We start from the raw sequence: 112856 nt of genomic DNA on the forward strand, positions 1-112856 counted from the left end.
ACATCGGTGATAGTCAGTGTGCCAGAAGTAGTCAGATTATTGCTCTCTAGATCAACCTCAACATCCTCAGTCACCTCTCCGGTGTCCGAATCCCCTTCACCTACCGTTATTTCAGATGGGTCATCCGCACCATTTATTGTAATGGTCACTTCACCTGTGGTGCCGTCGCTGGCCGTAACGGTATAAACCTCAGTAACAGATTCGCCGTCATCTAGGTATTGCACGTCATCGTTATTAACGACGTAGGTCCAAGCACCATCAGGGTCAATAGTTAAAACGCCAATCTGTGAGTCGTTTGTTGAGCCTTCAAGGTTGAAATCGCCGTTAGGCAAAAAGGTAGGAATATCACTATCTATATCCGTCACCACCACTTGCCCAGAAGTGACCAATTGGTTTGTGACTTCATCTACATTGATATCTTCGGTTACACTTCCAGAATCATCAGTTGCCACAGCCGCATCATCAGTACCGATGATGGTGACTGTAATGACTTGTTCTTGACCATCAGAGGTTTGCACAGTCGTTGTGTCTTGAATCTGCTCACCGTCAGCGAGCTCATCGAAGGGACTGTTAGCAGTAAAAGTCCAAGTCCCGTCTTCATTAATAATGAAAGTTCCAAGCCCATTATCCCCGTCAACCTCTTTGCCCACAAAGGTAACGTCTGGATTATCGCTGGTTATCGCTCCCCCAGTTTCAATAGGCTCATCCTGCTCAAACTCGATAACGTCGGTCTCACCGGATACGAGCACTAACGCGATAATATCAAAAAGAGCGACACTCTGAGTCTCAGACAATCCCTGAGATTCAAAACCGTCAGTTTCAAAATTAGTTTCTGCTAACGTTTCTGCGCCCGTTCGTTCAATCCTACCGCTGTTGGTAAGGCTCGATCCCTCCTCACCTGCAGCAGTATCGAACTTTTCTCCCAGTTCCGTTGGATCGAAGCCTTGCTCGATAGCTTGCTGGACTTGAGCGACCGCATCGTCAATATCGAGGTCTACTTGTTGGTTTTGGCTACCTACAAATCGTGCTGAGACGTCTGGCACGCTGTTCTGGTTTGTACCAAGATTGATGATGACATCACCGGCGGCGGGTTGCTCACCAGGAGACAAACGTCTGACTTGACCTTGAGCATCGAGCACGACGCTTCCACTAGCCAAGCCTAGTATATTTAGGTTTATGTTTCCCATATCCACGTTCCCACTTCTACCAGAATACGCCAAAACACGGGCCCACTCCCATTGTGTTCAATGGCAATTTCTTACAATAAATTTAGTAGTCATACTATTGATAATCAACTCATTAGCGCACGTGTATTAATCAAGTTTTCAAATTAGTCAATAGCAATAACCACTTACAAGCAAAAATAACTCAACAAACTTCGCATTTTTTGGCAAATGTCCTAAGCTTCGTTTAATAGCCCTCTCTTAATTCTGCGGTAAACGCAGGTTGGGAAACGGAAAAACATTGAAAGTAGAAGGAGAGCTACTTTGAAATTGTTTAAATTGCCCATAATATGCTGCGTATTTGCAGCAACACCACTCGCCGCTCAAACTCTGGAACAGGCTGTCGCTATCACTTTGGCAACCAACCCTGAGATAAAAAGTATCTTTAATGAATTTGAGAGTGTGAGAAAGCGTAACGATGCTTCTAGTGGTGCATACAGACCCAGTATCGACCTTGACGCTGGTATTGGTTATGAAGGTATAAACCCTGCACCAAACAATGGGCCCGATACTGACTTAACCAGAAAGGAAGCGACGATTTCCCTCACTCAGTTGCTGTGGGATGGCTCTGCGACGTTATACGACATGGATCGGACGGCTGCTGAAGCTGAGTCGGTTCGCTTGCAATTGATCGCTGATGCCGAAGACAAAGCATTGGAGGTAACACAAATATATCTAGACGCGGTAAAGGCAACCGAAGTCTTGGCACTGTCAGAAAGTAACCTTGCTATCCATAAAAAAATCTATAAGGACATCAAAAAGCGAGCAAGCTCAGGTATCGGCTCCACAGCAGATGTATCACAAGTAGAAGCTAGGATTGCAAAAGCACACGGTAACTTACTAGCAGCTCAGAATAATCTAGTGGATACACATACCCAATTTCGAAGAGTGGTTGGTCAAGAGCCACTGGGTTTAATCTACCCAAGAGCCGATATTTCAATGATTCCGTTGTCATTAACGGATGCCCTCGTTGATGCATTAGACAAACACCCAGTCATCAAAGTCGCAAATGCGGATGTCGATTCAGCACACTTCCAATACAAACAATCGAAAGGCGTGAATTACCCGACATTCTCCATTGAAGCATCACAATCATGGCGAGATGATGCAGGCGGTGACGAAGGTTCTAGCCAAGAAACTTTGGCGATGCTGAGAATGCGATACAACCTATACAACGGTGGCACAGACAGCGCGAACTCGGAAGCAGCCGCCTATCAACTAAATAAAGCCAAAGACTTGAGGGATAGAGCATATCGTCAAGTCGAAGAAGGGCTTCGCCTATCATGGAGTGCCTTGGATTTAACACTGCAACAAAAGAACTTCTTATCTGACCATGTTGATTCAGCATCGGAGACGGTTATCGCTTATGGCAAACAATACCGAATTGGCAAACGAACTCTGTTAGATTTGCTCAACACTGAGAATGAGCTGTTTGAAGCTCGAAAAGATTATTTAGATGCCCATTACGCTGAACAATACGCTAAGTATCGAGTAATGAACGCAACGGGCTCTTTATTGAACGCTCTACTGGTTGATATTCCAGATGAGTGGACAACGGCAGTGGAGTATTAATTATGAAGATCACTTACTTACTACTTCCCGCATTAACCATGACATTGCTCGCTTGTTCTAGCCAACAGGAAGAAGAGTATATTGAGACACCTAAGGCAGAACAAATATCGGACCTCCAAGACGATGATAAGGATGGTGTCGTAAACGCGCGTGATACGTGCCCCGGTACACCAGAAAGTTCGCAAGTCGACAATGAAGGCTGTGGGGAAACAATTAAATCAGAAGAAGTGAGACAACTTAAAATACTCTTTGCTCACGACTCCTATGAGGTTAATCCAATATTCTCGGACCAAATAAGCACCATGGCAGAGTTTCTTGAAACCTACAAAAGTGCATCCATCGAAATTCAAGGTTACGCAAGTAAGCTTGGTTCAAACGAATACAACTTAGAGCTCTCCAAAAAGAGAGCAAATAACGTTCAAGATGAGTTACTTGCAAATGGTATCGAGCCGGAACGTGTGAGAATTGTGGGTTATGGTGAAGAACGCTTAGAGAGTGATGGCGATGATCCCACTTCCCATGCTTTGAACCGTAAAGTAACCGCAACCGTGGTTGGATTAAGCGAACAAATCGTAGAAGAGTGGACCATCTTCACCACACTTGAAAAATAGACAGACGCTCCGCAGTTACAGTACGTAAAGGAAGAGCATTAATCAAAAAGAGAAAAGCCGCGATAGGAATACCCATCGCGGCTTTTTGTTCTTTGAAACTACTGAGTCTCGGGAATGACTCTGTAATTTTTATTGCTACTCAAGCATTAGCTTGTTATTCAGGAACTAGCTCGATGGTTAACCGAGCTAATCACCGATTAAAGTTTTACTTCTTGGTGCTTGGTTTTCGGTAAAGAAATGCTTAGCAGGAAGTAACCTAAGATAGCGGCTGTTGTTGAACCCATCAGGATACCTAGTCGAGCTAGCGTATCAAAATCTGCGTTCGTTGGACCAAATGCCAATGATGAAATAAAGATAGACATCGTAAAGCCAATACCACACAGCACAGATACCGCGAAGATGTTCATGAAGTTGACACCTTCAGGTAGCTTAGCGACACCCGTTTTCACAGCGCCCCAGCTGAATAGGAAGATACCCAGCGGCTTACCAACCAATAGACCCATAGCGATACCAAGAGGTAGCATGCCCGTAAGGTTTGAAATTGAGATACCTTCCAGTGAGATACCTGCGTTTGCAAATGCGAAGATTGGCAGAATTGCAAAGGCTACGTATGGGTGCAGTGCGTGCTCTAGGTGTTTCAGTGGAGAGTGCTCTCCTTTATTGCCTTTCAGTGGGATAGCAAAGCCAATTACTACACCCGCCAATGTTGCATGAACACCAGATTTCAATACTGCGAACCACAGAATGGCACCAACAATCAGGTAAGCGCTCAGTTTAGTCACATGCTTGTTGTTTAACATGAACAGCACACCCGTTGCGATGAAACCAACGGTAAGCGCAAGCGTTGATAAGTCACCTGAGTAGAACAATGCAATGATAACAACAACACCTAGGTCATCGATAATTGCTAGAGCCAGCAGGAACACTTTCAAGCTTACTGGTACTCGGTTGCCTAGAAGCGCCATGATACCTAACGCGAATGCGATATCAGTTGCAGCCGGGATAGCCCAACCTTGAAGCGCTTCAGGATTACTAGAGTTAAATAGCACGTAAATAAGTGCAGGAGCCAACATACCACCTACCGCAGCGATAGCTGGGAAGATAGCAGTCTCTTTAGACTTCAATGCGCCTTCTAAAAGCTCACGTTTAACTTCTAAGCCAATTAGAAGGAAGAAGACAGCCATTAAGCCATCGTTGATCCAGTGAGACACAGACATACCGAGAACGTAACTGTGCAGGACGCCCTGGTACATTTCGTTCAGTGGTGAGTTTGCTACAAACATTGCGATCGCCGCAGCGATAACTAGGATGATGCCGCCAGCAGATTCCATTTTAAAGAAGTCACGGATGACGTCGGTCATGATTTCGCCCTTATATTTATTATTTAAATAAACGAATAACAAAGAATAACCATGAGTTTATATCCAAGCTTTATCGATAGATAATCACTTCTTTGGATGTTTAACTTCGGTTTTTCCTACAAATACTAAACAATACGTCGTATATTCCATAATGTTGTTATGCACCATAAATTAAGTATAGATGAGAACATCACACCTGTATGCACAATTCATTGAGTGCTAACAAAACTAGGAAACATAAAAAAAGGCTATCAAATGATAGCCTTAGGTGTTTTTTAGTAGCCGGTGAGCTGCATAAAGCCGGTCGCTTCATGGCTGCCGCTGGCCATTATTGGTCCTTCCCAATAAGGTATGACAAATGGCAGCCACATATCTCGGCGTATGATACGTGTAGTCAGGTTGATATCGTGCTCAGGGACGTTAATGATCCACTGAAGCGGCATTCGCCTACCGTTCATTAGCGTTGTATTCTGCAAAGGCTGAATCGAAATATCCGACTCCGTTAGCTGGTAAACCTTGCCAGAACGAGTGGCTAACGTTCCGAATACATAGGGTAACTGCTGATTATGGCGATAGCGGTTGATGCTCAGTGCTGTACCGTCATCAAGGTTAAACACAAACCAATCCCAGCCTTGCTGACCGACTCCAAGTAAGCCACTGCCCCACTCTTTGTGGACCCACGCTGTGCCTTCTACTTCCTTAGCTACGCCATCAAGGTTCAGTACACCACTCAGTGATAAGAACGGCGCGCTGAAGTTATAAGATGCAACAGGTAATAAATCGTGCTTTTTCTGATAGCCGTTTTCCCCATTAAGTACATATGGCCCTTTCGCCACTGTATCTAATTGAAGACCGAACGTATCCGTTTGCACTTGAAGGCGGCCAGGAAACGGCGTGTTACCCAGCGAACGCCAATTCCAATTATCAATCCAAATTCTAAATGGACGACTGGTCATTCCCGCTTGGCCAATGCCACCACGAGCCATACGTTGCTCTTTCCACACTTTAGATTTAGAAGAAACGACCACGTTAGAAATATAGACTTGCGGGCTCTGCCACCCAGGAGTCTCACGTTCGTCGGTCGCAATACGGAAAAAGCTCCACTGAACCGAATAGTCTTTGCCATCGTCGCCTTTTAAAGACGCAAAATAGTGCCACCACTCATGTTGAAATTCTGGATGGAACTTAAAATCGCGCGGCAGGGAAACGCTTCGATCCGGCAACACAGGCTCAAACACATTGAAGTGCTCGCTGACTAGCACAGAGTTAACCTCGTTAACCCCTTTCTCACCTGGGTCGATGAAATAGGAGTAGTAACCCCAAACACTTAAAAAGATGCCGAAGAAACTGATTAACAGTAGCGAAGACAAAAAACGATGTCTGAACTTAGTTGAGCTGTTGCGTAGAAACATATTAAAGGGCATCCCTCAGTGACTTCATCGGTGTGTTCCGAATCATTCTCATCACAGGTAAAGCACCAGCTATCATCAATGCTGCCATTGCCCAAGCAAATGTCCCGAAATAGTCCCAGGGGAGAACTTGTAATTCGAGTGACCACCCAAAAGACTGCTTAATGACGATATCCACAATCAAACTCGCCAACGCTAAGCCAAGAGGAACCGCGATTAAAGAAGAGATAAGCCCAAACACAAACAGCTGTAAACTACCGGTAAGAATCAACTCTTTCGCTGATACGCCTAAACATCGTTGCAACGATATATGCCTTTGTCTTGAAACCTCACCAGCGACAGTCGCAAAGAAAATACCGAACACGGCGATTACCAAGGTAATGTTACCCAAAGTATCTGCAATGGCGAAGGTTCTATCAAACACGCGCATCGCTTGGCTATGAATATTGTTGTTATCGAATATGCGTTCAGAACCAAGCCTGAATACACTTTCCAATCGGCTTCTAAGCCCTACTGCATTCACATCATCTTTCAGTATGACGCCAAGCCCAACATTACCTCGACCTGCAAAACCGTATAACCAGTTTCGATGTGACATCATCACTTGGTGATAAGGGTTACCATAATCGTAATACACACCAACGACCTGCCAGCCAGAGCCAAGGTTATCGTAGAGATCAATATAATCACCAGGACGAATCCCTAGCTTGAGTGACATGGATTCGCTGATCAACACACCTTTAGAATGGTGTAAGTGATACCAGTAATTCGGTATACCAAGTTTAATCGTCAGTGCTGCAAGTTCGCCTTCTGAAGGTCCAGTACTCACCACTTGAATACTGCCCATTGGAGAAGCGACATCTTTTTCCCAGCGCCACCATACAGAATCTACTTCAGGTTGTTCCGACAACCAGTTACTCATGCGAGCCGCCGCATTGTTGGTTGGGTATATATAGAGGTCCGCGGCTAATCGCTGTGTTAACCACTTATCCGTGGTGTCTCTGAAACTACCGACCATGGTTTCAACGCCAATGTTCGCAGTTAACGCCAACATAAAGGCCATAGTCGCAACACCACGGTAGCTCATGCTTGATGCTGCGTCCGCGAAGAACCAGCGAGCACGAACCCAACGCAATGAGTAAGAGAGACTGTTGAACAACTTCCACATAAGGAATGGTGTAAAGAGAGCCACACTCACCAGCATTAAAGCAATGATGGCAAAACCAGACTCTTGAGTTTGGGGTGCTTGATAAACTGCAACAGCAGCAACAAGGAAGCCACAACCAATCAACGCTTGCCATGTAAACTCTGTACCCGCAAAACGCATCAACGATAGGCGAGAAGACAAACGAATCGGCTGAGATTTAAGTAAACGAACCAACGGCCATGCGCACGCCAAGAAAGCACCAATCAATGCCATCATTAAGCTATAACCGCTCCAACGCCAATTCCAGTCAATCGTTAAGCCAACATTGGCGTCATATAAATCACCAAGGCTAGAAGACACCGCTGGCAACAGTTGGTTCGCAAGCATCAAACCAAAGACATTACCGCAGATCCAACTCAATAAAACCAGAATCAATAGCTCTAAACATAGAGCTTTAGTGAGCTGCCACCCCGACACACCAGTTTGTCTTAATATCCCCACCAGCGGCTGACGCTGAATAAAAGACAATGACATCGCTTGATAGAAAATAAATAAGCCCACGACAAACGACAGCATCCCCATCGCTTTTAGGTTTAAGTGGAAAGCGCTAGTAAGAGATTCAAGTTCTGCTTTAGAGCTACGGGAGATCGTCAAGCCATTCGGTAGCATGTTCTTGAGTCGTTCAAACTTTTCGGTAGACATATCTGAACAGGCAATGACCGACAAACCAGCGCTGCGTTTCAGCATTCTAAGTAGCGAGATATCGGCAATCAGCCTAGTACCATCAATGATGTTGTTTTGATCAACCATTAATGGGCCAAGCTCTGAACCATCCATAAGGTGGATATAGTCACCGTTCTTCCACTCCATGTGTTCAGCAAGGTCGTCGCTCACAAGGATTGGGTACGGCGGTTTCATCAGGTTCAACGTATTAAGATCTTTTAACGCCACGCCCGGTTGCAGTTGAAGCATAGAAACAGGGTCTATACCAATCAGCATGAAGTTTGAGCCGTTTTCATCAGTGATACGATGGTGATCAAAAGGAGAACACTGTTGAAAGCCTTCACGGCGAAGCTGGATATAAAAACCTTGCGGGATTTTATTAGCGTTGTGTTTTGGTCGAATACGATAAGGAAGAGGATTCGAAAAGAGTTTTTCGCCATGAGCATAGCTTTGCTTGGCGTGTTGGTTGATAGCAGTAACACCAACCAAAAGTGATACGCCTAGCGTTAAGCCAAGCCATACCAAGATAATCTGAAGTGGGTAACGTCGATAATGACCGAGTAGCGCCTTAACTACGGGCCATAACATGCAGTTGCCCTCCTTGTAGGCGGATCCGGCCATCCATATGCAGTGCGACTTTCTCACTGTGTGTGACCAACAGTAATGTACATTCTAATTGACGAGCCAAAGAAGTCAGCAGGCGCATTACCGCTTCCGCATTACGCTCATCTAAGCTACCGGTAGGTTCATCCGCTAATAAAATCTTTGGTTCCATGTACAACGCACGAGCAATCGCGGCACGTTGCTGTTGTCCACCCGATGCTTCCTCAGGGTAGCGACCAAGTAAAGGCATAAGATCTAAGGCAGAGAGAATCTGTCTCCAAAGGCCTTTATCTTCAGGCAAGCCTTTTAACTGACGGCAAAAGCGGATGTTATCAGCGATATTCAGCGTTGGTAATAAATTGAATTGCTGAAAAATATGACCAATATTGTTGCGACGATAAGCTGTGCGTTCTCGCTCAGTAGAATCGTGCATATTGAAGTGAGGAAAAACGATTTCGCCAGAGTCAGCCAAATCCAAACCGGCAATCAGGTTCAATAAAGTACTTTTACCTGAACCACTTTCTCCCATTAATGCTAGCTGGTCACCTTGGTTCAATGTCAGTTCAGCACCTTGCAAAACAGGGTGGAACTCCCCCCCATCGACATAGCCTTTACATAGGTCTGACAGCTTTAACATTAAACAGCTCGCATTAGTTAGAATTTGGAAGGAGAATCTACACTAATTCCCTGTTAGGAGGAAGTATTTTGAAAGATAGATCACACACCAATGATAAAGTGATGCGATTGATGCGCCGTACTTCAACTTCCTATCAAGTTTTTAATCCATTTTCTTGTTTTCATGCGATAGAGCGACCCACTCCACTTAATCACCTCTTCAGTAAGGAAAAGTAAATACACCCACTCAGGTGGAAACTTGAGGTAGATAGCCGCGATAGCAGCCAATGGAATACCAATCACCCACTGTGCAATCAAATCTTGATACAGACAGAACTTAACATCACCGCCCGCTCTCAATACGCCAACAATTACAGTCATCGGAATAGAGCGGATAACAATGCCGACGCTGAGTATTAAAATAAACTTCTCAGAGAGTGCACGCGTTTCTTCCGTTAAAGCACTAAAGGCATTCAAGATTGGCGTTTGTACAAAGTAGAGGAAAATCGCGACTACAATACTGGTTAAGAAACACAAGATAGTAATGCCAAGCGCTTGGTAATAAACCACTTCATTGTTTTTAGCGCCGAGCTGGTTCCCCACTAACACTGCAGCTGCATTCGACATACCTATCAATAAACTCAATGAGATCGACTCAACAGGCGTCATCACCGATAAAGCCGCCAAGCCTTGCACGCCTGACTGACCCATGATGGCGTGATAAGCAAACAAGCCACCAGCCCAAGCTAAGAAATTAAAGGTTGTCGGCAGAGACAGTTTCAAGAAGCGAACGACTTTATCTACTGTTGCCGCAGCTTTTATGTCACTGAACTTGAAAGCGAGTAAGTGTCTAGAGAAATAGAGATACCCAAACAAGGTCGCAACCTCAATAGCGCCACTTAATACTGTGGCTATCGCGGCACCTTTGATACCTAGTGCGGGAAACCCTAGGTTACCGAAGATCAGCACCCAGTTTAAAAACACGTTGGACAAGATACCGATACCACTGAAGAAGGTACTTAGCCCAGGTTTGTGCATCGCTCGTAAGCCAACGGCCATGCTGCTAACGCACGACACCGCCAACATACTAAAAGAGGTAATGACGATGTATTCAACACCTAAACTGATCACTTCTTGAGAATCAGTCGTCACACCCATGATTTGAGCAGGGAAAGAGACAAAGAAGACAATAGTCAGAAGAGCAAACAAGGTCGAAACCAACCAGGTTAATGCGGTACTTTCCCTTACCCCTTGCCTATCACCGGCTCCCCAATACTGAGCAGTAAGTAGAGCACCACCAGTGGTCACACCCACCAGCATAATAGTCGTCACAAACATCGCACGGCTTGCGACACCAACCGCCGCAATATCAGCTTCCCCAAGCTGGCCTAACATCAGCACATCCACCAAGCCTCGGCTTGAAAACATAATGCTCTGCAAGGTGATTGGCAAAGCAATGGCAATCAGCCTGCGAACAAAATCGCCGCGTGTATGATGGATAATTGAAGAGAGCAGCATAGGCACACCTGAACGGAACGTATTGAAGGCAAAAGGAATATTCTTTCAGTATATCAATGTTCGAAATTCAACCATACATAAATCATACTGAATGCATAAAATTCCGTATAACGTCTTTGGCCGTTTCACTCATCAAACCTAAGCAAAATAAACGTGCCACTCCCGACTTGAAAATCGAATCGTTTATCAAACAAACCATAAAAGATGAATATCAAACACGCATCATATATAAAACGCCTAACTTAATCTGTATTACAGCTAAATTGATGGAAATCAAAGTTAGTCCTGATGTTTATTTTATTGAATTTGTTAACAATTTTCACAAATCAAATTAACCGCATGATTTAAATGGCTTTATTTCGTTAAATTTTTAACCATCTAGTTATTCGATTAATATTCATTCCTTTTTGTCATTTCATAAACTGCCATTAATTCAATAACTTCCACCCCAGTTTCAATAGGGAGTTAAAATGAACAATAAAAAAATAATAATGAGTTTGGCGGGTGTTGGCATCTTGGCTTATCTGGGCATGGTTTATACGGTTGATAAAAACGATCAACGTCTTGCCGCTGAAAGCCTGGCGCAGTTTTCATCTTTGGATAAGTCCTCTTTAGACTACCAAGCGATGAAAGTACTCAGCGATAAAGGGTGTGCATATTGCCACACGAACGACAGCGAAATGCCTTTCTACTCTGAATGGCCGATTGCAAAACCACTCATGAATGCCGACATACAAACAGGTATGAAACACTTTGAAATTACTCAACTTTTCAATGGTATTCAGAATAATGAACCAGTATCCGAAGTAGCACTTGCGCGTATTGAAAAGGTACTTTACGACGGTTCGATGCCACCTAAGATCTATCAATCGATGCACTGGTCTGCTGGGATTTCAAATGAAGAAAAGCACACCTTGTTAAAGTGGATACGCCAAACAAGAGCGGACATTCACCAAGATTCTCCGGTAGATGACAGCCGCAGAGAAGGCACACTTCAGCCAATCTACACTCAGTTTGAGGTGGACGAAGACAGAGTTAAGCTAGGCAAAGCGCTCTACCACGACACTCGCCTATCCGGTGACGACACGGTTTCTTGTGCGACTTGCCATGGCTTAGACACAGGCGGTGTCGACAACTTAGTCGGTTCTGTTGGTATTCATGGTCAAGTTGGCGGAATCAATGCGCCAACAGTTTTCAACTCAGCGTATAACAAATTACAGTTTTGGGATGGCAGAGCGAATGACTTGCAGGACCAAGCCGGTGGTCCTCCTTTCAATCCAATCGAAATGGGCTCTGAAGGTTGGCAACAAATCATCGATAAGCTGAGTCGTGATCCTGACTTGGTTGCTAAATTCAACAAAACCTATGATGGCGAAATCACGGGTGACACCATCACTCATGCGATCGCTGAGTTTGAAAAAACCTTGGTAACACCCAACAGTCGATTCGACCAATACCTGACTGGCAATTCGGATGCGATTAACGCTCATGAAAAGCACGGGTTAAAGCTATTTAAACAATACAGCTGCGATACTTGCCATACGGGTGAGGCCATGGGCGGTCAAACCTTTGAAACCATGGGTATGAAAGCGGACTACTTCGCAGATAGAGGAACGGATATCACCCCAGAAGACTTGGGAAGGTACAACGTCACTGCGATTGAATCCGACAAGCACAAGTTCAAAGTACCAACGCTTAGAAACATTGAACTCACTGCACCCTACTTCCACGATGGCCATGCAGAGACCTTAGAGCAAGCGATCTTTGATATGGGTAAGTATCAAGTTGGTGTCGAGATGAGTGATGATGAAGTGGATGCTATCAAGGCATTCCTCAAGACGCTGACTGGCGAATATAAAGGAAACAACCTTAGCCCTAAAGCTCAGCAGCAGAGCTAACTAACGTCAATCGAAGTGACTAAATACTACCGATAAACTTAAGCCAATGGATTCTTTCTATTGGCTTTTTCATTGCCTATAGCTCGATTGGTTTTGCAGAAAAGTTCGCGTAGTATGAGTAAAGGACGGTTTGATACGCAATACATGGAGTAACGATGAAGAAAGTACTGGTTTTAGGCGCTTCTGGATATGTTGGTTCACAGCTACTTCCTCAACTGCTAGAGCAAGGTTATCAAGTAACCGCAGCAGCAAGGCACATCGACTACTTAAAAGCGAGAACTGAGCCTCATGAGAATTTGTCACTCGAATATCTCGATCTGGCAGACCAAGCGGCAACACAAGCTTTGGTTCCCGACTTTGATCTTATTTTCTTCCTTGTCCACGGGATGGCTGAAGGCCACGACTTCATTGATTACGAGTTAAACCTTGCTCGCAACTTTGTCTCTGCACTTGGTCCTAAAAACCAGCACGTTATCTACCTGAGCTCACTTCAGCCTCAAACCGGCGATTCTGAGCACCTTAAAGCGAGAAAGAAAACCGGTGAGCTCCTTCGAAAAGGATCGGTTCCCGTTACTGAGCTTCGAGCTGGCGTCATCATTGGCCCTGGTTCAGCTGCCTTTGAGATAATGCGAGACTTCGTTTACAACCTACCAATCATGATTGCGCCGAAATGGGTCGACTCAAAAGCTAACCCTATCGCATTGAAAAACCTCAATCACTACTTGTTAAAGCTCGCACAAGATACCCCAAGCGACAATCAGACCTTTGAGGTTGGTGGTCCAGATATCGTCTCTTATCGCAATCAATTCGCGCATATCGCCAAAACTGCCGATCGTCCACTTAGGTTGTGGGCGACTTCCCTACTCACGCCTAAAATCGCCTCTTATTGGCTTGGCGTGGTGACCTCTGTCCCTTCTAACATAGGGAGAGCATTACTCGCGGGTTTAAAGCATGACTTCATAGCTAACTCGACTACCATCCAAGAAAAATATCCGCAAAAACTCGTGTCGTTCGAGAGCATGGTTGAACAAGCGATTCATGCTGAGGGTAACTTCGTAAAAAGTAATGTGTGGGGCTTTGATAAAACCGCCTTTAAACGCTGGCAAGCGGGATACGGTTACTACCCGAAGAAGACAGGTGCAAGTATCACGTCGACTGCCTCACTAGAATCGCTTTGGCACGTAGCTCAACAGATTGGAAGCCCTAAACAGGGTTACTTCTTCGCTAACGCTTTATGGCGCACAAGAGAGTGGTTAGATCTCCTCTTTGGTGGCGGAGTACCCGTGCGACAAATGCCAGAAGGGCCAAAACTAAAAGTAGGCGACAAAATTGACTCATGGAAAGTAATTCGCTGTGAAGAGAACCAATTCCTATCGCTGCTATTTGGGATGAAAGGTCCGGGCTTAGGGCGATTGGAAATCACGGTTTCTGATAACGGAGACACACGCGAATTAAACATTACCGCTTGGTGGCATCCTAAAGGCTTTCTGGGGCTACTATATTGGTTCGCAATGATGCCAGCTCATCTATTTATCTTTAAAGGCATGGTGAAAGCGATAGAGAAACAAGCGAGAGGATAGATGAGAGATACGAGTAACGAGTAACGAGATGCGAAAAGATTAAAAGCAGATACGGGATTCGAGTAACGAGATTCGAAAAGATTAAAAGCAGATGCGGGATTCGAGTAACGGGATGCGAAAAGATTAAAAGCAGATACGGGATTCGGGTAACGAGATGCGAAAAGATTAAAAGCAGATGCGGGATTCGGGTAACGAGATACGAAAATATTAAAAGCAGATGTGGGATTCTAGTGGCGACTGGCGCTATGAGAAGCAAACAAAAAGAGCGGATAATTCCGCTCTTCGTATCTCTAATCTCGCATCTCGTATCTATCCATTAACCAACAAAGCTAATTGGGATCTCAGCCAATTGGTTGCCTTGGTTAGCAGGGTATACGATGTATTCACCGTGATACTTCACGGCAGACTTGTAGTCAGTCACTTTATGAAGCATGAAGCCTGCTTCCATCGCCGCTTGGATAAACTCAGCGTGGTTACCACGAACAAACCAGTTCATCGGCTTAACCATCAACTCACCGTCGAAAGAGTCATCACACTGCTTACCACATAGCGCGAATGAGTGCTCACCATCGGTAAAGAACTGAATTTTGCCACCCGTGGTTAGCTCATCTTCGCTCGATACACTCCAGCCCATCTCATACATTTTGTCCATAAAGGCTTCAACGTCACTGTCTTTGAGTGCTTTAGGCTCTTCGCCTTCAGGGAAGAACTGAGCGTAAAACGCTGAGATTCGCTTAAACGTAAAGGTTAAATCAGAGTTGTTGCCCTTTGAACGCCCCTGCTTTTGCCAGCGAACCAAATCAGGCACAACAACACGATCATACGCTTGTGCTTTGATTGCTTTAGTTACCCAGCGAACAAGGTATAGGTTGTTTGCGATAGGTGCGTCAATCGCTTTGCCTGACTTGTGTAGCGCGTAAAGCTCACCAAGTGCGGTGTTCACAAGCTTCTGAATTTCAATATAGTATTTTGACATTATGCCTTCTTTCCTAATGTCCAATATAGTAATGCTGACAGTATTGCACATGCTGCCATCACCATAGCCATTGGTCCCGCAGTATCACTTGGTAGCATTGCGACAATTGCCCCAACCACAGAACCAGTACCAAATCTTAATGTGCCCGCGAGTGATGATGCCGTACCAGCCATATTCGGGTACCCACTGAGTAGCAGCGCCATTGAGTTACTACCAATGGTAGACAGTGTGCCGATAAACAGCATCACGAATGGCACAATGCCCCACAGGCCGATATCTAATGACCAGCCGACCAACAAACCTAAACCAGCGAACAGCTGAATGGTTAAACCCACTCGAAGCATCGCGTGAGAGCCGACTTTCTTCACAATTCGGCCATTAATGCTCGTCATCAAGATCATTGCAACGATGTTCAAGCCAAACAGGTAACCAAATAGGTCTGGGCGAACGCCATAGATGTCGATGTAAACAAACGAACCAGCGGTTAAGAATGCGAACATTCCCGAAAATGAAAATGCACCTGAAAAAATCAGTCCCATTGCCGTTGGGTTCTTACATAAACGAGCGTAGTTACGAATCGTCGTTTTGAAACGCAAAGGCTGTCGATTTTCTACCGGTAACGTCTCAGGGATCTTCATCGATACAGCTAAGATTACGATCACAGCAAAGATAGCCAGTACCCAGAAGATTGAGCGCCAACCAAACCACAATGCCAAGTAACCACCGATCATTGGTGCGATAAGTGGTGCAACCGTCATAACCAAGGTTACGAAAGACATGGTTCTCGCAAAATCTTCACGATCAAACATGTCACGAACAACCGCTTGGATGATTACAGCTGCCGCTGCGCCTGCAAAACCTTGTGCAGTACGAACGTAAGTCAGTGCTTCAATGCCATGAGTTGTCGCACTCACCACAGAAGCAATCGCAAACAAGAACACACCAATCAATAGTACTGGCTTACGTCCATAGCTATCAGCTAATGGGCCATGCAGCAGCTGACCCAACGCAAAACCTGCGGTATAAGCGGTTAGCGTTATCTGTACTTCGCCCGCCGTTACACCAAGATCTTTGGCAATGGTCGGCATTGCAGGCAAGTACATATCGATAGCAAGTGGCGTTAGTGCACCAATTGCACCGAGAATCAAAAACAGCACTAAGCCTAATTGTGGGGTTTCTGGTTGAGAGCTTGGACTCTGTGGGGTAGATGTCTGCATGGTTCTCCGAATGTTTAACTGATAAAACTAGGACCAGCGTGAACACGCAAGTCAAAAGATTGGCTGAGACTTTCCTAGTACCAGTCAACATCATCAGCCGACGCTATCCTTGGTCGGCTTTGCAACGAGAGCGCTATAAATTAATAGCTAAGGGTTACTTCCAGATAGAGTCGACTTCTTCTTGTGTCAGGTAACGGTACTCACCTAACTCTAAAGATTCGTCCATCTCGATTTCACCAATACGTTCACGATGTAGCGCTTCTACCTTGTTACCAAGTGCTGCAAACATGCGTTTTACTTGGTGGTATTTTCCTTCGTGAATTGTTAGTAGCACTTCGCGTTCTGCACGTACTTCAAGGTGTGCAGGAAGTGTTAGGCCATCTTCGCTTTTCAGCTGGATGCCTTCTTTGAATTTTTCAACGTAGTCTGGTTCTACTGGATCAACCAACCACACGCGGTACATTTTTTCGCACTTGTGTTTTGGTGCCGTAATACGGTGAGACCATTTACCGTCATCCGTAATCAGAACAAGACCTGTAGTATCAACATCTAGACGCCCTGCAAAGTGCAGCTTGTCCATTTTGATTTCATCAAGCAATTCAAATGCGGTGCGATTTGAGCCATCTTCATGCGAACAAACAAACCCTTCTGGCTTGTACAACATGATGTAACGTGGGCCATGAACATTCAGTTCATTACCTTGCCACTCCACTACACACTGCTCAGTTACTTTAACTGAACCGCTTTTTTGCATGACATCATTCACTGTCACAGCCTTTGTTTTTAATAAGTGTGTTGCTTCTTTTCGAGTAATGCCTAGTGCATCGCACAGAAATTTATCTAAACGCATGAATACCTCAACTAATCTAAGTCGGGTATTATAGTCACCTTTGCTCAATTAGTTGAGCTATTTCACACTATTTGTTCTCCATTTTACAAGACGCGATATGTATACACTCCGCCCATACCAAGCAGACTCAGTAAAATCAGTCATTCACTACTTCAGAAAACACCAAACACCGGCTGTTCTCGTGCTACCAACCGGGGCTGGGAAAAGTTTGGTCATCGCTGAGCTGGCAAGGCTTGCCAAGGGGCGTGTATTGGTACTGGCTCACGTAAAAGAGCTGGTTGAACAAAACCATGAAAAGTATGAAGGTTATGGGTTAAAAGGCTCTATTTTCTCGGCTGGTTTAGGCCGTAAAGAGACCGACCAACAAGTGGTATTCGCATCGGTACAATCTGTGGTTCGCAACCTCGATTCATTCTCTAACCAATTTTCACTTTTGGTTATCGATGAATGCCACCGAGTACCTGATGAAAAGAACAGTAGCTATCAGAAAGTGATCACTCACTTGCGTGAAAATAATTCTGGTATCAAGGTACTTGGCTTAACGGCAACCCCTTATCGCCTAGGTATGGGTTGGATTTACCAATACCACACTCGCGGACAAGTGCGTTCAGAAGAACCAAGATTCTTCAGAGATTGTATTTTCGAGTTACCGATTCGCTACCTGCTCGACGAAGGCTTCTTAACACCAGCTCGCATGATAGATGCGCCAGTATTGAGTTATGACTTCTCACAATTAAAACCCGCGAGCACGGGTCGATACAAAGAAGCCGAACTTGATATGGTGATCGAACAATCAAAACGAGCGACACCACAGATTGTCGATCAGATCATTCACCTCGCCCAAGACAAACTGGGCATCATGGTGTTTGCAGCCACCGTTCGACACGCTCAAGAGATCCTAGGCTTACTACCCGAAGGTGAAGCCGCGATTGTCATTGGTGACACGCCAACACTCGAGCGTGACCAAATCATCAACGATTTCAAAGAACGAAAAATCAAATTCTTGGTCAATGTGTCGGTTTTAACCACTGGCTTTGATGCACCGCATGTCGATTTGATCGCGATTCTTCGCCCAACCGAATCCATCAGTTTGTATCAACAAATCGTTGGCCGTGGCTTACGTTTGTCTCCAGGCAAAAAAGAGTGTTTGGTGCTCGATTACGCGGGTAACAGCTATGATCTTTACCAACCAGAAGTCGGCGACCCTAAGCCAGACTCAGACAGTGAAATCATTACCATCCCCTGCCCGGCTTGCGGCTTCAATAACAATTTCTGGGGCAAGCTAGACAGCAACGGCTTCTTGCTTGAACACTTTGGCCGTAAATGCCAAGGCTACTTTACCGATGAAGACACAGGTGAGAGAGAACACTGCAACTATCGCTTCCGCGCCAAATACTGCGGAGAGTGTGGCGCCGATAACGACATCGCGGCCCGTATTTGTCATGAGTGTGACGCTACCTTGGTAGACCCAGACAAAAAGCTCAAAGAGGCACTCAACCTAAAAGATGCTTTGGTGTTTGAGTGTTTAGAGATGGACCTTAATGTACTTAAGGACGACAAAGGCAAATCGCAACTTAAAGTCACCTACCGAGGTGAAAACCAAGCGCAAGTCCATGAGTTTTGGTCACTGACCACCAAGAAGCAAAAACAGAACTTTAAAGATCAGTTTGTTCGCCCTCACCTTGCAGATAGACACAGGCCTTTTGAGGAAGCGTCGCCATCGAAAGTGGTTGCTCACCAACATAGATTTCGCCCACCACAATTCGTTATTGCGCGTAAAGTTGGACGCTTTTGGAAAATGAGAGACAAGATATTCGAAGACGAACTTCAACAACGTTAATTATTACTACCTTAACACTTGGCGGTTAGTCTCCGTGATGTGTTGGCGCTCTTCATCGTCAAATTTTTAGGTATCAATTTCTCATTATTAATCAGGTTCACTTTCTGTTCAGAATTACTTTTTTATACTGAACGCTATCAACCTTCTCTAGGATTCGCTATGTTTAGTAAAGCTATGATTTCTTTGTTTTCTATAAGCTTAGGCTTATTTGTTTCTGCTGGCGCATGGGCTGACTCACATCATAATGGTCACGACCTAGTACAAGACGTTCACAAAGCAGGAACCCGTATCGAATTCGAAGAAGATCAAGACGAAGTCTATGAAGCGGTTCGAGAAGGCTATATTCGCCCTTTCTCTGAAATGTATGCCGCGGTAGAAAACGATCTTCATGGCCGAATCATTAAAGTCGAACTTGAAGAAGACGATGATATTTGGGTGTATGAGTTAAAAATTAACTACCAAAACAACATCATCAAAGTTGAATACAACGCCGAGACGCTGGACATGCTAAAAATTGAAGGCCGCAACTTTAAAAACGCAATTAAACACGGCGACTAATTAAGCGCGACGAATAGTTAAGTACGACGAACAGTCATTACAAAAATTAAGAAGAACAATTATGAAAATTTTAGTCGTTGAAGACGAACCTCGTTTGGGCCAACAAATTATTGAAACACTTGAGGGAGCCGACTGGGTTCCAGAGCTTTCTCAAGATGGTATCGACGCTCTTTATCGCGCGACATCAGAAGAGTGGGACGCGATTGTTCTCGACTTAGGTCTACCTAAGCTTGATGGCCTAACCGTTTTAAAAGGCATCCGAGACGAAAACATCAACACGCCAGTGATTATCTTGAGTGCTCGTGACACCCTAACCCAACGTGTTGAAGGCTTAAACGCAGGCGCTGACGATTACCTCACTAAGCCATTCGAAATGGTCGAGCTTATTGCCCGTATTCGTGCGCAACTTCGCCGTGCGTCAGGCAGCGCAGCACCGGTTCTTCAAATTGGTGATTTAAGCTTAGACACTCGCAGTTCAAAAGTGTTGTGGCAAGGCCAAGCAGTCAGCCTAACGGCACTAGAATATAAGGTTGTCGCGTATTTCATGCACAACCAAAACAAGGTTATTTCGCGCACCGAGTTGGTTGAGCACATCTACAAACAAGACTTCGACCGCGACTCGAACACGGTCGAGGTCTTTATTGGTCGTATTCGTAAGAAAATCGCACCTAAGATCATCAAAACCGTGCGTGGCCTTGGCTACCAACTGAATGCTGAATAAGTCTCTATTTAGTTAGATGCACAAACGTCAATTAAGCTAAGAGAAATCAAGCACACTCACCCACTAAGTGGACAGCCTGTACTGATCATCGAAATACAAGTCGATAACGATGAGCAAAGGCAGGCTGGAAATGCATGAACCTAAAGAAAAGAACACTTAAAAACATCAGTCTAAAAAGCCGCTTGCTTCTCGCTGCGGCTTTTTGGCTAGGTGCGATGATATTAGCGGCTGGCGTTGGTATACCAAAACTGGTGAACGATTACCTTGTCGACGACATGAAGCAGCAACTTGCCCTAACCATGGACGAGCTCACCGCGAACATTGAAACCAATGACAATGGTAACCTAATCATGGCAGAACGTCTTTCTGACCCTAGGTTTAACCAACCATATAGCGGTATCTATTGGCGTGCCTCGACCCAAGATCAAATCATTCGTTCTCGCTCTTTATGGGACAAAGACCTCACCATCAAGCGTTCTCCTATTCACACTTCCGTTAAAGGGCCTGAAAAAGAGAAACTGATTTATATCGAGCAAGATATCTACCTTCCTTCACTCAGCGACCCTATCACCATCACAATCGGTATTGATGAAGATCCTTTAGAGTCGACGCTGGCAGAACTAACAGGCCAAGTATGGTTGATCCTGATGTTGTTGTTTGTCGGCGTTCTGATGTTAATTGGTATTCAAGTGAGCTGGTCTCTATTACCTCTTAGTAAGATGCAGCGTGAGTTGGTAATGCTGAGAAAGGGTGAACAGCAAGGGCTAAGCGATAACTACCCAAAAGAAGTTTCTCCATTGGTATCTGACCTCAATGCCCTACTCTTTCATTACCAAGAGTTACTGGAGCGCGCTCGTAACCACGCCGGTAACCTATCTCATGCATTAAAAACGCCGCTGTCGGTGATGAAAAATGAAATAGAGATGCTGCCTGACAACGAGAAGAAACTGTTACAGCAACCCATTCAGCAGATCCAAAGCCAGATAGATTACCACCTTGGTCGTGCTCGTATGGCAGGTGCAATGAACATCCTTTCGGTGAAGTCGTCGCCTTGTGAACGTGTTGAAGCGATCTCGATGGCGTTTGATAAAGTTTATGCCGCCAATGAAGTCACTATGATCAATGAGCTGGACTCTGAACTTGAGGTCGCTGTAGAAAAAACTGACCTAGATGAGATGGTCGGTAACCTACTCGAAAATAGTTATAAGTGGGCGGGCAGTATTATTCGCGTTCACGCTAATGAACTGGCCGATGGCAATGTCGAGTTGATTATTGAAGACGACGGACAAGGTATCCCTGAAGAAAAGCTCGAACAGGTGACCAAACGAGGCGTAAGGTTGGATGAAACGACTCCTGGTACCGGTCTAGGCCTGAATATTGTGAATGAAATGGCACACAGTTACCGCGGGAACTTAACGCTAAGCAAAAGCTCAATGGGCGGCTTGAAAGCCTCTCTTGTTCTAAAGGTATCTCAGGCCTCTTAAACCAAGACACTCATACTCTCACTAGCCCTTCGATAAAAAATTAGGAGTTTGCATATCAATCGCAAACTCCTGATTTATCTTTATATGGTATAACTCAAACTGGGTCAGCTCATCGAATGCAGGCCAATAACATTGCCTTCGGTATCAATAACAACACTGATGAAGCCATGCTGCCCAATCGCCATTTTAGGCACTTGCAAAACACCACCATTCGCCGCCGCCAAGCTTGCTTCTGTCGCACAATCATTACAAGAGAAGTACACCATAGTGCTATTGCCTCCCGCCTTTACGTTAGGCATGGAACACAAGGCTCCTGTCGCGCCGTATTTTTCCATATCACTAGGAAACACCCACATTTCAATATCGATGCCCGTTTCGTTATCTAGCTTCTCCAACGTCACTTTAAACACAGCTTCGTAAAACGTTTTTGCTCTTGCCATGTCGTCGACATAGATTTCAAACCAACCAATCGGATTCATTTGCATCACTTTGCCCTTAGCTTTCACCCTTGATCACCCTTAATTAGGATAGACAAAGTTGGCGAAGTTAGAGTTGGGAGATGACTGAAAGAGAATGTTGGCTTAAATTTGTATAAGCCAATAGATAGAGATGAACAAGTAGAAACGACCAAACCCTGTTGAATTTAGCATTCAAACAAGGTTCGTATTTATCGGGGGCTAAGTTAGAGCTCGTCTTTAGCCGCACTTTATATATCATTCACCGCAACATCTAAGGTTAGTGAATCATCACTGTATGTCGTTGAGCCAATAACCAAGATCTTTCCGTCGGTATAGTAGTCATGTTGATCATTCATTACCTGTGCATTCGCTAGAGGCAAGTTGACCAGTTCCATACTTGGGTAAGTGGATTTAATTTGCTGCGCCAACCGATCGCGCTCTTCATCAACATTCGGATCTATTTTATGGAGTATGGTGACAATGCCAGAATACGGTGTCACTTTTAAACCGTCGTCGTAACTGATCGCTCCTAACCACTTTGTTTGATTGCTGTTTCTGTCTAACCCCGCATTCCACCAGCGTATGTGGCTTCTCTTCATCAGGTTTCCTGGCAATTGAAAGGCCATATCTTGTGGTTGATTTCGCCAATATAAGTCAGATACAGGCGGTGTCTTATCTTTTAGGAGAGTAAGGTAACTCGACCACTCAATATCATTTCGAGAGAACGTTTGATTTTCTATCCAGCCCAACTGGTTCATGAGTTCACGAGGCGATTCTCCGACATAAACAACATTGATCGCTTGCGCATCATAGATTGGAGAAAGCCCAGGAAACGCTTTGTAAGTCACTTGTTGTAAGTCGACAGAGTTCATCTGTGCCGATGTTTGTTGATTTTGAAAGTCATCAGCTTTCCAGAAGAAATGGGCATAATTTGCGTAACACAGCCAAGCCACTAAAAACGCGCTGGTTTTCAAGGTCAACTTACGCCATTTAAATTTGTTACCCACAACAACAAAAATGGTCACCGCGACTAAGCCAATCAGCAAGCTTTGGTGTTCGCTGAGGAAAACCTTAACCGCCCCTAATAAAGGAAACTGTTCGACACCATGTGCTAACAACATACCCCAAGCAATAAATTGACCACCGCCAAGCAATAAACCTACCGAAGAAAACAGCGTAAAACTGCGCCACTTAACGCGATGAGAACCAGCAATAACAGGAACAACCCAAGCAATAGGACCCAAAAGGCGTGCCGCGACTATGATGAATGTGCCCTTTTTCGCAATGAGATAACGACACCGTGCGATCAGCCTTTTGGTTTTTGGTCGAAATTGAATTAGCTTCTTTTGGGCTGTCCTTCCCCACTTTAAACCAATGAAGTAACTCAGTTGATCCCCAACGAAACCACCTAACATTACAAACACCAACGCCATCCATGCACCTGAATACAGTTGAAAGCCCGCAGCGATAAAAAACGGCTCTCCCGGTACAAATAGGTTTGGGCCAATGAGAGCATCACCCAATGCTCCCAGGAACAGCCCTAGTCCATCAAACATAACAACCTCAATGCTTACTGTTCTTTATAGTGACCAAACTTGTAGTTCATTTCGTTGTTACGCATTTCGCCTTTAAAGAAGCGTCTTACATTGGCTTTAAGGTAAGTTGAACCCGTCTTCACAAAACCATCTTGATCTAATCGACGTGGGTCAAAACCGAAAGTCATATTTAGGAATCTAAATCGCCATGTTTTGCTCGCTCGTTTTACGTAATCACAGTCCTCACACAGGACAATCTCTTCATCGAAACCACCGATCTCTTCATGCGCTCGTTTGGTTGAGAAAATACACGCGCCAATCGCGGTCGGGAAAAAGAACTGAGTCGCAAATAAGCCCGCATTAAACAGCCCATAACCGAATTTATGAACCAGTGGCAGCCCTTTTGAACTCATGTATACGCCAGCAACTTCAAGCTTGTTTTCTTCTAACTCATAAAGCGCCTTTGCAAGGAAGTTACGAGGCAGGCTTACGTCGGCATCCAAGAAAAGGATTCTGTTGTATTGCGCCAAAGCAGCACCGGTGTTTCGACCAAGGCTAACACCGCGTTCTTGCATATGGTGGACTGTCAGTTTTGGCAATGCACTTTCATAGGCTTGTGCGACTTCTCGGGTGTTATCTTCACTGTTTGAGTCGACTACGATCACTTCGAACTCTTGATGGGTTTGCACGCTCAACTCTTCCATTAAGCGACTAATACGTTTCTCTTCGTTTAACGTAATAACGACAATACTTACCGGTTCCATCTTTTCACCTATTCATTCTGCTGATTAATTAACACTAAGGTTACCTAACCAAGCATTAACCAAGCCTTAGGCGAACATTCATTTTCCGTTCATTAACTTGATGATTTCGCGACGATATAAACAAGGCAAAAGAACAAGACAGAAGAGCAAAGAAAGCGATAAAATAGGGTTAGCGAGCGTTTTATCTACAAACGAGCCAAATATCGAGGGAAATTCACTTTGTGATAGGCTTCTTACTTGCTCATATTCAAATGTGATGTTAGTATCCGCGCTCGCTTAAGCATGAACTCGTTTCTGCCTAAGCATTACCACATACTCAAGGTCGCATTGAGGTGTGAAGTTAATTTTTACTAATTTGAGAGTAAAACTATGAAATTTGAAGCAGTAGTACGTACTGAACTAGGTAAAGGTGCGAGCCGCCGCCTACGTCACGCTGGTAAATTCCCAGCTGTAATCTACGGTGGTGAAGCAGCAGCTGTATCTATCGAACTTAATCACGACGAAGTGATCAACCAAATGGACAAGCCTGAGTTCTACGAAGCAATCACTCTACTGATTGACGGCGCAGAAGTTAAGGTTAAGCCACAAGACGTTCAACGTCACGCTTACAAGCCAAAAGTTGAGCACATGGACTTCATCCGCATCTAATTCCCTACCAAGGAATAAGATTGGATTAATCCAGCCTTCTGCATAGAAAAGATAATCGACCTTACCAATCGAGAAATCTAAAAATTCGAAACCCCGATGCTACCAACATCGGGGTTTCACCGTTTTTGAGCCCTCAAAAACGTCGTAAATCTCGCGCAATATACTGAAAATAATCAACTTTCCCCTTCCCCACTTTATCCCGTTCTTGCTTGGGTGGATTAAGGGTGGACGAAAGGTGGACTTATACAGTAGTTTTTCTATTAACTATATTAGACTCGTTTTCACCACTACTCAAATCACTAGCCACCTCCCCCTACTTTATTCTTCAACTCTACAACATTCCGGAAAGTCTATCCAAAGGCCTCTCATACGCTTCCGAGTAAGTTCCACATGAGTGCTTACTGGTGAGGCTGTAGAAATAGAGAAGAAGAGCTACTCGAATGATTAGATGCTCATACTGCGTGCGCTGATGAATTGGCGAGTTTAGTTAAGGAAGAGGTAGTTGTTGAAATAGGAAATAAACTTTCGATGAATGACAGTTTATTTTTGAATAACACAGCACCACCTCCACTAAAGGTATCAGCCAAAAATACTATCTTATCCAGCAACCAAAGTAGCAAATGTAACCGATACTTCGCCAATACTGCGCTGGTCACAGTTTTTCCCTGTACAAGCTCAGAAAGACTATTCTCTTGTAAAATTTTGCGCCATGTAGTCTCTTCTTCCTTGGAAAAATAATTTTGTGGGAGACAAAGCACCACAACCTGTGCGGCAAGTCCTTTCAAATTACAAATTTTTAACACACATTTATACACTTTCAACAATGTCAAAATATGCAATAGAAGCAGCATACTAAAAACGCGATTCGAGAGTAATTATGATTTAAATCATACAATTATGATGTTAAGAAAGCGCTAGAATCTAGCTAATGGACTTTGAAACTGATAGCATAGATAGTCCCTATTTTCATTAGACCGCATGATATGAGCAAAGACATTTTTAATGAACTAAAAAATGATGTAAAGATTGTAGCCAGTGCTCGTTTTAACTGTAGCAAAAGGTTAAATAAGAAAACATGGTGGTCATTGTTTTCCATTTCCGCAATATCTATAGCACTGATTTTACTGACTATATGTGAAAACTATTATGGTATAAAGTCAATTGACCCTCTGCTTTTTATTCCAATAACAATGCCGAGCTGGATATTCACAACACTCTCTTCAATAATAATCTTAGCCTTGTCTATCGCCATTTCCGCAGCAAGATTAGATGTTCAATATGAAAAAATTTATGATTCAGCTTTAAAACTTAACAAGATGTCGAGGTTAATTGAAGCTAATGCACACAATAATGATCCTACGCCATATTCTAATATAGTATTTAAATATAATAAAATCCTGATTGAGAACCCCATCAACCATGAAGACATTGACTATCAGATTTCTAAAAGTGAGGTAAATAAGAAACAAGATCTATCTTATTATTATAAAAAGCATATTAAACAATACTACTGCTTAACCCCATACTATTTAATCTCTTTCATATCTTTAAGCGCAATAACTTCTGTGTTAGCTAAGGTTATCTGCTAAATGCTAAGACAAGACTTCAGTACAAAATCACTTTTAAGAGTTACATCTAAAAGTGAAATTATTAAATTTGATCTTGGTCGCGATAGTTCGGAGTATTTGATTGAACTAGAAAAAATCTCGAAATCAATAGAAGAAAATGGTTTTAGCTATAGCAATATAAGTGCAACAAAAATAGGCGGCAAAACTGTTTACTACACAAATGAAGCAAATGAACATTATTGTTTAAAAAAAATCAGCTCTGATTTAAAGCGACTTTACAAAATAACCACATCGAACCGAGATGAAATTTCCGAACAGGTGTTAAAGATACTAGAAACATCATCTAGCTATGGGATAATTAGAGTCGACATAAAGAGTTTCTATGAATCAATTGATTATATGAAATTACTCGAAAAAATCGACGACCAGATGTTACTTTCATCAAAATCGAATTCAATTCTTCATTCTCTCACGAATATTACATCAAATGGGTTACCCCGAGGACTATCCATTAGTCCAATTCTTTCTGAGATATTCATGAGAAGTATTGATACTAAAATACGCTCAGTACCAGGTGTCTATTATTACTCAAGATATGTCGATGACATATTCATATTGAGCACAAAAAAATATGAAGAAGTGAAGTTATCACTAGATAAAATACTTAAAGAAAACTTTCTAAAAACTAATAATAAAACGTTCATTAAAAACATCCCATCGGTCACTGACAAGGAAACAACCAAAGCTACTTTTGACTATCTAGGGTATAAATATACTATCCATTCTGAAGAAAAAGGCCATAAAAGGCTGGTTGACGTAACTCTTTCAGATGACAAGATAAGAAAAATTAAAACCAGAATAGTTCACTCTTTGTTAGCTCGCTCTTTTCTTAGACAAACAAGCGTTTATCAAAAAACACTTCTGAAGCGAAGAATTGACGTTCTGTCTGGTAACTACCCAATAAGTTCCAGCCTCAGGAGAAACGGAACTTTAAAAGGGGGAATTTACTATAGTAACCGACTTGTAAATAATCCTAAAGTTTTTGAAGAATTTAATAGATTCCTCAGAAATTCACTAAATACAAAAAAAAATAATTTTTTTGGGAGAGCAATGGCCAAGATCCCAAACTCAGAGAAGAGAGAAATAACAAAAATATGTTTTAAAGAAGGTTTTCTTAGCCGAAAATATCTAGAGTTAAATGGTACGCAGATGAAGAATGTTAAAATGTGCTGGAAAAATAAAAATCATAAGAAAAAGCGATGAAGAAAATTAAAATAACACTTTCAAAAAGAGACTTTCATAGAGTATTACTAACAGATGTACTCCCATATGAAGTGCCTTTCATCTTAACAAATGAAGGTTTCTATAAAGCATCTAAAAATTCTCAAGCACAAAGCACCTATAATGTAATCGAAAGCATTCTATTTAGAAATAATTCTGAAACACGACCTCTAGCTTATAAGATTACTAAGGACTCTGCTTCTGAAAGGACATTGTACCTTCCTCACCCAGCAATACAGCTCAAAGTTTGTAATCTATATCGAGATTATAATCAATTAATAACACACTTGTGTAATAGAAGTAGCTTCTCTCTTAGGTATCCTTCCAAGATAGCCCACTCTTACTACGCTAAAAGTAATTCTTCAAGCTCTGACCCGTCAGAGAAGCTAAAAGATGAGGGAGTTGCTATTGATGGAGATCGAGAACCTATTTATGCTAGTACGTTTTTTGAGTACAAAGACGTAAGCTTCTTATACAAATTCTATGACTCATACCAATTCCATAGGATTGAGAAAAAGTTTGATAAACTATTTAAGTTTGACATAGCTAAGTGTTTTTCTTCAATATCTACATTCCAACTTTCAAAATCTATTCGAGATATTGAAAGCTATATAAAGTCTAAGAATCATCATAGCTTCGAGAATATATTCGAGAAACTTATGAACGATGCGAACCTAGGCGATCAACATGGTGTTATTGTAGGGCCGGAGTTTTCTAGAGTATTTTCTGAAATTTTACTGCAATCTATTGATTGTGAAGTAAAGAGCAAACTAATGCATAATGACTCGCTATTCGAAAGTAGTGACTATGTTGTTAAAAGATATGTGGATGATTACTTTTTATTTTACAATGATGAGCAAGTACGAGACTTAGTATATCGCACTATAATAGAAGAATTAGAGTCTTATAAACTTTACTGCAATGAATCAAAAAATCAGTACTTTGATGTTCCCTTCATTACTGGCGTAACGATAGCAAAACAACAATATAAACACTTAATAAATAGTTTATTTAGTAAATTTAACCACATAGACGAAGAAAAGAAGATTATGGGTATTAATAGCCCTATGAATCGATACCATCAAATATCAAACCAGTTAATAACAGACATCAAATGCATTGTTTTTAACAATAAAATATCGTACTCAAGTATAACCGGTTACTACTTCACCCTCGCGAGAATCAAAGTTTCGGAGATTGAAGAGCATATATTTTACATTAAAGACAATCAAGAGCAGTGCGACAAACTGACTAATTTCCTTCTAATAATTATAGAGCTATCTTTCTTTGTCCACTCTATGGATTTTAGGGTTCGAAGTACATACCTTATTTCTCAGATAGTAATAATGATAAACAAAATATCTAGTTATTTAGGCAGCATCAACTCAGAAATAATCAAGAAAAAAATATATGATGAGTCGTATCTATCTATCAAAACATCAATCAAAAAAAATACTATGAGAGATATTGAATGTCTAAATTTGCTCATTGCAATAAGAGATATTGATATCAGCTACCAACTATCTAAGGAATTCCTAGAGAAAATAGTAAATTTAGATGATGTAGAAAAGACTAACTATTTTAGCTTAATGACTAGTTTGTTTTATGTTCAAGAAAAGAAGTCATACTCTTCAACTCGAACAAAAGTTGTCAAATGTATTCTAGAAAAGTTCGATAGTGATTATTTTACAGTTGAAAATGATTCTGAACTAACCCACATTCTCTTTGATTCATTATCATGCCCGTATTTGACTCGAAAAATGAAGATAAAGATCGCAGATCGAGCACTATCTAAATTATATAACCTTGATGAAAGTGAAGTTGAATCAATAGTTGACCAAGTCTCAGAGAAAAATTGGTTTATCGATTGGGACATTTCTTCATCAGAGTCGATTGAAAGACTATTGATGAAAAAAGAATTGAAATCCCCTTACGGAAATTGATAAAATATCCTGCACGCATTGTAATACCTCTGACTTGTTCAGTTGATTTCACACACGATTTAACGACAATGCGTGCAACCTCCCCTACCTATGTTTCTGCGTGATATTGAACGTTCAGCTAAGATACTTCTACCTTACCATCTAAATGAAAATATCAGGTCTTTAACTTCGATTCTAATAAGTTATCTCACCGCGGTCACTTCCTCTCGGTTATACCCTAGCTCTTCACCAATGCTCATTTCTAGCTTCATTACACCACTCAACTCTTTCGTTGGCTTCTGTCCCACAGCAGGAGCATTAAAGTATCGCAGATGCACATAAGCCTACCGAAATCCATATGCTTTGTATAAGTTCGTTTTAATACAAGCACTTTCGTGTTTTCATCTAAGATGCAAATTTAGTGCTACTTAAATCATTATCCCATCAAATATCAACAACCTAATCATTCCAAGCGCTTATAACTCGTGATTTTATACACCTACATGCTACTGGGTTAATTTTAATGGCAAGAATAAACGATGGAATCATATGGCACTTAATGGGCGCTCCATGGTGGCTAAGCGTATTACTATCCGCATGTATTTATTTTGGAGTTTCATATCTACTGCCCAGTTTAGCCATTGAAAGTGATAACTTTATCTTTAAAGCTGTAGCTCTAAACTTACCCTTAATGGCCACCTATTTTGCGCTCTTGTTTTTACTTCCTGCCCCGATCGTTTTTTCAAGCAGTACAAGAGGAAGAGAAGCTTTCTTACGACGAGCTCTCAGATTAGAACGCATAAAAATACCTCACAGCTAAATAACCTAAACTGGATAGAGTTTGAAAGTTACATCGGTGAATACTTCAAGTCTCAAGGATATTCGGTCAAACAGTCTTTCGCTCAAAAACCTGGCGGTGGGGTTGATATTTGGCTTACAAAGGATAATGAATTGAGCCTTGTACAATGTAAGCATTGGAAAACCCGCAAAGTGGGAGTGCAAGTTCTAAGGGAAATGTACGGTGTCATGATCGCGAACAATGCCAGCAAGATGATTATTGTAACATCAGGAGACTTCACTTCTGAGGCCGTTACCTTTTCCCTAGATAAACGCCTTTGGTTGGTCAACGGCAGCGAACTAATTCATATGATTGAAGATGGGCGAAGCTTTCAGAATAAACCATCAATACCTACTCCAGCACCAACAGCTATCGGTGAGTCCAGGACCTGCCCACGTTGCCAGTCTAAGCTCGTAATACGTGTCGCTAAGCGGGGAGCTAAAACTGGAATGTCTTTCTATGGTTGCTCAACGTATCCAAAGTGTCGTTATACATGTTATTGTTGAATTCCCATGTGAATATTTGTTGTATTTTATTGAGAGTAAGTATAGGTATTACCCTTCTAACTTAAAAATATCCAGAACCTTCATGCATTGAATCTTACTCCGTGGCACTTTAGCTCGAAAGTACTCCATTACTTCTTAGCTCCGCCGAACAGAGTCCTTCGAACATTCTAGAACAGAGCATAATTAAACTAATCCATGTGTACGGTAGTTATACGGATATTTTCGGTAGGTTTCTTACGAATATCTCTTTCGATTCACACAATAGCGTTATACTTATTGAGTTTCATAATAGACGACAACAACATAATAAAAACGCAGATACGGAAGAGTTACCTCCGTAAAGCCTTAGGTATTTACATATAGTTTTAGCTATGAGGGGGTCAAATGGGTGACTGGGATCATTTACATGACATGCATAATGAAGGTTATAACGCTGATCAGATAAGTGACGCAGCAGCTTGCGGGTATAACCCATATGATATTAACCTAGATCTATATGCTTTAGGGTTATCTCCTAAAGAATGGGAGGCGGCTGATAGTAATTTCACTTCAGAGTTGCCTGAAGTTAACCCCAAGTTAGAGGTGATCTTTGAGGAGCTGGTAAATAATGCCGAAGCTTTCTACAAGCTTACAAATCGTTATTTGCAGATTTGGGGGGAATTAGGAGAGTTATATGCCGAAATTAACTATGGGATCAATCGGCATAAACCACAAACTAAAGGGTCAGACGGAAAGCTAGGAAATGACTTTATCGAAATAAAAACGATTTCTCCTGAAAAGAATAAAGAAAAAGTGAAAGTGAAACGCGCTGGAAACTTTAATAAGCTTCTAATTGTAAAAATATCTTCCGACTTTACGTTTGAAGGGCAGTTAATCGCCCGAAAAGATCTACCGAAAGGTGAAGGGAAACATGCAAGAGCTTCATGGGCTCGTAAGAAAACTGTAGGTACAAAACCACAAACTGTAATCACAAAATCAATGACTGCCTCACCTGAAGCCAAAATATATGCAGCCCTAAAGCTTCCTACTTATTTAGACACCGAACTTCAAAACAAGCTTGGTTTGTCAGAGTCAGATTTCACCAAAGCAGTTAGTGAGCTTTCTAAATCCCAAAAGATTAAGCGTTCACTAGAAGATAGTAAAAAATGGATACGTAATACAAAGTAACCTGGTAAATCGACAAGACAGATTTGCAACGATTGGCATTCTCAGTTCAAGCAGAATTTAGTGCTTACAGTTCAATTCTAAATAAGTTGAGTGATGGCGTCGTTCACTGCTTAACGCTACATCAGTCAACCCTCAATCTAGTAAATTAGTAAAATCGGTAACTAATAATTGTCCAGAATAGTGCCGACTGGTACGTACAAAACGAAACTGCCTCAAAGTCATTTTGGGTAGAATTTCTACTACTTTTCGATTCAGCTAATTTGTCATAGCTGAAGTTATCAAAATGCTCACACCTTTACTTAAGTGGTCAGATTTACCGTATCATAACGTCAGTAGGCGATAAGAATAGGGCTGTGATTAAGTAACCTGCCCCTTAAACAATCTCACCCTGCCCTCTTAAACTTGACCTTAACAAAAGACATATTAATAGTGTGGCTATTTCCCAAAGTGCAACTAGTATTGTATGTGATATCTATTCATTCGACTAAAACTGATTATGGAGGTCATTTAGAATGAAACATACAGATGGAATTGAATTTTTTGACTCAGATGACATTGAAGAGCTCAATGCAAAACAGATTAACGCGTTGTCACCTGACGAAAGAGCAGCTTTGAGCAGTGCCGAAGCAAGACTGAAGAGTAGCTATACCGAAAAGCAACGTCTCATGGATATGTATACCGATGAGATGAAGCTATCTGGAAAATCACTGGGTATTAAACATCAAAAAGCCTCAACGTCGAAAAAAGAGTTCATAGAAAAATCGCAGGATCCTAACTACTTCGTTTGCTTAGCAGGGATTAAAGAATATTTCGAGTCTAATGAGAACCTGATCGCTTTCAAAAACACTGGAGGACTTTTTAACGCAGGTGTGTGTTGGTGGCATTCGCGCTTGCAGCGAGCTGCATTATACCTTACTACATACAGGCCAAATGAACCTAAGTGCTCCAAGAAAGAAGCGAAAAAGATCATCCGCAATCTAATTAAAGCCAAAGAGGTAGCAGAGATTAGCGGGTTCAATAATTTTTCTGAGTTCTCAATAGAATTCAAAGAGGAAATACAAAAGTACCTAAATCTATGGCAACTTTATGATGGTCTCCTACTTTGGCAGTGGATCAATGGGCTTTCTGGTAGCTATGAGACAACACCTGAAAAGCTAAAAAAGTACATGGATGAGATCTATGAAGAAGTAGCGGTTAGAAAAAGAATCGCTTACGTAAAATTGCAAATAAAAGGGATCGATTCTCATGCATTATTAATAACTGAAATTGAACAAGCTTCCGATGGTCAGGGGTACATCTTTAATTTCATTGATAGCAACAGTCCCGATTCAGCTTTTAATGCTTACTACATGTACGGACAAACTCACCTAGACCTATACAATAAATCCGTACCGTACCTGCAAAGAGAGGATGACATCGATAAGTTTTTAAGTGCCATCGATAAATACAGCACTGGCCTATGAACTTAATTATGGTTCCTAATACTTCAATTTCTGAACAGAGTAGCTTCACTATACGTTGCTACTCTGTTACTTGGCACCAGAATCTAAGAACCCGTGTTATTTTTTACCCTGTTAAGATACCCCATTTAAGTGCTCAATTTCCTTCTAATACGCTTTTACCCATTTCTTATCAAAGACGGCACCAGCTCAATCGGTGTCGTTCTGCGTTTTAGGCGACTAAAAGTTACCCGAAGGACAGACAATACGTGAAGCCTGTAACAAGCTTTTGCCCCTTTTCTTGTTAGCAACAATAAACCGCATCAGCCTAATCCCAAGGGGTTTCAATAGATTTCCTAATGACAAACGTGAGTTATGTAGAAATCTCCCATTCTCTCGTTCTCGATTTTACTGTATTTGATTATACTCTATCTAAAACAATAATTTAAGCTGTAAGATATTGTCAGGTAAGTGTACAGAAAGCCCCAAAGTGGATATTTAACTACCCCACTTTGGAGTCTAATAAATGGTTACATGACACCTGTAAAGGTTAGTATTTTGATCAACACGAATAATTAAATATAAAAGAGCGCGGTTAACTGCAAATGCCTTGGACTAAAGAACATATTCAGTGGCTTTACCATACTGGTGAAGTAATCTCTATTTCAACAGGTGAAAAAGTCCCTGTATTTGATTTCGCTTACGATGTGGACGATGAAGAGGTAATGTCACTCTGGGCAAGGCATTTTAGGAATCACTATTGTGCTGATAATGCAATAGAAGTACTCAAGCCTCAAGAGATGACAAATAGAGATTACTTGTTAAACCTAAAGTTTCCGCATAAAACTAAAAGCCCTGGACCAAGTATCCGTGCGGGGGATTTTGCTGAAATTTTGGTCGCTGACTATTTGGTATTTCTCCGCGATTACTATGTTCCAAGAACTCGTTATGACCGGAAGATAATTGGTAATGAGTCATCCAAAGGTTCAGATGTTTTGGGGTTCAAGCAAATGAATCAGGCTCCCTCTAGCAAAGACGAATTATTAATATACGAGGTCAAAGCACGCCTTTCTGAAAAAAGTGCCAAAAACACTTTGCAAGCCGCAATTGACGACAGTTCAAAAGATGAGGCTAGACTTGCTGAGTCATTAAACGGTGCAAAGCAAAGACTGTATGATCAGAGAAATTTTGCTGAAATGAGCGTCATCTCAAGATTCCAACAAAATGTTGACCATCCATATAAAACAAAATTTGGGGCAGCAGCGGTTCTTACTGATAGTTCATGTTGCGTCGAAACCTTAGCTGAAGCTTCAACTAAGGAGCATTCATTCCCAACGCACTTGGAAATGATAGTGATTAGTGGCCCTTGTTTGATGTCTTTGGTTCGTGAACTATACGAGAGGGCAGCAAATGAAGCTTGAACAGTCCTCAAAGAAGATGCTGGCAATTGCAAAGTCGAAAGCAAAGATGTATGAGTTTGCTATTGATGAAGCATCTCATATAGAGCTACCTGTCGATCCGCGTAAATTATTGGTTACAACTATTGGGATTTTGGGTGATCTGTCCGCTATTGAAGCTCGTGGAGATTTACAGTTTGGAGAGACTGGTGAGCATGAAGAATTAAAGTCTGAACTAATATCCGTTGGGCAATATTTTGATGCTTTGATTCAATCTCATCTGGCTGATGAGATGACTACTTATCTTAAGATTATAGGTTCGGCGGCCTACTATTTAGCGAACATGCCAGGCAGCTCCATCGTTCTGACCAAAAGTTTGGTCTATAAAACAGAACTGCTCACTGATACTAATCTTGAGGGAATTTTGATTTGGATATTAAAGTCCAACTTCAATGAAAATTGGTATCGCGTTGAAAAAACTTATTTAACGCAAGCAATAGATGGTGTCGGCTACGCCACTCAACGTTTCTTTGGTTTAAACCTTGATACCCAGAGCTTTAAACAGGCAATACAGGTCTTAAGGAATGAAGTTTACGAAAAAGGCTCTGATAGAGAGCTTTTGTTTGCCGACATTATTTCTTCTATTCTGCTAAGAAAAATCGAAAATTCTTCAATAGTTTGTTTGCCTAAATATACACAAATCCCCTTAGAACAATGGGTAAATGTAATTACTAAGCCGACATTTGTTCAAGAGTTTTGGCCTGCTCAGAGGTTGCTGGGCGAACAAGGAGTTTTGTCAGGTGTATCTGCTGTTGTGCAAATGCCCACTAGTGCGGGAAAGACAAAATCTACAGAATTAATAATTAGAAGCTCGTTTTTGTCTGGGCGCTCTGATGTTGCTGTAATCGTCGCACCATTCAGGGCCTTATGCAGGGAGATTACCGCTACATTTGAACGCGCATTTGAAGGTGAAGATGTAAATATCAATGAATTGCAAGATGTTCTGAATATTTCCGATAGTGATGACGAGCTTATAAGGTTTTTAACCGGAGAAACTGATCAGGATGGAATAGCTACTAAATCTATAGTTGTTACCACGCCGGAGAAACTTGTTTACCTTCTTAGGCATGACCCCGCTTTAGCAGACTCAATCGGCTTACTTATTTTTGACGAAGGGCATCAGTTTGACACTGGAAAGAGAGGTGTCACCTATGAGCTATTGACGGCCTACCTCAAATCTCGCGTAGGCGATGATGTTCAGAAGGTATTGATATCCGCGGTAATGGCTAACGCAAACTCAATTGGTGAATGGCTTAATGGGGAGGCCGGTATTGAGATTCAAGGAGCTGGGTGTTTACCAACAGTACGAAGTACAGCCTTCGCAAGCTGGCAAACAGCAATGGGGCAACTTCAGTATATCGATCAAGATCGTGAGGCTGATAGAGATTTTTTCGTTCCAAGAGTGATTGAGCAAATAAACCTCGGAAAGAGAGGTCGAGAGAGGAATGCTCGACTTTTTCCCGCCAAAAACGATAACCCCAGTGTCGCAGCTTATTTAGGGGTTAAATTATGCCATCAAGGACCTGTTGCTATATTCTGCGGTGTAAAGAGTACTGTTACGTCAATATGCGAGCTTTTAGTTGATTACTACGAAAGAGGTCTTGCTTTACCACCACCTAGCATTTCGAGCGATCAAAGCGAATTAGACAAGATTGCTTACCTTTCAAGTTTGCATTTTGGAGATGAGTCCATTTTTACTCGTTCGGTTTCCCTTGGAATATTACCGCATAGTTCAAACATTCCTAATGGTATCCGTGTTTCTGTAGAGTGGGCAATGGAATCCAATAAGTCAGTGTTGGTAGTGTGTACTTCAACTCTTGCCCAGGGGGTGAATCTTCCAATCAGATACTTAGTTGTTTCAAGCACGTTTCAAGCAGGGCAAGAGATCAGCACACGAGACTTCCACAATCTCATCGGGCGAGCAGGTAGAGCAGGATACCATACTGAAGGGAGTGTCATTTTTGCGGATACGGACGTTTTTGATAAACGCAATAATTTTCATGAAAGGTGGCGATGGCAAAGAGCGATGCATTTGCTCGATTTTACTAATACGGAGGACTGCGCAAGTAGCCTACTTGACTTGATCTCGCCATTTGACTTTACAGAACTTAATGTTGATGCTATTCAGTTCATCGCAAACCCAGCTGGCTATAGACAAAGCTGTATAGACGTAGGAAATCAAAACGCTATTGATATCAGTTCGCTACTTGATCAGATGGGTTATAAAGAAGCTTTAATCGAAGCAATAGAAAGCTATTTTTTATCCTATTTGAAAGACAATCCAAATGCGCCTCAAACATTCTTTGATGATTTGGCCCAAGGAACATTAGCTTACTTTTTGTCGGACTACGATCAGAAACAAAAGCTACGGGCGGCATTTTCATTTATCGCTAGCAGAGTTCTTTCTGTACCCGAAGATAAAAGACAATTCTTCGGAAAATCGTTGCTGGGGTTGAAAAATCTATTCCTAATCGAAAATTGGCTTGACGAAAATTGGGGCGAAGTAGCACAAGCTCAAAGTTCCAATGAACTTCTTGTGATTTGCTGGCCATTGCTATTTCAGCTCAATAACAACAAGATGCTTCTAAAAATAAAGCCTGAAAACGTTATATTAGATTTTACGAAATTATGGATTTCAGGAAGTAGTTACACCGATCTGCGTAGTTACTTGGATCAATCCGGTGCCTATTATCAAGCTGGGTCGCAGCGCAGAAATATTAAAATGGATCATGTAGTGGACTTGGCTGACGGTGCGCTTTCTTTTGATTCTATGTTATATGTCGGAGCAATAGCTGATGTGGCCGAGGGTAAAGGGTTAGACGGAGATTTATTGGAGCTTCTTAGGAGCTTGCAAACACGTCTTAAACTTGGACTGTCAAATAGCCTTGAAATATGGCTCTATTCTCAGGGTTATGTCGATAGAGAGGTTTGCAAGACCCTTGGTTCTGTTCTTAATGGTCAGGGAGTAAACTCTGATGTGTTCGATTACGATATTTTGAAGACATACCATCAAGTTGTCAGTGAGTGTATTAGTAAGTTTCCATCGTACTTTAGTGGTTAAGCTACCGTGTTACAAAGCGCTGCTTTAGTACAAATTTTCCGCTGCGCTCTATGTTTGCCGAAGAGCGCAGCGTTAAATAGCAAAAATGAATAGCCATCGACTCATAAGTCATATGTGAGCCTGTATTTTCCCTAACGAAACTTATCTGACCTGCATGGATATTGGCACCAACACCAACTCACTTTTGTCCAATAGCGAGTTATAATTATTCGGATTCCGAATTAGGAATCCGAACTTAACTTGTGAGCTTTAGCGGCCTAGGTAAACGGCGGTAACCTCTTCTCTTCCGTGTCCTAATTCTTCAGTGATTACCATTCTTGCCTCAAAGTCACGCTGTTTGTCCTCTCCTATTAATCCCTTGGTTGACGGCCCTCCCGCAGCAGGAGCATTAAAACCCGTCAATTCAAAGTATCGCTGATGCGCATACGCATGCCGTAACCCATGCGCTTTGTCTAAGCCCATTTTGATACAAGCTCTTTCGTATCTTTTCATCTGAGAAACGTACTTAGCATTTTCTGGAATTAAAGAGCTATCCCCTACCCACTTTTTCACCTCATCAATTAACTGACGTTGTTCCAAAGTGCGAATAGGTACATCTCTAGGTCTTGCGCCTTTGGTTTTTACTAGATGTAAATGGTCGCCTCTATCTGCTAAATGAAGCTGGACTTTCATACACTCTTCTCGGCGCAAACCAAACGCGGCTTGCAAACGAAAACTCGCGTCAAGATACCTGTCATTGAGTGTTGCTAATTTTGAATTTACTAGGAATCTGGCTTTATTCTGGTTGGTGACATACTTGCGGTTTTCGATACCAAGGGAAGCGTTGCTTTTAGGGACGAGTCCTGGCTTCCCTATCTTTTCAGAGAGCCAACGTAGGTGAGTCATGCGCGTCTTGATTGTGCCCGCTGCTAGACCTTGAGTTTGCCAATGAGTTACAAGCTTCTCGATATGCTTGCGGCCCAAGTTCCTTAGCTCAAGTTTTCTGACGTTAAGCTCTCTTAGTTGTTTGTCAGCTAACTTTAGTATCTTCTTGCGTTCTGCTTGAGTCGCTTTAGAGCCATCGGGATTGCGATTTAGTACTCGGGTAATTTGGTAAAAAAAGTTCGTTGCCATAGTGCTACCTCAATATGTTTATTCTAAAAAAAAAGAGCCGCTTTCGTTGGCGGCTCTTATCTCAGTCATTTCAAGGTTCTTATTTCATGGGTACAGTAGTAGGTATCAATGCGATTTCAGATTAGTGTTATTGCTCCCGTTCATTTCGAATGAACGCCTACTGCTTAAATCAAGTCAGTAGGTAATGAAGCGAGACTACTGCGCGGTTCAGAAATTCCGAACAATTGAATGACTGTAAGCCATGTGCAATTGCTAATTCCCAGAAGCCCGTAAGGCGTTTGAGATAAGAATGCGCTGGTAATTAAAGGATTTCTTCGTCTAGTAGTCTTTGCAGCAACAGCTGCTTTTTAGTTCTCTTCCATTATTGTTTCAACCCATTCTACTCGCAACTTTGGGGACGCTCTCAGCGCCATAGATTCTCGCCGTCATTCTTTTTCAATTCCGATAATTCGCTCGTAGCCCCCTATTGGTGTGCGCTGCCCGTCCTGTCACTCCCCAAATTTTGGAGTGACAGGACTAGATACCCATTTAGCTAGGCGCAAAAAAGGCCGAATATATTCATATTCGGCCTCTACAATAGAGCTATTTCGACTGAAATATTTTAGCTTTATGAGATTGGTATTAACCTATTTCATTTACTAGATTTTCTCTTAGCCAGATGTTTTGTGGATCATTTTGATTTATCAAAACATCAAGTGGAACTTTTACTCCACGTATTAGATCAGCACTTCTCACCTCATCCCTTAGGGTGTTCATCTCATTTGCTAAGTTTATTGGAAAGTTAACATTTAAAAGCTTTATTTCGCCTGTATACCCTAAGGTTTCAAACTGCTTGGCAAGCACTCCTAAAAAACCAATGACATAGTCACCAATCCATTTACGGCTCGAAATATCTCTATATCCATTCGGATACTTAAACATAATGTCTAGTTCACGCATCTCAATACAAACGGTTTTACCGGAGAAGTTATAGTAACCATATGCTCTGATACCGAACGATGAAAACTCTATCCATGGGTTTACTTTGTTTTTGACTCTATTCATGGCAATTCGACTTGCCAGTACTATCGATACAGTATCATCAACAAATTCGAGTTCATTGATGATAGATTTCGCATCGCTCCAATCAAAAGAGTCCCCCAATGAAAGGAGATGGTTCACAGCACCATAAGGTATACAATTTAGTCTGTTGTTTACTACTAACGCCAATACGGAACAATCCAAATGGATATTGGGGTTCAAGTGAGCACGAATAGCAGGTAAGTGAGGTTGCAACAAGAGCTCCAATGTTTCTAAGTCCTGCTTGTATGGAATTGCCAAGTATTTGTTATTACTGTCGAGCATCTCTAGATCAGAGCTACTGCATAACTCTTTAAAATTGTCACAGCCATACATAAATGCGACAGCTTCTCTTGCAAAACTGAGCTTGATCTTTAAAGCTTTTGAAATGTACTTTGCGTGGGCCTCAGATTGGCTCACTGATGGGTATTTAAGCATGATTAAGCATCCTATTAGAGTTACGGGCTCACGAACCGTAATAAAGATACAAAATCGATGAAGTGATAATTCACTTCGCGCTGCTTTCGCTTCATCCGTGAGCTGATAGGTCGCGCATAACCTATATCTGACTGTATTCATTAACCGTTTTCTAGTCAATACAATGTGCATAGATTCAAATTAAAGTTAATAGAGTAAGTCGACCCTTTATCAAATTCGGATTCCGAATTCTTCCAAAACTAAACACCTGACAAAAATCACTTCTGGCCACTTTTCGGCATAACCTCAACAGGTGGTACTTGGTGCCAAATAATGTCACTTGTGCCTGTATAGATTTTTGTTGTTTTCGCGTTCGCATGCGCCATTCGCTCGGTAGCACTCTGCCCTTGCTGTTCAATCATTCGAGCAGCCAGCCCGCGAATTTCATGATAGGTCGGCCTTAACGATTTCTTTAGGTGGCTATAAAGCCCTAATGAGTCTCGAACCTTACTGAACTCTTTACTTATATTGTGGTGATGTACTTGGTAAAGATGGTCGGTCTCTTTTGAAATACCACGTTGCTGCTGTTTGGGTTTACGGTGAACGATATAAGGGCAAATCAATCTCGATGTTTTAGAAAGGTCGACAATGTCTTTAATCGTCTGAGTGACAGGAATGGCCACAGTGGAAGCATCAGACTTTTTCACCTTCTCTCGGTGAACATATAGCATTCCATACACAGCATGCCCATCAACATACTCCACCTCTTTGTCGGGGTTCCAAAGAATCCCACACACTCCTTCACGTGGTTTATATATCCGATAACGAAGCCTATAGATCTCCCTCACAGCATGAGTTGTCTCAAGAGTTAGGCTCATTGCTACCTTCAGAAACAGTGGCGCTGCATCGTAGATCTTTTGGTAGTTTTCGATATCTAGGTCATGACGGGCTTTGGTGTAATCTTCTCTGGTCAATCGACGCTGTTTTTTATTGAGTACAAAATTACTCTCAATAGCGCTCTCGTCAGCAAGGTAGGAAAATACCTTTTTAAGATTACTGATCTTATTGTTGAGCTGACGATTACTTAACTCTGAATAGTATTTCGAAAGGAACTCATTGATGTGCTGTAACTTGATCGATTTGGTTGGCAACCGCCCCATGAACTCATCAAGGCGGTAACAGTCCCTCTCCAAATTTCGATAAACGTCTTTAGAAAGACGTTCTTCTTTCTTCACACGAGACAACACTAATGGAAGCCACTCTTTTAAAGGCCGATTGAATTTGTCCTTGCGGCCTTTAGAGACAGCTTTGCGAAATGGGGTCATTTCAGAAAGGGAAAATGCGCTTCCTAGCTCAGGACGATACTGCAAGTTATAAACATGCGCAGCTTGTATCGCTTCTTGCTCTACAGTCCCGATAGGAAATAGCTTCTTTACACCATCTACGGTTGTAAACCGAAATCGAGATTGACCCCTATGACTCATTTTCACCAAGAATGGAGGGTAATGAGCCGTTTCTTTGCTTCTAGCTCTACCAACCATTTATGACTCCAAGAATCTTAGAAGTTCACTCACCCTGTCTGCAGGGTTCCCTATTTCGTCATCAACACAGACTAAATATCGGCCCGTTGGCGTTCTAGTACCCTCAAGCTTGCCGTGTTTAATCCAGTTTATGATGGTGGTATTGCATATCCCTGAATCAGGGTAAAACTCATCAATAAATTGTCTAGGTCTGATTTTACGCGTCGCCATGTCGTTCTCCTTACCTTTCTCACTACATGAAAATTAAGATTTTTCATCTACTGGTAGAAAAACTATGCACGATTTTTTCAGTGACATTCTATTTGCGCAGCAATTAACGAAAAGGATTCCCAAAGCGTAAAATGATTCAACGAATCGATTTCAAGCCCACTTTAGGGTGGACTAATACAGTAATACTAAGTTGCTAATGCATTGATTTTATTTGACTATTTCATTGTCCTTTTTAACCGTTTTTAAGGCCAATTAGAGCTTAACCACCAGCTCTAAATACATGAAATTCATATAAATCAATACCATACAGCTAAGATTACTACCAACATCGGGGTTTCACCGTTTTTGAGCTCTTAAAAACGTCATACAGCCTCTTATCACCACTGTTTTAGAGAACCATCCCCACTCGCCCGACTTCTTTCAAAGCAACACCATCAGCACTGATACCTACAGGCGCCGAATTCAGTGGGTACCACGCGATGCTGTCTGCTTCTTGTGCTGTGATTTCACCTTCCCACTGGGTTACCACAAAATAATGGATCAGCTGTAACTCTTTTGTTGGGTGATAGAGCGAGCATAAGAATGTGTATTCAGTTGGAGTAACGTTTAGCTCTTCGTTAAGCTCTCGAAACAATGCTTGAATTTGATTTTCACCCTGCTCTATATGACCACCAGGTATTGTTATTAAGCCGGGATCAGTGTCCTTAGAATCGCTGCGCTTTTCTAACAATACATGTGATTCATTGATCAAGATAAAAGAGACACACTCATGGACATCCATCGATTTTTCCTTAGGCCGAAGTTTAGATAATTAGACTTTCTTTACGACAACAGAACCTGCAATGAAATCATGAATCGCTCTGCGTTTATGATTAAATAGCATGGAGATGAACTCTAAAAGAACCCAACCGATCATTGCGTACCCAACAAAAATAAAGGCTCGTCCTTGCTCTAAACTTTCCCAAGTCTGGCCGTAGAAAGACAGTTGCGCGTAAGCATAGAGACTAAAGGGGATAAGCATGATTGGGACAATATCTCTCATACAAGACTGTTTGAGGGTTAGGTTTCGACTTTCAGATACATCCACTACTTTCACTCGAGTAACCATCTTACCGATTGTTTGCCCAAATTTAGCATGCATGCCAACGTAGTAAGTGACACCAATTAGTGAATTCACCACTCCCCAAGCAAAAACACCACCCGAGCTAATCACGCCAGAAAGTACGTAGTTGTCTATCCACTCCAAAGGTAAAAATACGATTGAATCTATCCAGATAGCAAAGAAGCGTCTCCAGAAATTAGAATACTTATTGGCATACATTTTTGTTCCTTGGTCTCTATTGGCAATAAAGCACAGACCCTACAACACATCAGCTTTTAATACATTCAACTAGCTATGATTTATAAAACAAATGCGAAGCGGTATGCATATACCAATGATTTACCCCACCGATTTTCAGGCTCACTAACGCTCACGACAAGTTCTTGCTTAGTCTTTCATACAACTCCAAGGCTTCAACTTTAGAGGTTAATTGCCCGAGAGCGTATTGATGTGCTAATTCAATATCGCCACTTTGGTCTGGATAATAACGCTTGGCTACAGCGGTACACTGGCTCAGGTTGGTGTACCAACTGCCGTCTTTCTCAGCGACAAAGTAGTACGCCGCCCGCACTAACTTCTTGCCAATAACCTTAGCGACATCCGCATCGGTCATTGTTTTAAAGGCCAGACCCATTTGCTCAAGAAAAGTAGACAAGTCACCATTAAGCGCTAGGGCTATTTCACGACTAGGTTTGTAACGTTGAAAATCAATAGATAAATCATTACCCCAAATACAACAGCAACAGTGCTTGAGCCAAAACTGCCAATGGAATTTTTCTTGTGGCTGCAGAACTTCTGAAAGTGAGCCCGGGTCGATATCAAGCTTACTGACTTGGGGATATGCTTTGGGAATGGTGTCAGAAAGGTGCTGAAATAGTCGCTTCTCTTTTTGACCAATAGGTGTATTGAGTACGATAGAAACATCCAAATCCGAGTGACCAACAACCGCCGTTCCTCTCGGCACACTTCCGTATAGGTAGATACCATCAATTTGATTCGGAAGGCCACTTAACAACGAATCAATAACGGCACTCACAACCTCTTGGAATTCGGGAGCGATATTCTTAGGAGAGTATAGGTTTTCGATGAACCCGTCTTTGTCGAGACCTCTAGTTTGATTCAGCATGCCACTTTCCAGCTATATTAGGATCTGTTTCACAGCCCGAGATAGTACATAGAACAATACCATTCTCTTTTGAGTTTGCACTGATCACGAGCTCTCCTTGCGAACTCCAAACCGAGCTCTTGCCACACGTTTCCCAACCTCCCGTCACAGAGATATGGTTGCTCAGTAATACTGGTATACCGTGTTCCGACGCAATTCCAGATAAGATTTTAGAATCCGGATCAAAGCCATTCTCAGAGATTAAAGCGCTCGCTAAATAGATATCAGCATCTAGATGTTTAGCTCGTTGGGAGTGATCCGCCTCTATGAAGTCAGCACATATTGCTAGCGCGACTTTATGCCCATTCACATCAAATGTATAATCAACATCGCCAGCGGAGCAGTAGTTGCCCTCTCCAACATGCAGGTGCTGTTTAGAGTAGAACTCGACTCTGCCGTCGGGAAAACAAATAACGGCGCCTATGGTGGGATGGGATAAGCCTGGAACTCGCAGGGGACAACCAGCCACAATAATCATCTCACTTTGAACCGAAGCTCGGGAGAGTTCTTCAAAGTTTGATGGCTCAAGAGACAATGCAAGTTCTTCCGCTAAATCAAGCTCATAGCCGGTTAGTGATAGCTCGGGGAAAACAACCACATCCGCATTGTACTTTGACGATTGCTCTATCATTTTTAGATGTTGCTTAAGGTTTTCTCTCCAGTTGCCTCTGACGACAGGAATTTGGGCCAAACTGATAGTGACACTCATTTCAAACTTCTCCAAAGAACAAAAAATGGCACAAAAATCGCTACATAGCTAAATGCGGTCTACGTTAGGGGCTGTACTTATAATTCGACTTCAAACACCGCTTATCAAAGCGACATTAACTCTCGCTTAATCTCATTGTCCAATTTTTCAATCGCGTAACGAAAAGCCACTCTTGGTATTGCGGCATACTTGGTATTCAGATAACCAATAACCTGTTGAGGCTCTTTTTGACTGAGTACTTTAAGCATCCAACCATAGCCTTTCTGTACTAAGTCATGCTTATCTTCGAGCAATAGATCCGCTACGCGAAACGGATCCAGCGCAGCGTATCGATTCTTATTGATAGGATAAATTAAGATGACCGCAGCGGCTCTACGAATAGCAAAATTCGAATGCTCAACCCATTTGGTTGTGAGATCGAACAAATCATTGTACTGAGACAGCAACTCACCAAAAGCATGAGTACAAAAGTCGTCACAATCGTTCCAGTCTGTGACGAACTCTGTTAACCAACTTTCAAAAACAGGGAACGTGTCTCTTGAATACTGTTTCCTTACCCTAAAAGCCCAATCGTACGCGATAACTCCTAGCGCCCAATCTCTTTGCTCCAATAATTGAGTACATAGAGGCAACACGTGAGAAATATCTTTGTCTTCAATCGTCTTAAAAATCTGAGCAGAAATGGAACGAACCTGAGCTGTTTTGATATCCACTTTCGGATAACCCACTTCTGAAAGATGCTGCTTTACCGTTTCGACCATACTCACTAAAACAAACTCCTTGTCTATCTAAATTCAATATTGAAGTGAGATATCCGGCTCTTAAGATACTTCTAGATTGAGTTTTATAAAATAAAGCCATGTAAATCACAACATTCATTATTGGTTAATAAAATCACCTCTGCAATATAGAAATTTCCTTTGGTAATAGTCACTTATGGTGCATACTTGCCGCCTTCAAAAGAGGTGCATAATGAAAAAGAACGGTTTTACAATTATTGAGCTTGTTGTCGTTATTGTGATTCTTGGAATAATCGCCATTACGGCAGCGCCCAGATTCCTGAATGTGAGTACAGATTCGCATATTGCAGCCGTGAAAGGTACTGGCGCTGCTTTCAAAGCAGGTGTCGATCTTGCCTACTCAAAAAATTTGACCTTAAACGGTGGCGGTCCATCTACGAACATCCCTATCTATGATGACTCTGCCACTGGCCAGCTTGACTTCAATGAATGGGGATACCCAGTACAGCAATGGCCTTACGCAGAAGATTTTCCAAGGTTGGATAATCCGGAAGACTGTATTTCGGTATGGGGAGCTCTCCTGATTGATCCACCGAGCGTTTCTAGTTTCAACTCACCGACTAATACTGACTATATCGCTGAGTACATCCACACCGACCAATGCCGTTATCATTATCGAGTCGTACCGGGGATATCTATTTACTACAACTCGATGAATGGCGATGTCACCGTGGATGACGAACCAGACAGCTAAGCTCTAGTTTAATACTCAACGTGTTGGTACACACAAATAAACTTAGAGAATGCCAAGCATCAAGATTCAGCCATCCTAGAAATTAAGACAAGCACGTTTTGGCGAAAACCAGCGTGCTGTCTAACTCTCCAGAAGGTAAACGCCTAGCATTAGCATAGCGCACTTCTGCGGGTGACCACATCATTCCCATTCAGTACTAAGAATCGCCAATACAACGGTATCCCACCACTTATTTTTGAAGAATCGGTGCTCTTTAAAGCAAGCTTCTTGTCTCATCCCGAGTGACTTACACAATCTTATCGCCGCTAGATTCTCACCAATGGTTTCTGCATAAATTCGATGAACACCTAACTCTGAAAACCCAAAACCAGCCAGAGCTTTGGCCGCTTCTACGGGTAGCCCTTTCCCCTGAATTGCTCTCGCAAAAGCGCAGCCCATTGAAGCTTGCTGGTTATCTTCAAGGCGTAAACACACGGTTCCGATAAACTTCCCTGACTCTTTACTTTCCACAGCTAATTGATAGGACTGACGAGGTTCTTCCTCAGCCTGTTCAACAAACAATTGGGTGAGTTGATGGTACTTACTAGGCTCACAATCAGTTTCATCATAGAAACGCTGATATTTGGCGTCCTGTGACATGGCCACAAACGCGCTTTGATCTTCAAGCGTCATATCTCGAAGAACTAATCGGTCAGTTTCTAGTTTGAACATCAAAATTCCTTTTTATCTGTCGCCTAAACTGTATGGCGTTACTGACAGTCAAGCCAATAACGAGCTACTGGGCCAGGAAAGACTTTACCAAAAACTATTTTTTCAAACTTACCGCCATTTGTCTCAATGACTTTTCGTGAAGCTATATTGTCTTCGTCTGCGGTAATCAAAGCTTGTTTAATACCCAGAGAGCTCGCTTTTGGAATAGCGAATTTGAGTATTGCCTTGCCGTAACCAGAACCTCTCTTTGAGGGAGCAATATCGTAGCCAATGTGCCCCGCTTCAAGTGACAGAAACTCATTATCGATGCGATGACGAACACGAATGGCGCCGAGTATCTCTCCTTCATCATTTACCAACCAATAATGATTACATGGCACATAACCATCGGGTAAGTTAACGCCTCTAGCCTCATCATTTAAGCATTCAATATAACGAGAAAAATCAAGAACACCGTCTTTGTAATAATCAGAGTTATCGATGTCGTGCTCCAAGAAGTCTTGATAATACACCTTAAAAGCGGACTCAAATTCTTTTGAGGGCGATACTAATTTCATTGTTATCTATTCCTCTTACGACACAATTAAAGGAGCTTTCTAATTAGCAAGATGAATCTGATAGGTTCCAATTTGACTGCGAGTAAGTATGAGTTCATCAAACCCACTTACGATCAAATCCGCTTGGTTCAATTCTTCTCTGGTATGGCTGGTTAATAGAGCGATCGTGAAACATCCTGCCTTCTTAGCAGATAGTACGCCAGATGGTGAATCTTCAACTGCAACACAATCTTCGGTTTTTGCGCCTAAAGCTTCTGCTGCTTTGAGGAAAGGCTCCGGTGCTGGCTTACCTCGTACCACATCTTCAGCACAAATCATGACCTTTGGTAACGTAAAACCGGAAGCTTCTAAGCTTGTTGTTGCGACGGCTCTTGGCCCACTCGTTGCGATTGACCAGCAATCCGGACCTAATTTTGATAAAAAATCATGAGAATTTGGTATAGCCTTGGCGCGCTTCATCTCTTGGGTCGCAATAGCTTTAACTTTATTGACCTCAGTGACATTGGAGAATTCCATGCCAATACAGCTCAGTGTCTCTTCGATTTTTCGCCCATGGATATACTCACTCATGGTTTCAAAACGAACACCAACAGTCTTGCACCATTTTTTCCAAATATTATCGATAACCACTTGGGTATCAACCAGTGTTGCATCGACATCAAAAATAAACTTCTTACATTCAATCATGAACTCTAAAACCTATGAAAAACACTTTGATACATTATTGATATGAGCAGATAACACACATTAAGACGCCATGACTTTAATACCAAACAGCGTAAACAAGCCGCCAGTTACATAATCCATGACACTTGAGATACGTGCATAAACACTTTTCGCTGCTCGATGTGAAAACGCTGTCGCCAGAAACATATGCCAGCATAAGGTAATACCAGACATAGTCAGCATAATGGCGATGACCATCGGGATGGTAATATTTTCAGGCATAGAGACACTAAACAAACTCACGACAAAGAACCCCGTTTTAGGGTTTAAGATGCTCGTGATGAACGCCGACATAAAGACTTTTCTACTTGAAGGCAGCATCGCTTCGCTAGTATTCAAACCTTCATCTAGCTGTTTGGCTTTTCGTGTTGAAAGGATCTGGCGCATACCCAAGTACAACAAATAACTGCCACCAACGATCTTCATAACGCTAAACAGTGCCGGGAAATGGGAGAACAAAATAACCAAGCCAGTGCATCCAAACAGTGACCATAGCAATATGGACGTACTGACACCAAAAGCAGAATATTTTGCTAGCTTTCGGTTGTAGTGCAGCGCTGTGTTGATCGTCAATAGTACATTCGCGCCGGGCGTTGCGACTGCTAGCATCCAAATCATCGCAACGTGAAGAAGAACCAATAAATATTCCATTCGTCTCTACTCAATTCAATCAAGCTTAAGTAATGATATCGCACGCACTAACGGTTTTGCGTCGCTTGATTCACAAAATTAGTGCGCTCGAACGTGGTGTGATGAGTGTCTTTCAACTCAGTATTAGAGTCCACATTTGAATCCAAAAAATGCCAAGCAATAAGATTCAACCAATCTATTAACGACCACTACTCTCGACACTTTGCTAAGCCATAAAGTTCCAGTAGTTGCCTACCATCACTAGGCATCCCTTCATAGGCACCAAACGCACTAGGGTAATAGATAGGCAATGCTGTCATCACAAACTGAGCCAATGAAAAATAGACACCAAAATTAATGACGTAAGAAGCGATGTAAGGGAGTTGATTGCTATTAATAAAATACAACGATAGACACAGGAGTAATGAGGTAAGCGGCCCCATAAGTAGAGACCATGCTTGTAAGGATTTACTGCCCAGTTTAGTTATTGAGGCAAAGCCAACATTCATTGAAAAGCTTGAAATTGACAGTGTGAGATTGCCAATTTGAACAACCTTGGCCTTTTCGCTATTCCCGAGGGCCACCTCGACTTTGTGACCCGCAATAAGCTGAGGGATTGCATGACCCAATTCATGCAATAAGGTGGCGATAGGCATCACAAACAAAAAGCCTATCGCTAATCCAATCAAACTATTCAATCTCAATCTCCCTATTTAGATCGATAGCCACTGATAGAAAGAGGTAAATGGTTGGTAGAAAACCTACTGCCGCTTATATTGTGTTGGACAATAACCTCTCGACACTTCAGAGCTACGAAGTTTTACATGTTTTGTCGCACGACCTGCGACGCGAGCACGCCACAACTTGAAGCTACCTGGCTTCATATGGCTACGCATAAAACGAATCACCTGTGATTCATTTAAACCAAATTGGTGTTCTATTGCCTCAAATGGCGTTCGGTCTTCCCACGCCATTTCAATAATTCTTGATTCACTCTCTTTAGATAATTTCATTGTCTACTCATCCTTTAAAATTTGAGTAGAAGTACGCTCACTCTCACTTTTTAGATCAGGGTGTTACCACTGAATCGATAAGGAATCATCAAACAAAAAACAGATATTTGTCGTTATCCTCTCTCCAGCCACTCGCTACGGAGCACTCCATATTTCAACGAGTCATAATACTCGCCTTGGTAATATCGCACCTTTCTCAGCCTCGCCTCTTGCTGGAAACCTAGCTTCAAAGCGAGAGACATCATGCGCGGGTTACCTGACCAAGTAGTTAGCCCCACACGCTCAATCTGTTTGTTTTCGAAGAGGTAAGTAATCCAGAGCGGAAGTGCTAATGCTGCGATCCCCTTCCCCCAATAATCAGAGTTATAAATGACCACGCCAGCTTCGAGCCAACGTGTCTCTTCGCATTCCCAGTAGCAACTCACGGTTCCAACAGGTACACCGTCGACAACCACTAGCTGTAGGTCATCGCCCTCGAGCAGCCGTTTAAACGAATGCGCTTCAAAGCTTTCTAATGAAGGATGAGAATACGAAAAATAAGGGCCATTAAACTTAGTCCACTCATCGTTTGAGATAACCAAAGCATAAATGGCAGCTAATTCGCTAGGCATTGCTGGTCTTATCGTTATGTCCATTCGCTTTCCTTGTCCTGTTTTCAAACGCCATCGTACTGTTTAACGATTCTCGGTATTAGCTCGACTAATTTTTGTTGGAGTCTATTAGCTTTAAATGAGTATTTGCGAACTCTCTAAGCACTCTCGCATTATTGTGATGCGCGTTATCTCCACATTGCTGTCCGTTAACTCTAATTTCAGGACTAGAGTAGGCAGGAATAATATCACGCTCATAAGACATCACAGTGCCTCTCTCTGCACATGTAGCACCGAATGAATGTGCGGGCGCTTTGGGGTACCTGTCAGCGATAAAATGTTCGATAGTCGCGTAATCTTTTAGCACCGTTTTATAGTCATGGTTGGCGCCGCTCATATGACCAATTTCATGTTCCATTGTCGAATCCGCGCAATTTATAGCCAAAGAGAAAAAACGAGAGACCTTAGATGCGACACCACAATATCGAGACTCGAAAGCAGAATGATAATTTGAAAACACAACACCTGTAAAAACTGGACGACCGTCCTCTGTGATTTCTTCAATTGGATCTTCCATCGATAATTTGAGTAGCCTCTCTGCCGCACTCACATTTTGAAACCAAAGGCTATCGATAGCAGATGTATAAGTAATTTGGGTTACCTTTCTCCTCATAGGAATACATGAGTTTTTCAAAACTAGGTTGGAGTAACTTTCCCATGTGGCGACTTTACTAGCGATAAACGCCTTCGAGTATTCCAACAACATAGACTCGTCAATGTAAAGGTGAACCTCGGTGTTCAACACTTCACCTTCAACACAAGCAGGGAACTCAATAGTGTCAGCATTAGTGTAAAGACTGAAGCCAAGAAAGATGACACCCAAGGCTACTCGCATTTGCTTAATATCGTTTTTAATAAGTCTTGCCTTTCCAAAAGTAAAAAGCTCGCCAATGATGACGAGCCTTGTTTAGGGGTGAACCATGCTAACTGCGAGGTCGCAGTTAGCTTACAACTTGTTCTCGCAAATTCACTTCGACACTCTTTAAGATCTTAAACTCTTCACGAGTACAGCCTCGAGCTACAGATACCCAGTGATCACCAGTTTCGTCTGACCCTTTAAACTCTGCACGAAGCTCGTATTTTCGCCACGAAACAAAAGCCAAAATAAAGGTCAGAGCGAGCATAGGTAACCCAAACTGAGGTACGAACGCCCAAGTTGCTGCAGATAGCATCAAGGCCAATGAAATGACATTGATTGCGTTTTCTTTGATGCCCAGCTGTCGGATTTCTAGCTGTTTGATTTTACGTAAGCTGTAAACATCCTTCTTCACTCGAAGTTCATCAGAACTCACTAGAAAGTCAGATGCCTTGTATGCTCTACGCAGCCTCAATAAATTCGCTAACCTATTGCGTGTTTGGTTCTTAGTCATCGCCTTTCTCCATGTTATTTAAAGGTTAGTAAAAACTAATATAATCATGAAGTTATCGATGAATGCCTATTTTATAAATCAAGAGAATATAAAAAGCAAGGATATGAAATTAATAACATTTATAACAACACCAACAAAACATTCAAAATATGAATCAATAAATTTGAACTCTAGTTGCTGTTTGCACCGTGCGGAAGGTATTCATCAATTGATTCTTTCCGCTACTCATAATGAATGCTTCCATTAACCAACGCGCTTCATCTGTACTTTGTAACCAGTTATTTCAATTCATTTTGAACAAGAGAGTAGTCTGCTTAGAGTTTGCTGAAGCCACATCACATAAAGTGCTCACTGACATAGAATTCATCAGAATAGAAGCAGCCAGGTATCAACAATTTGAATGGCTCAATCATTCATCTACTCATATCAGTGCAAGCTATCAATTAAGCAATTGATCTCATAATGGCAGAGCTGTATGGTTACTTTACACACACTGTTGCCTAATGGAGATGACGATGGACGAACTACTAACGCACGCTATGGAACAGAAACAACGTACGGTCGTAACAAGCTTATTTGCAAAAAATGGGTTTAAGATCGCCGCGACAGATTTTGATGATGTGACCTTTGAACGCGAAACCGTTTTGGTCAATGTTAGATTCGACGCATCTTCTAATGTTGAATCCATTTCGGTTTTGAATGACTAAATATAATAAATTACGATAACAAGCAGGCAAAGATGTTCGACTATTGAAGATGGTAACCAAGTCTTACCCACAATAAAGCACAAACCTGAACTCGCCTCTCGCCTGCTTGTTGACCCCTTCCCAAAAAACAAAGTAAATGACAAAGCAATCAATAATTAGCAATCCTACGAGCTTGGCTTATATTTGTTAGTACCTTCGAACAAATAATCCAAGTGATAGCTATGTTCCTAACCCGGTTAATTTATGTCAGTACACTTTGTGAAAGTTGTGACGCTGAGGCTTTAGATGACATTCTCCAGATCTCGCACGACCGCAATAAACAAAGCCATTTAACAGGTCTTCTTAGTCACAACGACAAATATTTCCTCCAATGCATCGAAGGATCGAGAAGCGCCGTAAATCACACTTATAACCACATCTTGAATGACAAGCGTCATAAAAAGGTGATGATCCTGTATTTCAAAGAAATCGACTGTAGGCAATTTGGAGATTGGTCTATGGGAGATATTCCTCAATCAAGCTTGACCGAATTGGTGAATTTACAGTTTTCGACATCCAACCAATTCAATCCATATGAGATGTCTGGAGAAAGTGCTTACCAAATGCTTTTAGAGTTGAAGCAGAATTTGCCATCTGAATAAATTAGCGCCCCTTTTATCCAAGTTACACGCATCAAAAAGCCCCAACGCATGGGGCTTTTTATCGTCATTTGAAAAGCTAGCTTTTAATCATTACCAAGCTTCTTTTCGCTTTCACTACGAAGAAACTCTTGCTCACTACCCGTAAGTGTTTGCTGTTCAGCCGTAATATCCGATTCTTTAAACACGATAAACGCTCGGCGGTTCAACGCATCGGCTTTCTCTGAACGTTCGTTTATGGCTGGTTGCAATTTACCAAACGACTTCACTTCCCAGATAAACTGTTTAGGGTCGAGTTTGGTTTTGAGGTATTTAACTACAGTTTCTGCACGGCGCTCCGCTAACTTCTCGTTGTAAGAAACCGAACCGGCTTGGTCAGTGTGTCCAGCAACCATGATACTGCCTTGCAAACCACTCAATTGAACCGTGAAATCATCCAACTGCGTTAAGTCTTCAGGCTTGAGCACCGACTTATCAAAGTCAAAGTGTGGTGTTATCGCCATGTACACTTTACGCTCAGGTTTTGGTGGCTCACAGAAAGGCATCTCTTCATACTTCTGCGCTTCTTCAAACACGATAAATGCACGGCGGTTCTCTGCTCGATCTTTATCGGTTTTGCCCAACAACAAAGGTTGAGTTTCCCCAAGATGTTTCACTTCCCAATCATACTGCTTAGGATCTAAATGGGCTTGCAGATAATCAGCCACTGACTTAGCGCGTCGCTGTGAAAGACGCTCGTTATATTCCAGAGAGCCTTTGTAATCAGTGTGGCCGACAATTGTAATTCGCCCTTTGAGGCCTCTGATCTCTTTAACAAACGTATCTAAATTGATCTTGTCGAGGTCACGCAATTGGTATTTATCAAACGCAAAATGCTCTGCGATAGCGATATGCACCTCACGCTCTGGCGCCAAACACTCGCTGATTAAAAACTTAGACACGTCGATACCCGCAAACTTGTCTCGGTTCTCTTGACTCACATACGTGTCGGTTGCACAGCCGGAAAGCAGCGAAGTACTCATCACTGCGCTTATTAGGAAAATAATTGTTTTCATATTACTCTTAGCTGTCACTTTGAATTCTCAACTCTCTGCTTTTAACCCTCTCGGGCAGGCTTAAATCTTACCGACTAAGTTAATGAACACACCGGATGCGTCGTAGTCATCATCATTGGTTAGATCGCTATCAAACGCAGAGAAGTTATAACCAATCCCCATTTTGAAGTTCTCGCCGATGTGCTTGTTCACCGAGACTAACGCACCGTGTTCTAGCTCGTCGTTGAGTGTGTCTGTTTTCCAATGATATTCACCCGTTACATCCCACTCTTTCATCACACGGTAAGAAGCGCTCAGTCCGTATAAATCGATGTCGCTTTTAACGATCTCATTCGCACCAGATGCTCGCTCGAAGGCTTGCTCTTTGTCTTTATGCGCATATTTAGTGCCGACGTCCCAGTGCTGGTCGATCGAATAGATCGCTTCAACTTCGATGATTTGGCTAGTTTCGTCTTGATAATCCACATCGCGATCCAGTTGGTCGAAGTCCGCAATGTAGGTGTAACGGCTCAGTAGGTTCAATCGATCGTTATAGATCGGACGATAAGCTAGACCACCTGTCGCTTCGGTGAATTGAGCCATGGTTTCACCTGTGGTTTCACTCTCTGTGATTGAGTAGTTGTACTTACCAAACAGCGTGTACTCTTCCGTTAAGTGGTGCGTGTAACGGTTAGTCGTCACGATTTGTTGCAGCTCACGCTGTGCTATCTCTGGGTCGTCTTCACTCTTATCCACTCGGTATTCAAACTTGTGATTTAAGGTGATGTCATCTAGATCGATCGAGGCATTGAAACTGATGGACTCACGCTCTGTTGTGATGTTCTGGTCGTCTTCGATTTCACCCAGTTGATAACCGATGCCCATTTCAACATCTTCCGTCACATCGTAACCAAAGCCGTACGAGTCGATACGCCCATGACCATCATTTTCATCGACGAACTGATTCTCTTGATAAAAGTCGACACTGCTGGTGAGGTCTGCACGCTGGCCAACAATCACGTTGTTTTGACCTTCGTAGTTATCATCTACATAAGTTACGTAGGTTGAATGGTCATCGGATACATCGTAAGTCACCGTCGCTTCTGCTACTTGGCCTCGGTCGCCATCGGTGTATTCGCCGCCAAGTGACAAGTCTTCCAACACTTGAAATTCAGCACCAATCGACGCGCTGTCGTTTTCGTCATAGTCATCCGACTGATCCACGGTCTTTTGCCCTTTAACGTAAACGCTATTCTCGCTGTCCCACATGTATTCCAAACGAACACCCGCTAACGTAGCATCGCTGTGCTCGTCGTTTTGGTTAAGCTCTTCAGTTTGTTGCCCTGCCGCTGAAACCTTGATGTGCTGAGTGATTTTGACTTGGGTTTCGATCTCAATCGTTTCGGTATCTGTTTCAAGATTACCGTCAACATCACGCTCTTCGTTGGTTGAAAAACGGGAAAGTACCGCTAAACGATCGGTCGCTTGCAAACGAAGTTCGGCGCCATAGGCTTCCTGCTCTAGGTCATCGCTGCTGCTCGCGTAGCTGTACCCTGCGTCTTTGTCTCGATACCAAAGCCTTAAGTCATTACCCACTGCACCAAAGATAGTTGGTGCAAGGTCATAAAGGCTCGTCACAGCAGTAATTTGAACGCTGTCGCCCTCACGATCTTCTAAGGTATCGCCGATAGGTGTGAAGGTTAAACCACCGTCTGTAGAGACGAAGTTCGATTCAGTTTGCGTACCTTCACTGCGCGCGAACTCAGCCTTAATGTAAGTCCCCTCTGTCGCACGCAACGTTAAATCGGTGCCGTAAGACTCATAATCTTGGTTATCTTTTTCTTGCGTTGCGTAAGTGACACCTACACCAATATGATCGTTAACCCAACCTTTTGCTCGTCCACCATACGACATGGCATCAAGTGAATCAGATCCTTGTGGGACGTATTCATAATCAACAACCAGATAGTTTTCATAGTCATCACCATTTTCGATCACACTGCCAAAACTACCGGATAAGATATTATCAAGAGGTTTAGTCAGGATGATGCGGCCTTGATACGGGTCGAAGTCATAGTCGACACCCGGCTCAAGCGGGATTTCATTTTGTACTAGGCCAGACTCATCTTTTACTTTTACGTAAACCTTATCGCTCCCCGGTACCGCTTCACCGTGGCGAAGGAAATACAGAGAGCCGCCTGTACCTAAGAACTCATCGTGTGCATACAAGGAGTCAGCTTCTGCCGTAAAGCCGACCACGTTCAAGCGGTCTTCACCATATTGCGTGGTATCGCGAGTACGGTAATCGGCTTTGAAACCATAAAGGCTACGGTTGTAATCGTTATTCTCAGTGCCAGTTAATCCTGTATTGTAGTTACCCCACAAGTATTGCGATTTGTCGTACTCAACATTGAGGTAAACCTTACCCTTGGTATTAACCACTTTTTCGATGTTTGAGCTATCGCCATAGTTGCCGTAATAAAGCTCATCGTCGTCTTCAAGGATATCGAATACATCCGAATCGTCGGAGGCGAACGGATGTTTGAGCATATCTTTTATCTCACTTTCTCGAGTATCGAAGTGAGTGGTCACGCGAAGCTTGTCACCAAATTTACCCTGACCAAAATACGCTAAACGACCTTGGTTATAGATATCATCTTGATACTGGTCATCGACACTCAATGCATCGCTGTTGCCAGACACATTGTTCTTACCAACATAAAGATCAGCCAAACCCGTTTGTGCGTAGTAGGTATCTGGGATACGAACGTAAAGCTTGTAGCGGCGCTCATCACCGTTATCAAACACAACCTTGGTTGGAAAAATGTAGGAGTCTGTTGGTAAGTACTGCTCTGCGTATAAGTTGCCGTCTTCGACATCAAATTCGTCTTCACCTATGATGACTTTATCAACGCCTTTCAAGCCAGTGCCGATGAACTTCGCTAAACCCGCATTGGTTGGAATGTTGTGACGCATCAGCTTTGCTTTTCCATAGCTTTTACCTTTGCTCTCTTCATCGCCATTATCGTTTCGGTCGATATCAACTTCAGAGTCAGGTTTCACTAGATCAGTAACACCAACGGTGGTCACATCCATGTTGCCATCTTTGTCCCACGCTTTTAGACGGAACATCAGCTGCTCACCGACATTAAATTGGTAGTCGACATCGGTTTGACCATCCCAATTGATGTCAGAGTCGTTTGCCAATTTATCACCACCAAGTACCGCGATAGGCTCAGATAAACCAAAATCGCCGACACGGTACACTTCTAACTGATACTTCTTGATGTAATAACCATAGTTAGTCGTGATGGTGAAACCTACGCTGTCACGCAGTGTGCCCTGCTCGACTTCCAACTCATCGCTGACACTGACATCGAGCACCGGGTCAAAGCGAGTGATGTCGCGGCTTGCCCAAATCGCGCCTTGTTCTAAGTAAATACGTGAACTGTCTTGGTCTTGGTTCGGCTTAGTAATTTCAATGCCTGTCGTCTCAGAACCAATTTTTTCAAGCTTACCTGTGTCTTTCGCTACCGCCATCACTGGAATGGCAGTCAACACACACGTCGCTAAACGAGACTTACTAAATACTTTCATACAATTTCCAGATACGGTTCCAATGGCTTACTGCTGTTCACTTTCTTGATCTTTGCGATGCACGCTAAAGTTGAACTTGGTGAGCTTGTTCGGGGTAATTCGCAACACTTTCGGGTTTTCGCTCACCACTTCCATAGAGGTGGATAGCGAGTCAGTGTCCAACTTCACGAGGAAGTTCTTACCTTTCTTATTGAGTACCCATTGGTCGGGCACGTGGTAACGACCGTACTGGTCTGTGTAAATAACGATTCCCTCAACCGTCATCAACTTAACGCCCGGAATACCATCCTCGTAAATACCTTTGTTCTCGATAACGATTTCCCACAGGTAATCCTCGCCATCGCGATACAGGTTTCTGGTTACGTTGAGGTTTTCCGCGCTCAGTCCCTTCCTCTTATCGGATTCATGCTTAAACTGAATCTGACCTTCTGCATCAAACTCGATACGGGATCCCGCATCGGTCGTGACATAGAAATCAAAGCTCTGCTGTGTGCGTGTTTTAAACTGAATAACCACTTTGCTGGTTTCTGGAAGCGTTCGGTTCACCGAATGGCCCCAAAGATCGCCAAGCTCCAAACCTTGCTCAAGCGCTGTGGTTATTGCGCCATCTTTAACAGCAATATCTTGTCCATCCCGAATGATATGTGTTGAGTCGGCGATATAGCCTTGTTTTGCTAGGTTCGCGGTTAACTCCACATCAAAGGCTGTAGCGTCGGCTTGGAATCCATCTTTGTTGTGATCTTCAAACACCTTGCCGATGATCGAAGAAGTATCGAATACCTTGTCAGGTTCAACCGTCACTTTAGCAGTGTCTTCATTGGATACCGCCGAGCCATCCACTTTAGCGACCGCTGTGTTGATGTAATCACCAAAAGTGGCACCGACCGATACTCGTAATAAGTAACGAATACGCAGCTTCTCGCCCGGTTCAAAATTCAACGAGGTGAACATGAGCTTGCCGGTGTCTGACGGCTCTTGAGTGATCACTTGGTCATCTTGCGTCCCAAACTCACCATCAACACCGCTCAATACGATTTCTGATGTGTCTGCGATGTATTTCAGACCGCCTGGGTAACGGTCTTCCACGGTGACGTCCTTAAAGTAAGATTCGTTGTTATTTTCAACGATGATCTCGTACTCAACCGCATCACCGACTTGCGCCGTGTCTTGTAACGCAGATTTCGTTAGCTCAAGTACGCCAGAGTTATCAGGAATCTTCTTGATGTGATTGGTTACGCTGTCGCTGGTTTCAGTACCGTCAGATTCAGTAGCCGTAAAAGTATTAGTGATGTCGTCATCCAAGCCTTTACCTAGAGTTCCAACTACTTCAAACGCATATGCGTTACGTTTGTTGGATTTCAGGTTAACTGTGGTGTCTAGATCTTTGTTAACTGGGAAAGTATGACGCTGAATAACTGCGCCCGAGTCATCGACTTCGACACCTTCAATGGTCCAATCGGTAAACACTTCGTTGCCAACGCTGTTTTGCAGTTCGCTGATTTCATCGGTTAGGCGAACATTCGCAGCATTACCCAAACCGTTATTAGTTACGGCTAAATAGTAAGTCACGCTGTCATCATCTTCGGTGTATTCAGGTTTATCAGAACGTTTTTCAACAACAAGATCAGCACCCACTGGCGGTAGATCCAAAGCGGATACTTGGTCTGCCACTGCCTGCATCGAGGTTTCAGAGGCCAACATGCCCTTAGAACGAGCGCGCATCGCTGGGCTACCAGTTAAATCAAGGTAGTAACCAAGCACATCGATATTAGTCAGCATGTCTTCGTTGACCGTCAATGTGAACGTGTAGTCAATCTTTCCGCCAGGCGCGATGTCGACCAACGTAAAGATATCTTTATCGTTATCAAAAGTACCCGGTTGGGTTTCAGCTCCTTCTGATGATGCAGTTAGTGTCCAGTCATCAAAGGCATGGCTGTGTGAACCATCAATATGGTCACCCATGGATTCAGAGAACTGAGTATAAAGCACGACATCCTTAGCTATACCACGGCCAATGTTCTGCACCACTAAGTGATACTCAACTTGCTCACCCGGAACGTAATACGGGGCATCGGTAAACAGCTCGGCTTGAACCACAGCCGCCACAGTGTGAACTGGAGGACTAATAACATCACCGCCGTCTACTTGCGCGGTATTAACAATGTGTCCAGTCGCGGTATCGACTACGGTGCCTTTTGAGCGGAACACAACTGTGCCGTGCGGTGCGATATCTACGTTGTATTCCGTCGGGCTAACTTGCTCGGTGGTAGTGCCTATTGTGGTTGAATCGACTACCAAAGAGGTGGAACCAGCCACAAAAGCAGGCCCCGTCGAACCGTCGTAATACGACACCTCAATAGATTCCATGTCATCAACAACACTTAAGTCATTGATGTAGTTGTTCGAGGTGTTTTCTACGGTGATCAGGAACTCTAGCTCACCACCCGGCTCATACTCGGTTTGGACATTGGTTTTGGTCGCAACAAACTCAGAGTCTTTCGGCGTCATGACTACCGTCGAGTCTTGTGGCGTACCGTTGTAAGTGATGGTTGCCGTATTGCTGATATAACCAATCGCTGTCGTGCGAATTAACGCCTTAACATGGAAAGTCACAGTGCTCTGTGGCGCAACATCCATACTCACATCGATGTCTTCACTCAAGTCGAACGTCTTTGGAGTGACAACAGATCGATCATCCGAGGCATCAAAGCTCACTTCCCATAATAGAAATGCCGACTCTTGTTTATCCGCGGTAGTGTCGACTTGAATGTCACTGATGATGTCTTGAAGTTGAACACCAGATGCAAACGCATCAGAGCTGTTGGTTACGGTGATGTCGTAGTTAATCAGGTTGGTTACTTCATACGATGGCGTATCAACCGTCTTCTTTACCGAAACCGTCGCCAACACTGGTGTACTGGTAGCACTGTCATCAAATGTTGTACCGTCAAAGGTCGCTGACGCGATGTTAGTAATATCGCCTGTCGCCAACGGATTAGTCGTCACTAGAATCGTGAAAACAATGCTGTCTTGAGGCGCAATATCGAGTGTCTCATTAAGGTCTTCACCACTGGTTGCATCCGGTACTGGGGTTTCACCGGTTGTCGATACCGCAGATATTTGGATTGAAGCAGGGTCAAAAGCTTGCTCAGTGGCGCCGCCTGCAATCGTGGTTTCAACCAACTTCAGCGCATCTTCAATAGCAACATCTTCAGCCCAACCTAAGCCGTTATTCTTAACGGTTACCGTATACTGAAGCGCCTCTCCCGGAAGATACTCTGCTTTATCAACCTCTTTAATGATCTCAACTTGCGCGTCTTCAGGAAGGTAAGTCGCGTCAGCAGAGTGCTCACCATCGTCACCCTCAACTTTAACGACGTTAGTGATCTCGCCTTTGGCCTTATCATTAACAGTGTTGGTCACGACAAATGAATAACTGTCACCCGGGTGAATGCTGTAAGTCGCACCATAACCTTGCGGGGTATTAATCACATCTTTGCGTGCGTTCAGTGTTGGATCGCCACTACCATCAAGCTGTTCGTTACTAATGACCCATTTGCCTGTCAACGCTTGTTCTTGATCTGGGCTGTTAGCCACCTCTGTCATGATGGTGTCGATACGATCGGTTAAGACATGATCGACAAGGTAACCTTCACCCGTGTTAGCCACAGTGATCTTGTATGAGATTGGTTGACCCGGTTGGTATTTGGCATCAGGTTCTGCAATTGGCGTCGTTTCTTTGGTTAACACCAATTGACCCGGTTTCGGAGTGATATAACCTTCTCTCAAGCGAGCAATCTTCGAATTATCTAATCCATGTCGCAGGTAAGCCGTATTGGTAAAGCGCCCAATCGCGTCATCACGAACCTTGCCTTCTACGTGAATACGGACAACGGTGTACTTATCACCACCACCAGTGCCAGCATCATCTCGCCCTGCCATCTTGATCGATTCGGCAGGTAAATCGATGTCTGGGCTGTTTTGACCTACTAGCTTATCGAGCTCAGAGAAATCATTAGCGTTAGGATCTGATGGCGCGGAGTTATAAAGCACATCATAATCAACCGTCCACTCCATGAGTGCGGTTTTCATTGAGCCATCGACAGTTTCGACTTCAAAGCCGCTGATGATGTCACGAATAGAAAACAGGCCAGTGTCCACATCGTTATTGGTTATATCGATATAGTAATTAACCATTCCGCCCGGCACGTACTCAAGCGTATCTGTCCATTTATCTATCAGGATATTCGAACGACCCGGATCAAGTATGATGTCGTTGGTGTTGCCGTTATTCACTTGTGCCGTGTTGGTGATTGTACCTGTCGCTGATGTCGAGACCGTACCTCTCACATCAAAAACGATACGCTCACCAGGGCGAAGGTCGACAGTTGCATCCAATGGTACGTTGCCGCTGTAACTACCTTGCACGTCATAGGTACCAACAGGTTCAACCGCAATAGCCGTTGCCCAGTCAGAGAACGCATCATCACCATCTTCGGTTTTAATTGCATGAATAGCGTCAATAACAGGTACATCACCGGCGATACTGTCTCCGATATTTTCTAACGTAACTTGATATTCAACATCACCTCGTGGTGCATAAGTACAACCGCTACCATCGTTTGAAGGAACAGAACACCCTGCCGATTCACCATCGGTATACACCAAGGTTTTGAAGTAATCGAGCTCGGCATCTTTAGGAGGAATCTCTTGCGATGTCGCTGAGTCACTTCCTGCTGTCACTCGGTTAGCATCAATCGTGCCTAAAGCATCGTCACGAACAATACCCGTTAAGTTAAACGTCAGTACTTCTCTCGCGGCAATATCGGTTTCAATATCAAGGTTGCCACTTGTGTTGTAGCTTGGTACATAGGTATCAATATAGGCATCAATACCATTGCTAATCTCATGAGAAACATCACTGTAAACAAAAGCTGGCATTCTCTTATTATTACCAATAACCTCGACTTCAATATCCGTTATTGTGTCTTTGATCTGAACATCGTTCGCCCAACCGTTTTCTTGGTTAGTGACAACAAATTCATACTCAACCTCATCGCCCGGCAGATAGGTATCACCATCGGTAAACAGGTTACCGTTGATCGACACCACACGTTTTTCAACACTGGTATTATTTTCAAGCGGCATTAAAGTCGCAGTGCGAACACTACCGTCATAGCTCGCTTTGTTTTTAATATCACCCAATGCATCTTCACGGATCAAAGCATGAATAGTGAACGTTAAGCTTTCTTGAGCTGCGATAACAATTTCGTTATCTATATCGATGTTGTTGCCCGATACAAAGTCAATCGCGTCGGTAATAGAACCCGTCGCAGCTGTTTTATCTAAACTCACTTCCCAGCCAGCTAAAAATGGTTGGCCGACAGGATCACCACCAGAAGTAATGCTGTCTTCTGCAATACGAGTTTGAATCGCCGAAATCGCGTCTTCTAGGCGAGAACCATATTCAGTACCATCACCCGTATTCTTAATCTCAACGCGGTAGTAAACCTCACTCTCGCCAGCAGCTTGAGAATACTTTGTCTTTGCCGAAGAGAAGCCTGCGTCATAGAACGCCTTTTTCGAGAATGTTATCTCTGGTTCTGACATCGACGTCGGGGGAGAAACAGCAATGAACTGGTTGCCATCATCTTCATCGATATACGCTCGGTTAGTGAAAGAACCTACTGCTTTGGGACTGATTTTGGCTTTGATGACATAACGTACAAACGGTGACGAGACTGCACGGCCAAAGTTATCTGCCGATATATCAAAGTGCGTATCGATCGGTTGATTGTCTTTGATCGAGTTATCGACATCAGGGTCAGAGATCCCTGAACTATCTGCAGAGGTTTCAATAGTCCAGCTATCAAACGCCGGACCGCGAGTTCCGTCGTAGTATTGAGTTGTTATCTGGTCGATGTCATCACGAAGGCTGATATCATCAACATGCGCTGTTGCGATATTTTCGATATAGATTTCATACTCGATGTAACCACCAGGTATGTAGCTCGTTGCACCCTGAATCTTGTTTCCATCAGCATCGTAGTAGTCCAGAATATTTTTTTCGTAATCAATTTGACGACCAGCTTGCGAGATATCATGAGAGATCGTGTCGCCATCAACGGTTAAAACGTTAACCACGTCTCCATTGGCTTTGTCATTAATGGTCGCTACAACTTGGTACTCAAGCTTAGCGCCCATCGGGATATCGGCTTCAACATTTAGGTTACTGTTGGTTGATGTGTAAACATTGCCAGCACCTGCGCCCGCATCCACATACTCAGAATCGGTTCCAGTTGCGATCGATGTGATGGTCCAATCTGAATACGCTGGTCCTGTATTACCGTCCACTAAGCTGACCGTAATATCTTCGAGGTTATCGACGATTGGAATATCGTGAGCGTTACCTTTGCCATCATTCTCAATCACCAAGTGATAGGTCACGGTTTGAGCTGGCTCGTACACCACTTCATCGGTCGTTTTATCAAAATCTAGATGGTAGTCATCGGGAATAACGACGGTATCTCGGTAATGAATATCACCGACCGCATCCGGTCTTACGGTACCTGTTACTGTGTAAGTCACGTCTTCGCCAGCATCGATATCAATCGAGGTTACGATGTCAGTGTCGTTCGCAACATCACCGTCTTTAGTACCATCGGTTGTACCCATGTTTGCAGGATCGCTCTTAGCAACCGCCACCGTAAACTTGTTTGAACCTACCGAATCATCGAAAAATGGATTACCTGAATTGCCGTCTTGTAGCTCCACTGATATGTCATTAATCAGTTCGTTTACGTCAACGTTATTTCGATAACCGTGCCCGTCTTGAGAGTTGTACTTGATGGTATAAGTCAACTGATCGCCCGGAGAGTAGCGGTTAATGTTAGTTGTGCGAACAACGCCGCCACTGTTATGTACCTGATGGTTTTCAGCCACGGCACGTTTCGCATACTCACAATCGTCAGTACAGCCGGCATTATCGTCATGAATCAGCACTGCTTCGTTGCGGATTATGCCGCCGTCTCTGTCAGCGACACCGTTAGATACTGCATTGTCTTTGACATGCGCCTTAATACGCACCGTGACAAAGTCTTTGGCCGGAATTGAAACTGGGAACTCCACATCTTCAGTCGTTTGAGGGCCAAAACCAGAGCCAGTATCAACAGACCAATAGTCAAACGGGTTTTGATTAAGAACATCTTCTACTTCACCATCTTTATCATTAGCAAGCGTGGTGGTGATCTCACTCAATCGATCCATGAAGATAAGGTCAGTTTCGTCGGTATCACCGTTGTTACCAATTACGATGGTGTAAGTAAGGTCTTCACCCGGTGTGTAACGAACCGCATCGGTTGTTTTCGACAGAGACACATTGATGTCGTAAGCACTGTTCGAGTTGTCTATTTGTGCAGAAGAGCTGTGGTCACGGTCTGTAATAGGATCGTAAACATCAACACGGTTCGATACTTGTTCTTCTTCATAGTCAGACTTAACAATGCCGCTCACCTCATAGTGAACCCAGCCTCCGGGAGTAATATCAACGTCGGTATCGATATCAGTGTCGTTAGCAATGTCACCGTAACGAGAACCCGGTTTATCTGTATTGGTCGAACCTACAATTGTCCAGCTATTAAAGAAGTTAAGCGCTGAAATGCTATCTTGTACCGTTGCGTCATTTGCATAGCCAATGCCGCGGTTATAGATATAAATATCGAATGTAGCGCGCTCACCTACAACAAAGTCGGTATTTTGAGCGGTCTTAGCGACTACAAGATTCGGTTCGCTAGGATAGGTACGTACCGTATCCGATAGATTAGTATCGGGTCCCGTCACTGTTGCGGTATTGGTGAATTCTCCCCAAAGAATCTCACTGTCGACACTGCGATCGAGCGTCCCAACAATGGTATAGGTAATCGTCGCACCTGGTGGGATCTGAGCTATTGCATCCAGGTTGTCATTATCTTTGAAAAGGCCAGGGTTAGTGAAGGCTTTCACTAAAGGAGATGTCGCTTCCCTTTCAGCACTGATCGTCCATGAAGAGAACACTGGCTTGGTTTCACCCGGCTCGTGAAGTAACTCAGCTTCTATGGCACTGATTTCATCTTTAACATTGATATTCGATGCGAAACCATTCCCTTCTGGGTTGGTAATACTGATCGTATAGGTAATGGTCTTTGTTGTATCTGTGTATGCGTTTTGTTCGTTATTGCCATCAACACGTTTATCTAAAACAAGGTAATAGTCTCTCGGGTATGAGCCTCTATCGGAATAAAGTACGCTATCTACCGCCACTTCATTTCGAATCTCATCATCAGCAATTGGGTTTACGATAGCGGCAATGCTATAAACGATCTTATCGTGTGGGGCTAACTTAGCCGTCTCATCTAAGATCACTTTATTATTTTGATCACCTTCAATTTGGCCAGTAAAGCCAGGATCACTGTTTGCCGAAATAGAGCCGTCAGAGGCATAAGATTTCGCGGTTATCACCCAGCTAAAGTACGCTTTGGTTGGCGCTCCATTGATTGAGGTGGTCATGATTGACGCTAAATCATCATAAACAGGCACATCAATCGCGTAGCCATCACCATTGTTTTCTACAGTGATTTCATAGTTGAGCGTGCCACCTGCAGAGTAATAACGAGAATCCACTTCCTTTTGTACTTTCAATTTCGAATTTGGCATTTGAACGCCAGATCCCGACTCACCTAAGTTATCTCCCAAGCACAAGCCTGCATCTGAACCATCATCAACAATTTGACCTACACTTGTATCAGCCACTTTTGCGGTCAACTTGTAATGAACAAAGCCCTCTGGCGCGAGGTCGACTTTTAAATCGATGTCGTTTTTAGTCCAAGACCCATAGTTAAATGAACCGTAATTAGAGCCATCACCACTTCTATCAGCGACTTCTAATTTCCATTCAGAAAACGCAGAAGCAGTGCTACCATCAGCTTGCTGTGTGACGATACAAGCAAATTTATCGACAACTTCAACATCGTTCGCGAAAAATTCAGCGTCCTTGTTTGAAATAACAATGTCATAGACCACTTCGTTATCACCGGATATCCCCGGTACATACGTAGTATCTGTTGTGTTCTTATTACGGGTAATTTGGCTTGATGAAGAGTTCAATACTTGTTGTGTATCTAGAGGAGCCGTTAACACATCAGTAGAACCTGCTGTGCCTTCTGCATCCACTACCCGTGCAATAACTTGAGGAATGACGCCAATTGAGACTGGGCTTACATCAACCTCCACCGAATACAGGACTTGTTCGCCAGGATAAATAGAAACTGTGTCGTTTAACGACTTGTTGGATTCAATCCCAGTATCGTTCAGTTCAGAAATGCTGTTAGAACCAATAGTAATAACCTGATTGGTCCAAGACTCATATGGGTTGCCCATTGTATCGTCAGCATTCTTGTTACTGCTGATATCATTACCTAAGTCGGTTTCAAGGTCAGCGAGAAACTGCTGAACTGAGTAGTGATAAGCGATACCCGTATTTGCTTGGTTGCTTACCGTCACCGTGTAGGAAAACTTGTCATCAACCAAGTAGCTATCTGACTGGTTCAAGGTGTGTGTCAGAGCGATATTTGGCGCAGTGGGCGGCGTGGTTAGCACATCAGCAGAAACCAAAGCATCACGGGTTTCAGCTGTCACATCGCCATTAACAATATCGCCGACTAAATTGTCGGCAACGGTAGCTTCGATGGTGTAAGTAATAGATCCGCCGATATCTATCGACGCATCACTTACTGATAAGTCCCCTGATTCGGCAAAGGTGCCTGGATCACTTTTGCTACCTTCGACCTTGGTGGCTGAGTTAACGTTGTCAGTAAAGGCTTGCTCCAAGCCTCCTTCAATATTGAGCACCTTGATAGCTGAAATGGCATCTTGAACGTCAATCGCCTTAATAACAGTGTCACCGGTATTCGATACCTTGATGGTATAGGTCAGCTCATCATTCAGTTGGTAGTTCGTCTTATCAACTGACACCGTAATGTCGTGTTCATATAGGCCTCGTTGAATGGACTCTGTGTTTGAGTCCACCGAATCCAACAGCCCAGAACTCGCCGTCGCGAAGTTATCAATCGTTCCTGCAGCCTCACCAGAAACCGTTGCAGACATTGTGTAGGTCACCGAACCACCTGCGGCCACACGCACGTCAGTTGCTTCTAGGTTTCCAAAACGATTAAACGTGCCCGCTGATGAAAGCACCGTCGAATGCGCTTGGATCGTAGCCTGAGTAAACGCGTTTACACTCTTGCCTTGGTCATCTATCGTCAGAATATTGAGTAGCTCATCTTTAACGTCAAAGCCATTAATGGCTTTGTCTGACCCATTCGTTAAAACAAGCGTGTAAACCACCTCTTGTCCATTGTCATAAGATGCACTATCTACGGACAGATCCATTTTTAGCCCTGTAGTGTCAGCTTGGGCGGAGAATGGGATCAATAAAATAGATAAGAAAAAGGCAAGGTTGTATCTGAACATTAACGCGCACTTCACAGTAGATTGACAAGTCTCCAGGCTAAATGCCATAGATTTGACGTCACTATTTTGGCATTTCGCCTTTTTAGGGACATGCGCAACATACAGGTCAATCAACCCAAACAATTAACATCCGTAAAAAACAAATTACTAAGGATGTTAAATAGAGAGTCTGATGTCTAAATTAGAATCGAGACATTGAGTTAATTATCAGAAGGTTAATGTTTTAATGAGTGAGTTTTCACAGTTGTTACGTAACTTCAGAAAGGAACTTCAATTTACACAAACAGAATTTGCAACCTACTTAAATCAGCTGGACGATGAATTTAATGCGGTTGACGTCGTAACGATAAATCGTTGGGAAAACAATAAGGTAAAACCTAATACATACAAAGCACTCAAGATCTTACAGTACCTTGGTGGAGATTTGTTTGAGACAATAAAGAGCTTCAAGTCCGAACAAAAAGATACACTACTCGAAACGTTTTTTAACGAATCCCATGGCTCATTTCAAAGTCGAATTTCAGCTCTAGCAGGCCTTAATAAAAAACAAGGCCAACGCAATTTTAAGTCACAGCCTTTAATGTCCGAGCCGTGTGACACTAGCGTTATCGACAGAATCAAACTACTTTCTAAATTCACAAAAGTCGATATTTCGCCACTGGACCAAATTGATTTATATCTCTATTACTGTGAGAAAAAAGCCCATGGCCACAAGCTCATCAATACAGATGGTGACATTGTGAGTCACAACGTAGGCTTTTTCTTTGAAGACCATCAATTTGAGCTATTAAAAACTCAAGAGCTAGATCTCAGAATGGCCTGCTCTTTAAATTCAGGCAAAAGCATAAATTATTTTAATATAAGCTCACACTCAGAGACAAAAGATCATGTTATTGAGCATATAGTTTCAGATATACAGTTACTTTCCCAGAATAAAAATATTAAAAAGTATTCTGTTTTAGTAAAAGATCCCAACATGATGAAACTCTTGAAGGGACTAGGGTTTGAAGTATTTAAATTTTCAGAGCCTTCTGCTAAAAAATGTAATATCACATTCAAAGATAAACATTATAGCTACTGTATATTAACAACTGATAAAATAGACTATCTGACGAATCGGAACGTAATGTCACTAATCAAAGATGAATACTCTACCATGATGAAATTTCCGAAATTACTTCGCGAAGCGCGTAAGAAATTGAAGTTAACGCAAAAGGATTTTGCAGCATACATCAATCACTTAGATGATGAATTCAGCTCTGTAGATGTCGTAACGATAAATCGATGGGAAAATAGCAAAGTAAAGCCAAGTAACTACAAAGCCCTAAAGCTATTGGACTGCCTTGGTCTAGACTTGTATACAACGTTGAAGTCCTTTGATTCCGAAGATAACGAAGACACTGCACTACTTGAAGGTTTCCTGAGTGAACGGTTTTTTTCATTTCAAAGCCGAATATCATCTATCACTAAAGGGGATATTGAAGAAGGCTGCAACTGTAAGATCATGCCATTGATGACAGATCAGAATGACAAAACAGTAATAGATAGAATAAAGCTGATTTCGCAATATACAAAGGTGGACTCTTCACCTCTTGAGACTATCGATCTGTTTCTCTATTACAGTGAAAAAAAGGCCCATGGAAGAAAATTGGTCGACGTTAATGGCGATATTGTTAGTCATAGCTTAGGCTTTTTCTTCAACGAAGAGGTATTCGAGCAATATAAAAATAAGCGTCTACATCTTAAGCAAGCCTGCTCTTTGGATTCTAATCATAACTTAAATTACATTGTGGTTAGCGGTCACTCTGAGAAGCGCGAACAGTCTATTGCGAACCTGATTTCCGATATGAAGCTTCTTGCAAGAAATACGAAGATCAAGAAATTCTCTATGATGGTCAAAAACCCAAATGCATTAGATCTAATGAAAACACTCGGATTTGAAATCTATAAATTCTCAGAGCCAACAGAAGAAGCCTCTAACATTAGGTTTAAAAATAAATCATACGCATACTGTATTCTAACGATCGATAAAATAGAGCTACTTAGCAATAAGCATGTTATTGCATTTATTAATAAGTATGGATAATTTTCAACAAGCGTAAATTATAAGAAAGCCACTGTATCAACGGTGGCTTTCTCATATTCTCATTAATTTGATTCGAGGTTCTCAAGTTAATATCGGCAACGTCCTAGATATTACCTTCTGATAATCACGGCAATTGCGACTGAATATCTGCAAGCACCTCATCCAGCCCCTCCCCTAAAGCTTCGACAAGCGACTCATACCCCGACTCTTTTAATGGCGTATTAGATTCAAATTCCGCTCGTGCTAATTCCACGTCTTGCTCGCTCAAGACCCAAGTTCCTTTTACTTCTGCATTGCCAGTGTAAGAACCATTGAACTGCTCGAAAGTAATAATCAACTCTTTATCCGACTCCCCTGATGCATCGGAAGAGTCAATACGCTCTTCAAGTAACCCTTCTAGATTCTCAGCCCAAACATGTTTACGCGCAGAAACCAGTTCATTTTCAGACTTGCGATACGCAATGCCGATGGTGTCGAGATAATCAGGTAAGTCGACTCGAGTTTTTACCTTGAATATGGGCTTATCTAGCGTACTTTCTGGTAGAAGATAAGCATGAGTGCCATCAGTGGGAGAAGAGCACCCAAAAAGCCCGAACGATACAATCAGTGATATAAATAGTTTTCTCATTATTCCACTCCCTTAACTGGAATCGGGTCTTCTTCTACATCGCTACCAAACACCAACGCATTGGGTTTGTCGTTTAATACTTTGATCAACGGGCGGAGTTCTTTCAGCACATGCTCTAACTCTTCAGACGCACTAATAAGCTGTTTATAAGCATCTGAGTCTTCATCATAGCTATCTAACGTCACCTCAAGCTGCTTCATGGTTTCACTGATATCTTGTGGCAAGGCTTTCGCGCCCTCGCTATCAAGCAGTTCATCCATGCTCTTCAAGGTACTGTCTAACGAAGCCAGTGAACCATTTAGGTTAGCGATAGTGGCATCCAGTGGAAGCTCATTGATCTTATCAAGGAAGTCGGTGATCTGTTTTTGAATTTCCGTTAAGCCACCAGCGACGACAGGGAATACTTGATAACCATCAAATTCTCTTGGTTCATAAGGCTCTTCGTCTTCATAAAAGTTAATATCGACAAACAGTGCCCCGGTGAGAAGGTTACCTGTTTTTAAGGTCGCTCTTAGCCCCTCTCCCATCTGCAATTTGACCCGTTCAGCAAAGGTTTTTGCATTCACTTGCCTGAAGACTTCAGAAACTCGCTCAATTTCGAGTTTAATAAGGATAGGAATACGGTTCGAAACCTTGCCATCTTTGTCCATACGTATCTGCAACGGCACCGTATCGACCGTACCTATTCGCACACCACGATATTCCACAGGTGCGCCTTTTCTCAAGCCACGAACCGACTCTTCAAACAACAACACATAATCAAGCGAGGTCGTGTATTTGCCCTGCAATACGGCGTCGTAATTGTCATACAGCGTGTACTCTTTTAGGTTCTCTTTGATTTGGGCGCCCGGTTTAATGCTCTCGGCCACATCGAAACTTACGCCGCCAGTCAGAATACTCTCAATCGAGGCAAAGTTGACATCTAAGCCATTAGCACCAAATCTGACATCAATGCCAGAAGAGAGCCAAAACTGTGTTTTTTCGAAAATTAACCCATCATAGGGAGCAAAGATGAACAGCTGATATTTACCCTCTTTCTTTTGATAGTCGAAGCTGGTTTTCTCAACTCGCCCTACCACGAAACCATGGTGCAACACCGGTTCACCAACTGAGAGTTGATTCGCTTTATTGTGGGAAACTACAACCCTGATACCCTTGGTGTCTGGTCCCGCTACTGGAGGTGTATCCAACACATCAAACCTCAATTGGGCTTCACTCGATTTACCCGGTTTGAGCTCAATGTAAGAGCCCGACAAAATAGTCTCAAGACCGCTAATGCCGTCAGTACCAACATGCGGTTCCACTACCCAAAACTGGGTTTCAGCATTGATCATACGTGAAGCTTTCTTGTCTATTTGAGCTTTTGCAATGATGTATTCATAGTCCTCACTCAGAGCGACATCGGTAATCGTACCTACATGCACATTCTTAGATTTTATCGCCGTTTTTCCCGCTTCAATACCAGACGCATCCGGTAAGATCAGAGTGATCTCTGGCCCGCGATTATTGAAGTATTGAAACAGCATCCAACACCCCACCAAAACCGCAATGATTGGAACAATCCAAACGGGCGACAACTCACTTTTTTTTGATACCTTCGCATCCGAAGTACTTTGCTTTTCCATGTGTTTCACACCTCTTTGAGGAGATTACTTCCATATAATTCGAGAATCGAAAATCATCGCTGACAACATCGTAAATATCACGACAGCTGCAAACGACAGCGCCGCAGGCCCCGGGTAAATCGCCATAACGCCATCCAATTGAACCAATGCCACCAATATTGCGACAACGAAAATGTCTATCATCGACCAACGTCCAATGAACTCAGTCACGCGATAAACTTTAAGATAACGATTTGCCTTTTGCTCGGTCAGCCCATGCACCCTTTTGGCGTTCCAATACAGATATGCCAAGGCGACCATCTTCGCCATAGGGATAAACACGCTCGCGATAAGAATGATGAGTGCCACAGGGTATGAACCCATATTCCAAAGCAAGATCACCCCTTCCATGATGGTGGAACCTTCACTGGTTCCGAACGCAGACGTATACATCATTGGATATAGGTTTGCTGGAATATAGAAAACGACAGAGGTGAACAACAGCGCCCACGCGATTTGTAAGTTTTTGACTGGCTCAAAGTGATGTAAGTGAGTGTGGCAACGGGTACAACGGTGGAGGCTGTCGCTGTAATGGTGGACTTGCCCACAGATATGACAAGCAAGATGCTGCTTATTTTGAAATATGCTCCCGATCATTGGTTCTTGCGGGGCTTTGGTTGGTACCAAGCGATCCCATAACCAATCAAAATCGACTAAAGAGATGGTCTTAACCACCAGCATGGCATAGATACAAAACGCCCAGAATGATATCCCCATCGATACATCGGCTAATGCTGCGATCTTGATTAAGCTGACCAATACGCCGATCAAAAACACATCGACCATCAACCAAGGCTTTGCCCAACTTAATGACTTCAACGCCAAAAAGGTGAATCGGTTATCCGCATAATGAATGTGCTTCTTTCTGTCTACGAGCAGATTAAACCAGAGAGAAAGCACCAAAAAATAGGCAGGCAAAAGAATCACAGCTAGAAAAAGTAATATAGCAATCAGGCTGTTATCCATTCGATTCATCATATCAACAGCTTGATACAGGGTGATTTGCTGGCTAATTCCTTGAACGCTGAACGACATATACGGAAATGTCAGGCTCATGATTAAAGCAATAAGGCTAGCCGACGCATAAGCCATCACACCCTGCTCTTTATGATGGCCGAGGCTCGATAAGGTGTGAGAACATCTCGGGCAAGAAGCTTCACTGCCCGCAGACAGTTCTTCAAACTGACTAACCAGCCCGCATTCGTGGCACGACTTGGTAAAGCGCTCTGGCAATGACGTCCCCTTTGATGTTAATAAGCAACTAGACACTCTAGGTAAATATAAGTAAGGATTGGATTTTTTGCCAATGTCCACACTATTAAACGAACGCAATCTGGTAGAAATGAGAGGTAGGAAGATAGAAGATGACCGGTTTGTCATCTTCTATCTTAGTAATTGCACCGATAGCAACTAGTCGGCATCAAATTAAGCTTTGCTTGAGCTTCTCTTCTAATGCTTGGATACACAGCTTGATGGCGATAGGCGTATTTGAAGCAAATGGGTTTAGCGCATAAACCGTGTTGGTCGGTAGTTGGAAGCTTGGCATTATGTCGACCACTTCATTGGATAACTGAGATAGGTAGAAATCTGGAATCACACCGATACCGACACCAGATTTGATCAAGGCAAGGCAGCTGTGGAAAGAGTTGGTGGTGCAGCTTACTTGTTGTTGGTAAACGAAGTCTGTTTCAGTGTGAGAGGTAAAGTAATGAGAGATCTGCTTCCCCTGCCATGAGTTAGCGATATAAGGGATAGAATCAAGTTCGCGTTCACGCATGCTTTCAACGCCACACAACACATCTTTAAATTCACCCAAGCGTTTCTGCTTGAGGTTACTGTCACGAGAACTGCCCACTCGTACCGCGAGATCAATATCATGCTCCATGAAGTCTAAATGCTGATCGTCGCTTATCAGTTCTGGCTTTAACTTCGGATATTGTTTCATCAGATCGGCAATAACAGGCGCTACCAATAAATCCATCAACGCATTCGGAGCTGTGATACGAATCCGACCTTGTGGCTCTTCTAGCTCGGATTTTGCCATATCCCAAGCCGATTCAGCGATCACATTGATGTCTTTGCAACTCAAATAAAAGCGCTCACCCATGCTTGTCAGAGTTTGTCTTCGTGTTGTGCGTTTAAGGAGAGAGGCGCCTAACTCTTGTTCTAGAATTTTGAGATGTTGACTGACGACAGATTTAGACAACTCTAGCTTTTCAGCCGCAGCCGAGACTGAACCCTGCTCTACGATATGAGCGAAAATCGACATCTGCTTTAGCTTACTCATCTTATTGTTCTCTTTTTGCAAACAGTATTTTCTATTATCTCTGTTTTTCAAATCAATTTCCAAGACTAAACTCAATTCAACTTATCGAGATACCAAATCAAAAAGACAGTGCTCGAAACAAGACTGTTATGGAGAAAACAATGTCAAACAACCAAATTTTAGAAGCATGTAAGCAAGGCATTAACGCATGGCAAAAAGCATTCAACAGCCAAGACGCGAAAGGTTGTGCAGACCAATATACAGAGAACTGCGTAATGGAAGCTCGTCCATTTGGTACTTTTGAAGGTCGTGAAGCGATTCAAGCATTCTGGCAAGGTATCATAGACCAAGGCTTCAAAGACGTTGATTACACTGACGTGAAATGGGAAGAGCACCCAGAAGGCGGCTACATCCTTACTGCTAGTTGGACAATGAATAAAGCATTTGGTGTTGTACACCGTGAACACTGGGCAGTACAAGAAGATGGTAAAGCTCGTCTTGTCAGCGATGACTTCGAAGTTCAAGGTGAACGCTAGAGCTGTAATTAAAGGCTAGAAGCTCAAACCTCAAAATAGAAACAGAAAACAAAAAGCCAGCAATCCAAATGGACTGCTGGCTTTTTAATGTTCACTCTTGTCGCCATTTCACTTGATTTGAAGGTGATTGAGTGACTCTACACAATCACTCAACACGCTCATCATTTCAAATCAAAATGTCTGGTAAGACAGAACAAATCCAAGTCTAAGTTACAGTGCAGCTTTCTTCGCTTCTGTAATCCAACCATCGAACGTGCTTTGGTTCGCTTTGATCCAACCATTTACGTGCGCTTCGATATCCGCAGAGCTGTTCTTACCTTTACTCATCATCATGTTCTGAGCACTTACATCATTGATGTTAAGTTTGATGATTTCAAAAAGCTTCGCTGCTGATGGGTTGTTCTTAGCAAACTCTTTATTCGCAATAATGCGCATTGAGTTCATTTCGAAGCCGTAGTTTTTGCCGTTAGATAACGTCGTATCCACGTTCGAACGCTCGCCAGGAAGTGCTGAGAAAGGAACTTCTAACCAAACTACATCTTCGTTAGGCACCAATACGCCACTTACCCAGTAAGGTGTCCACGTGTAGTAAAGGATTGATTCACCTTTTTGGTAACGAGAAATAGTATCTGCAATGATTGCAGCGTAGTTACCTTGGTTGTGAGTCACCGTATCGTCCAGTTTGAACGCTGAAAGTTGGTGTTCAATCACCATCTCACAACCCCAACCTGGGTTACAGCCTGTTAGGTCTGCTTTGCCATCACCGTCCGCATCAAACAGCTTCGCGATTTTTGGGTCTGTTAATTGACCAATGTTAGTGATGTTGTACTTTTCAGCCGTTTTCTTATCAATTAGGTAACCCTGAGCAGCGCCGCTTACATATTGGCCTTCACGGTAGAATTTCTCATCACCACCAGCCATTGTGTATTTGTCAGCATGAAGCGGGAACCAACCTACTGTTAGGAAGGTTGCGTCACCCTTTGCAATTGAGGTGTAACCTACGTTGTAATCCACTTCTTGAGTTGATTTCACGTCATAACCCAGTTCTTCTAGAGCACGGTTAACGATCAATGTTTGGAACGTCTCTTCCGCTACAGACGATTGAACAGGCTGAACTGATACGCCCTCACCCGGTAGGCTTGCTGCCCACACGTTAGTCGATACCGCTAATGTAGAAACGATGCTTACTGCGAGTTTACTCTTCCATGAATTATTCATTGGTGTTTTTCCTTAATTGAAGTTCTGATTTGTTACCGCGATTAAGTACATTCAGTACAAGGGAAACAGGTCCCATGCGATACCAGCGTAATTTTGTATTACCAGCGTTGACACCCAGTACTTGGGTGATGCGGTCTAATAAGATGGCTAAGATAACGATACCTAAGCCACCAACAGCGGCCAGTCCCATATCTAAACGGCCAATACCTCTCAGTACCATTTGACCTAAACCGCCTACCGCAATCATTGATGCGATAACCACCATAGATAGCGACAACATCAGTGTTTGGTTCACGCCCGCCATGATAGTTGGCAATGCAAGTGGCAGTTGAATTCGGTAAAGCATCTGCTTTTTGCTTGCACCGAATGAGTGACCCGCTTCGATCAATTCTTCCGGTACTTGCTGAATACCCAAGATGGTCAAACGCACAACAGGAGGAAGTGCGAATATGATGGTCACTACTACACCCGGAACGTTACCGATACCAAACAACATTACGATCGGTACTAAATAAACGAAGGCTGGTGTGGTTTGCATAGCATCCAAAATTGGGCGCACGAATTTGGCTGCCGTGTTACTTCGGGCGAGCCATATACCCATGGGTAAGCCAATCAATAGACAAAAGAATACGGATGTCATGACCAGTGACAGTGTGGTCATTGCTTCAGACCAAGCACCAATCAGGCCAATGAAAGTCAAAGATACGGCCGTTGCAACGCCAAGCTTCAAGTTTGAAAACTGCCATGCGACTAAAAACAGAATGATCAACATGAATGGGGCTGGCGTAGACACCAACGCCGTTTCAAATGAACTTAGAATAAAATCGATAGGCACACGGATCGCTTGAAATAATGGGCGTCCGTGCTCAACTAACCAATTCAGTCCAGACTCTACCCAAGTGTCGACAGGCAAAACTGCCTCTGCAAAAGGGTTCAGTGGATCAAAAGGTGTCGCTTCAACTGTTTCGCTGCTTAACCAATCTGCTGATGGTGAGGTATCAGCTGCTTGACCCCAAGGATCACTTGCAGGTTGAGCTGCAGGAGCCGATTGAGACCATGGGTCATTATTTGTTTGTTCAGACGACATGATCTACCCCTTATCCAATGTTTGTAACAGTCGTGACTTAGTTACCACGCCAAAGTAATTACCTTGCTCATCCACAACAGGCACTGAGTAAGGCACACCACCAACTAGGCCAAGCACATCATTGATTGGTAAATCAGGGTTCAGCGTTAATCCATCATCGAGCTGCGCGCTGACGAGTGATTTGTTCTCTTTGTGAGCTTTACGAAGCGAGTCAATAGAGACAATGCCAGAGTAACGGCTGCTCTTCTCAACTACGATTCCGTATTCGCGGTCGTTATCCATTAAAATTTGCAGAGCGGACGCCGGGCCATCGTGTTCTGACTTTTTAAATACCGCGGCTGGCTTCTTACGCGCAATGTCTTTCACAGTAAGCACGCTTGCCACGTTCACACCGCGGAAGAAAGCTTCGACATAATCGTTGGCTGGGTTATTAAGAATATCGTCTGGAGTACCTACTTGAACCACTTCGCCATTTTGCATAATCGCTATTCGGTCACCGATACGCATCGCTTCATCCAAATCATGCGAGATAAAAACAATGGTTCGTTTATCGTCATTTTGAAGGCGAATAAGCTCATCTTGCATTTCTGTACGAATCAAAGGATCGAGCGCCGAGAACGCTTCATCCATCAACAAAATATCTGGGTCACATGCTAGTGCACGAGCCAAACCAACACGCTGCTTCATACCACCAGATAGTTCATCTGGGTAAGATTCTGAATATGCGCCAAGACCTACACGTTCTAGCGCTTCAAGTGCTGACTGCTTTCGTTGTTCAACTTCAATACCCGCAAGCTCTAGACCAAACGCAGCATTCTCTATAACCGTCATATGCGGCATCAAAGCGAAATTTTGGAAAACCATCGAGATGTTGTTGCGGCGAACTTCGCGGAGTTCATCTTCTGAGATGTGGGCAATGTCTTTGCCTCGAAGAAGCACATTGCCTTTGGTAGGTTCGATCAAGCGGTTAAGAAGGCGTACTAGGGTTGATTTGCCAGATCCTGACAGTCCCATTATGACGAAAATCTCGCCTTCTTGAATACTAAGAGAAACATCGTTAACGCCGATCGTTAGACCTGTTTCTTCGAAAACTTTGTCTTTGTCCGCACCTTGATTAATCATCGTAAAAGCGCGGTCGGTGTCTTCACCAAACACCTTGTACAGTCCCTTAACTTCCAGTATGGGATCCATGTAGTCTAATCCTTTCTTAGTTATCTAAACTTATAGTTACTTAAGCTTAAAAACTGTTATTTAAACTTAAAAACGGTTATTTAAATTTAAATAATTACTTATTTAAACTCAAAAAACAATTAGCACTCTAAGTAAATAATCAATGTAAATCAAGGGGGCTCGTACTGTAACTCACCCACAAAACCACCAACCCCCCAGAGAAATTAATGATTAAAAACAAAGCAGAAAACACCCAACACACTGAAAACAAAAGACATTAAAACAACAAGACCGCTTGCAACATTATGTATTGCTTACTGATAGATTATTGAATATTTATTTTACATTTGAGCAATTAATACGCGAAACAGACCAAGAATAGGACCAAATAGTTCGTGTACAAATAATTCGAATACAAACTATTTATTAAGATTTAATGACGTTTTAGATGCAAGCATCCAACCTGTTGTAAAGATCAAATACACCACTCGTATTTAGCCTAAAAACCAAAGGGGAATCGACTAAAACCAACGAGACAAAATCGAGTTTTTCAACCCAGAATTTCAAAACATCACACCAACTGTGATACTTGCTGCAAACTGTTCAATATCGATTATCTAAGCCACAAGACAACTTGTAGAGTGCTCACTGCTGAGCCATTCTTTATAAAAGAAATAGACATTTTCCCGCGATGAATGAGAGAAAAAGACAAGGAATTCGAATGATAAAAATGCTGGTGTGTGACTTTGACGGGACGCTGGATGGAGGATCTTCTCATGGTGTTAATCAGTTATTTGACTACCTAACCGAGCAACCTGATATCCGTTTTATCATTGCGACAGGAAGAACTCTGCCGTCAATTCGAGTTGGGTTGGCGTCTGATAACTACCCTAAACCACACAGCATTATCAGCGATGTTGGCACTAGAATTCATCACGTTCATTCCCAAAAACCCGATCATGTTTGGCACAACCGATTAGAAGCATCGTGGAACAAATCCAAGGTCGAGACAGCACTCGCACCACTCGACTTTATGGGCGAACGCTTTGAAAATCATCAAGGTGATTACAAGATTACTTTTGAAGGGAAGCTGTCTGAACCTCAACATGAGTTGATCGAATCAAGTTTGGAGTCGCACGGGTTGGATGTGCATCTCACCTACTCCCACGACTGGTATTTGGACATCACACCAAAGGGGGTCAATAAGGCTACTGCGATTCATCATCTACTCAAGCAACATGATTTGAGCGTAGAGGAAGTGTGTGTCGCGGGCGACTCTGCGAACGACACATCCATGCTAACGATAGAGGGTGTAAATTCGATCTTAGTCGCTAACCATTATCCAGAGGTGGCTCATCTGTCCGATAGAGACAATGTATACACCAGCACCGCAACACACGCTGCGGGTGTGTTAGAGGGGCTCAAGTACTGGCAAATGAGAGCGTCGAATATCCGATAAACGCCAGTTCGCCATTAACACCAGATTCGAATCAAACAGGCTTCCGGCCCTACTTCCAGCCTGGAAGCCAATTTTGATTGTCAGTAAGCTCTCGCCAATTGATGTCTTCTTCTCGTTTGGTCATTACCGCCTCTATCATGCAGCGCACGACCTCCCCTTCATCAAATTCGACTTCTGTGACCATAAAGTGCTTTTCTTTCTTCACAGGACTAACGGCTGTCCATTTGCTGCGAAATAACTTCTTTGGGTTGATCCGATTCATGGGATTCTCTCTTGCTTTGATGTCGTTGATTATTATCAGGTGTCTACTCGACACACAGTAATAGTCTTTCCATCGCAAAAAAGATCATAAAAAAAGCCAGCGGTTAGGCTGGCTTCGTTCAATTAGCTATTTCTCGTTAAAGATTAGCCATTTTTAGGTGGATCAAATGCTGTCAGTTCTAATACTGGGCCTGTGTATTTTTCAATTTTCACAAGTGCAGAGTTCGCTGCACAACCATTTGCCAAACGAGAGGTCGGAATATCCAACGTAAGTACGTTACAGCCGCCGTTTTTACATAGGCCTGTATCTTTATCTAAATCTGGCCAACCGCCTTCATGGATACATACAGAGCCTTGTTTGATGCCATCAGTCACTAGTGCGCCAACCAATACTTGGCCGCGACCATTGTGTGCACGAACCAAATCACCCGTTTTAATGCCACGCACTTTTGCGTCTTCAGGGTGGATTGAAATCGGCTCGCGGTCTGCGATCGCGTACTCTTCACGAATCTTCGCGTAGTTGAACTGACTATGTAGACGGTGCGCCGCGTGCGCTGTCATCAATTGCAGTTCGCCATCTTTAGCATTGCCGGTGTACTCTGTTGGCTCCATCCAAGTTGGATGTGGAGGACAATCATCAAGCTTGTAACCTTCAATCGTTTTCGAGAATATTTCAATCTTACCACTTGGTGTACCTAGTGGATTCATGATTGGATTCTCTCGGAAGTCAGCGTAACGAACAAACTGTGCGTTCTTCTCGTTCCACTTCATCTCAATGAGTTGGTTATCATCCCAGAACTTGCTGAAGTTAGGCATTACGATGCGCTGACCACGACCGCCTTGCTGTGCTGTTTTGTAGAAACCGTATAGCCATTCCATTTCGGTCTTGCCTTCGGTGTACACATCACGGCCGCCCGGAGCAAGCAACTCAGACATGTCCGCAAACACATCGAAGTCATTACGCGCTTCACCTTGAGGCTCAACGACTTTCTTCATTGGCACTAGGTGCTGGTTACTGTAGTCACCTGTCATCGTCATATCATTACGTTCAAACGATGTAGTAATTGGCAACACAATATCCGCGTGTTTAGCTGCTGCTGTCCAGTAAGGTTCTGAGATAACAATCAGCTCAGGTTTTTGCCACGCTTTGATCAAGCGGTTGGTATCTTGGTGGTGAGTAAAGTTTGCACCGCCTGCCCACCAGATCATTTTGATCTCTGGGAACGTTAGGTTGTGGCCATTGTGATGGTAGCTTGAACCCGGATTTTCTAGCGCTTCAACAATACGCGCGACAGGGAATGCATTCACAGATCCTGAAACTGCCCAGTCGTTACCCGCCGATGAACCACCGCCAAGCGACGCTGAAATAGCAGGAAGTACACCAGCATCACGAGCAGGGTTACCACCGTTTGAGTAGTGGTAAGAAAGACCGAAACCACCACCAGGTAAACCAACTTGACCTAGCATTGTCGCTAGCGTAACCAACATCCAGTGGCGTTGTTCACCGTATTGTTGACGCTGCATACCCCAGCCAGACATCAGCATAGTACGGTTCTTACTGAAGATATTAGCAAGTAGTTCAAGCTGCTTCACTGGCACACCACAGATCTCAGACGCCCACTCAGCAGATTTTTCAACGCCGTCTTCTTTACCCATTAGGTAAGCTTCGAATACGTCATAACCTGTTGTGTATTTGCCCAAGAATTCTTTGTCGTGTTTACCCTGCTTCACTAATGTGTGCGCAATACCCATCATCATGGCTACGTCAGTCATTGGGTGCGGAGCAATCCACTCAGCGTTATCGCCAAAGAACTCGATAGTTTCGGAGCGCATTGGATCAATCGCGATCACTGTCTTGCCCGATTTCTTCAACTGGTGAAAGAATTCAAGACCTGCACAGTCTGTTGAGCTCCAAGCGATCTTCAAAGTATTGATTGGGTTTAGACCCCAAAGTACCACCACATCACTGTGCTCAAGGATTACCGGGTAAGTCGTTTGTTGCTCGTATACTTCAATCGAACCGACCACGTGCGGCATGATGACCTGCGCAGCACCTGTTGAGTAATCGCCTAAGTGACCAGAGTAACCACCAGCCATGCTCATGTAACGTTGTAGAAGTGTTTGCGCTTTATGTAACACACCACTTGAACGCCAACCGTAAGAACCTGCAAATACCGATTCTGCTCCGTGCTCTTTACGAATACGTGAGTGTTGTTGGTGAATCAGTTTGTACACTTCATCCCAAGATATACGAACAAACTCATCGCTACCACGTATACCTTCAGGTGCCGATGGGTTGGCCAAGTAGCCTTTACGAACCATAGGGTATTTAACACGCGCTTTAGTGTGTACTTGGTCAGGGCCTGTAGTTTGTAGGCTGTTTGGAACGGTTTGTGCCAGTGCATTCGTGGTTGACACTAACTTGCCATCTTTCACTTCACACAGCATTGGTCCCATACGGCCTGATGTTAGAACACCAGAACCGCGCTTGTCAGAAGCCATTGCGCTCATCGGCGTCAAGGATGTGAATGCCAACGCACCAGCAGTGATACCTGTGCCTTTCATAAATCCACGACGGGTCATATTAGTCATAATTTTATCCTTCTAATTCTCTTTAGTGACCAACAACGTCTTTCGCGTGGTTTTGGAAGTACTTAGTCAGCAGCTCAAGGTTTTGCTCAGAAATGTCGGTACGGTCGCCCATACTTTTCGCAACAGGTCCCCAAGCATTCACGGTGAAGTGGTTTGAAGGAATCTTCGCGTGACACGTTGCACAATAAACATTGTCCAACTCTTCTGCGTAAGACCAGATTGGGTCTAGGCTATCGACAACTGGATCAGTAATGTCACCCGTTAACGCAACAGAACGCCACTCGTTACCGTAAGCATCGGCTTCGTATTCACCGGTAGTCAGTGCTTCTTGACCTTTGTCTGTCAGTGTCGCAACGATTGCACGTTGACCTTCTCCGAAGTAAAGCACTTGCTCTGCGCCTTTCATTTGGAACGCATTCAGAGTCACCGTACGGTTGTCGCCTTCAGCTTTAACCACTTCAAGTTCGGCCGTTGGGTTTACGCTACCGAATTCGCCCATTGCGATGTCGGTTACTGGGTAAACCACTTTCGCATCCGCTGGCGTGTTTTTGGTAAAGGCAATCAGGGTATCGAACGCTTTGCTGTCTAGCTGAGCTTCAGGAGCAAAGTGCGCGACGCCTTTGTGACAGTCGATACACGTTTGGTTGTTCTCTTGGCCATAAGCGTGCATTTTCGCCGCATCACGAGATTGCTCGAACTCTTCCATTGCATCGAATTCGTGACAAGAGCGACACGTCGCTGAGTCATTCTCACGGAATTGAGCCCATACTGTTTCAGCCATCTCTTCACGATGTGCTTCGTATTTCTCAGGAGTGTCGATCTTACCTGAGATGAATTCGTGGTAGATGTCTTTAGACGCTCTTACTTTGGTGATCACATAGTCAATCGGATCCGTTGGGATGTGGCAATCGGCACATTCAGCTCGAATGCCTTTTGCGTTACTGAAGTGAACTGAACCTTGGTATTCTTTGTGAGGTGCTTCCATCGTGTGGCAAGAAACACAAAACTCAGTGCTCGATGTATAGTGCATAACGGCTGCAGTTCCCCCTAAGGTTAACCAGCCAATGCCTATACCAACCGCCGCTATTAGTGCGATATAACGTTTTTTTATTGTCATAATTCTTAATCATCTTCAACAATTGGTTACAATTGAGATCAGAATAGTACTTTAGGGGTAGATCTGTTTGATTTGGATCATCAATCGCAACCTGAGGAACAAAAAATGAACCTTTCTGAGAGCTTGATGTCACTTTTAAAAATTAGCGCCCCAACAACCCAATTACCATGCAAATACAAGGCTCACGTTAGATTTCAATAACTGATTAATCCAACAATAAAGACACTAAACTCGCTCCCAAATCAAAGAAGTAAATTGTAAATCTAATACAATGTCGGCTAACTCTTTTCATAAACTCTTCACTCCATGAACCAAACAGAATTCCAGCAAAAAATAGCGAGCTTCACCTCCATCGAACAAGCGCTTGATTACTTTGAAATTGGGTTTGATAGCAAGTTCATCGAGCAAAACAGAATCGAACTCGTTAAGCGATTTAATGGTTATCTGATTCTTGCGAAACCTGATGATTGGTTTTCTGGACGAAGAGCGCTAAAAAACGCTTATTGCAAGGTGCAACGTAGCAAGTTAGATCGCCACACACGTTCTGCCTGTCGTGGGTGTACCACTTGCCAGCGCCGATAGTTGGAAAGTGCAGCCCAAAATAGAGAACTAGAAAATAGATAGTTGAAATAACATCTCATTACGATTCAGTTAGTGGTTTGCTCGAAAAAAAGTGTGCTAGTCTTACGGCAACTCAACTACGAGATAAAAACTACAATGAAAATTTTCAGCAATTTCGAAAGCGGCAACATTCACGTCGTTTCTGCAGATTCACCACAAAACATTCAACTGACTATCCCAGCAGACAACCAGACTGAAATCTCTCAGTGGTTCCATTTCCGTTTAGAAAGTGAAACTCAACAAGCTCACCACTTTGAAATCGGTCAACTGGCAACATCGGCTTACCCTGAGGGCTGGAAGGACTACGATGTGGTTGCATCATATGACCGCGAAGAGTGGTTTCGTATCCCATCTCAGTTCGATGGCGATACATTAAGCTTCGACATCATTCCAGAGCACGATTCAATGTACTTCGCGTACTTTGCACCGTACTCATACGATCGTCACCAAGATCTTCTGCACAGCGCGCAAACGCACCCAGCTTGTAAGCTTGAAACTTTGGGCCACACGCTAGACAACAATGACATCACTTTGCTAACCATTGGTGAGCCAAGTGAAGAGAAGAAAAACATTTGGGTTATTGGTCGTCAACACCCTGGCGAGACAATGGCTGAATGGTTGATTGAAGGCCTGCTTCAGCGCCTACTTGACGAAACAGACACGGTAGGTCGCTCTCTTCTAGACAGCGTAGTATTCCGCGTTGTTCCTAACATGAACCCAGATGGCAGCATCCGCGGTCACCTTCGTACTAATGCGATTGGCGTTAACCTGAACCGCGAATGGCAATCACCTTCTATGGAACGTAGCCCAGAAGTATTCCTTGTTCGCGAGCGCATGCTAGAAACGGGCGTAGACCTGTGTCTAGACATTCATGGCGACGAAGCGATTCCATATAACTTTGTAGCAGGTAGCGAAGGCACGCCTTCATATAACGAGCGCATTTCTAAACTAGAGAATCACTTCAAGCAAGCACTACTCACGATTACACCAGAGTTCCAAGATGAGTTTGGTTACGACAAAGACGAGCCAGGAAAAGCGAACATGACAGTTGGCACAAACTGGATTGGTGAGCAGTTCAAGTGTTTGGCTTACACAGTCGAGATGCCATTTAAAGATCATATCAGCCACGCTGACGAACTGTACGGTTGGTCGCCAGAGCGCAGTGTTGCGTTTGGTCACGACATGCTAGCGGCAGTTTGGGCAACAGTAGACGAGCTATAAAGCTAACTACGCGCTCTAGCCTTGCCAATATCGCCTAGGTCCATAAGAGCCAAGGCTGCTAGGTATTGACCATCAAAACTAAGCCTATAGATAGAACAAAGCCCAGCACTTGCTAAAGTGCTGGGCTTTTTAATGTTTGCTTATGATTAACGATTAATTGAACCACCTAGCTTTAGACGCCGTTATGCGATTCTCAGGCTTGCAAAAAAGACTGGGTACTTCTTTCGAATGTGCCTTTGCTCAGACACCATATCCTTAAAACTTGGGCCTTGTGATAACTTAACAATCACTTCATCGCCTTCTTGGCGTAACACGGCACCACTAATAGTGACACTGTTGTTTCCGTGCAGCCTCAAAGTACCTGCCATAGAGAAGCCACGATATACCGGGATGATATTACGCATCATAAGGCGAACACCCTTTTCAGAAACCTCACTGACGTGAAAAAGCTCATCCTTAATTCGCATCACCGGACGTGCCTTGTGTGGGTACTTCAAACGGTAATATTTGCGCTTCTGAATGAATGACTTTTCACTCATCTGTGACTCCCTGTCTCTGTTTATTCGCAGTAGCAAACTGGCCGTTCATTTCAACTATTCGTAACTATCGAACAGCCGAATAGCCTTCCGCCCCAGTTTGTAACTCAACTTAGATATTCACCAAACTAATAACTGACTATTATATCGACATTATGCGTTATTGCTTTAGGCATTTGTGTAGAGAGTCACGGATTCCCTATGATTCACTAAAAAGTGAGATATGAGTCGTATCATCTCAGCCTCAATACCTCATAAAAGATCATAAAACCTAAAGCTGAAATAAAGCCAGCTGAATACTGAACCCAACAAATAGCACGCCACATACAATATTCATCATCTGCGAGGTGCGCTTTTGAACCAACAAGCGTTTGAAGGTATCTGCCATTAAAATCACAACCAAGAACCACATTGAAACAACCATTGCCTGAATCCCGCCAAGAATCAGGCTGTCGGAGACAATTGCATCTGTAGTCACAAATTGAGGGAAGATCGATAGATAAAACAGGACGATTTTCGGGTTAAGCAGATTCGTAAGTAGCCCTTTAAAAAACTGGCTATAGAGTTTGCTCCCGGATGCACTCACGACAGAAAGCACGCCCTCTTGAGCACGCAGTGCCGCACGAAAATGGTTGTAACCTAACCAGATAAGATACAACACACCCGCCCACTTCAGCCCCTCAAATGCCATTGGCGTTTTCGACAATAACAGGCTGATACCATTTGCAGAGATAAAAGCGTGGAAAAAGAAACCACATGACACGCCCAACACATTCACAAATGCGAACAACTTCCTTTGAGTCAACGCAGTGCTTAGTACAAGCAAGGCATTGGGTCCTGGAATAATGGCAATAAAAAAGACAATAACAATGAACAGCCAGATACTATCCCAACTCATTTTGTTCTCATACAGTGAAGGTTTTTAGGGCAGACATTGTACGTCCAATTGATACCATTACAATATGCTCAACGCTTAATTAACTAGTATGACTAGCGTGCTAAGTTAGCGCATATAATAATTACGTTTATCGTGAAGCAAACAAAACTGATTCTCTAACATTTCTAGCCCTGTTAGACTTCATCTCCCTTTCGATACTTGGTTCATTTATGTCATTTGATAACCTAAGCCTTAAAGTAAAAACCGTTGCTGCTATCCCATCTCAATTCGATAAGCCGACTGAGATACAACAAGCGGCCATTCCTAAGATTGTTTCCGGAAAAGATGTACTTGCATTAGCGCAAACAGGCAGCGGAAAAACATTGGCTTTTGGCTTACCTTTGCTAAACAACATCGACCAAGATTCGAATAAACTGCAAGCACTGATCATCGTTCCAACGCGCGAGCTAGCATCTCAAGTGACTGAGTCTTTACAACCGATCGCAACCGCCCTGTGTATCAAAACAGTAACGCTCACGGGCGGTGTGAATACAGATGAACAACAGCAGCAATTATCAACCACACCTCAGCTCGCTATCGTTACACCAGGGCGCCTGCTTGCACTCATTAAAAGTGGCGAGTTGGAGTTAACTCAATGCACATCAATGGTTTTAGATGAAGCTGACCGATTGATCGACATGGGCTTTTGGCCAGATATTCAAGCGATCACCGCAGCTCTGCCGACTAAACGCCAATCACTGTTATTCTCAGCGACACTTCCTCCAGAGTTGATTAATCAGGCTGAAACGCTTTTATCAAACCCAGAGAAGATCACAACGCATCAAGAAAACAGCGTTGTCGAAACGATTGAAGAAACACTGTATCTAGTAAACAAAGGCAGTAAAGCTCAGGCATTAATCGCACTGCTCAATCAGAACCCATGGCCACAAGTATTGGTGTTTATGGGCGCGAAAGACAATGCAGACGCATTAACCAAACGGTTAAACAAAGCCAAAATCAGCGTGAGTGCATTACATGGTAACAAGAGCCAAGAAGAGCGCGCGCAGGCGTTAGACAGCTTCAAAAATGGTGATACCCGTGTGCTTATCGCGACCGATGTTATGGCTCGTGGCATCCATATTGATCAGCTACCTATTGTCATTAACTTTGAGTTACCGCCTCATGCAGCGACTTATGTACACCGCGTTGGAAGAACGGCGAGAGCAGGAAGTACTGGTTGTGCAATCTCGCTGGTCAGCCACAGTGAAACTGACTACCTCACTGCCATTCGCACTTTAACCAACAAAACACTGCCGCTACAGTCATTGGAAGGCTTCCCAGTCACAGACAAACCAGCATCAGAATCAACGGCTCGTAAGCGCCCACCGAAAGACAAAATGGCAAACCGCAGAACGGCGAAAAAGAAGAGCGTCAAACAGTTTAAGAGCAAACCGAATAGCTCTAGATCCAACAGCGCTAAGCCAACGAGATCAAAGTAGAGCGATAGCAACGAGTCAACCTCAGTGCTCAAACTTAGAGGCTGTCATTTCAATTAAATTCAGCCCAGAATTTTCTGGGCTTTTTTGCGCTTCAAATAGCCGCTTCCTAGACCTAAATATGACAATAATGCTGCTCGTTAGATGACATTTTTATGAATTACGAAGGCAAGGTATTGATTCTTGGTCGCTCAAAAAAAATACTTTCTGAACACGTTGACGCCCCTATATCTGGCAACTAGATTTTTCTATTAGTGTCTAAAACCAGGAGGTCATTGAAATGAAACGTGCTAGCTCTACATATCGATTACAACTGATAAAGGAAGTGGCAACTCGCCGAGATCGTCAACGTTCCAATGACCCGATGGCAAACTACATTCAAACCCTAATCGATAACAAAGAAGATTGTGATACGTCGGTTGAACGCAACCAAAGATTCAGTGGTAATCATTTTGACGAACACATTGGTGGCTGGGTTAGCGATCATTGGGGTAGTAAATAAAACCAAGAAAAACCCACCAGCTTTGCTGCTGTAGAATTAATCTCCGCATTAACCTATCATCTGCAACCACTTCCAATCATTGAGTAAGCAGAAAGTGTCTGAGTTAAAAAGAGAAAAAGAAGTGATGGTTGCCTTCCAAGTGATCCCTCGCGTTAAAGAAGGCAACAACTTCGAAGTGGTTGATAAAGCTATTGAAGTTGTGAAAGCTGCCGATGTGCCTTCCCAAGTCGGTGCGATGGAAACCACGATGAAAGGTGAACTTAACCAATTACTCGATATCGTAAAAAAAGCAGAACAAGCTTGCTACGATGCAGGGGCTGTAGAAGTTATCACAAACATTAAGATCCACAGTAAAACCACCGAGGCCGATGATACATTTTGCACTTACCATCGGGGTGTGACGAAAGCAAATCATATGTTTGTCTGAGAAAGTGCCATTAAAGCAAGGCTCTGAAGAACCCGTGGTGTTATTGAAAAGGCATGTCTGAAAGGTGAGAAAGGATTTCCATTCGCTCTTCTTCTGACATCGAGTGCCAATCTCGTGGGCTCTCTTCAGGGGCATCTTTCGCCCCAATCGGTTTTCGGTCCAGTGCTTTGACGGGCTCTGTTTTGAGTTTTACGTTCTTTTTATTCATACCGACACCACTCCTCTGGTACAAAGGTACCTATCTTAATATTACACCCCAACCATTATGTAAAGTAATAGTTACTTCGGAGTTAAATAAAATCTTAATACATCCTCTTTAGCCAAAAAGATCTCTTTGGGGACTTGTATTTCCCTCTTCGTCGACCTGTTTACCAACCAAGTTTTTTTGCTTCATTATTTTTCGTCTATAGCGCTGACGACACAGCTTTATCACGTGCAATTGCTCTGCGGGAGTCATCGACATCCAATTAAAGCGCTCTTCTCTTTTGCGCATACAACCATTGCAATAGCCTTTGTCATCACTTGAGCAAACCCCAACGCAAGGGCTTGGAACTTGGAAAAACTCTAACTGCTCCACCATGCCTCCTTACACATTCAAAATTACGCTTACTATCTCAAAAATAAGCGATTAAGTTGTCGCCACGCCTACGAAATCCATACTAAACTATGACCTTATACTGACACATATAGTGTTTTGTAAACTATACTTTCAACCCATCAAGTTACACTTATTCGGTAACTTCGTTCTTTCCTTTGGAGCCTTATAATATGAAGTTTAGTTCAAAAAAATTACTAGCAGTAGCCGCTTTACCTATGATGTTAGCAGCATGCACAACAACAGGTGACAACGCGATGCAAGTAACACCAACCGATCTACAGCACCATAATTGGGAACTTGCGCAAATTGATGGCAAGGACATTGTGAAAAGCGAAGACCAAGCAGCTCCTCGTCTAGAGATCGGTGAAAAGATGACTGCAAACGGCATGGCTGGTTGTAACAACTTCTTTGGTCAAGGCGAGTTGAAAGACGGTCAATTCCGTATCAAGCAAATGGGCATGACAATGAAAATGTGTCATGGCTCTGCGATGGAAATCGAACAATCGGTTTCTGCCACTCTAAGTGAGTGGAGTGACGTAACGCTAACAAACGATACGCTAGTACTGAAAAACGATGTACACACGCTTACGTACACAATTCGTGACTGGGTAAACTAATCCGTCATCGAAACCAAATACTGATTAAAGGAGCCCGATGGCTCCTTTTTTATTGTCAGCTTGCCCTCACTACTTCTTCAAAATTGACGCTCATCGCCGATTTTTCGTACCAACCTCCAACAAACCTCAAAAATCGCTCATTTAGATGCAATAAATTCAACGGTTCAGCGGTCTGTTGCTAGGATGGCAAAAGCCTAGAGTCTGTTGAGTTTCATAGATAACTACACATTGAACAAAACTCAACTGAGAACTCCCTAGGTCTTCTCAAGTAATTGATTGAATTTACTGTTGAATTAGAATTTATTTGAGAAACAGATAGAATAACTATTATGCCGTGTTGATCTTTCGTTAGCCACGAAAGGTCGACATGGCCAAGGGAGTTCGAAAACACAATGCTCTTGCCCGTTCACTACCAAATGGAAAAGTTTATGAACAAGATAGTAAGTACGTTAGGAATCATGGCAACCGTTGCCTACAGCGCAACCATTTATGCTGATGAAGCAACATCCACCGATAGCTGGAATCAAATAGAACAGCAGGCAGAAGGACAAACTGTCTACTTTCACGCTTGGGGCGGAAGCCAAGAGATCAACCGTTACCTACAATGGGCAGGCAAGAAGTTACAAAGTGACTATGGCGTAACGTTAAAACATGTAAAAGTCACAGATATCGCTGAAACAGCAACTCGCCTACTTGCGGAGAAAGCCGCAGGTAAGAATAGCGAAGGCAGTGTCGATATCGTTTGGATCAACGGTGAGAACTTCCGTTCAATGAAAGACAACAAACTGTTGTTTGGGCCATTTACAGAATCCCTTCCTAACTGGAAGTACGTCGATAAGTCTTTACCCATTGATGTCGACTTTTCTGAACCAACGGAAGGGCTAGAAGCACCTTGGGGCGTTGGGCAATTGGTGTTCATTCACGACCAAGAAACACTGCACAATCCGCCACAATCGTTTTCAGAGATGTTGAGCTACGCTCAGGCATTCCCTAACCGTTTAAGCTACCCTCGCCCACCAGAATTTCATGGTACTAGCTTTATTAAGTCTTTACTGATTGAGCTAACCAACAACAGCCTTGAACTCGCGAAGCCTGTTTCAGAAGAGAACTTCCAAGCGATCACTGCACCATTATGGGCTTACTTAGATAAATTCCACAAAGTTGCATGGCGCGGTGGTAAACAATTCCCTGCAGGCACATCAGAGAGCATTCAGCTTTTGGATGACGGACAACTCGACCTCGCAATTACATTCAATCCAAACTCTGTGTATTCAGCGCAATCAAGTGGTCGTTTAGCAGAAACAACCAAAGCTTATGCGTTGGAAAACGGTGCTTTATCTAATATCCACTTCCTTGCGATCCCTTGGAATGCCAATGCTACCGCAGGCGCACAAGTGACCATCAACTTCTTGTTAAGCCCAGAAGCACAATCGCGCAAAGGTGACCTCAATGTTTGGGGTGACCCTTCAGTATTGAGCAGCAAGTACCTAACAGGTAGCGCTAAGAATACTCAGCAATTTAAATCGATTGATGAACCACACCCAAGCTGGCAAAACGCACTCGAGAAAGAGTGGCTAAAACGATACGGTAACTAAGCTCGATGCTACGTGCTCTATATTTTGTCGTTATAGTGGTATGCATTATCCCAACAATTCCTGGGGTAGCGGGAGTAGTGGCTTCGTCACTCAGTTATATCCCGCCCTTAGGGTTGATGGAGCCCTCTCTCAACGGTTTTAGCCAAGTATTCCAATGGGAAGGCGCTTGGCACTCTATTGGTTTGAGTCTTGGTTCTGCGATTGCGAGCAGCTACATCGCATGCTTTCTTACCTTTTGTATTCTCCAAGCTTCGTGGAGAAACCGATTTTGGAGAAAGATCGAACTGACCCTTTCACCTATGCTGGCTATTCCCCATGTGGCTTTCGCCATTGGCTTTGCTTTTCTATTTAGCCCGACAGGTCTCGGAGCGAGAGCTGTGCATCATTTGCTTGGTGAATCCGCGACCAGTTCCGAGTTAGCGTTACTCGTAAAAGATCCGTATGCATTTGGCTTGATCATTATGTTGGCAATTAAAGAAGTGCCTTTCTTATTGCTCATGAGTATATCGATACTTCAGCAAATTGACGTTGAGCGTATTACTAAGGTGAGTGCTTCATTGGGTTATAGTCGCTCACAGATATGGTGGAAGTGCATTTTCCCACAATGGTTCACCAAGCTTCGCTTCCCAATGTTGGCGGTGCTCGCTTACAGCGTATCGGTTGTCGATATTGCGCTAATCATTGGCCCAACTAACCCGCCTACTTTTGCCGTTTTAGTATGGCAATGGTTTAACGATCCCGATCTTAACCTACTGCCGAGAGCAGCGGCTGGCGCTATTGTTCTGTTTGGCTTAGCGTCCTTGATCATCGCCTTAGCCCGCTTCATTGAATGGGCTGTATTGAAGTTCTTTAGAGCTTGGCAATATTCGGGGCGAACAGGCATTAAACTACCAGGAAAAACCGTATTCACAGCTTTGGCAACACTATCACTCGCAATCATTCCTTTGATGATGATTTGGAGCGTGGCTCAACGTTGGCGCTTCCCTGACTTACTTCCGAGTCGCTACAGCATGAGCTTTTGGGAATTTGAATGGGATGGCATCATGAGTACCGTTGGTCAAAGCTTATGGATTGGTCTAATCGCAGCTTCAGTTGCGCTGGTCCTTGCACTGATTGCTCATGAGTACCGAATCAAATACAAGTGGCAAGTGCCTGGTTTTGTTATCGCAATTCCGATGTTGATCCCACAGCTATCGGTATTATTTGGTATGCAAGTCACCACGCTGTATGTAGGAAGTAATGCCTATGAATTCTGGGTGATTTGGGCGCACGTATTCTTCGCCTTCCCATTTGTCTATTTATCTTTAGATGGACCATGGAAAAGCTTCAACGATGGACTTATTAAAGCATCACTCAGCTTGGGCAAATCGCCATTTCAAAGCTGGTACTCCATCAAGCTACCTATCTTATTACCTGCCATTGCCTTTGCGTGGGCCGTTGGTATCAGCGTGAGTTTGGCTCAATACTTACCAACACTGATACTAGGTGCAGGGCGTATTAGTACCATCACCACAGAATCTGTCGCCCTAACGAGCGGCTTCGACCGTAGAGTGACCGCCATTTATGCTATTTGGCAGGCCTTGTTGCCTCTGTTCTTTTTCTCTTTAGCGATATTAGTCAGCCGACTTCAACTCAGATATCGCCGTCTTACTTTCAAAGGTTTCTTAAGTAATGAGTCTGTACCTCAACGACCTCGCCATCCGTAAAACTGGTGGTGATTCGCTGTTTTCAGCGCTAAATGTAACATTAGAATCGGGCCAGATACTGGCATTGATGGGACCGAGCGGTTGCGGTAAATCCACCTTATTGGACGCCATCGCAGGCCACTTGAATGAAGAGTTTTCGTATTCTGGAAGTGTTGTTTTGAATGACATTCAACTGGACGATCTCCCATCACACCAACGTAAGGTCGGTATTCTTTTTCAAGATGATCTATTGTTCCCTCACTTAAAAGTATGGGAAAACTTGGCATTCTCACTACCTAATTCGGTTAAAGGCTCTGCTCGCCAACAGCAAGCCATGGCAGCGTTAAAAGACATTGAACTGACACACTTAGCAGAGTCTTTTCCCGATCAGATTTCTGGTGGCCAACGAGCGAGAATCAGTTTAACTCGTATGTTATTGGCGAAGCCTAAATTGGCTCTACTTGATGAACCATTCAGTAAGTTAGACCAAGAGCTCAGAGCACAATTTCGAGACTGGGTATTTGAGCAATTAACCAAAGCTAATATCCCAACCCTGATGGTGACGCACGACGAAGCAGATGTGCCTCAAGGGGCTCAAGTACTCTCTTGGCCATGGAGAAGCAACCATGCTGGATAAGTACTCAATAAAGGTCATCAAGTGGCCATTAAACCAGTCTGCAAAAGTACTGAATCGAGTCGGTATTACCGCTAATCAAATCACCCTATTCGGTTTTTTGGTCGGTTGTTTGGCGTTTCCGGCGTTAGCGTTTGAGCAATATGAGTGGGCGTTGGGCTTCATCATTTTCAACAGAGTTTGTGATGGGCTTGATGGCGCCTTGGCTCGAATCCAAGGTATCAGTGATGCGGGCGGTTTCCTCGACATCAGTTTAGATTTCCTTTTCTATTCACTGATCCCTTTTGGTTTCGTGATTGCCAATCCAGAACACAACGCCATTGCCGGCGCATTTTTGATCTTCTCTTTTATCGGTACAGGCAGTAGCTTTTTGGCGTTTGCGGTGATGGCGGGCAAACGAGGTATTGAGAATCCAGTGTACAAGCACAAGTCTCTCTACTACATGTCTGGCCTAACCGAAGGGACAGAGACCATCGCCTGTTTCATTGCCTTTTGTATTTGGCCACAACACTTTGCTGTTATCGCCTATACCTTTGGTGCAGCATGTTGGCTCACCACATTTATGCGTATCTATTTTGGGTTCCAAACTCTTAAGACTCAGCAAGAGAGTTAGCAATCTAACGACAAAAACAAGATGCAAAAACGCCGCTCAATATGAGCGGCGTTTTTCTAACTGATGTTTAGAATCAATTAAGCGTCAGTAGAAGCGCTAATCTTAAATCTCAGTACCTTAAGACTTGAATCAAGGTCGACATCCACAAACTCAGGTGGGTTGTCTAGGCGCTCAATGAACTCAACGTTTGGCGCTTCTTCTGCCATCGTCTCGATAAGGAAGTTAGGTGACACTGCAGGTGAGTTAACACATGCGATCACTTCACCGCCTTCCGTTAGAAGCTCCGGCAAACGGCGTAAGATCTTTTTATAGTCTTTAGTTAGGGCGAAGCTGCCTTTTTGGAACGAAGGTGGATCGATAATCACCAACTCATAAGGACCGCCCTTCTTGATTTTGCCCCACGACTTAAAGATATCGTAACCAAGGAAATTCACCGAGCGCATGTCATGCTCATTCAAACGGTGGTTATCACGGCCTTTGTTCAATGAGCCTCGTGACATATCAACGTTCAAACATTGACGAGCGCCACCCGCAATGGCAGCCACAGAGAAGCCACAAGTGTATGCGAACAAGTTAAGTACGTTCTTACCCTTGGCATTGTCTTGCACCCATTGACGACCGTTACGCATGTCTAGGAACAGACCAAAGTTCTGGTTACGACCAATGTCTAACTGATACTTGAGACCATGCTCAACAACTACTGGGGAGTCGTTAAGCTCACCCCATAATACTTCCGAAGGTGCGCCGTCAGCATAACGGTGTTGAAGCACGATGCTTGTGCCTTGCTTGGTTTGCCAGATATCTTTGCTGGTCAACGCTAACAAGCCATCTTTAAGCGAAGACAAAAACGCGTCATCAACCTCTTTAAACACATTCACCAATAATTGGCCATCGACCCAATCACATGTGATCTGTTCTAGGCCTGGCCAAAACTTACCACGACCATGAAAAATACGACGTAGCTCGTTAGGTACTTCGTTTAGCTGTTGTTCGATATGTTCAAAAAATACCGGTAAAGCAGATGCTTCCATTATTTCACTCACTTAGTATTTAGCTTTGGCCAACTTAATGACCAAGGTTCAAGCCAACCGTCCAAACCGTTAGATACGGTTTCTTGTTGCCACTTCTCGCCTAAAGAGTCTAGGCTCCTTGGGTCACAGACAAATTGGTAGGCTTGTGATTGATAGGTAAATCGAATCGCGAAGGCATGCAGATAACCTCTGTCAGCCTCACTCGATGGATTATAAATTGGGTCACCAACGATAGCTGAGCCTATCGACTTCATCGCCACGCGGATCTGGTGCGTGCGCCCAGTAAAGGGTTTACATAAAAGAAGTCGCTCACCAGGTTCAGCCGCTGCTGATAGAAATTGAGTTATCGCTGGGTTTTCTTTGGTTGTTAAGAGTTTCCAGCTAGAGCGTCGTGAACGCTCCATATCCCCAGAAATCAAACCCTGCTTTTTCTTCGGCTTCTTAGAGCCAATCGCCAAGTAGTACTTCTCCACTTCGCGCTTAGCAAATAGTTGCGAAAGCTCACTAGCCGCCGATGCACTCTTGGCTAATAACAGAATACCTGAAGTCATTTTATCGAGACGATGAACGAGATACAGCTTAGGCTCATTGATTGCCTTAGCGACTTCTTGAAGCAGCATGGTATCACCATCGTCTTTGTGGACGCTGATTCCAGGGTGCTTATTGATGAGTAAAAAATCAGAGTGATTGAGAAGAATATCGAACATGTAAAGGCTAGCTCCGTTATAGAAGGTGGAGTATACCGTGTCTGAATCCAGATTCCAGCCACGAAAAAGCCCAACTCACTCAATAAAGATTGAATCGCTGGGCTTGTTTCTCGTTGTCTGCATTCAAGGGTAGGTTTTACCCCCTATAAATAGAAACTAAGCGAGCTTGAACTTACCGACCAAGGCTTCTAGCTCCGCAACTTTACCGTTCAAACCTGAAGTGTTTTCTGAGCTACGCGTTGCCAGCTGCAAGGATTGCTCAGAGATATCGCTGATTGCCGTGATATCTGCAGCAATTTCTTTGGTCACAGCGGTCTGCTCTTCTGCTGCGGTCGCAATAGAGTTAACCATGCTTTGTACATTGCCTGCACCGCTTACAATCGCTTCTAGGGCAGAAACAGCACCAGAGCTTTGCTCAACACCAATCTCAACTAAGCGGCAGTTATCTTGGGTATAAGTCACCGCCTCTTGAGTGCCAGACTGAATCGACTGAATAATACCAGACACTTCTTGTGTCGCTTTGGTCGTTCTCTCCGCTAACGCGCGTACTTCATCGGCAACCACAGCAAAACCACGACCGAATTCGCCCGCACGTGCCGCCTCAATCGCCGCATTTAACGCTAACAGATTGGTTTGCTCAGCAATGTCTTCGATTACCTTAATTACACTACCAATCTGCTCACCATGTGAACCCAAAGTATTCATTTGCAGAGACATATCGCTCATTTGAGTCGACACCTGTTGAATACTCGCCACCATTTCGACAATCACGTTGCGGCCATCTTCTGCAGAGGTTTCAGAGCGGCGTGCTTCTTCATAAGTCGAAGTACCCTGCTGCGCCACTTCTGAAATGGTCAAGCTTAACTCTTCAGCAGCCGTTGCAATCAAGTTCGCTTTATCAGCTTGAGCAGAAGCGCCCGTTACAATGTCTTGGCTAATAGAAGATAGCTCACCAGTAACAGATTGAACTTCGTGCGTCACAGAAGAAATAGAACCTAATAAGTCCACTAACGACTTCTGCATCTGGTTAATCGAACTAGCAAGATCAGCTAGTTCATCACCAGACTCATCGGTAATGTCAGCTGCGGTTAAATCACCATTTGCCACGCGGCGTGCTACTTGTTCAACACGAGTCAGGCGATTAGTAATAGAACTCGACAACATATACGCAATCACACAACCGAAGACGATAGCAATCGCAGACAACACCATGATAGTGCGTTCAATAGTAGTAAACGTATCGGTGAGTATCAGTAGCGACTGCTCGGTATCCGCTCGCTCACTTGCAGATGCTTGATCCAGCAAGTTTTCAATGGGTATCAAGTTGGTCTCGTATAGAGAACGCAGCTGTTGAATGTTGGCTAGTAGCTCATACTGATCATTGATCTTAGGTACAAGCTTAGATTCAAACTCTTGGGTGAAGCGTCCCATTAACTCTTCAATACGCAGAATACGGCGATGATCTTCAGAGCCTCTGCTTTCCAAGCGTTTTGCCTGTTCAATAGCCTGAGCGAACTCACTCTTATTAGTGCGATAGTCATTCAGTGCGTTATCAACCAGTGTAATTGCACCCAGCGCATCTCGGTATACATCACCCGCTTCATCAATCAGCACAAGGTAGGTAACAGTACCCGGAACATCGTCCATTCTAATTTCATCTGCGCTTTTATGGGCATCAATGACTTCAAACCAGACGATGGTAACTAAGGTAACAAGCACCGCCAAAATTGAGCCAAACCCAGCATAAAGCTTTTTTCTTACAGATAATTTCACACAACACCTACCTAAATAAACGACAGCTTATACAGCCTTAACATTTAATATATCGTCTACCAGACGGATAACTTTAGTGAATACCAACGATTATTTTTTATCGATTATTAAGTTACAGGTACAAAAAAACGGGAGCCATTGGCTCCCGTTTTGTAACTTACTTTAGCTCGCGATTGTAGCTTCTTAAAACTATAGCTTCTTAGAGATAAGCGCAGAGCCAGCAATAATACCAATACCTAGTAGCATGATTGCACCTTTACCGCTGTCGAAGCCAGAAGAGATACCCATGAATGCAACGATTGCGATAGCTACTGGGATGATGTACTTAACTAGTGTGTACCATAGACCGAATAGTGGGAAAGATACTTCACCGTCGTTAGTGATTTCTTTCTCTAGGTCTGCTCGGTTTAGTCTCCAACCAGCGAAGATACATACCAACATACCGCCAACAGCTAGGAAGATCTTATCTGTCAGTAGGTCGAAGATATCAAATGCGCCCGTGTCGAATAGTGTTGGACCAACGCCACCTAGAGATAGAGAAGCGAAGATACATAGCGCAGCCATTACCACACTTGCAGACAGTACTGCTGTTACACGCTTCATGCCTTTCTCGTCGATTAGGTAAGAAACCACAACCTCAAGTAGAGAAACAGAAGATGTTAGAGCTGCAACACTTAGACCGATGAAGAACATAAGTGCGAATAGAAGACCAATTACGCCGCCCATTTCAGCAAATAGCTGAGGAACAACAACGAATACTAGACCAGGACCTGCTGCAGGCTCCATACCGAATGCGAACATTGCTGGGAACATTGCAACACCAGCTAGGATAGCAACACCTGTATCCATTGCTGTAACCATAGCGGTAGTTTGAACTAGGTTTTCTTTCTTCTTAAGGTAAGAACCATAAGTCAACATACAACCCATACCAAGAGATAGTGAGAAGAATGCTTGGCCAAGTGCAGCTAGAATTACGTTGCTGTCTACCTTAGAGAAATCAGGGCTGAATAGGAACTCAAGACCAGCCATAGAACCTGGAAGAGTCAGACCTTTGATCGATACCACGATAAGGATCAGGAATAGCAGTGGCATTAGAACCTTACCCGCTTTCTCGATACCGCCCGAGATACCTTTCATAACGATAACAACGTTAAGAAGTAGGTATAGCCCCATCCACATTAGTGGTTGAACTGGGTTAGAGATGAAACCACCGAAGCTGTCACCGATTGCTTCAGGTGCGTCTAGAAGACCACCAGCAATCTTACCGATGTATGCGATAGACCAGCCACCTACTACAGGGTAGAAACCCATGATAAGTAGACCACTCACTACGCCAATAACACCAGCGAACGTCCAACGACGGTCAGTTGATTTAAATGCACCTACTGCTGATTTTTGCGTATGACGGCCAATAGCAAATTCAGTCAGCATTACACTGAAACCGATGAAAATTACAAAAAACAGGTAAATTGCAACGAATGCACCACCGCCACTCTCGCCTGCTGTGTATGGGAATTTCCAAATGTTACCTAAGCCAACAGCAGAACCTGCTGCAGCCATTACGAATCCTAACTTCGAACCCCAGGTATCACGGGGTGTTGTGGTTGTATTACTAGTAGCCACGTTTACTCCAAAATTTGTGTTGTGTGATGTTGTGTTTTGCTTTGGGTGGCGTCTTTAAAAGATAAGGTGTAAAAACGACTTTACACACTTAGAAGATTTGATTGACGCTCTTTGTATAGCAAGTAAACCAGTTTAAGAATAAAATTGGAAGTCCGAACCGTACATATTTCGTTACCAATGTAAATTTTTATGGTTAAATGCCGCCTTTTCATACAAAACAATCGTTTTCTTCTTAAGTTAACCAAAACTTAACAACTATAACCTGTTTACAGCTTTTGCTCTATTTTGTAAATAGTTGATTCCTTAAATTCCCATATCCACAAAATAGCATTACTATCTAAGTATCTCTTTTTTCGAGTATTCAATGTGGAAAAGCTCTACCATTTTTTAACATTAGCCGCTGTTGCTTTGTACTGGGTACTTGTCGCCGGTGTAACATTGCGTGTTGTACTAAAACGACGCTCTGTCAGCGTTTCTCTCGCTTGGCTTATGGTTATATACATTATCCCAATTGTGGGGGTGGCTTGTTACTTCCTATTTGGCGAGCTAAATCTTGGCAGGAAAAGGGCTGAACGCGCACATCGCATGTTTACTCCCTTTGGTGATTGGTTCCGTCAATTGAACGATTGCCAACTTCACCAACCAGGGAAAGTCGGCTCCCCTATCCATAAGATTGACGAGCTTTGTAACAATCGAATGGGCATTCCTGCGCTCAGTGGAAACACTCTATCCCTGCAATCTTCACCAAACGAGATCCTACACGCAATTATTGAAGATATAGAAAATGCCCAAACCAGTATTAAGATGGTTTTCTATATTTGGCATCCAGGTGGCCTGACCGATTCGGTTGCCTCTGCGCTGATTCGCGCAGCAAAACGTGGCGTAGATGTTAAAGTTTTGCTCGATTCAGCGGGTAGCCCGCGCTTTTTCAAAAGCCATTGGCTCGCAATGATGAAAGACGCGGGTGTTCATGTTGTACAAGCATTGGAAGTGAGCCCGTGGCGTATTTTCTTGCGACGCCTTGATCTAAGGCAGCACCGTAAGATTATTGTTATTGATGAGACTATTGCCTACACAGGCTCGATGAATATGGTCGACCCAGCTCACTTCAAACAGAGCTCGGGCGTTGGCCAATGGATTGATGTGATGGTTCGCGTCACCGGCCCAACCGTTAACGTGCTCTCTGCAATCCACGGCTGGGACTGGGAAGTAGAAACCGGCGAGCGTATTTTACCTGAGTTACCTGAGTGCTCTGTAGAAGAAGCAGTGACGCATCACCCCGTACAAGTTGTGCCGTCGGGTCCAGGTATGCCGGAGTATTTGATCCTGCAAGTTCTAACTATTGCGATCAATCAGGCTAACCATACCGTGCGTATTACGACCCCTTACTTTGTGCCGAGTGCGGACTTGTTAGAAACCCTTAAGATGACGGCTCAACGTGGTGTCAACGTCGAACTGATCATCCCACACAATAATGATTCGCTGATGGTTAAGTGGGCCTCTCGTGCATTCTATACCGAGCTACTCGAGGCGGGTGTGAAGATCTACGAGTTTTACGGTGGTCTTCTTCATACCAAATCGGTAGTCATCGATGAAGAGTTCTGCTTAATTGGAACGGTCAATATCGACATGCGCAGTTTATGGCTCAACTTTGAAGTAACGCTCGCTGTGGACGATGTGCATTTCACTCAAACACTCTCTGAACTGCAGAAATCTTATATCGCTTCATCTCACTCTGTAGAGTTAGAACAGTGGGAGCAAAGAAACCTAAGTAATCGCTTCTTTGAGAGGCTGTTCTACTTGTTCAACCCACTCCTATAGTTCCAGCAATAAGTCGATTATGGCTCGTTGTTTCCCCATCGATCATTTTTAACCTTTCACTGTTAACTGAGTGAAAGGTTAAAAATCGTAAGAAAAGCGCAAAAATCCCCGCTCCGCTCTTGCTTTGAACACTCTTGGCATGTTTTAAATAGGACATAACCGATTGATAAGGAATTCACAGCATGTCCGAGAACAAAACCACTAAACTGATCACAGCCGGTCGTGATAAGAAGTGGACCAATGGTGTTGTTAACCCACCAGTACAACGCGCTTCAACTGTCGTATTTAACTCAGTAGAAGAAAAGCGTAAGGCTACGATTAACCGCGCTAACAAAACCCTTTTTTACGGACGTCGTGGAACCAACACTCATTTCGCTTTCCAAGATGCGATGGTTGAAGTGGAAGGCGGCGCTGGCTGTGCACTCTACCCTTGTGGAACGGCAGCTATCTCTAATGCGATCCTTTCTTTTGTAGAAACAGGCGACCATATTCTGATGGTCGACACGTGCTACGAGCCAACTCGTGACTTCTGTGACACCATCATGAAGAAAATGGGTGTAGAAACCACCTACTACGAGCCAACCATTGGTGAAGGTATCCAAGACCTTATCAAGCCAAACACCAAGGTACTGTTTACCGAGTCTCCGGGCTCTGTCACCATGGAAGTCCAAGACATTCCAACGCTTGCGCGTATTGCTCACGAACATGACATCATCGTGATGCTAGACAACACTTGGGCAGCCGGCGTTAACTTCTCTCCGTTTGAGTTTGGCGTTGATATCTCGATTCAAGCCGCAACCAAATACATCGTTGGCCACTCAGATGTGATGCTAGGTACAGCGGTCGCGAACGAGAAATGCTGGGATCAGCTAAGAGAGCAAAGCTACTTGATGGGTCAGTGTGTTTCACCAGACGACGCTTACCTTGGCCTACGCGGCATACGTACTCTTGATGTTCGACTGCGCCAACACGCAGAAAGTAGCTTGAAAGTCGCTAAATGGTTAGAAACACGTCCAGAAGTCGACCACGTTCGTCACCCAGCTCTAGAGTCTTGCCCAGGCAATGAATTCTTTAAGCGAGACTTTACCGGTGGTAATGGCTTGTTCTCTTTCGTGCTCAAAAACTCAAATACAAAAGCGACCACAGCGCTACTTGATGGCATGACGCACTTTAGTATGGGTTACTCCTGGGGCGGCTTTGAGAGTTTGATCCTAGCGAACGAACCGAGCAGTTTTGATAGCCTAAGAACCGTTGCGAACCCTAACTTCGAAGGTACCTTGATTCGTGTTCATATCGGCTTAGAAGATGTTGATGATTTGATTGCAGATCTAGAGGCTGGATTGGAGCGTTACAACGCGCTCGTTTAATCTTTAGCATCAAGCTTACCGAGACTAAAAAGGCAGGACTACCCTGCCTTTTTTCAGTTCTGCGTATCAACAGCGTACAGCCCCACAAGCCCTAATAGCTGATTAGTGAACCTTGTAGCATGTCCAATTAAAGATTTCAGAGCGGTGTTCATTAAACAGATACAGGGACTGCTCCTTCTCCAAAATCGAGTAATCAATGGTCACTCCTTTGTACTCACTGTATTCCTGATTGATGATTGGATCATGAAACGGAGTTGCGGTTCTCACATCAATAATGCTCATCGACAAATGATCCCCATCCAAACCATAGTAACCCGAATAAAGGTTTTCCATCGTGCCTTCGGTACCGTCTTTCTCTGTAATCGTCACAAACTCTCTCATGCTAAAAGTTTGGTCAGACTGAAAAGTAATGCTCATTCGCTCATAAAGCGATTGGTACGGTCGGAATGCCTGAGATAAGAAATCCGTTTTTAGCGTTTTACAGTGCCATCGAGAGCCCGCCAGTGCATTTTGGTCGAGAAAAAAGCTTGCCGAAGCAATTACCAATAAAATGAGTAAGCCAATTAATCGCAAAAGTAGCTCCTCTGTTTCATATGAGCTGCAAACGAGTCAAAAGACGTCTCTACATTGAAAATCGTCGCCCCATAATTAAGAGCCTCGCCATCCTTCCTTTGAACTAACATGTACAAAGCATCGCTCTCTGGCTGATCGACAGATGGATAAATACGAACAAACACATCCACATTACAGTGGCTAGGTATCACACTGGTCAGCTTTTCAGTTATCGCTGGTAGCGAATAGGAATCTCCATGAACAATATGGAAAAAATAGTGGTTAGTATTGTCTGTGTAACTATCACTATATTCCGCCTCATCGATAAAGTAAGGCGTTGGCTTGTAGTAAGTTTGGAATAGATTGAACGCAGTAACGAGAACACAAATAAGTGCGATTATATAGCCTGCTTTGATAGCATGTTTATTGTTAGTTATGCTTGATAAACCAAGTGCAACCGAACCGTGCGCTTGATTTGAAGATGTAAAGCCCGAAGTTATAGCCGAAGAACTCTCTACAGGCTCTTGGCTTGTCGTTGAGGCTTTATCTGCTGTTACGATCGACTCCTCTTGAATCGTTGGCTTTGCTGCTATAGTCGCTACAGACGCCGACTGGACTTCATCAAGGTCTACTTGAGGCGCAGCTTGGGTGTTTGAGCTTGTTCCTTTCGACTCATTGATTTCAAGGGAATAGCCGGTTTTACTTACGGTACGAATTGTTGCACAACCACAAGTGACTCTAGACAGCGTTTTTCTGATCTTAGATATCACATTGGTTAGAGCTTGCTCTGAGACAATGACGTTACCCCAACACCTTTCAAATATCAGGCCTCGCTCAATGCATTCACCAGCATTCTCCAGTAAGAACAGGAACACCTTACCTTCTAACGGCGCGATAGTTTCTACGTGGCCATCTTCACGCACAAACTGCCTAAGCAAGGGATCATAACTAGCATCACAAATTTGGTAGCTTTGTTGTTTCACTATCGTCTTCTAGGTTTTAATTCGGTCGCATATGATATTGAATAGTTTATAAATGGCTAGTGAATTTTCCAATTTTCACACAATTATTTCGCGACAATAATTAACACTTTTATTTGTAAGGACAACCAACGATGTGGTCGTTCACCATACCGGTGGCTTGCATAAATGCGTAACAGATTGTTTCTCCTACAAACTTAAAGCCTCTCTTCTTTAAAAACTTGCTCATCGCTTTGGATTGCTCTGTTGAAGCGGGTACTTGAGACATCTCGGTCCACTGATTATCGACCACTTTGTTATCAACGAACTGCCATAAAGCATTCGATAGTGAGCCAAACTCTTTCTGAAGTTCCAGCGTTGCGCGAGCATTACTATATACCGAGGCAATCTTGCCCTTATGCTTAACCACATCGAAGTTTTCAATAATGCTCGGTACATTGTCCTCATTGAAAGCAGCGAGCTTGTTGAGATCATAGTTCTCAAACGCAGCACGATAGCCCTCTCGTTTTTTCAGTATAGTAATCCAGCTAAGTCCCGCTTGAGCGCCCTCCAAAGTGATGAATTCAAACAACACTTGGTCATCGTAGACAGGTACGCCCCACTCCGTATCGTGGTATTCCCTTTCAAGTTCATGTTTGAGTGCCCATGCACAGGTTCTTTCCACGGTATTCGCTTCCATTTCGATAATCTCACTTTGGTAATCGTACATAAAAATAATGCCCCAAGTCGGGGCATTATTTCAAAAGTAAATTAGAGTTATGCTACGTCAATTTTATGGAACAGGCGGTACAGTACCGGTACAACGATAAGCGTCAGTACCGTCGCAAAACCCAAACCAAACATAATGGTAACAGCCATTGGCTTGAAGAAAATATCAGGCAACAAAGGAATCATACCTAGAATCGTCGTAATCGCTGCCATACATACCGGGCGAACACGACTTAGCGCAGCATCAACAACAGCAACATAAGGATCCTTACCTGACTTCATCTCAATCTCGATTTGGTCAAGCAGTACGATACCGTTCTTCAAAAGCATCCCGGATAGACTCAAGAAGCCTAACAGAGCCATAAAGCCAAACGGGGTGTTTAAGGCCAGCAAGCCAGTCGTTACACCGATTAAAGCCAGTGGTACCGTTAACCATACGATCAGCGGCTCTTTTACTGAGTTAAACAGGAACACGGTGATCAAGAACATGAACAAGTAGCCAAGAGGCATGGTTGTGAATAGTGACGCCTGCGCATCCGCAGATGACTCATACTCACCACCCCACTCAAGAGAATAACCCGGTGGCATCTCAATCGCTTCTATTTGTGGCTGTAGGCGCTTCTGTAGCGTAGAAGCGGTTTCTTCGCCCAGTAGGTCAGGATCCGCCATGACTGTCAGCATACGCTTACGATTCTTACGAATGATCAGTGGATCTTCCCATTCCAACTCATAACCTAAAGTCACTTGTTGCAGTGGAATGTATTCACTTAACGCAGGGCTCCAGATCTTCATACCTTCGATGTTACGAATATCGACACGCTCATCTTCTGGTAAACGAGCCACAATCGGCATCAGCGTTGTACCATCACGGTACACACCGATCGACTTACCAGAGAAAGACATCGCGAGGAAATCATCAACATCAGACTTAGTGATACCGTAACGACGAGCTTGGCTTTCATTGAACTGAGGCTCTAGTACCTTAGTTCTTTCACGCCAGTCGTGGCGAACGTTAAATGCGCCGCTATCAGCACGCATTACATCCATCACTTGGGCTGCAATTGAACGAAGTACCGTTGGATCAGAACCTACAATACGTGCTTCAATCTTCGCACCGCCACCAGGACCTAATTCAATCTGCTTAAGCTTGTAATCTATCTCTGGGAACTGACCATCTACGTGCTCACGGAAGCGTTTCATTAGCCCTTCAAGCACTTCGTAACTTTTCACACGCACCGTTATCTCGCCGTAAGCGCTATAACTTTTCTCAGGTGCGTAAGTTAGCATGAAACGTTGCAAGCCTTTACCTGCAGTCGTCGTGATATGTTCTACTTCGTCCTGTTCAGCCAGCCAACCTTCTAGCACTTTAAGCTTGGTGTTGGTTGCTCGGATATCGGTCCCTTCTGGCATCCACACATCGACTTGGAACATCGGTGTCGTCGACGATGGGAAGAAAGCTTGTTTTACGAAACCAAAACCGTAAACACTCGCCCCTAGGCCTATGACTAACACAGCCATCGTCAACCATGCACGCTTCATACAGAACTCTAAAAAGTTCTTATAGATAACAAAGACCATCCCGTTATACGGATCTTTGCCCTCATTATCTGCATCGACCTTCTGACCTTTAAAGAAGATATCGGCAAAGAATGGCGTAATTGAGATAGCCGTAAACCAGCTCAACATTAGCGAGATAAGTAGAACCGTGAACAAGGTGCCACAGTACTCACCCGTCGAGTCTTCAGACAAACCGATAGGCGCAAATGCCGTTACCGCGATAACCGTTGCACCGAGCAATGGCCATTTAGTCTGAGTTACGATATCAGTCGCGGCCTGCATCCGGGTTCGCCCCTTCTGCGTGCCGATCAATATCCCCTCGACCACCACTATGGCGTTATCCACCAGCATCCCCAGTGCGATAACCAATGCACCCAGTGAGATACGTTGTAGATCGATTTTGAAGTACTGCATAAAAATGAAGGTACCAAACACGGTCAGTAGCAGTATCAAGCCAATCAACAGACCGGAACGCAGACCCATGAAGAACAGCAGCACCACGATTACGATCGCAACCGCCTGCCCCAAGCTCACCACAAAGCCGCTTACTGATTTATCTACTTCTTTTGGCTGGTTATACACCTCAGAAATATCGATGCCGACCGGCTGTTGATACTTAAGCTCTGCCAATCTTCGGTCAAACGCTTCACCCACCGCGACCACGTTTACGCCTTGCGCAAAGGACACACCAAGGTTAAGTGCTAGTTTGCCGTTGTAGCCGATAATGTTAGTCGGTACTTCAACATAACCACGGGTTACCTCTGCTACATCTTTTAAGTAGATGAGGCCTTGAGCGCCACCTTCGGTTAGGATCAAATCACCCAATTGCTCTACATTCTGGAACTCGCCCGTAGGATGGATACGAATGTATTCGTCACCAATTCTCACCGCACCCGCACTGGAAACAATGTTTTGAGTCGATAAAAGATTAAATACCGTGTTTGGCGAGATACCCAAAGAGCTAATCCGTTTCATCGAGATTTCAATGAACACTTGCTCTTGCTGCTGACCAGAAACAGAAACTTTACTGACCCCATCAACCAGTTCCAACTCTCGCCTTAAATAATCGATATAGTCCAATAGTTCTTTGTAGCTGTAGCCATCACCGGTTACCGCGAGCAAAATACCGTAAACATCACCAAAATCATCGATAACTTGAGGGTCGTTCACACCAGGCGGCAGTGACACTTTCAAGTCATTCACTTTTCGACGAAGTTCATCCCAAATCTGCGGCAGATCGTCTGGACCATAGTTATTCTTCATCGTTACCGTTACCTGAGACAGGCCGCGGCTAGAAATAGAGTTAACCTCATCAACATAGGTAAGTTGTTGGATCGCTTTCTCTAATGGATAGGTTACTTCCTCTTCTACTTGCTGAGGTGTCGCACCTGGGTAAGAGGTGACAACCATGGCATCTTTGATGGTAAAAGCCGGGTCTTCTAAACGCCCCAAACCAAAGAAGGCAGAAACACCACCAATCAGGAAGATCAACGAGAGCATCCAACTGATGACTTTATTGCGAATAAAGTAAGCCGCTACACCCGTGATCTGCTCATCACCCTGCTGAGCGTCATTCTGGGGCTTGTTATTTGCTTCACTCATTGTTCGCCTCCTGAGATAATACTTCCACTGTCATCCCATCTCGCAATCGCGATACGCCCGCTACAACTATATGTTGCCCCATCTCTAATCCTTTGATTATTTGCAACGTTTTCTGGTTGGCTTTACCTAATACCACTTTCTGCTTTGAAACTGTATTGTCGTCATTAATGACCCAAACGAATGAGTTCTTGCGAGTAAGTTCATCGCCGTCAGCATTGAATACCGCCTCTATAGGTACTAAAACACCAGCTTTCAGTTCCAATCCAATATCTCGACCATGTGAGGTAACGTCGACCGCCATACCGTCCAGAATCAGATCGTCTTCGGGCATCGGTAGTGCCAAGGTCACGGTAAAGGTTCCGGTGCTTGGATCGGGCTCTGTGGTGAACTCTTTAATGCCTGCTGGATACTCATTACCGCTCGGAACTCGCACGAGTGCGGTAACATTTTCTAGAATAGTTTCGCTTGGTTGGTTAACGTAAATTTGATCAGGAAGCTGAATAACGACCTCGACATCTTCCACGCTATGAATATTCACAATCTGCTGACCCACTTGAATGTTCTCAAATTGATCGACACTCACTCGGGAAATAATCCCATCAACAGGTGCTTTTAACATCGTGAAAGATAGACGTAGCTTCGCCAGTTCTAACTCGGCGTATGCGATCTGACGTTGAGCGGCAATCTCATCAAACTGAGACTTCGCGAGTAAGCCCTTTTTCACAAGAGGTTTTGAACGCCTGAATTGGCTATTCACTACGGTATATCGAGCTTGCGCATTATCGACGTCTAATTGATAGTCCGTTGGATCAAGCTCAGCAATCACATCTCCAGCTTCAACTCGTTCACCCTCTTTGACATCGAGCCTAAATATTTCACCCGCCACTCGAAAACTCAGGTGGGCTTTTTCCGCCGCGTTGGCAACGGCAGGGAAATACAGTTTGTCATTGAAATCTAATACTGAAATCTCAATCGCTTTCACTAATGGCGTATTATCGACTTCAACTTGTGGTTTCTCTCCACACGCGGTCAGCAAAGCTAAACATGACAATCCTGTCGCTAATTTAAATGCACTCATGTTATAGCCCCCTTTCCTTGATCCACTCTCGAACTTTAATGCCGGATTCAAGGCCATTGACTCCAGAGGTTACGATGCGGTCTCCATCATTAAGTCCAGAGACAATATGACGTTTTTCATCAATCACGATCGCGACTTTCTCAACGATACCGTCACTGTTTACACGCCATACAGATACATCGTCGCCATCAGTCATCATTGCTGAAGTCGGAATTTTAGTTGCAGCCGCTTGAGCCGACACGAGATTCACGGTACCAGACATACCCGGTAAAATGCCTACATCTGTCGGCCTTTCCATCACCATGGTCACCTTGTACGAACCGGTTTTAGGATCGGCCTCCGTATCCACCTCTTGGAACGTCAACACGTAAGAGTTATCAGGAAACGCGTCAAATATCATAGTCGCATCGGTTTCAAACCCAGAAGAAAAGCGCGTGATAAGTTGGTCGGGCAATAAGAAAACGACTTTAAGAATTTGATTGGTCTGAATATTCATGACGCCCACTTTGGCGGCAATATATTCATGGTTTTCTGCAGGAATAATGGAAATAGTGCCATCATACGGAGCAACCAATGTGGTGTAACGAAGATTCGCATTGGCTTGATTAAGCACCGCTCGAGCTGAATTGTGATTCGCTTTCGCTTGGTCGAAATCTTGCTCTGATACCACTCGATCTTTACGAAGTTTGATCGCACGTTGATATTGAACATCGGCTAGCTGAAAATTCGCTTTTGCTTGCTTCTCGAGTAGTTGGTATTCATCGGGGTTTAACTTGGCAAGTTCATCCCCTTTCGACACATGCTGGCCGGCAGTCACATCTATGCTCTGTAATAATCCAGGAACACGAAATGCAAGTACCGCTCTGTCACCAGCTTCGGTTGTGGCAGGGAAGTTACGCTCAAAAGCATTGTTACCGACGGAGACAGTGAAGAGTTTGGCGGGTCTGGATTCAGGTTCAGGCACGGGAGGAAGCTCCTTACCACACCCAGACAACCCAGCTAAGGCCGTCAATAGGACAAGGGAGGCTCTATACATTGGTGATCATCCATAT

The 112856-nt window shown here is 43.6% G+C and carries 93 protein-coding genes and 1 pseudogene; 35 read left to right on the forward strand and 59 right to left on the reverse strand.

What is annotated here, in order from left to right; translation table 11 throughout:
• Positions 1–1187 (reverse strand): VCBS domain-containing protein (locus F0228_RS15980; RefSeq protein ID WP_216619349.1); only part of this gene is annotated, 1187 nt, incomplete at its 3' end.
• Between the two features lie 300 nt (positions 1188–1487).
• On the opposite strand from F0228_RS15980, the gene F0228_RS15985 reads away from it, so the two are divergent.
• The gene (locus tag F0228_RS15985; protein WP_061031658.1) at positions 1488–2795 is read left to right on the forward strand and encodes a TolC family outer membrane protein; all 1308 of its coding nucleotides are present in this window, start codon (positions 1488–1490) and stop codon (positions 2793–2795) included.
• Positions 2795–3406: an OmpA family protein gene (locus F0228_RS15990; RefSeq protein ID WP_105059381.1), complete on the forward strand. Its 612-nt coding sequence runs from the start codon at positions 2795–2797 to the stop codon at positions 3404–3406. The genes F0228_RS15985 and F0228_RS15990 overlap by 1 nt, the downstream gene beginning before the upstream one ends.
• A gap of 197 nt (positions 3407–3603) precedes the next feature.
• Here the strand turns inward: F0228_RS15990 and nhaA are convergent, their stop codons facing one another.
• The 5 genes from nhaA to F0228_RS16015 all read right to left on the reverse strand — a co-directional run bounded on the left by nhaA (position 3604) and on the right by F0228_RS16015 (position 10782).
• The gene (gene nhaA, locus F0228_RS15995) at positions 3604–4767 is read right to left on the reverse strand and encodes a Na+/H+ antiporter NhaA (RefSeq protein ID WP_008222837.1); all 1164 of its coding nucleotides are present in this window, start codon (positions 4765–4767) and stop codon (positions 3604–3606) included.
• A 275-nt stretch (positions 4768–5042) separates the two neighbouring features.
• The gene (locus F0228_RS16000) at positions 5043–6191 is read right to left on the reverse strand and encodes a lipocalin-like domain-containing protein (RefSeq protein ID WP_061031659.1); all 1149 of its coding nucleotides are present in this window, start codon (positions 6189–6191) and stop codon (positions 5043–5045) included.
• A complete protein-coding gene (locus tag F0228_RS16005) occupies positions 6181–8634 on the reverse strand; it encodes an FtsX-like permease family protein (protein WP_171762447.1) in 2454 nt (817 codons plus the stop codon). The genes F0228_RS16000 and F0228_RS16005 overlap by 11 nt, the downstream gene beginning before the upstream one ends.
• Complete coding sequence (locus tag F0228_RS16010; protein ID WP_008222831.1) at positions 8615–9286, reverse strand: ABC transporter ATP-binding protein; 672 nt, start codon at positions 9284–9286, stop codon at positions 8615–8617. Before F0228_RS16010 ends, F0228_RS16005 begins: the two co-directional genes overlap by 20 nt.
• A 122-nt stretch (positions 9287–9408) precedes the next feature.
• On the reverse strand, positions 9409–10782 hold the full coding sequence (locus F0228_RS16015; RefSeq protein ID WP_105059326.1) for an MATE family efflux transporter: 1374 nt from the start codon (positions 10780–10782) through the stop codon (positions 9409–9411).
• Between the two features lie 470 nt (positions 10783–11252).
• Here F0228_RS16015 and F0228_RS16020 point away from each other — a divergent pair, with 470 nt between their 5' ends.
• Both F0228_RS16020 and F0228_RS16025 read left to right on the forward strand, forming a co-directional pair.
• Positions 11253–12680: a cytochrome c peroxidase gene (locus F0228_RS16020; protein WP_171762448.1), complete on the forward strand. Its 1428-nt coding sequence runs from the start codon at positions 11253–11255 to the stop codon at positions 12678–12680.
• Between the two features lie 155 nt (positions 12681–12835).
• Complete coding sequence (locus F0228_RS16025) at positions 12836–14260, forward strand: DUF2867 domain-containing protein (RefSeq protein WP_171762449.1); 1425 nt, start codon at positions 12836–12838, stop codon at positions 14258–14260.
• A 316-nt stretch (positions 14261–14576) separates the two neighbouring features.
• Here F0228_RS16025 and F0228_RS16030 read toward each other — a convergent pair whose 3' ends face one another.
• The 3 genes from F0228_RS16030 to rsuA all read right to left on the reverse strand — a co-directional run bounded on the left by F0228_RS16030 (position 14577) and on the right by rsuA (position 17303).
• Entirely contained in the window at positions 14577–15236 is a 660-nt protein-coding gene (locus F0228_RS16030) for a DUF2913 family protein (protein WP_008222810.1), read from the reverse strand.
• Complete coding sequence (locus tag F0228_RS16035; RefSeq protein ID WP_008222808.1) at positions 15236–16453, reverse strand: Bcr/CflA family multidrug efflux MFS transporter; 1218 nt, start codon at positions 16451–16453, stop codon at positions 15236–15238. Before F0228_RS16035 ends, F0228_RS16030 begins: the two co-directional genes overlap by 1 nt.
• 154 nt (positions 16454–16607) lie before the next feature.
• Positions 16608–17303 (reverse strand): 16S rRNA pseudouridine(516) synthase RsuA, encoded by a 696-nt coding sequence (gene rsuA, locus F0228_RS16040; RefSeq protein ID WP_171762450.1) that lies wholly within the window; start codon positions 17301–17303, stop codon positions 16608–16610.
• Positions 17304–17400: 97 nt separating this feature from the next.
• Here rsuA and F0228_RS16045 point away from each other — a divergent pair, with 97 nt between their 5' ends.
• From F0228_RS16045 to F0228_RS16060, 4 genes are all read left to right on the forward strand, one after another.
• Positions 17401–19143: a DEAD/DEAH box helicase gene (locus F0228_RS16045; protein ID WP_004741314.1), complete on the forward strand. Its 1743-nt coding sequence runs from the start codon at positions 17401–17403 to the stop codon at positions 19141–19143.
• A gap of 159 nt (positions 19144–19302) precedes the next feature.
• A complete protein-coding gene (locus F0228_RS16050; protein ID WP_008222805.1) occupies positions 19303–19701 on the forward strand; it encodes a membrane protein in 399 nt (132 codons plus the stop codon).
• 61 nt (positions 19702–19762) lie between these two features.
• On the forward strand, positions 19763–20422 hold the full coding sequence (locus F0228_RS16055; RefSeq protein ID WP_004741316.1) for a response regulator transcription factor: 660 nt from the start codon (positions 19763–19765) through the stop codon (positions 20420–20422).
• 134 nt (positions 20423–20556) lie between these two features.
• The gene (locus F0228_RS16060; protein WP_061031668.1) at positions 20557–21906 is read left to right on the forward strand and encodes an ATP-binding protein; all 1350 of its coding nucleotides are present in this window, start codon (positions 20557–20559) and stop codon (positions 21904–21906) included.
• A gap of 104 nt (positions 21907–22010) precedes the next feature.
• Here the strand turns inward: F0228_RS16060 and F0228_RS16065 are convergent, their stop codons facing one another.
• From F0228_RS16065 to F0228_RS16075, 3 genes are all read right to left on the reverse strand, one after another.
• A complete protein-coding gene (locus tag F0228_RS16065) occupies positions 22011–22391 on the reverse strand; it encodes a VOC family protein (protein ID WP_171762477.1) in 381 nt (126 codons plus the stop codon).
• A gap of 221 nt (positions 22392–22612) precedes the next feature.
• On the reverse strand, positions 22613–23920 hold the full coding sequence (locus tag F0228_RS16070; protein WP_171762451.1) for an LssY C-terminal domain-containing protein: 1308 nt from the start codon (positions 23918–23920) through the stop codon (positions 22613–22615).
• Positions 23921–23934: 14 nt separating this feature from the next.
• Entirely contained in the window at positions 23935–24663 is a 729-nt protein-coding gene (locus tag F0228_RS16075) for a glycosyltransferase (protein ID WP_116870335.1), read from the reverse strand.
• A 369-nt stretch (positions 24664–25032) separates the two neighbouring features.
• Here F0228_RS16075 and rplY point away from each other — a divergent pair, with 369 nt between their 5' ends.
• Entirely contained in the window at positions 25033–25311 is a 279-nt protein-coding gene (gene rplY, locus F0228_RS16080) for a 50S ribosomal protein L25 (protein ID WP_008222501.1), read from the forward strand.
• A gap of 452 nt (positions 25312–25763) precedes the next feature.
• Here rplY and F0228_RS16085 read toward each other — a convergent pair whose 3' ends face one another.
• Positions 25764–26114 (reverse strand): hypothetical protein, encoded by a 351-nt coding sequence (locus tag F0228_RS16085; RefSeq protein WP_171762452.1) that lies wholly within the window; start codon positions 26112–26114, stop codon positions 25764–25766.
• A 180-nt stretch (positions 26115–26294) separates the two neighbouring features.
• Here F0228_RS16085 and F0228_RS16090 point away from each other — a divergent pair, with 180 nt between their 5' ends.
• From F0228_RS16090 to drt3b, 3 genes are read left to right on the forward strand one after another with little or no spacing between them, the layout of a single operon-like run.
• Complete coding sequence (locus F0228_RS16090) at positions 26295–26900, forward strand: SLATT domain-containing protein (protein ID WP_171762453.1); 606 nt, start codon at positions 26295–26297, stop codon at positions 26898–26900.
• Complete coding sequence (drt3a, locus tag F0228_RS16095; RefSeq protein ID WP_171762454.1) at positions 26901–28142, forward strand: antiviral reverse transcriptase Drt3a; 1242 nt, start codon at positions 26901–26903, stop codon at positions 28140–28142.
• The gene (drt3b, locus tag F0228_RS16100) at positions 28139–30103 is read left to right on the forward strand and encodes an antiviral reverse transcriptase Drt3b (protein WP_171762455.1); all 1965 of its coding nucleotides are present in this window, start codon (positions 28139–28141) and stop codon (positions 30101–30103) included. Before drt3a ends, drt3b begins: the two co-directional genes overlap by 4 nt.
• 182 nt (positions 30104–30285) lie before the next feature.
• On the opposite strand, the gene F0228_RS25965 is transcribed toward drt3b, so the two are convergent.
• A complete protein-coding gene (locus F0228_RS25965) occupies positions 30286–30420 on the reverse strand; it encodes a hypothetical protein (protein ID WP_301338010.1) in 135 nt (44 codons plus the stop codon).
• 185 nt (positions 30421–30605) lie between these two features.
• Between F0228_RS25965 and F0228_RS16105 the strand changes: the two are divergent.
• The 5 genes and pseudogenes from F0228_RS16105 to F0228_RS16125 all read left to right on the forward strand — a co-directional run bounded on the left by F0228_RS16105 (position 30606) and on the right by F0228_RS16125 (position 38550).
• Positions 30606–31426 (forward strand): annotated as a pseudogene (locus tag F0228_RS16105) (restriction endonuclease).
• A 384-nt stretch (positions 31427–31810) separates the two neighbouring features.
• Positions 31811–32593 (forward strand): hypothetical protein, encoded by a 783-nt coding sequence (locus F0228_RS16110; protein WP_171762456.1) that lies wholly within the window; start codon positions 31811–31813, stop codon positions 32591–32593.
• A gap of 512 nt (positions 32594–33105) precedes the next feature.
• Entirely contained in the window at positions 33106–34056 is a 951-nt protein-coding gene (locus tag F0228_RS16115; protein WP_171762457.1) for a hypothetical protein, read from the forward strand.
• Between the two features lie 581 nt (positions 34057–34637).
• Complete coding sequence (locus tag F0228_RS16120) at positions 34638–35453, forward strand: virulence associated protein (protein ID WP_171762458.1); 816 nt, start codon at positions 34638–34640, stop codon at positions 35451–35453.
• A complete protein-coding gene (locus tag F0228_RS16125; protein WP_171762459.1) occupies positions 35443–38550 on the forward strand; it encodes a DEAD/DEAH box helicase in 3108 nt (1035 codons plus the stop codon). Before F0228_RS16120 ends, F0228_RS16125 begins: the two co-directional genes overlap by 11 nt.
• 249 nt (positions 38551–38799) lie before the next feature.
• On the opposite strand, the gene F0228_RS16130 is transcribed toward F0228_RS16125, so the two are convergent.
• The 9 genes from F0228_RS16130 to F0228_RS16170 all read right to left on the reverse strand — a co-directional run bounded on the left by F0228_RS16130 (position 38800) and on the right by F0228_RS16170 (position 46633).
• Positions 38800–39663, reverse strand: coding sequence for a phage integrase N-terminal domain-containing protein (locus F0228_RS16130; RefSeq protein WP_171762460.1), 864 nt, complete (start codon positions 39661–39663; stop codon positions 38800–38802).
• A gap of 621 nt (positions 39664–40284) precedes the next feature.
• On the reverse strand, positions 40285–41160 hold the full coding sequence (locus tag F0228_RS16135; protein WP_171762461.1) for a hypothetical protein: 876 nt from the start codon (positions 41158–41160) through the stop codon (positions 40285–40287).
• Positions 41161–41417: 257 nt separating this feature from the next.
• The gene (locus F0228_RS16140; protein WP_150878411.1) at positions 41418–42680 is read right to left on the reverse strand and encodes an integrase; all 1263 of its coding nucleotides are present in this window, start codon (positions 42678–42680) and stop codon (positions 41418–41420) included.
• The gene (locus F0228_RS16145; RefSeq protein WP_010434910.1) at positions 42681–42890 is read right to left on the reverse strand and encodes a hypothetical protein; all 210 of its coding nucleotides are present in this window, start codon (positions 42888–42890) and stop codon (positions 42681–42683) included.
• Positions 42891–43278: 388 nt separating this feature from the next.
• Positions 43279–43671, reverse strand: coding sequence for an NUDIX domain-containing protein (locus tag F0228_RS16150; RefSeq protein WP_061031695.1), 393 nt, complete (start codon positions 43669–43671; stop codon positions 43279–43281).
• Positions 43672–43701: 30 nt separating this feature from the next.
• The gene (locus F0228_RS16155) at positions 43702–44211 is read right to left on the reverse strand and encodes an RDD family protein (RefSeq protein ID WP_061031696.1); all 510 of its coding nucleotides are present in this window, start codon (positions 44209–44211) and stop codon (positions 43702–43704) included.
• A gap of 151 nt (positions 44212–44362) precedes the next feature.
• Positions 44363–45118 (reverse strand): nucleotidyltransferase domain-containing protein, encoded by a 756-nt coding sequence (locus F0228_RS16160; protein WP_171730180.1) that lies wholly within the window; start codon positions 45116–45118, stop codon positions 44363–44365.
• A complete protein-coding gene (locus F0228_RS16165) occupies positions 45102–45866 on the reverse strand; it encodes a carbon-nitrogen hydrolase family protein (protein WP_171762462.1) in 765 nt (254 codons plus the stop codon). The genes F0228_RS16160 and F0228_RS16165 overlap by 17 nt, the downstream gene beginning before the upstream one ends.
• 104 nt (positions 45867–45970) lie before the next feature.
• Complete coding sequence (locus tag F0228_RS16170; RefSeq protein ID WP_171762463.1) at positions 45971–46633, reverse strand: DNA alkylation repair protein; 663 nt, start codon at positions 46631–46633, stop codon at positions 45971–45973.
• 205 nt (positions 46634–46838) lie between these two features.
• Between F0228_RS16170 and F0228_RS16175 the strand changes: the two genes are divergently transcribed.
• The gene (locus tag F0228_RS16175; protein ID WP_105059308.1) at positions 46839–47360 is read left to right on the forward strand and encodes a prepilin-type N-terminal cleavage/methylation domain-containing protein; all 522 of its coding nucleotides are present in this window, start codon (positions 46839–46841) and stop codon (positions 47358–47360) included.
• 180 nt (positions 47361–47540) lie between these two features.
• On the opposite strand, the gene F0228_RS16180 is transcribed toward F0228_RS16175, so the two are convergent.
• The 9 genes from F0228_RS16180 to F0228_RS16220 form a co-directional block, all read right to left on the reverse strand.
• On the reverse strand, positions 47541–48071 hold the full coding sequence (locus F0228_RS16180; protein ID WP_061031701.1) for a GNAT family protein: 531 nt from the start codon (positions 48069–48071) through the stop codon (positions 47541–47543).
• A 38-nt stretch (positions 48072–48109) separates the two neighbouring features.
• Positions 48110–48628 carry a GNAT family N-acetyltransferase gene (locus F0228_RS16185; RefSeq protein WP_171762464.1) on the reverse strand — a complete coding sequence of 173 codons (519 nt, stop codon included), beginning with the start codon at positions 48626–48628 and terminating at the stop codon, positions 48110–48112.
• Positions 48629–48667: 39 nt separating this feature from the next.
• Positions 48668–49315: an HAD-IA family hydrolase gene (locus F0228_RS16190; RefSeq protein ID WP_171762465.1), complete on the reverse strand. Its 648-nt coding sequence runs from the start codon at positions 49313–49315 to the stop codon at positions 48668–48670.
• A gap of 60 nt (positions 49316–49375) precedes the next feature.
• Complete coding sequence (locus tag F0228_RS16195) at positions 49376–50005, reverse strand: LysE family transporter (RefSeq protein WP_171762466.1); 630 nt, start codon at positions 50003–50005, stop codon at positions 49376–49378.
• 188 nt (positions 50006–50193) lie between these two features.
• Positions 50194–50682: a hypothetical protein gene (locus F0228_RS16200; RefSeq protein WP_171762467.1), complete on the reverse strand. Its 489-nt coding sequence runs from the start codon at positions 50680–50682 to the stop codon at positions 50194–50196.
• Positions 50683–50745: 63 nt separating this feature from the next.
• A complete protein-coding gene (locus F0228_RS16205; RefSeq protein ID WP_008222468.1) occupies positions 50746–50997 on the reverse strand; it encodes a TIGR03643 family protein in 252 nt (83 codons plus the stop codon).
• Between the two features lie 113 nt (positions 50998–51110).
• Positions 51111–51632, reverse strand: a complete 522-nt coding sequence (locus tag F0228_RS16210; protein ID WP_061031706.1) for a GNAT family protein — start codon at positions 51630–51632, stop codon at positions 51111–51113.
• Positions 51633–51696: 64 nt separating this feature from the next.
• Positions 51697–52482: a hypothetical protein gene (locus F0228_RS16215; RefSeq protein ID WP_105059303.1), complete on the reverse strand. Its 786-nt coding sequence runs from the start codon at positions 52480–52482 to the stop codon at positions 51697–51699.
• A 106-nt stretch (positions 52483–52588) separates the two neighbouring features.
• On the reverse strand, positions 52589–53017 hold the full coding sequence (locus tag F0228_RS16220) for a hypothetical protein (RefSeq protein ID WP_105059302.1): 429 nt from the start codon (positions 53015–53017) through the stop codon (positions 52589–52591).
• A gap of 515 nt (positions 53018–53532) precedes the next feature.
• On the opposite strand from F0228_RS16220, the gene F0228_RS16225 reads away from it, so the two are divergent.
• Together F0228_RS16225 and F0228_RS16230 are read left to right on the forward strand one after the other, a co-directional pair.
• On the forward strand, positions 53533–53724 hold the full coding sequence (locus F0228_RS16225) for a hypothetical protein (RefSeq protein WP_061031707.1): 192 nt from the start codon (positions 53533–53535) through the stop codon (positions 53722–53724).
• 221 nt (positions 53725–53945) lie between these two features.
• Positions 53946–54365, forward strand: a complete 420-nt coding sequence (locus F0228_RS16230) for a BLUF domain-containing protein (RefSeq protein ID WP_061031708.1) — start codon at positions 53946–53948, stop codon at positions 54363–54365.
• Positions 54366–54448: 83 nt separating this feature from the next.
• On the opposite strand, the gene F0228_RS16235 is transcribed toward F0228_RS16230, so the two are convergent.
• From F0228_RS16235 to F0228_RS16245, 3 genes are read right to left on the reverse strand one after another with little or no spacing between them, the layout of a single operon-like run.
• Positions 54449–55417, reverse strand: coding sequence for an OmpA family protein (locus F0228_RS16235; protein ID WP_061031709.1), 969 nt, complete (start codon positions 55415–55417; stop codon positions 54449–54451).
• A gap of 60 nt (positions 55418–55477) precedes the next feature.
• On the reverse strand, positions 55478–58993 hold the full coding sequence (locus F0228_RS16240; protein WP_171762468.1) for a hypothetical protein: 3516 nt from the start codon (positions 58991–58993) through the stop codon (positions 55478–55480).
• Between the two features lie 27 nt (positions 58994–59020).
• Positions 59021–69418: a DUF11 domain-containing protein gene (locus F0228_RS16245; protein ID WP_171762478.1), complete on the reverse strand. Its 10398-nt coding sequence runs from the start codon at positions 69416–69418 to the stop codon at positions 59021–59023.
• Positions 69419–69725: 307 nt separating this feature from the next.
• On the opposite strand from F0228_RS16245, the gene F0228_RS16250 reads away from it, so the two are divergent.
• Entirely contained in the window at positions 69726–71585 is a 1860-nt protein-coding gene (locus F0228_RS16250; protein ID WP_171730173.1) for a helix-turn-helix transcriptional regulator, read from the forward strand.
• 124 nt (positions 71586–71709) lie between these two features.
• Here F0228_RS16250 and F0228_RS16255 read toward each other — a convergent pair whose 3' ends face one another.
• The 4 genes from F0228_RS16255 to F0228_RS16270 all read right to left on the reverse strand — a co-directional run bounded on the left by F0228_RS16255 (position 71710) and on the right by F0228_RS16270 (position 76164).
• Positions 71710–72213, reverse strand: a complete 504-nt coding sequence (locus F0228_RS16255; protein ID WP_061031712.1) for an ABC-type transport auxiliary lipoprotein family protein — start codon at positions 72211–72213, stop codon at positions 71710–71712.
• Positions 72213–73838, reverse strand: coding sequence for an intermembrane transport protein PqiB (gene pqiB / locus F0228_RS16260; protein WP_061031713.1), 1626 nt, complete (start codon positions 73836–73838; stop codon positions 72213–72215). Before pqiB ends, F0228_RS16255 begins: the two co-directional genes overlap by 1 nt.
• Before the next feature lie 24 nt (positions 73839–73862).
• Positions 73863–75110 (reverse strand): paraquat-inducible protein A, encoded by a 1248-nt coding sequence (locus F0228_RS16265; protein WP_061031714.1) that lies wholly within the window; start codon positions 75108–75110, stop codon positions 73863–73865.
• Positions 75111–75297: 187 nt separating this feature from the next.
• Entirely contained in the window at positions 75298–76164 is an 867-nt protein-coding gene (locus F0228_RS16270) for a LysR family transcriptional regulator (protein ID WP_171730172.1), read from the reverse strand.
• Between the two features lie 140 nt (positions 76165–76304).
• Here F0228_RS16270 and F0228_RS16275 point away from each other — a divergent pair, with 140 nt between their 5' ends.
• On the forward strand, positions 76305–76679 hold the full coding sequence (locus F0228_RS16275; RefSeq protein WP_061031716.1) for a nuclear transport factor 2 family protein: 375 nt from the start codon (positions 76305–76307) through the stop codon (positions 76677–76679).
• Between the two features lie 210 nt (positions 76680–76889).
• Here the strand turns inward: F0228_RS16275 and proX are convergent, their stop codons facing one another.
• From proX to proV, 3 genes are read right to left on the reverse strand one after another with little or no spacing between them, the layout of a single operon-like run.
• Complete coding sequence (proX, locus tag F0228_RS16280) at positions 76890–77897, reverse strand: glycine betaine/L-proline ABC transporter substrate-binding protein ProX (protein WP_017065372.1); 1008 nt, start codon at positions 77895–77897, stop codon at positions 76890–76892.
• Positions 77890–78984 carry a glycine betaine/L-proline ABC transporter permease ProW gene (proW, locus tag F0228_RS16285; RefSeq protein WP_105059296.1) on the reverse strand — a complete coding sequence of 365 codons (1095 nt, stop codon included), beginning with the start codon at positions 78982–78984 and terminating at the stop codon, positions 77890–77892. Before proW ends, proX begins: the two co-directional genes overlap by 8 nt.
• Positions 78985–78987: 3 nt before the next feature.
• Entirely contained in the window at positions 78988–80175 is a 1188-nt protein-coding gene (gene proV, locus F0228_RS16290) for a glycine betaine/L-proline ABC transporter ATP-binding protein ProV (RefSeq protein ID WP_061031718.1), read from the reverse strand.
• Between the two features lie 700 nt (positions 80176–80875).
• On the opposite strand from proV, the gene F0228_RS16295 reads away from it, so the two are divergent.
• Positions 80876–81613, forward strand: a complete 738-nt coding sequence (locus F0228_RS16295) for an HAD-IIB family hydrolase (RefSeq protein ID WP_061031719.1) — start codon at positions 80876–80878, stop codon at positions 81611–81613.
• 49 nt (positions 81614–81662) lie between these two features.
• Here the strand turns inward: F0228_RS16295 and F0228_RS16300 are convergent, their stop codons facing one another.
• The 3 genes from F0228_RS16300 to F0228_RS16310 all read right to left on the reverse strand — a co-directional run bounded on the left by F0228_RS16300 (position 81663) and on the right by F0228_RS16310 (position 85583).
• Positions 81663–81875: a TIGR02450 family Trp-rich protein gene (locus F0228_RS16300; protein WP_026084164.1), complete on the reverse strand. Its 213-nt coding sequence runs from the start codon at positions 81873–81875 to the stop codon at positions 81663–81665.
• Positions 81876–82018: 143 nt separating this feature from the next.
• Entirely contained in the window at positions 82019–84466 is a 2448-nt protein-coding gene (locus F0228_RS16305; protein WP_171730171.1) for a molybdopterin guanine dinucleotide-containing S/N-oxide reductase, read from the reverse strand.
• Between the two features lie 22 nt (positions 84467–84488).
• Positions 84489–85583 (reverse strand): NapC/NirT family cytochrome c, encoded by a 1095-nt coding sequence (locus tag F0228_RS16310; protein ID WP_061031721.1) that lies wholly within the window; start codon positions 85581–85583, stop codon positions 84489–84491.
• A 306-nt stretch (positions 85584–85889) separates the two neighbouring features.
• On the opposite strand from F0228_RS16310, the gene F0228_RS16315 reads away from it, so the two are divergent.
• A complete protein-coding gene (locus F0228_RS16315; protein WP_019824239.1) occupies positions 85890–86165 on the forward strand; it encodes a nitrogenase-stabilizing/protective protein NifW in 276 nt (91 codons plus the stop codon).
• Positions 86166–86300: 135 nt separating this feature from the next.
• Entirely contained in the window at positions 86301–87425 is a 1125-nt protein-coding gene (locus F0228_RS16320) for a carboxypeptidase family protein (protein WP_171762469.1), read from the forward strand.
• A gap of 182 nt (positions 87426–87607) precedes the next feature.
• Here F0228_RS16320 and F0228_RS16325 read toward each other — a convergent pair whose 3' ends face one another.
• Together F0228_RS16325 and F0228_RS16330 are read right to left on the reverse strand one after the other, a co-directional pair.
• Positions 87608–87964 (reverse strand): hypothetical protein, encoded by a 357-nt coding sequence (locus F0228_RS16325; protein ID WP_061031723.1) that lies wholly within the window; start codon positions 87962–87964, stop codon positions 87608–87610.
• Between the two features lie 268 nt (positions 87965–88232).
• Positions 88233–88859 carry a LysE family translocator gene (locus tag F0228_RS16330; protein WP_171730169.1) on the reverse strand — a complete coding sequence of 209 codons (627 nt, stop codon included), beginning with the start codon at positions 88857–88859 and terminating at the stop codon, positions 88233–88235.
• Between the two features lie 209 nt (positions 88860–89068).
• Between F0228_RS16330 and F0228_RS16335 the strand changes: the two genes are divergently transcribed.
• The 3 genes from F0228_RS16335 to F0228_RS16345 all read left to right on the forward strand — a co-directional run bounded on the left by F0228_RS16335 (position 89069) and on the right by F0228_RS16345 (position 91263).
• Positions 89069–90337: a DEAD/DEAH box helicase gene (locus F0228_RS16335; RefSeq protein ID WP_061031725.1), complete on the forward strand. Its 1269-nt coding sequence runs from the start codon at positions 89069–89071 to the stop codon at positions 90335–90337.
• 277 nt (positions 90338–90614) lie between these two features.
• Positions 90615–90836: a hypothetical protein gene (locus tag F0228_RS16340; RefSeq protein WP_008222442.1), complete on the forward strand. Its 222-nt coding sequence runs from the start codon at positions 90615–90617 to the stop codon at positions 90834–90836.
• A gap of 124 nt (positions 90837–90960) precedes the next feature.
• A complete protein-coding gene (locus tag F0228_RS16345) occupies positions 90961–91263 on the forward strand; it encodes a thiamine-binding protein (RefSeq protein WP_171730227.1) in 303 nt (100 codons plus the stop codon).
• A gap of 40 nt (positions 91264–91303) precedes the next feature.
• Here the strand turns inward: F0228_RS16345 and F0228_RS16350 are convergent, their stop codons facing one another.
• Positions 91304–91471 carry a hypothetical protein gene (locus F0228_RS16350; RefSeq protein ID WP_171730168.1) on the reverse strand — a complete coding sequence of 56 codons (168 nt, stop codon included), beginning with the start codon at positions 91469–91471 and terminating at the stop codon, positions 91304–91306.
• A gap of 108 nt (positions 91472–91579) precedes the next feature.
• Positions 91580–91843, reverse strand: a complete 264-nt coding sequence (locus F0228_RS16355; protein WP_081090307.1) for a DUF1289 domain-containing protein — start codon at positions 91841–91843, stop codon at positions 91580–91582.
• A gap of 188 nt (positions 91844–92031) precedes the next feature.
• On the opposite strand from F0228_RS16355, the gene F0228_RS16360 reads away from it, so the two are divergent.
• The 5 genes from F0228_RS16360 to F0228_RS16380 all read left to right on the forward strand — a co-directional run bounded on the left by F0228_RS16360 (position 92032) and on the right by F0228_RS16380 (position 97005).
• Positions 92032–92478, forward strand: a complete 447-nt coding sequence (locus F0228_RS16360) for an META domain-containing protein (RefSeq protein WP_004734625.1) — start codon at positions 92032–92034, stop codon at positions 92476–92478.
• A 428-nt stretch (positions 92479–92906) separates the two neighbouring features.
• Positions 92907–94073: an ABC transporter substrate-binding protein gene (locus tag F0228_RS16365; RefSeq protein WP_171762470.1), complete on the forward strand. Its 1167-nt coding sequence runs from the start codon at positions 92907–92909 to the stop codon at positions 94071–94073.
• Positions 94074–94078: 5 nt separating this feature from the next.
• Complete coding sequence (locus tag F0228_RS16370) at positions 94079–95779, forward strand: thiamine ABC transporter permease (RefSeq protein ID WP_171762471.1); 1701 nt, start codon at positions 94079–94081, stop codon at positions 95777–95779.
• On the forward strand, positions 95745–96395 hold the full coding sequence (locus F0228_RS16375; RefSeq protein WP_171762472.1) for an ATP-binding cassette domain-containing protein: 651 nt from the start codon (positions 95745–95747) through the stop codon (positions 96393–96395). The genes F0228_RS16370 and F0228_RS16375 overlap by 35 nt, the downstream gene beginning before the upstream one ends.
• Positions 96385–97005: a CDP-alcohol phosphatidyltransferase family protein gene (locus tag F0228_RS16380; protein ID WP_105059288.1), complete on the forward strand. Its 621-nt coding sequence runs from the start codon at positions 96385–96387 to the stop codon at positions 97003–97005. The genes F0228_RS16375 and F0228_RS16380 overlap by 11 nt, the downstream gene beginning before the upstream one ends.
• A 77-nt stretch (positions 97006–97082) precedes the next feature.
• Here the strand turns inward: F0228_RS16380 and F0228_RS16385 are convergent, their stop codons facing one another.
• From F0228_RS16385 to F0228_RS16400, 4 genes are all read right to left on the reverse strand, one after another.
• Entirely contained in the window at positions 97083–98036 is a 954-nt protein-coding gene (locus F0228_RS16385; RefSeq protein WP_102425365.1) for a class I SAM-dependent methyltransferase, read from the reverse strand.
• Positions 98037–98044: 8 nt separating this feature from the next.
• Positions 98045–98743 (reverse strand): TIGR01621 family pseudouridine synthase, encoded by a 699-nt coding sequence (locus F0228_RS16390; protein ID WP_171762473.1) that lies wholly within the window; start codon positions 98741–98743, stop codon positions 98045–98047.
• Between the two features lie 156 nt (positions 98744–98899).
• Positions 98900–100516 (reverse strand): methyl-accepting chemotaxis protein, encoded by a 1617-nt coding sequence (locus tag F0228_RS16395; protein ID WP_116870297.1) that lies wholly within the window; start codon positions 100514–100516, stop codon positions 98900–98902.
• A 189-nt stretch (positions 100517–100705) separates the two neighbouring features.
• On the reverse strand, positions 100706–102139 hold the full coding sequence (locus tag F0228_RS16400) for a sodium-dependent transporter (RefSeq protein WP_105059285.1): 1434 nt from the start codon (positions 102137–102139) through the stop codon (positions 100706–100708).
• A gap of 366 nt (positions 102140–102505) precedes the next feature.
• On the opposite strand from F0228_RS16400, the gene cls reads away from it, so the two are divergent.
• Both cls and F0228_RS16410 read left to right on the forward strand, forming a co-directional pair.
• The gene (cls, locus tag F0228_RS16405; protein WP_061031734.1) at positions 102506–103960 is read left to right on the forward strand and encodes a cardiolipin synthase; all 1455 of its coding nucleotides are present in this window, start codon (positions 102506–102508) and stop codon (positions 103958–103960) included.
• 182 nt (positions 103961–104142) lie between these two features.
• The gene (locus tag F0228_RS16410) at positions 104143–105327 is read left to right on the forward strand and encodes a cystathionine beta-lyase (RefSeq protein ID WP_171762474.1); all 1185 of its coding nucleotides are present in this window, start codon (positions 104143–104145) and stop codon (positions 105325–105327) included.
• Positions 105328–105429: 102 nt separating this feature from the next.
• Here F0228_RS16410 and F0228_RS16415 read toward each other — a convergent pair whose 3' ends face one another.
• From F0228_RS16415 to F0228_RS16440, 6 genes are all read right to left on the reverse strand, one after another.
• Positions 105430–105900, reverse strand: coding sequence for a hypothetical protein (locus F0228_RS16415; RefSeq protein WP_017108384.1), 471 nt, complete (start codon positions 105898–105900; stop codon positions 105430–105432).
• Positions 105891–106862, reverse strand: coding sequence for a winged helix-turn-helix domain-containing protein (locus F0228_RS16420; protein ID WP_171762475.1), 972 nt, complete (start codon positions 106860–106862; stop codon positions 105891–105893). Before F0228_RS16420 ends, F0228_RS16415 begins: the two co-directional genes overlap by 10 nt.
• Before the next feature lie 109 nt (positions 106863–106971).
• A complete protein-coding gene (locus F0228_RS16425; RefSeq protein WP_017108386.1) occupies positions 106972–107538 on the reverse strand; it encodes a DNA-3-methyladenine glycosylase I in 567 nt (188 codons plus the stop codon).
• A 77-nt stretch (positions 107539–107615) separates the two neighbouring features.
• Entirely contained in the window at positions 107616–110726 is a 3111-nt protein-coding gene (locus F0228_RS16430; RefSeq protein ID WP_061031736.1) for an efflux RND transporter permease subunit, read from the reverse strand.
• Positions 110719–111804 (reverse strand): efflux RND transporter periplasmic adaptor subunit, encoded by a 1086-nt coding sequence (locus F0228_RS16435; protein WP_171762476.1) that lies wholly within the window; start codon positions 111802–111804, stop codon positions 110719–110721. The genes F0228_RS16430 and F0228_RS16435 overlap by 8 nt, the downstream gene beginning before the upstream one ends.
• A 1-nt stretch (position 111805) precedes the next feature.
• On the reverse strand, positions 111806–112840 hold the full coding sequence (locus F0228_RS16440; protein WP_105059283.1) for an efflux RND transporter periplasmic adaptor subunit: 1035 nt from the start codon (positions 112838–112840) through the stop codon (positions 111806–111808).
• Between the last annotated feature and the right edge of the window lie 16 nt (positions 112841–112856).

The sequence above is a fragment of the Vibrio sp. 99K-1 genome, assembly GCF_013114585.1.
Taxonomy (GTDB): domain Bacteria; phylum Pseudomonadota; class Gammaproteobacteria; order Enterobacterales; family Vibrionaceae; genus Vibrio; species Vibrio chagasii_B.

Excerpts from the sequence above, each read along its gene's own strand:
- F0228_RS16165 (WP_171762462.1), bottom strand. The coding sequence starts at position 45,866 with ATGAGTGTCACTATCAGTTTGGCCCAAATTCCTGTCGTCAGAGGCAAC.
- nhaA (WP_008222837.1), bottom strand. The coding sequence starts at position 4,767 with ATGACCGACGTCATCCGTGACTTCTTTAAAATGGAATCTGCTGGCGGC.
- F0228_RS16220 (WP_105059302.1), bottom strand. The coding sequence starts at position 53,017 with ATGACTAAGAACCAAACACGCAATAGGTTAGCGAATTTATTGAGGCTG.
- F0228_RS16030 (WP_008222810.1), bottom strand. The coding sequence starts at position 15,236 with ATGTCAAAATACTATATTGAAATTCAGAAGCTTGTGAACACCGCACTT.
- F0228_RS16385 (WP_102425365.1), bottom strand. The coding sequence starts at position 98,036 with ATGGAAGCATCTGCTTTACCGGTATTTTTTGAACATATCGAACAACAG.
- F0228_RS16180 (WP_061031701.1), bottom strand. The coding sequence starts at position 48,071 with ATGTTCAAACTAGAAACTGACCGATTAGTTCTTCGAGATATGACGCTT.
- F0228_RS16135 (WP_171762461.1), bottom strand. The coding sequence starts at position 41,160 with ATGCTTAAATACCCATCAGTGAGCCAATCTGAGGCCCACGCAAAGTAC.
- F0228_RS16215 (WP_105059303.1), bottom strand. The coding sequence starts at position 52,482 with ATGCGAGTAGCCTTGGGTGTCATCTTTCTTGGCTTCAGTCTTTACACT.
- F0228_RS16190 (WP_171762465.1), bottom strand. The coding sequence starts at position 49,315 with ATGATTGAATGTAAGAAGTTTATTTTTGATGTCGATGCAACACTGGTT.
- F0228_RS16060 (WP_061031668.1), top strand. The coding sequence starts at position 20,557 with ATGAACCTAAAGAAAAGAACACTTAAAAACATCAGTCTAAAAAGCCGC.
- F0228_RS16310 (WP_061031721.1), bottom strand. The coding sequence starts at position 85,583 with ATGACAATAAAAAAACGTTATATCGCACTAATAGCGGCGGTTGGTATA.
- F0228_RS16375 (WP_171762472.1), top strand. The coding sequence starts at position 95,745 with ATGAGTCTGTACCTCAACGACCTCGCCATCCGTAAAACTGGTGGTGAT.
- F0228_RS16010 (WP_008222831.1), bottom strand. The coding sequence starts at position 9,286 with ATGTTAAAGCTGTCAGACCTATGTAAAGGCTATGTCGATGGGGGGGAG.
- proX (WP_017065372.1), bottom strand. The coding sequence starts at position 77,897 with ATGAATAATTCATGGAAGAGTAAACTCGCAGTAAGCATCGTTTCTACA.
- F0228_RS16150 (WP_061031695.1), bottom strand. The coding sequence starts at position 43,671 with ATGGATGTCCATGAGTGTGTCTCTTTTATCTTGATCAATGAATCACAT.
- F0228_RS16255 (WP_061031712.1), bottom strand. The coding sequence starts at position 72,213 with ATGAGAAAACTATTTATATCACTGATTGTATCGTTCGGGCTTTTTGGG.
- F0228_RS16410 (WP_171762474.1), top strand. The coding sequence starts at position 104,143 with ATGTCCGAGAACAAAACCACTAAACTGATCACAGCCGGTCGTGATAAG.
- F0228_RS16345 (WP_171730227.1), top strand. The coding sequence starts at position 90,961 with ATGGTTGCCTTCCAAGTGATCCCTCGCGTTAAAGAAGGCAACAACTTC.
- F0228_RS16210 (WP_061031706.1), bottom strand. The coding sequence starts at position 51,632 with ATGGACATAACGATAAGACCAGCAATGCCTAGCGAATTAGCTGCCATT.
- drt3b (WP_171762455.1), top strand. The coding sequence starts at position 28,139 with ATGAAGAAAATTAAAATAACACTTTCAAAAAGAGACTTTCATAGAGTA.
- F0228_RS16315 (WP_019824239.1), top strand. The coding sequence starts at position 85,890 with ATGAACCAAACAGAATTCCAGCAAAAAATAGCGAGCTTCACCTCCATC.
- F0228_RS16270 (WP_171730172.1), bottom strand. The coding sequence starts at position 76,164 with ATGAGTAAGCTAAAGCAGATGTCGATTTTCGCTCATATCGTAGAGCAG.
- F0228_RS16320 (WP_171762469.1), top strand. The coding sequence starts at position 86,301 with ATGAAAATTTTCAGCAATTTCGAAAGCGGCAACATTCACGTCGTTTCT.
- F0228_RS16330 (WP_171730169.1), bottom strand. The coding sequence starts at position 88,859 with ATGAGTTGGGATAGTATCTGGCTGTTCATTGTTATTGTCTTTTTTATT.
- F0228_RS16140 (WP_150878411.1), bottom strand. The coding sequence starts at position 42,680 with ATGGTTGGTAGAGCTAGAAGCAAAGAAACGGCTCATTACCCTCCATTC.
- F0228_RS16005 (WP_171762447.1), bottom strand. The coding sequence starts at position 8,634 with ATGTTATGGCCCGTAGTTAAGGCGCTACTCGGTCATTATCGACGTTAC.
- F0228_RS16245 (WP_171762478.1), bottom strand. The coding sequence starts at position 69,418 with ATGGATCTGTCCGTAGATAGTGCATCTTATGACAATGGACAAGAGGTG.
- proV (WP_061031718.1), bottom strand. The coding sequence starts at position 80,175 with ATGGATCCCATACTGGAAGTTAAGGGACTGTACAAGGTGTTTGGTGAA.
- pqiB (WP_061031713.1), bottom strand. The coding sequence starts at position 73,838 with ATGGAAAAGCAAAGTACTTCGGATGCGAAGGTATCAAAAAAAAGTGAG.
- F0228_RS16370 (WP_171762471.1), top strand. The coding sequence starts at position 94,079 with ATGCTACGTGCTCTATATTTTGTCGTTATAGTGGTATGCATTATCCCA.
- F0228_RS16275 (WP_061031716.1), top strand. The coding sequence starts at position 76,305 with ATGTCAAACAACCAAATTTTAGAAGCATGTAAGCAAGGCATTAACGCA.
- F0228_RS16050 (WP_008222805.1), top strand. The coding sequence starts at position 19,303 with ATGTTTAGTAAAGCTATGATTTCTTTGTTTTCTATAAGCTTAGGCTTA.
- F0228_RS16175 (WP_105059308.1), top strand. The coding sequence starts at position 46,839 with ATGAAAAAGAACGGTTTTACAATTATTGAGCTTGTTGTCGTTATTGTG.
- F0228_RS16045 (WP_004741314.1), top strand. The coding sequence starts at position 17,401 with ATGTATACACTCCGCCCATACCAAGCAGACTCAGTAAAATCAGTCATT.
- drt3a (WP_171762454.1), top strand. The coding sequence starts at position 26,901 with ATGCTAAGACAAGACTTCAGTACAAAATCACTTTTAAGAGTTACATCT.
- F0228_RS16435 (WP_171762476.1), bottom strand. The coding sequence starts at position 111,804 with ATGAGTGCATTTAAATTAGCGACAGGATTGTCATGTTTAGCTTTGCTG.
- F0228_RS16055 (WP_004741316.1), top strand. The coding sequence starts at position 19,763 with ATGAAAATTTTAGTCGTTGAAGACGAACCTCGTTTGGGCCAACAAATT.
- F0228_RS16360 (WP_004734625.1), top strand. The coding sequence starts at position 92,032 with ATGAAGTTTAGTTCAAAAAAATTACTAGCAGTAGCCGCTTTACCTATG.
- F0228_RS16295 (WP_061031719.1), top strand. The coding sequence starts at position 80,876 with ATGATAAAAATGCTGGTGTGTGACTTTGACGGGACGCTGGATGGAGGA.
- F0228_RS16365 (WP_171762470.1), top strand. The coding sequence starts at position 92,907 with ATGAACAAGATAGTAAGTACGTTAGGAATCATGGCAACCGTTGCCTAC.
- F0228_RS16070 (WP_171762451.1), bottom strand. The coding sequence starts at position 23,920 with ATGTTTGATGGACTAGGGCTGTTCCTGGGAGCATTGGGTGATGCTCTC.
- F0228_RS16160 (WP_171730180.1), bottom strand. The coding sequence starts at position 45,118 with ATGCTGAATCAAACTAGAGGTCTCGACAAAGACGGGTTCATCGAAAAC.
- F0228_RS16355 (WP_081090307.1), bottom strand. The coding sequence starts at position 91,843 with ATGGTGGAGCAGTTAGAGTTTTTCCAAGTTCCAAGCCCTTGCGTTGGG.
- F0228_RS16035 (WP_008222808.1), bottom strand. The coding sequence starts at position 16,453 with ATGCAGACATCTACCCCACAGAGTCCAAGCTCTCAACCAGAAACCCCA.
- F0228_RS16430 (WP_061031736.1), bottom strand. The coding sequence starts at position 110,726 with ATGAGTGAAGCAAATAACAAGCCCCAGAATGACGCTCAGCAGGGTGAT.
- F0228_RS16195 (WP_171762466.1), bottom strand. The coding sequence starts at position 50,005 with ATGGAATATTTATTGGTTCTTCTTCACGTTGCGATGATTTGGATGCTA.
- proW (WP_105059296.1), bottom strand. The coding sequence starts at position 78,984 with ATGTCGTCTGAACAAACAAATAATGACCCATGGTCTCAATCGGCTCCT.
- F0228_RS16305 (WP_171730171.1), bottom strand. The coding sequence starts at position 84,466 with ATGACTAATATGACCCGTCGTGGATTTATGAAAGGCACAGGTATCACT.
- F0228_RS16185 (WP_171762464.1), bottom strand. The coding sequence starts at position 48,628 with ATGAAATTAGTATCGCCCTCAAAAGAATTTGAGTCCGCTTTTAAGGTG.
- F0228_RS16440 (WP_105059283.1), bottom strand. The coding sequence starts at position 112,840 with ATGTATAGAGCCTCCCTTGTCCTATTGACGGCCTTAGCTGGGTTGTCT.
- F0228_RS16230 (WP_061031708.1), top strand. The coding sequence starts at position 53,946 with ATGTTCCTAACCCGGTTAATTTATGTCAGTACACTTTGTGAAAGTTGT.
- F0228_RS16130 (WP_171762460.1), bottom strand. The coding sequence starts at position 39,663 with ATGGCAACGAACTTTTTTTACCAAATTACCCGAGTACTAAATCGCAAT.
- F0228_RS16025 (WP_171762449.1), top strand. The coding sequence starts at position 12,836 with ATGAAGAAAGTACTGGTTTTAGGCGCTTCTGGATATGTTGGTTCACAG.
- F0228_RS16065 (WP_171762477.1), bottom strand. The coding sequence starts at position 22,391 with ATGCAAATGAATCCGATTGGTTGGTTTGAAATCTATGTCGACGACATG.
- F0228_RS16155 (WP_061031696.1), bottom strand. The coding sequence starts at position 44,211 with ATGTATGCCAATAAGTATTCTAATTTCTGGAGACGCTTCTTTGCTATC.
- rsuA (WP_171762450.1), bottom strand. The coding sequence starts at position 17,303 with ATGCGTTTAGATAAATTTCTGTGCGATGCACTAGGCATTACTCGAAAA.
- F0228_RS16205 (WP_008222468.1), bottom strand. The coding sequence starts at position 50,997 with ATGAAATTATCTAAAGAGAGTGAATCAAGAATTATTGAAATGGCGTGG.
- F0228_RS16075 (WP_116870335.1), bottom strand. The coding sequence starts at position 24,663 with ATGGAACCGGTAAGTATTGTCGTTATTACGTTAAACGAAGAGAAACGT.
- F0228_RS16240 (WP_171762468.1), bottom strand. The coding sequence starts at position 58,993 with ATGAAAGTATTTAGTAAGTCTCGTTTAGCGACGTGTGTGTTGACTGCC.
- F0228_RS16425 (WP_017108386.1), bottom strand. The coding sequence starts at position 107,538 with ATGGAAGCGAATACCGTGGAAAGAACCTGTGCATGGGCACTCAAACAT.
- F0228_RS16390 (WP_171762473.1), bottom strand. The coding sequence starts at position 98,743 with ATGTTCGATATTCTTCTCAATCACTCTGATTTTTTACTCATCAATAAG.
- F0228_RS16300 (WP_026084164.1), bottom strand. The coding sequence starts at position 81,875 with ATGAATCGGATCAACCCAAAGAAGTTATTTCGCAGCAAATGGACAGCC.
- F0228_RS16115 (WP_171762457.1), top strand. The coding sequence starts at position 33,106 with ATGAAACATACAGATGGAATTGAATTTTTTGACTCAGATGACATTGAA.
- F0228_RS16380 (WP_105059288.1), top strand. The coding sequence starts at position 96,385 with ATGCTGGATAAGTACTCAATAAAGGTCATCAAGTGGCCATTAAACCAG.
- rplY (WP_008222501.1), top strand. The coding sequence starts at position 25,033 with ATGAAATTTGAAGCAGTAGTACGTACTGAACTAGGTAAAGGTGCGAGC.
- F0228_RS16235 (WP_061031709.1), bottom strand. The coding sequence starts at position 55,417 with ATGAAAACAATTATTTTCCTAATAAGCGCAGTGATGAGTACTTCGCTG.
- F0228_RS16340 (WP_008222442.1), top strand. The coding sequence starts at position 90,615 with ATGAAACGTGCTAGCTCTACATATCGATTACAACTGATAAAGGAAGTG.
- F0228_RS16225 (WP_061031707.1), top strand. The coding sequence starts at position 53,533 with ATGGACGAACTACTAACGCACGCTATGGAACAGAAACAACGTACGGTC.
- F0228_RS16350 (WP_171730168.1), bottom strand. The coding sequence starts at position 91,471 with ATGAATAAAAAGAACGTAAAACTCAAAACAGAGCCCGTCAAAGCACTG.
- F0228_RS16090 (WP_171762453.1), top strand. The coding sequence starts at position 26,295 with ATGAGCAAAGACATTTTTAATGAACTAAAAAATGATGTAAAGATTGTA.
- F0228_RS16120 (WP_171762458.1), top strand. The coding sequence starts at position 34,638 with ATGCCTTGGACTAAAGAACATATTCAGTGGCTTTACCATACTGGTGAA.
- F0228_RS16250 (WP_171730173.1), top strand. The coding sequence starts at position 69,726 with ATGAGTGAGTTTTCACAGTTGTTACGTAACTTCAGAAAGGAACTTCAA.
- F0228_RS16110 (WP_171762456.1), top strand. The coding sequence starts at position 31,811 with ATGGGTGACTGGGATCATTTACATGACATGCATAATGAAGGTTATAAC.
- F0228_RS16335 (WP_061031725.1), top strand. The coding sequence starts at position 89,069 with ATGTCATTTGATAACCTAAGCCTTAAAGTAAAAACCGTTGCTGCTATC.
- F0228_RS16020 (WP_171762448.1), top strand. The coding sequence starts at position 11,253 with ATGAACAATAAAAAAATAATAATGAGTTTGGCGGGTGTTGGCATCTTG.
- F0228_RS16325 (WP_061031723.1), bottom strand. The coding sequence starts at position 87,964 with ATGAGTGAAAAGTCATTCATTCAGAAGCGCAAATATTACCGTTTGAAG.
- F0228_RS16015 (WP_105059326.1), bottom strand. The coding sequence starts at position 10,782 with ATGCTGCTCTCTTCAATTATCCATCATACACGCGGCGATTTTGTTCGC.
- F0228_RS16000 (WP_061031659.1), bottom strand. The coding sequence starts at position 6,191 with ATGCCCTTTAATATGTTTCTACGCAACAGCTCAACTAAGTTCAGACAT.
- F0228_RS16145 (WP_010434910.1), bottom strand. The coding sequence starts at position 42,890 with ATGGCGACGCGTAAAATCAGACCTAGACAATTTATTGATGAGTTTTAC.
- F0228_RS16125 (WP_171762459.1), top strand. The coding sequence starts at position 35,443 with ATGAAGCTTGAACAGTCCTCAAAGAAGATGCTGGCAATTGCAAAGTCG.